A 115343-nucleotide genomic window follows, 5' to 3' on the forward strand; every position below is an offset into this window, starting at 1 on the left:
ATAAATACCGTTAATATTACTGCCGAACTAGCAACTATACTACTATTCAAAAAATATCTCCCAAAGGGAGCCATATTTAAAGCCGTCTTAAAATTTGACCATGCAGGATTTTTCGGAAAAAGTGCAGGTGGTCTCAAAAACAGTTCACTGGAAGGTTTAAGGGCTGTTGATAACATCCAAAAAAAAGGAAACATTATTACTATTGCTGCCCCCAGTAGGAATATAAAGGCTAATTTATCTTTTAAAGCTTCTCTTTTTCGCATTATTCATTATCTCCTTGTACAATTAATATTGTATTAAATCAGTGACCGAAGCCACTGTTCGACCCATTAAAAATCATTGTTAACATAACACTTCAAACTTCATACTTTTCTAAACATCAAGCACATCATACGGCTTCACATCTTAGCCATTATGCCAGCACCTGTTGGCCTGAACCTTGAAAATCATGTATAATATCTTCCGGACTTGGAAGGTGTGTGTATCACCTCCTGGGACGGACCTTAGCGGGCCGATTACCCGTGTGAAAGAGTATTTATCCATTCCGGTAAGTCTACATGATTTGGCTGGTTGAGGCCAGCTAATAAGCTGGTTCCTCGTGTCACATGCAAGGTTGTTTGCTTACATGGGAAGGAATGGAGGCTTTTAAGTCCATCAATCTTGTAAAGGAGGCATTTTTAATGAATTTCAGACCCATTGCAGGCATTGATGTGGGCAAGTTCTTCAGTGAGATGGCGATTCTTTCTCCATCCAATGAAGTAATTGCCCGCATGAAGATTCGCCATGATTCCAGTACCGACGTTGAAAGAGCCGTTGAATTGCTGAAAAAAACGGAAAAGGACTTTGATTCAAGGCCTTTCGTCGTCATGGAATCCACCGGGCACTATCACAAAATCCTTTTCCATTCACTTTGTAAAGCTGGATTTGAGGTTTCAGTAACAAACCCCATCCAGACTGATTCTATCAAAAATATTGGAATTAGAAAAGTGAAAAATGATAAAGTGGATGCCCGGAAAATTGCATTGCTCTACAGATTTCAGGAGCTTAAAACTACTAATATCCTCGATGAGGATATTGAATGCTTAAGGAGCCTTTGCCGCCAGTACTACAAGCTCTCTGACGAGCTTACTGCCTACAAAAACAGGTTTACGGGTATTGTTGACCAACTCATGCTAAACTTTAAGGATGTATTCCCCAACATCTTTTCAAAGGCTGCTCTTGCAGTCCTGGAGGAGTATCCTACGCCTGCCCATATTCTTAAGGCTGACAGGAACAAGCTGATTTCAATGATTCAGGAAAAGTCCCACAAAAGCCTTAAATGGGCAACTGAAAAGTATGAGCTTTTGGTCTCCAAGGCCAGAGATTTTGAACCTTTGAGCATTCACAATTCCTCAAATATTGCCATGCTCGGTGTGTACATCTCCATGATCAGAACCCTGGAGGAAAACCTGGAGAAAGTCCTTAAAGCCATCCATAAGCTGATTGATGAGGACCTGGCAAAGGACATGCCTGTACTTGCATTGACGCTTGAACTCTTGCAGAGCATTCCCGGCATAGGCCTTCTGTCTGCTGCCACCATTCTTGCGGAGATTGGCGACTTTTCGGCCTTTAAAAAGCCGGGCAAGCTGGTTGCTTATTTCGGCATTGACCCCTCTGTCATGCAGTCCGGAGAGTTTACCGGTACACGTAACAAGATGTCTAAGAGGGGTTCAAGGCTGCTTCGCAGGGTGCTTTTTACAATTGCTCTTGCCAATATCCGTACCAAGAGGGATAAGACAGCTTGCAACCCTGTGTTACTGGAGTTTTATCAACAGAAGTGCCGGAGCAAACCTAAAAAAGTAGCTTTGGGAGCTGTTATGCGTAAGCTTGTTAATTATATTTTTGCTGTTCTGAGGGATAGAAAGCCTTATCAGCTACGTAGCCCCCAAGAGCATGCGAAGAATCTTGCAGCAAAGCATACAGCAGCTTAATAGTACTTGTACTTGATGTTCAGTTTTCAAAGAGCAACTTATTATTTCAGACCAGCTATTTTATGTCTACTTCACTTAGGTGGTCTTGTTGTCATGCCTTTGATTAACGTCAGGAGTCTAAAAAAATTTCTCAAAATTTTTCTTAAAAACTCTTGACTTTAATTAGCTGGTCTTTCAGTTGTTCGGCAGCATCATGCAACTTTTTTATTGTGTGTGAAAAAGCTATATATTGCGGGCATACATCATCACATCGTCCACAGCCAACACACATGTGACCGTCTGTTTTAAATCTTTGCTTGTAGTCATACAGCTTGTGCAATGCTTTAAATCTCATACGGTCGCCTATTTTATCTCTGAAAGCATGTCCACCGGCAACTGTGGTGAACTTATCGTTTAAACAGCCTGTCCATGTGCGACGGCGTTCACCGATTTTACTGTTTTGCGTATAGGTTGTGTCGGTGGTGTTAAAGCAGGAGCAGGTAATACATACCGCATTGCATGCACCGCATCCAACGCAACGTGAATTATACTCGTCCCACATTGAAAGCTTATATATTTCAGGAACAAGCTCAGGGGTTATATCAGGGATAGTAACAGTGGTTTTATTTTCGGTTACAAACTCCGGAGTAAATTCACATGTTTTACCGATATTAAACAGGTTTTCAAAGCTCTCGTCCTTTACCTCAACGAGTATTTTGTCAGCTTCTTTATTAAAGCGCATCGCAAGCTGATAATCATCAGTTTTGTTTGCACCCATAGAGCAGCAGAAGCATGATTCCCAACCACCGCCACACTCAAGCAGAACAAATTTAACCTTTTCACGCAAGCGTTTGTAATAAACGTCCTCATGTCCGCCGTTTTCAAGGAATATCTTATCAAGACGTTTTATACCGTTTATATCACAGGGACGGGCAAATATAATAATTCCCTTATTATGAACCTTACTTTCACGATATTCGTCCTCTGTAAAATAGAAAAGTGTTTGGTTAATCGGATATATTACCTCTTTAGGTGAATAGTCACCCCTATGTTCAAGCTCAATTTCAGATACCGATTTTATTTCATCGTACCTTACAAGGTCGGTATCGGAATATCTGCCTTTTTTGGGGAAACGCTTAGGCGCATATATTTTATAGCTTTTTCTAAGCTGTAAAAATATATCGTCTACCTGTTCATAACTTAAACAATACGACACAATAATTCTCCTCCGATTTTATTTATGATTTATTTTAATTTAGAATTACAAATTCTATACATTAAAAGTATAAGTCCGGTAAAGCAATTTGTAAAATAGTTATTTCTTATTAAAATTACAGCCATATACCTATGAATACAATGGACGCAAAAAAGGACGTGATTGTTGGCTGAGCCACAAAATTACAATCACGCCATTAGTTTGCAAATGAATATTTACCTTTAAATTATGAAACAATGACGGCAGCTACGGCGAAAAGGGCAATTCTATCGATATGTTAGAGCAATTATTAAAGGCTACTCAATTTGATATTGTATATGCCTGCGGACCTAATGAAATGCTCAAAGCAGTTGTCGAGATAACCGCAAAAACAAAAGTCAAATGTCAGGTATCCCTTGAAGAAAAAATGGGCTGCGGAGTGGGCGCTTGCCACATTTGCGTATGCAAAACAAAGCATGGTGCGGATAACACTGAAAAGTACACACGTGTCTGCTGTGACGGCCCAGTTTTTGAGGCTGAAAGGGTGGTGTTTTAAATGGCTGATTTAAGAGTTACTATCGCTGGTGTGGAGTTTAAAAATCCTGTTATTATGGCTTCTGGTATATTTGGTTACGGCAGAGAGTATGAGAAAATGTATTCACTTTCAAGGCTTGGCGGAATTTGTGTAAACGGTATGACCTTAAAAGAAAAGCCCGGCAACCCCACACCACGCATTGCCGAAAGCTATAGCGGCGTTTTAAGCAGTACCGGAATGCCAAACGATGGCATAGACAAGTTTCTGTCTCATGAACTGCCAAGCTTAAAGACTAAGGATACTGTCATTATTGCAAATGTTGCAGGCGAAAATATTGATGAGCTTTGCAAAATAGTAGAAAAAGCATCCGCCAGCGATGTGGATATGATAGAAGTAAATCTTGCCGCACCGAATATGCAAAAAGGCGGTTCTGCCTTTGGCGCTTGTCAGATCCGCCTAATTTAACACATATACCTGAAATGGCAAACGGCGCTGATGCAATCTCACTGATAGGCGCTGTTCCTGCTATGCGGTTTGATGTGAAAATAAAAAAACCGCCTTTAAAGGCTAATTTCGGCGGACTTACAGGCTCGGCTGTATTTCCGATAGCACTAAGAATGGTATATCAGGCGGCTCATTATGCGGTGAAAATCCCTGTAATAGGGCTTGGCGGAATAAGCTGCTGGCAGGATGCCGCCGAAATGCTGATTGCAGGAGCAAAAGCGGTTCAGATAGGCAGTATACTGTTTTCAAATCCGTATGCACCACTTAATATTATTGACGGACTCACAAATTATCTTGAAAGAGAAAACATTGACAGTATCGAAAAGCTCTGCGCAAGCGGAGAGCTAATGTCATGCTGATTTATTCTCAAAACTGTTAATTAAATTTTCCACCGCCATAATTCCCATATTCTCTATAGCTTCATAAGTAGATGCAGAACAGTGAGAACCTATTATTATATTGTTCAGTTTTAAAAACTCCTCATTCTCCGGAGGCTCCTTTTCAAAAACATCAATTCCTGCTCCCCAAATCCTATTTTGCTTTAATGCCCAAAGTAAGGCTTCTTCATCAACAATTCCGCCTCTTGCAGTATTAACAAGAACCGCAGTCTTTTTCATCATTTCGAATTGCTGGTAACTGATTAAGTTTTTTGTCTCACTAGTAAGTGGTAAATGCAGACTGATAAAATCACTTTCTCGCAATAGCCTTTCAAGAGAAACATATTCAATACCATTAGCATATGCATACTCCGTATCTTGAAACAAATCATACGCCAATACTTTCATATTAAATCCGGAAGCTCTTTTAGCAACTCCTTTTCCGATACTTCCCAATCCAATAAGGCCTAGTGTTTTACTCCACATATCAACGGTAGTAATCTTATTCCAATTCAAATTTCTGCATTCCCGGTCAATCACTAGTATCCTTCTTGCTACCCCAAGCATTAATGCTAGTGCATAGTCAGCAACAGCGTCACTATTTGCCCCTATAGTCTTTGTCACGGATATTCCATTTGCTTTTGCATACTGTAAATCTATGTTATCTGTACCTACCCCATATTTAGATATAACCTTTAGCTTTCTTGCGTATTTCAACACATCGCTGTTAAGAGGGTCTACTCCAACTATGACTCCATCTACATCTTTTATTTCATTAATCATTTCATCTTGTGTCATGATTCTGCCATAGGGATTCATTATTATTTCATAGCCCTTCTCTTTTAACATATCAATAGGCTTTGAATTATTTTTCCCGAAGGAGCGGGGGGTAATTAGTATTTTATATGACATCGTTTCTATTTCACTCCTATTCCACAATTTTTTGGAAAATCTTTATTTAAATATCCACATGGTTACTGCTTGATATTCACTTATTGGTCATAATTCATGGACTTTACTCCTTAATCTGTTGTCTATAGTATTTTAAATACTTTTCAAACCTTTCTGTATAAAATTCTTTTTTACTGCAATCTGGCTCACATCTATTCTTCATTAAAGGCTTTATATCTTTAACAGAAGCTATCTCTCCAGCTGCTTTAAGGCCCATGTAGGCAGTACCTAGCAATGATGCATGCAAAAGACCATCTACATAAACCGGTAATCCAAAAATAGAAGCTGCCATAGAAAGCCAGAACGGCGACTTTTCTATTCCGCCAGAAATACTTATGAACTTTGGCGGCTGCCCTACTATGGGAACAGTAATATCATAGCAATGCTTTAAATTGAAAAGTACTCCTTCAAGGGTAGCATAATAAAGATCATAAATATCATTATTTATTCTCATTTCGCACATCATGCCACTTTTAGTATCATCCCATCCTGGGCAACGTTCCCCTGCCAAAAAAGGAAGAAAAATTGGGGCATTTCCTTTTAACAAAGCCTCTTCCGCTCCCTTGTCCAATTCTTTTAGGGTGATACCTCCATTAAAGCCAAGGACTTTTTTACCCATCCAATCCACGCAGTTGCCTGCACCAGCCGTGGCACTGCCGGCAATCCACATATTTTCAACTCCCACGTAACACCACGTGGACGGATAGTTGGCAAGCACCGGCTTTTCCGTTGAAATTCTCATGGCTGCACTGGTTCCCACCGAAAGTGTCATAATATTATCACTAAAGGCACCTGCCGCTATCTGGTTCATACATCCATCGGCACCAGTTATAAGTACCGGTATGCCTTCTTTAAGTCCTAAAATACCAGCTGCTTCTTTTGTTAAAGTTGCAGTATATTCAGAATCGACCAGCTTTGGCAGCATTGTATCATCGATGCCGGCGAGCTTTAAAGCTTCCTCATCCCAATTGAGAGTATGAATGTTTAAGAAACCACCGGCTGAGGTGGTACTTTTTGAAACAGCAAACTCACCCGTAAGCTTCAAAAATAAATACTCCGGCATGGACGCTATGAAGGAAACATCTTTCACATTACCGCTTTCCTTCTCATACATATATTTCCAAAGAGTATATGTTACATGAATGGGACAGCCTGTGCGCTTATAAAGCGAAGTAAAAAGCTGGATATCTTTCCTGTACTTTTCAGTAGTTAATGATGCTTTTGTATCGGCCCATGTACTCAACCGTGATATAGGCTTTCTGTTTCTATCAAGCATCAGAAGACTATGGCTCCATATACTGCAGGTAGCTACCATATCCACATGATTTATACCTTTCTGCTCCAGCAGCTGTTTACCTGCCAACATAGTTTCCGCCATTATTTTATCGGCGTCAAACGTTACCGTATCACCCGCGTCGGAAGAATAATTTTTTTGCAGTATTCCAATTATCCCTTCTCCACTTTTATAAAGCATAGCTTTAGCCGATGCTGTGGATGCCTCTAATACTAAAATAAGCATTTAATCAAACTCCCCTCACCCTATATCAAACCTGCTCCTAGTAGTCCAAAGGCCAAGCGCTGGATTGCTTACATAAAATATTTCTTCACCGTTTACAGTATTAAATCCATCCTTTAAGCTGTTTATGTCATACATTTTAAGAGCATCTTCTATAGGCATATAATCATATTTTATTGATAGTACCTGTTCTTTTGTCATTTTCCCAGGAGCGTAAGTAATCTTAAATCGCCCTTCGCTGGAGCCGTGTATCAAGTGCGCAGCAACAGAAAGATTGTTTCTCAAATCCTCATTATTGCGGACGGCATCTAAAACCTCATCACGGCAGATATATCCATATTTTTTAATCAGTCTGTCATTCTCCAAATCCTCTCCACAAGCGTGAAGAGCTGGAGCTATAACTATTAACTCACCGCCGTCAGCTATCGCCATACGGGTTCTATAGATCGATTTGTTGCCTATCCATGTAGTTTTAAATTCTTCTGGGTCAAGATATACAACCGCTTTTTGGATAGGCTTATCTAAAAAGTTCAGATTTTTTTCATGACTGACTTTTGCTGTTTGAAAAAACAGTTCATCACCCGTTCCGATGGAAACAGCCTCAACCTTAAGTCCGGATTTATCTATAGTCGTAACAGTCAAAATATATATAAGAGGAATATGAGATAGGAAATTATTCACTCCATAGTTGTAAAGCTTCCTTACAGGCGTATCCGCTCTACCCATAATCCGCTCCATTCCGTACAAAGCGCCTAAATAATGACTTTGATTTATCATTTTGCTGCCACCGCAGCCTACCATGATATTTTTCGTATAGCTTGCAAATCCGGCAATCTCATGAGGAACCACCTGACCTATCGATATGATAAGATCATACTTTTTATCAAGAAGTCTTTTGTTCACTTCAACGTCAATACTATTATCCATGTAGCCGTCTGAAATTTCTTTTACATAATCTGCCGGAACTTCACCAACTTTAACTGTATCATTTCTCCAATTATGAGCAACAAATCTGTCACGGGGTATAGCACCAAACATTTTTGTTATCTCGCCATCAGTCATGGGTGTGTGGGTTCCAAGAGCCGGCATAATATCTATGTTTACATCTTTAAAGTACTTATAAAGCATATTTACTATATCTCCGGCATAAGAGTTAAGCCTTGAAATATCCGGCGGCAAGATTAATATGTTTTTGATACCTGAATAATTACCCAAATACTCACTGATATTCTGTTCTATCTCCTGCGCACTAATGCCGTTTGGAGACTTGGCAGTTAAATATCTGTTTTTCATCGCTATCTTCTCCTTCTATAGTTGGTTAAATTGAATAAACTCAATTACCCTTTACGCTTTGGAACATCGTGTAAATATTATTTTTAGCATTTATCATATGTATCTCGATACATTTACGAAGTTCAGCTTCATCTTGGGCTACTAAAGCATTATATATTGCCTCGTGTTCTTTAACCCCTGCTATCATTCCCGCCCTATCCTGCCTACCATAAACATAGTAAGCATAGGTATGCGTCCCTAGGTTATTATATATTTGCAAAATTTTCTTATTTCCAGAGCATTTGATAAACAGTTGATGAAATTCCTGATCTAAATAATAATTTTGAAAATAGTCATTTACATCCGCTACATTTTCTATAATCTGCTTATGTTCAGTCAGGTTTTTTAAAAATTTTTCTTTGATATCAGAATCCTTTTTAAAAATCTGTATTGCCTGCTTTATATAATACGTTTCAATCATAAACCTTATATCCAATAATTCCTCAATTTCTTCCCACTTAATACTTTTTACTTTCATTCCCTTTCTAGGAATACTTTCCACCAGTCCTTCAGTTATAAGCCTGTTTAAAGCCTGCTTAATAGGCGTTTCACTTATTCCATACCGCTCGCTTAATTCCCTGAGAACGATTTTTTTTCCAGGTATAAGCGTCCTTTCTGTAATGTCTTTTTTTAACGCCTTATATGCAACTTCTACTAATGTTTGGGTCTGGTAATGCATTGTATCCAACCTGTATCGCCCCCTTTACAGTCCAAATACCTTTTTGCTTTACTTTACTAAAGTTTTAGATTTAAAATTTAAAATCTGTAATAATATATTCGTCATATATTTAAAAAATCCTGCAAAAAATCGAGTAGAAGCTGAATAATTATTTTATTCAGCGTCCTCTCACACCACCGTACGTACCGTTCGGTATACGGCGGTTCATTAAGATTTAATGTACAATTAGATACCTCTTTGATAAACTCTTGTAACCTATGTCTTCGAAGTATTTATTTGTAAGAGTCATATTGAGTATTTGGCTATTGGATATTCTCCAGTAGCCTTTTCTCGTATTAGCGTATATCCAGGCTTTCTGTTTTTCTAATCCTAATTTTACTAGATTATCGTATTTTGTTTTTATCTTCTTCCATTGTTTCCATATACATGCTCTTAGTCTACGCCTTATCCATTCGTCAAGGGCTTTCATTATTCTTTTCGCATCTGCTAATCCAAAGTAGTTAACCCATCCTGTCGTTATCTGATTCAATCTACGTATTCTATATTCCATACTTATTCCCTTGTTTCGATTGGTTATTTCTCTTACTTTTTCCTTAAGCCTTTTGATGGATTTTTCATGGATTCTTATTCTTACTTCGTTTTCTTTTGTGTAAAACGAGAATCCTAAGAACTTTCTTTTCCATGGTCTATCTACAGCACTTTTTGCTTCATTGACTTTTAGTTTTAATTTGGTTTCTATGAATTTCTTTATGCTTTTCATTACTCTGTTTCCTGCTGACCTGCTTTTTACGTATATGTTGCAATCATCTGCATACCGACAGAATTTATGCCCTCTTCTTTCTAGTTCTTTGTCTAGTTCATCTAACATTATGTTTGCTAATAGCGGACTTAATGGCCCTCCTTGTGGTGTCCCTTCTTCTGTTGCTACTTTGATTCCATTTATCATTACTCCTGATTCTAAGTATCTTCGTATCAGCTTCAGTACTCTTTTGTCTCCTATCCGCTTTTCTAATTTAGTCATCAGTATGTCGTGGTTTACTCTGTCAAAGAACTTTTCTAAGTCTATATCTACTACCCATGTGCATCCTTCGTTTATATATACTTCTGCGGCTGTTACTGCATCTTTTGCACTGCGTCCTGGTCTGAATCCATAGCTATTTTCCGAGAATGTATGGTCGTATATTCCACTTAGTATTTGGGCTATTGCTTGTTGTATTAGTCTGTCTAGTACTGTAGGTATTCCTAGTAGTCTTGTTCCTCCATCTGGTTTTGGTATTTCTACTCTCAGCACTGGTTGTGGTTTATACTTTCCTTCCAGTAATTGTTGCTTTATGGTCGGCCAGTTTTCTTTGAGATACGGTAGAAGTTCATCTACTTCCATCCCATCGACTCCATGGCTTCCTTTATTTGCAACTACTCGCTTGTATGCTTCTTTCATGTTTTCTCGGTCTAGTATCATTTCAAGCAGATTACTGGTGTATCTTTGTACATTGTTTCTTCTATCTTTTGACGCCGATGATATACTATGCACTTCCGCTGTCTCTTGAAATTCCATTTCTTGATTGAGCGGATAGCCTCTTTGTTGAGTTGTCTGCAGTCTTTGCATATCTTTCGAGTTCATAAGATTTCCAAAACCTCCTAATGTTCGGTCCTTCCTTATCTATTCATGACTAGATAAGTACTATGACCTCTGCTGACTTCTCAAGGTTCAGCCATACATCACTGTATGGGTTGTCATTTCGGAGTTCACTTTAATGACTCGTCCTTGAGACCTCCCCGGGTAAGAACGATAACCTTCATCTCGTCTATCTGCCAGATTTACTGTATGGAGTTCGGGTAGTGTTGGACTTCGTTTTGTTTAGCAAACTCGTCCGCCCCAATTCAGCCTCTTATCTGGTTTTTGTTCATCAGACCGAGATTTTGCCTACCACTTCCTTCAGATTCCACCTCGCGATGGACACCCTTGCGGTTCAGCTAGTGGTTCCCACTACCAAGCCCACAGCGGACTTTCACCGCCTAGTTATCGCCCATGCCGGGCGCACTAAAATAAAAAAATTCCAGCATAAACTGGAATTTTTTTATTACTCCTCTCATATCCCCTACACTCTTCATACCGGTCATTACGGCAAAGTACTAATGTAAATCTCGTTGCAATCCTGCCGTAGCTATTTCTTCTTTGAAAAGTATATCAGCTTCTTTTATTATTTCAAACTTTTCCTTAACAATATCATCGATTACCCTAATCGCAAGACCCGCCAGATCGTGTGACAACTCCCTTTAAGATGGCTAAAAAATCGTATCTCCATGTTCTTTCGTCCTGCCATCCCTGTGATTCTTTGTCGTTATGTTTACTTAATAATTTTCATAAAAATAACCGCTATCCCTTATGGGTAGCGGCATTCATCTGGAGCTGGTAGCCGGAATCGAACCGGCGACCTGATCATTACGAGTGATCTGCTCTGCCGACTGAGCCATACCAGCACTTGATTGCAGTTAATTACGAAAATATATTATATACACTTATTATTAAAAAATCAAGCTTATTTATCTTCAATTAATATGATTTTTCCCTCAATTAAACTCTTCTGCACATCAATTACTCTCTGATTCTCTGAACCACGGAATTTTAACAATAGATTCTTCATTTGTTCTATAAATGGGCCATCCACCATGACATCAATATATTTTATCAATTCTCCCCACTCCGGGCGGGTCGCCTGACATTCACTGAGAATATCTTCAAAAATATACCCGGTGTAAAGCCATGTATTCATGCCCATTTCTTTAACTCTTTTTGCAATTTCACTGCAGGCGGCTGCCTGTTCAAGAGGTTCCCCTCCAGAAAAAGTGATGCCTTTATGAAGCTTCAGTCTGGAAATCTGTGCTATGATATCGTTGACGTCCGCCTCAATTCCTGCATCAAAGCTGTGTGTTTGCGGGTTATGACACCCCTTGCACCGGTGTGGACACCCCTGGGTCCATATCACAGCCCGGATTCCCGGACCATCAACGATACTATCTTTTGTGATGGGTGCTGCTAATCTTATTTTCATTATGTTATTACCTCACTTATCATTCTAAACAAGATAATTATACTTAAAAATTAATATCAACCGCCACACCGGGCACACCCGGCACAAATAATGATAAAAATATGCTTGATTGGTCAGGGCTTCGACAGCGGTTTTTGTTTTACTCCCCACTGTTCACTCCTCACTATTTTCATATCAACGGACTATAATAAGTAGTACGCTCTCCCGTCTTGTTTAGTAACTTATTTATACAATTATACACTATTTCTATCCCTTTTTCAATTTGTTCAGGATAAACTGCCGCAAAGCTTATTCTTATATTTCTATCAGTATCAGCTGCATTACTCGTATAAAATATTTTTCCAGGAATGATCAAAACATCCCGTTTAGCACACCCATAATACAACTGAATCCCTGAAACACCTTCCGGTAAAGTCAGCCACAGGTTTAAACCACCATTAGGTTCATAGATGCTTGCACCCAAATCTCTTAATGCAGCAATTTCCCCAAGTATTTTTTTATATCTGTCTTTGTATATTTCCTTCATGTAATCAAGATGCCTTCCCCAAATTCCTTTTTGCAGATATAGGTCAAATGCCCTCTGGATCAATCCCGAGGAAGATATATCGGTAGTATGTTTGGCTTGCAGGATGTCCTTAAAAACTTCTGAAGGTGCAATTAGAAAACCTATACGTAAGCCGGGCATAAGAACCTTGGAGAAACTCTTAATATATAAAACTCTATCATATTTATCCAGTGACTTTAGCGTATGCGGCGTGCTGTCTTCTGTAAAGTTTAAGTCAGTCAAGAAATCATCCTCGATTATAAAAAAATTATTGCGATAAGCCAGGTCTAGCAAATATTGCTTCTTTTCCCTGGAGTAGCAGAAAGTTGTAGGATTCTGATAATTTGGCATGGTATAAATTAACTTAGGCCGATAGAGCTTAATATACTTTTCAAGCACACTTATATTTATGCCGTCGTGCTCTATAGGTACTCCCACAATCTTCGCACCTCTTGATTTAAATACTGCAATCGCACCCGTATAGGTTGGATTTTCTACTAAAACATAATCTCCGTGATTAATTAAAGCTTTTGCAATAACATCTATTCCCTGCTGCGCTCCTGAAATAATTTGAATATCATCCTGGTGGGCTTTAATAGAATAGTTCATATTAAGAAATTGAGAGATAGAATGTCTCAAAGACTTATAACCGTTACTTTCATGATAACCGAATGCCTGTCCTTTATCGCGGTCTAAAACTTCAATTAGAACCTTCTTAAAATCTTCAACAGGGAAAAGGTCCGGAGTAGGAGTTGCACTGGCAAAATTAATACTGTTTTCTGAGAGTGTAATTTGTCCCCTGCTCATTAGTTGAATGTCTTCTTCTTCAAAAAAGGTATCTTCTTTTACCTGAATTTCCATATCCGTCGGCTGTACTGCTATATATCTTACCGGAGCAACATAAACCCCACTTCCCGTTTTTGAATACACATAACCATTCTGTTCTAAGAGCTTATAGGCATTGACGACAGTAACTGTATTTACCTCCAGCTGTTCTGCCAGTTTTCTTATTGCAGGAAGCCTTGAACCTTTAGCTATATTCCCCTTAACAATTAATTTTTTTAAATGTTCAAATAGTTGAATATATAATGGAACACTATTACTCCTATCCAATTGTATCGATGCAATTTCCCGCATATTCTATTCCTCCAGAATTGTATTGACACAATACCAATTGTATGTAATAATTGAAGTTAATAAAGCAGTTTGCCAAACATTGTATCGATACAGTTATTATACCAAAACAAGCTTTGCCTGTAAATACTTCGTTTTTAAATAATACTCAACTCAACAAATAACTTAAAAGAATTAGGGTATTTTATAATTAACCAACTTTAAAAATAAATATTTATATAGTTCACAGTTAACAGTTCACAGTAGTAAACGATTTAATAGCTTTTACCGTGAACTGTGAACCGTGAACTGTGAACTGTTAACTTATTGACTTTATCTGCCATGTAAAATCATTATCAGTAAATATATAGATATTAAAGTTGGTTAATTTCATCGATAACTACATTAATTTATTTTTAACTTTAATATTGGTTATCGATATAAACATAAATATTAATTTTAAGAAAGGATGTTGAATATGAATGAAAGATATGAATTAAACAAAAATCTCGCCCAGATGTTAAAAGGCGGCGTTATTATGGATGTTGTAAATGCCGAACAAGCACAAATTGCTGAAAAAGCCGGTGCCGTAGCCGTTATGGCTTTAGAGAGGGTTCCTGCCGATATTCGAAAACAGGGCGGGGTGGCAAGAATGTCCGACCCAAAATTGATTAAGGAAATTAAAGCGGCTGTTTCAATCCCTGTAATGGCTAAAGTAAGAATTGGCCATTTTGTTGAGGCTCAAATTCTTGAAGCTCTGGGTATTGATTACATAGATGAAAGTGAAGTACTTACTCCTGCAGATGAGATGTTCCATATTAATAAACATGATTTTAAAATTCCTTTCGTATGTGGAGCAAGAAATCTCGGAGAAGCATTGAGAAGAATCGGTGAAGGTGCTTCCATGATTAGGACCAAGGGTGAAGCAGGTACCGGCAATGTAGTGGAAGCTGTCCGCCATATGAGGACCATGATGAGCGAAATCCGCAAGCTGCAGAATATGCCTAAAGAAGAATTAATGACTGCTGCAAAAGAAATGGGTGCTCCCTATGACTTAGTAGTATGGGTTGCCGAACATGGAAAGCTTCCGGTAGTAAATTTTGCAGCAGGTGGAATCGCTACTCCTGCTGATGCGGCACTTATGATGCAGTTAGGCAGTGACGGTGTTTTTGTAGGCTCAGGAATATTTAAATCAAGCGACCCGGAAAAAAGGGCAAGGGCCATCGTCAAGGCTACCACTTATTACAACGATCCTAAAGTGCTGGCAGAAGTTTCAGAAGACCTTGGAGAAGCTATGTATAGTTTGGAAATCAGCCAGATTGCCAAAGAAAATCTATATGCCGAACGTGGATGGTAAAAACGGACTGATCTGCAGTGGAGGTTAACATGATAAAAATAGGTGTATTAGGGCTTCAGGGTGCTGTAGCTGAACATATAACAATGTTACATCAGTTTGATAATGTGCAGCCTGTAGTAGTAAAGACGAAACCGGAACTCGACTCTGTAGAAGCACTGATTATGCCCGGTGGTGAAAGTACCGCCATAGGGAAACTGCTTGATGATTTTAATTTGATGGATGTATTGGCGGAAAGGATCAGAAAAGGTATGCCGGTATGGGGGACCTGTGCTGGAATGATTCTTTTGGCGAAAAAGATTAGTAACCATGACAGAACTTTTTTGAATGCTATGGATATACAGGTTCGTCGTAATGCTTACGGAAGCCAGTTGGACAGTTTTCGGACTACGCTTAATATACCAGAAATTTCAGAGGCTGAGATTCCGCTGGTATTTATTCGTGCCCCCTATGTTGAAGAAGCATGGAACGACGTTAAGGTGCTGGCTAAAGTAGATGATAAAATTGTTGCATGCAAGCAGAACAATATGCTGGCAACTTCCTTTCATCCCGAACTAACCAATGACCTCAGTTTTCACAAATACTTCATTGAAAAGATGGTTAAGCCTGGAAACATAAATGCAGACTAGTGATAGTCTGCATTTTTTGTATAACTTAATCAGTTTTAACTTTACATTCTAAATGATTCCACTTTCTTTAATCAACTTAACTGCCCTTAAAATTTTCTGCTCCGATTGAACAAGCGCAAGACGCACATATCCTTCTCCTCTTTCACCAAAGCTGCTGCCTGGAACTACGATTACGCCTGTCTTGTCCAGCAAATCAAAGGTAAATTCTACCGAAGATGAATATTGCCTGGGAATAGGCGCCCATACAAACATAGTTGCCTGAGGCTTATCAATCATCCACCCTATTTCTTTTAGGCCCTCAACAAGTATATCCCTTCTCCTTTGGTAGGTCTGAACAGTTTCCTGTACATAAGTTTGCGGGCCTTGCAATGCAGCAATAGCTACCTCCTGCACCGGCAGGAAAATTCCGTAGTCCAGATGAGATTTTAATATTTTTAATTGTTCTATTACTTTATTATTACCCATCGCAAAAGATATCCTACAACCGGGGATGTTATAGGTTTTAGACAACGAATTAAATTCCACGCCAATATCCTTTGCTCCGGGAATACTCAGGAAACTGCCCCCCTTTATTCCATCAAAAGTAAGTTCACAATAGGCATTATCATGAACCACTACAATATCATATTTTTTTGCAAACCATACCAGCTTTTCATAAAACTCCGGTGGTGCAACAGCAGTAACCGGGTTATTAGGATAAGAAACGATCATCATCTTAGCATTGTGGGCCGTAGTACTATCTATTGCATCTACATCAATAAGAAAGTCATTCTCTCTTAATAACGGCATTTTATGCAGCTTTGCACATGCAATGGAAGGACCTACGCTAAAAATAGGATAGCCAGGATCAGGAACCATTACAACGTCTCCCGGGTCAGCTAAAGTTAGTGCTATATGCCCCAAACCTTCCTGCGACCCCATAAGGGATGTTATTTCATCCGGTTGTAACTGTACACCAAATCTTCTACCATACCATTCAATAACCGTTTCTATCAATTCAGGTTTGTCCTTAACCGCATATATGTAATTCCCCGGGTCCCCTACCGCTTCCTGCATCGTTTTAATAATATGAGGTGCGGGCGGAATATCAGGAGTCCCAATACTAAAATTAATCACTTCTCTACCCTGGGATAATAATTCATTCTTTTTATTATCCAAGTGGGCAAATATAGCAGACGCAAGTCCTTCCATTCTTTTAGAAAATATCATATCTATCACCAACTTTTTTATAGTTCGTAGTTCGTGGTTGGTAGTTTGTAGAAGCATAGTATATCACTATGAATTATTAACTGTAAACCATGAACTATTTCTACAATAATTATACCAGAAAAATAAAAACATCCATATAAAATTGCTAAATAAAATAAAGATTTTATTCCTAAATACTTCCATTTTTTGAACTCTTATGTTATAATAATTAAGTAAACCATACCAAAGAAGAGGGGATTTCAATGAAAGCTAAAGATCAAATACCTATGTGTTGTAATTGCAAACGTGGGAGACGCATACCCCTTACGAATGATATATTATGTCCAATACATGGTGTTGTCTCCGGGAGTTACGCATGCAAAAAATATAGTTATAACTTTTTTTTAAAAAAACCAAAACGTAGAAGAAGCATCAATACTGGTGAATTCAGTTTCAGTGATTTTTCCATAGTTGATATGGAATAATTTTTTAACTATGCTATCATTGCGTATTTTTTTAATTGATTTTACCTCTTATATGGAATATAATATATTTAACTTATAAAACTTACCGGGTGATATGATGAATATAAGGGTTAGTGATATATTTAAAGAAAAATTAGATAGTATACAAGCTCGGACTCCGCTTAAAATTCCTGTAAAAGAAAGTCCTGTGCCATTTCAGGAAATGCTTGATACTGCGATGGGCAAAAATGATACTGCTTTGGATAATCAACCAGCAGATAAATCTCAGCTCATGTCTTCTATTGAAAAGGCTGTATATGAAGCAGGACAAAAGTATAATATACACCCTAATGTCATTAAAGCTGTTATAGCAGCTGAGTCTGGATTTGACGCAAACGCTCTCTCGCCAAAGGGGGCTCAAGGATTAATGCAATTAATGCCCGGTACCGCTAAAGTACTCGGTATAAAAAATCCTTGGAATGTATCCGAAAATATTCATGGTGGAACTAAATACCTAAGAGAGAAACTAGATCAATTTAATGGTGACATAAAATTAGCATTAGCTGCTTACAATGCAGGACCTAATAGTGTAATCAAATATGGTGGCATTCCACCTTATACCGAGACTCAAAATTATGTAAGAAATGTGCTTAAATACATAGATCAATATAATACAGGGCAAAAACGCTAATATGCTTTTATATGAGGGCAAACCTGTGGGCTTGCCCTATTTATATTTATATGCACGTTCTTTGTTATATAGGTGTATTCCTTCTTCGTTGCTTGATTCAAGTTTAATTCTAGAGGAGTGGAGAGTATAATCCACTGAAAATGTTTATACTGCTCACTTTCCACTGTCCACTAATTCTATTGTTAGATTTCGTTTTGATATTTTAAATTTCATACCTCAAATATGTCATAATTTAGCAAAGAAATTTCTAATAATGGGCTCCATTTTCCCTGATTCAATTAAAAATCCATCATGACCAAAGGGTGACTTTATTTCTTTATACTCCACATCAATATTATTCCTCTTCATATCCTGCACAAGCTCCTTCTGTTGACATACAGGGAAAAGAATATCAGAACTTATTCCTATTACCAATGCTTTTCCCTTAAAGGCCTTTAAAGCATTGTCTATGCCGCCAAAGTCTCTCCCCAATTCAAATAAATCCATTGCCCTGGTAAGATAAAGGTAGCTGTTGGCATCAAATCTTTGTACCAGTTTTTTTCCCTGGTAGTGGAGATAGCTCTCTACTTCAAATTCGTTATTAAAGCTTTCGAAGAGATTATTTCCTTCTCTGGCTCTTCTTCCAAACTTTTTTAACATAGATTCGTCACTCTGGTATGTAATCATACCAACCATTCTGGCCAGGGAAAGCCCTGATTCGGGCTGATTCTTGTTGTCATAGTAATCTCCATTATTCCAGTAAGGGTCAAGGGTGATTGCTTTTCTCTGTACCTCATTAAATGCAATAGCTTGTGGGTTCAGGCTCTTTGGTGCTGCCATAACAATAATACTGCCTACCATTTCAGGGTACTGTACTGCCCATTCCAGTGCCTGCATTCCCCCCACAGAACCGCCCACTACTGATACCAGATGACTGACTCCCAGGTAGTCCAGTAACCTTTTTTGAACATTCACCATATCTTTTATAGTAATAATAGGGAAATCCATCCCATACCTTTTTCCTGTTTTAGGATTTACAGAAGACGGACCGGTAGTACCCTGGCATCCCCCTAACACATTGGAACAAATAAAGCAATATTTGGAGGTATCAAACATCAAACCTTTTCCAACAAATTTTTCCCACCACCCCTCTTTAGGATCGTAAGGGTCATGCCGTGTAACATGGGAATCCCCTGTTAATGCATGAGTTATTAATACAACATTCGTTTTATCCTGATTCATCTCACCAAATATCTCATAGGCAACAGTAATAGGGCCAAACTTTTTACCACATTCTAAAATAAAATCTTCATTTTCTGCAAAGGTATAAAACTGTTTATAGCTGCTTGCAGTATTACTCACTACTAGTTTCCCCCTCATGCCTGAAATTATTTAGTCGCTTTGTCAATTGCCTGTTCCAAATCGAATATTAAATCCTCTGCATCTTCTATTCCAATAGATAACCTTACCATATCCGGACTGACCCCTGCAGCTTTTAACCCTTCTTCTGAAAGCTGGGAATGCGTGGTACTTGCAGGATGAATCACCAGGGATTTTGCATCTCCGACATTGGCAAGATGTGAAAAAATTTCCAGGCTATCGATAAATTTTTTTCCTGCCTCGACCCCGCCTTCAAGACCAAAAGTAAATATTGCTCCCTGTCCCTTCGGCAGATACTTTTGTGCCAGATGGTAGTATTTGTTGGTTTCCAAACCGGGATAATTGACCCAGCCTACTTTTGGATGGTTCTCCAAATACCGTGCTATCGCCAGTGCATTGGAACAGTGCTTTTGCATTCTAAGTGAAAGCGTCTCCAAACCTTGAAGGAATAGAAAAGAGTTAAACGGAGAAACCGCCGGCCCATAATCTCTTAATAGTTGAACGCGGGCCTTGATAATAAAAGCAGCCGCACCAATATCTTTTACGTAATTGACACCGTGATAGCTGGGGTCGGGTTCAGATAATCCAGGGAACTTTCCGTTATCCCAGTTAAACTTCCCGCTGTCTACAATAATTCCTCCCATAGAAGTACCGTGCCCGCCTATGAATTTGGTAGCAGAATGTATCACTATATCAGCACCAAAGTCAAACGGTCTGCACAAATATGGAGTTGTAAAAGTACTGTCAACGATGAGTGGTACTCCATTCTCATGAGCAATATTAGCTATTGCTTCCAGGTCGGCAACATTAATGGTCGGGTTTCCTATCGTTTCAACAAAATAGGCCTTGGTTTTTTCTGTAGTAGCATTACGAAAGTTCTCCGGGTCATCAGGATTCACAAGTTTCACATTGATCCCCAGTTTCGGAAAAGAGTGCGTAAATAAGTTGAAGGTACCACCATATAATGTGCTTGCGGAAACTATTTCATCTCCTGCTCCTGCTATATTAAGGATAGCCAATACAACAGCAGCATGGCCGGAAGCTACTGCCAGGGCGCCAACACCACCTTCTAAAGCTGCAACTCTTGCTTCAAATACTTCCTGCGTTGGATTGGAAAATCTGGTGTATATGTGTCCGTTTTCTTTTAATGCAAAAAGATTTGCAGCATGCTCAGAATCTCTAAACATATATGCAGTCGTCTGATAGATGGGTACGGCCCTCGAGCCGGTAGCAGAATCGGGCACCTGCCCTGCATGTACTTGCAACGTATCAAAACCTAGATTTCTTTTTCTCATATATTACTGCCTCCTTAAAAAACAAAAATTAAAACCTCCTGTGAGACAGGAGGCTTATTATTTTTCTCTATTAATTCCTCTTATCTCTCAGGTAAAAACCTGCTGGATTTAGCACCACTGCGATTTACGCCGGTTGCCGGGCTTCACTGGGCCAGTCCCTCCGCCACTCTTGATAAGATTTAACCTTTATTAAATTAATATGATTTTAACATTGACTTTAACATTTGTCAATAAAAATTACTTTTTGATAATTTCAGGATCTCTTTCAACAGGCTCTTTTAATGCCATATGCCCTTTAAAGGTTTCAATCTTTTGTCCTTCTATTAAAAATTGTACTTTATTAATATGTTCAAGCTCGGTAAGTGAATTAACAATAGAATAAATCGTCATAATTTCACCTGCGGATCCCCCGGGGTGTTCTGTCCTAAACTCATTGGACAAATTTACAAAACATATACCCTCTTTTGTTTCTATGGAAAGCAGTTTCGTTTGTGCGGGTACCGTAGCAAAAAGATTTTTATCCTTAGGCCCCTTAATAAGCTCTTCTATTACATATTTCTCCACAGGCTCGTTATCTTTAACCACTACTACTCTCTTCTCAGGTACGAGATTCTCCCAGCCATTTCCGGCAAAGTATAACGTCAATGTAGTTTTGTCTTTTTCTGAAGGAGCGGCTTCAAACACTACGTCATCTTTACCTAAAGGTCCAAAAGGTTTGCCGCTGGGACCAATAAGTTCTTTTCCTTCTACTAAAATCAATACCTTCTGTATATTAGGTAAATCAGATAATGTATTCACCAGTGAAAAGCGTGCAACGATCTCGCCAATATCACCCGATTTATAATATTCCTTCGAAAAATTAACTGTGACTAAAGTACCCTCTTGCTTAATATCCAGTAACTTAGTCCCTTCCGGAATGGCTTTTTTCATTTCTAAACTTACAGGCCCTTTTAGTAATTCCTGTATGGCGATTTTAGGCAATTTCTTTGTATCTTCCACAACAACTTCTCTGGTCTCGGATAATATTTTACTATTTTCCTTATCGGTAAAATACAAGTTTATTTTTTGTTTATTTTGTGGTTTTGCCTGAAGCATGTCCGCTGATTTTTTTATATCACCTCTACCCATACTGCAACCCCACATAAAAGCAATAATTAAAAGTAATACTGAGACCAGAAATATTTTTTTCATACAAAAACCTCCAAAAAATCATACTATAGCTTGAATAAGTATATATGATAAAGTTTACAAAAACATTACTAATTGTTACGAAAATATTAAGTTTCACGATAAGGAATAGTAATCTTAAACCTACTTCCCTTTCCTTCTTCGCTTTCTACCTGTATATCTCCTCCATGAAGCTTTACAGCGTCCAATGCGATTGAAAGCCCCAGCCCTGTACCGCCGGTTTCCCTCGCTCTTGCCTTATCAACTCTATAAAACCTGTCAAAGATTTTGTTTATTTCAGTACCGGAAATGCCAATCCCATTATCTTCTACAATGATAGTAACGCTGTATTCAGACTTATCAATGTCTATTGTTACATTTCCTCCTTCCGGAGTATACTTAATACTGTTGTCAACAATATTAAAAATTGCCTCCCATATTTTATCTTCATCAACCAGTACAAAAATATCTTCATTAGCTTTTAATCTTAATTCTATACCCTTTTTCCCGGCCAAAGGAGATAAGCTTTTTACTATTCCCTGCAAAAGCGCCTTCATGTTGACATTTTTCATTTCCAATTCATTTTCAAAGATATCCATCCTGGTAAGCATAAGGAGTTTATCAATAATTCTTGATAAACGGTTGATCTCGTTATTGATATCGCTCAAAAACTCTTTTATAATCGGCATCTCCAATTGCTGCATATGCATAAGGGACTCTGCTAACACTTTAATCGAACTCAGGGGTGTTTTAAGTTCATGGGAGGCATCGGATACAAATTGGTGCCTTTTTTCTTCCACCTGATTTAAACGTTCGATCATTTTATTAAAAGCTGTTCCCAATTGAGCAATTTCATCATTTCCTCTTATTTCAACCTTTCGATTTAGCTTTCCATCAGACATATCCCTGATTGCAGCAGTCAATTCTTCTACAGGACCCGTTATAACTCCTGCAAGAAAAAAACTTAATAACCCGATGAGCAAACTTACAACTAAGGTAATGCCGTATAGTTTTTTTCTGAAATCTTTTAAAAAGTCAACAATATTTTGTGCAGAGGTAGATAGATACACTACACCTCTCGTTTCTTTTTCCTTAACAATTGGTACTGCTGCATTAATGACCCATCCGGTTTCTTCTTCAAAATGAGTTTGCACATCATTGCCTTTCAGTGCCTTTACCACTTCCTCTTTTAAAAGCACCTTGCCTTTCAGGTTGTTTGCTTCAGCCGTATCAAATAAAACTTTGGCTTCTTTATCCGTTACGATAACCCGGATATTTTTATCAATTTCTAATTGCTTGATGGTCTGCTTAATCAATTCGTCGCTGTATTCGATATACTGTGAGGTGATATTTGCAACTACATTTGCCCTGGTAAGCAATTCTACACCTCTTTGATTAAAAGAGTATTCTTCTAAAGAATCCTGTATATAAATATCTATTAAAAATAATGTCAACAGAATAATAAGAAAATAGGTTATAACCACCCTCCACCTGATACTGAAGAACCGGTTACTGGATTTCTTTAAAATAATAACCAACTCCCCATTTTGTTAATATATAATCAGGTTCAGCCGGGTTGGGCTCGATTTTCTCTCTTAACCGCCTAACATGAACATCCACAGTCCTTATATCACCCGGATAATCATAACCCCAGATGATATCCAGCAGGTTCTCCCTGCTGTAGACTCTTCCCGGATTAGAAGCAAAAAGGTCAATCAGGTCAAACTCCTTCGCAGTCAATTCAATTTCCCTGCCTTTTATTTTTACCTTTCTCGAATTGTAATCCAGTTCAATATCCCCTTTGGATAAATTACCCTTGCGTGGTTCATGCCCGGATGATGTCACCCTTCTTAAAATTGCTTTTACCCTTGCCTTCAATTCTAAAATATTAAAGGGTTTGGTAAGATAATCATCAGCACCATATTCCAATCCAAGAATTTTATCAATGTCTTCATTCTTCGCAGTCAGCATGATGATAGGAACATTGGAAAACTCCCGGATCTTCTGGCATACTGTAAGTCCGTCAACCTTAGGCAACATTAAATCCAGTATAATAATATCTATACTTTTATCTTTTGCAAGCTTAATAGCTTCTTCACCATCGTAAGCTACTTCTACCTGGTAGCCATCTTGCTCAAAGTTAAATTTAATCCCTTTTACCAATAATTTTTCATCATCAACAATTAAAATCTTCAAAATAGTCCCTCCTCAACGCACTTCAATTAAATCTTTGATTTGTTCGAATTTTTTCTCTCCTATACCCGGTACATTCATTATATCTTCAATGGTCTTAAATCCGTTATTTTGATTTCTAAAATCAATAATTTTCTTTGCAGTAGCAGTCCCGATTCCGGGAAGTTTATCCAACTCCTCGGCACCGGCGGTGTTAATGTTGATCTTGCCGTTATTTCCCGATAACGTTTGCTGTGAAGATACCGCTTCCATGTTATTTACCCTTTCTCCTTTAGCAGGAATATACACATCCTGCCCATCCCTAAGCGGAGCCGCAAGGTTTACAGCATTTAAATCTGCGGTATCCAATTCACCTCCTGCTAATTTTAGAGCATCCCATACTCTTTTTCCTTCATCCAGAGTTACTACTCCAGGATTTTTGACCTGTCCTTTGATATGGACCATAATTTTCTTTGTCTCAGGTGGTTCCTGCTCCTTAACTAACTCTTTTTGTAACGCCAATTGTTGTGCATAAACCTGGTCAGTATCTTTCACTTCCAGTTGAATAGGTTTTGTTTTATTATAATTTAACATAAAAGTTCCGCCAATAGCAACCAATAAAACAAGAGATACTATTATTATAACCTTTTCTCTTTTTGTTAAGTTAAACATTTATTTATTCACCTCGCAAAAAGTGTTGTTGTAAGAACTATAAACTATTTTAATAGTAATATTCTATTTCATTTAAAAATTTCCTTTTTTTTTCTCAAAGTTTTTCTTCTTTTTTTCTGTAATTATTGACCATTTTCTGTTATACTAGATTAGGATATCTATATGATCAATAAGGGAGGTACTCATGCAAAAAAAAGTCGCACTTATAATTTTGTTTTTATTTTTTATTAATATCTTCGCTATACCTGTATATGCACAATCTCCTCAAATCAATTCTCCTTCTGTCATCTTGATTGATAGTGCTACCGGTAGAATTTTATATGAGAAAAACAGCCATGAAAAAATGTATCCTGCAAGTATTACTAAAATTATGACCGCCATACTGGCCTTGGAAAAAGGAAATCTTAATGACATTGTCACAGCAAGTTCAGAGGCTGTTTTAAGTGTTGATGCAGGCGGAAGTAATGTTGGTATATTACCTGGTGAAGAACTTTCTTTAGAAAATCTGTTATATGCACTGATGATATCGTCTGCTAACGAAAGTGCAAATGTGATTGCTGAGCACATAGCAGGTAGTATAGATGAATTTGTAAAGTTAATGAACCAAAGGGCTGCCGAATTAGGTGCTAAAGATACATATTTTGTAAACACCAATGGCCTTCACGATGACCGTCATGTAACAACCGCCTATGACATGGCATTGATTTCCAGACATGCTATGACAATACCTAAATTTAGAGAAATTGCAAATACAAGTTACTATGAAATACAACCCACAAATAAATATAATGAGAAAAGGTATCTTTCCAATACCAACCATCTGATCAATAAATACCGTGCAACCAGGTACTATAATTACTTATACGAGCCCGCAATCGGGATAAAAACCGGTTATACATCTAAAGCAAACCATACTCTGGTGGCTGCTGCAAAAAAGAACGGTCTCGAGCTTATTACGGTAGTAATGGGTTCAAAATTGGATGGAATGAAGTATCAGTCTTATGAAGATACTATTAACTTGTTTGAATACGGTTTTAACAACTTTGGTATGCAAACTATTGTAAAACCCGGGGATATTATCGATGAAGTAAAGGTAATGGATGCAAAGGCTAATGAACATGTAATCCTGCTGGCAGAGCAAGCTTTAACAGCTTTGCTGCCTAACAATGTGGATAAAAATACTATCCAAAAGGAGGTATATCCTCTTTCCAATATTAAAGCACCCATTAACAAAGGAGATGTATTAGGTTTTGCTACTTATAAATATCAAGACCAGGTCCTTGGAAAAGTTAACCTGGTTGCTGATAGAAATGTTGAACAGGAACCTATCGTTATTGTAAAAAATAAAACCATTTCCATATTAAATTCCCTATGGTTCAGGGTTTTAACCGGTGTAATTGGTTCGGTATTAGTTATTCTTGTAATACTTCGAATAGCCAGAAGAAAGAAAAAATATTCATTTTCCCGGAATAAAGTTAGATATATTAGAAATAAAAAGTGGTAAGCACCAAAATGCTTACCACTTTTTATTCATATCAAAGCAACCGCTTCAATTTCAACTCCTACATCCCTTGGAAGCTTAGCTACCTGTATGCAGGAACGGGCAGGATAGCTGCCGGTAAAATACTGTGCATATACCTCGTTTACTGCCGTAAAATCATTCATGTCTTTGAGGAAAACAGTAGTTTTTACTACATTACCCATGCTCGTACCTGCTGCCTTTAAAACCTCTTGAAGATTATCCAGCACCTGTCTTGCCTGTGCCTTTATATCCCCTTGTATAACTTCTCCAGTTGCAGGCGAAATAGGAATCTGTCCTGAAGTAAACACCATATTTCCTACTTTTATTGCCTGAGAATAAGGTCCTATTGCGGCCGGAGCCTTATCAGTGCTGACTACCTGTTTTATGGTGTTTTGCTGATCCATTCAAAATGCCTCCTTTGTATGGTTTAGGGTTTAGAATTGAGGAGTGAAAGCTAGAGCTTTCCATCAACTCTAAACTCTAAATAATTACTTAACAACAATATTTACCAGTTTTTCAGGAACTACAATGACCTTTACTACCTGTTTCCCCTCTATCAACTGCTGAATCTTTGCACTTTCCATAGCAGCTTTTTCTGTTGCTTGCTTATCCAAACCTGTAGGAATCACCAGTTTATCCTTTACTTTACCATTAAGCTGGACTACAATTTCCACCTCATCTTTTACAAGGGCTTCCGGGTTGTAAGCAGGCCATTTCTGCTTGTGCACGCTTCCCTGTTCACCTATATGTTGCCACAATTCTTCGGTAATATGTGGTACGAATGGAGCAAGCACAATGATTAAGTTTTCAATTGCATCTTTTAGCAGAGGAACATTATACTTATCCTTTTCTACCTTTTCTTTATATTGATACAGTGCATTTACAAATTCCATAACAGCACTTATTGCCGTATTAAAATTAAAGCGCTCACTTACGTCTTCAGTTACCTTTTTAATGGTTGCATGGAGCATATATCTTAACTCTTTATCCTCTGAAGATAAAGAACTACCATCCAACTCTCCTGCACCTTTTATGATATCGGTAAAGTCCTCAACAATTCTCCATACCCTGTTCAAGAAGCGGAAAGACCCTTCTACCCCCTGGTCACTCCATTCCAGGTCCTTTTCAGGAGGTGCTGCAAACAGGATAAATAATCTTGCGGTATCGGCACCATATTTATCGACTATTTCCTCAGGGCTTACAACATTTCCAAGAGACTTGGACATCTTGGCACCATCTTTTAGTACCATGCCTTGTGTCAATAAATTTGTAAAAGGTTCATCTACCGAAACATAGCCTAAATCATACAATACTTTTGTGAAAAACCTGGAATATAACAAGTGAAGTATTGCATGCTCAACACCGCCAATATATTGATCTACCGGCATCCAGTAGTCAACGGCCTGTTTGGAGAAAGGTTCTTTATCATTACATGGGTCACAGTATCTGAGGAAATACCAGGACGAACAAACAAATGTATCCATAGTATCCGCCTCACGCATTCCTATCTTTCCGCATTTTGGGCATTTTGCCTTCATAAAGCTTTCAGAACCTTTTAATGGTGATTCTCCCGCCCCTGTGAACCTAACATCGGTGGGCAGCAATACCGGCAAATCTTCTTCGGGAACCGGGACAGCACCGCACTCATCACAATAGATAATAGGAATAGGTGCACCCCAATATCTCTGCCTGGAAATCAGCCAGTCCCTTAACCGGAAATTAACCTTTCTTGTCCCCAATCCCTGGCTTTCAATGTAATCTATGATTTTCTTTAATGCTGCTTCATTTTTTAGTCCATTAAATTCTCCTGAATTTACCATAATTCCCTCAGCCGGGAAAGCTTCTTTCATTGTTGCCCCATCAAGCTGTTGTCCTTCCGGTTGAATGACTACTACTACCGGCAGGTTATATTTTCTTGCAAATTCAAAATCTCTCTGGTCATGGGCAGGTACTCCCATAACTATACCGGTTCCATAGTCCATTAATACGTAATTTGCAAGGTAAAGCGGTACTTTCTCATTATTAAGAGGATTAATTACATATCTTCCAGTAAAAACACCCTCTTTTTCAGTTTCAGTAGAGGTTCTTGTAATTTCATTTAAGTACTGCATTTTATCTATAAATTTTCTACATTCCTCTTCCTGCGGCATTCCTTTGATAAGTTCCTGCACAACCGGGTGCTCGGGAGCTATAACCATGTAAGAAACGCCAAATATGGTATCCGGACGGGTAGTATAAACAGTTAAAGTTTTATCCATACCATCAACTTTGAATTGTACCTCTGCCCCTTCACTTCGTCCAATCCAGTTTGACTGCATGAGCTTAACCTTTTCAGGCCATCCTTTTAATTTTTCAATGTCATCCAGCAGCCTTTGGGCATAGTCAGTAATCTTGAAAAACCACTGTTCTAAATCCTTCTTACCCACATCCGACTTACATCTTTCACACTTCCCGTTCACTACCTGCTCATTTGCTAATACGGTTGCACAGGACGGGCACCAGTTAACAAAAGATTTTTTCTTATAAGCCAATCCATTTTTATAGAGCTGCAGGAACATCCATTGCGTCCATTTATAGTAGCTCAGATGGCAGGTAGCAACTTCCCTGTTCCAGTCATAGCTGATACCCAGTTCCTTAAGCTGTCTTCTCATATTCTCAATATTGGACCAGGTCCATTCATTTGGGTGAACACCATGCTTGATTGCGGCGTTTTCAGCCGGAAGACCAAAAGAATCCCATCCCATAGGATGCAGTACATTGTATCCATTCATTACTTTAAATCGGGCAACAACGTCACCTATCGAATAGTTTCGTACATGTCCCATGTGAAGGTTTCCTGAAGGATAAGGAAACATTTCCAGGGTATAGTACTTCGGTTTGTCATTCTTTTCAACCTTAAAATGCTGGTTGTCTTCCCAGTACTTTTGCCATTTTTGCTCAATTTCACTAAAATTATAACTCATCATTTATCCCCCTCGTTATTATACTCTATTAATAATTGCCTGGATATCTACACGTGGAGCATCAGACCATAGTCTTTCAAGATTATAAAAGGACCGGGATTCGTGGTGAAATATGTGTACGACCACTTCACCATAGTCCAAAAGAATCCATCGGGCACTGGCATATCCCTCTTTATGAATAGGCACACGTCCTAGCTCTGCCAGTTTTTCTTCCACAGCATCAGCCAGTGCTTTAATCTGGGTGGTTGAATTACCTGAACAAATAACAAAATAATCTGCCAGTAAAGATACATTTTTGATATTTAAAACATCTATATCCTGAGCTTTTTTATCATCAAGGACCTCTACGATCTTTAATGCAAGTTTTTCGCCATTCAAATTCACAATATTCTGTTGCCTCCTTACTCCTTAAATAATATGTAAAAAATTTTCATTAATCTCTCATATTAAATAATAGAAATTAAGAGTAATAGTAAAATATTCAGTGTCTATGGTTCGTAGTTGATAAATTTTATGGTTTTTAACACGGACCAAGAACTACAAACTATGAACTATTTAATTATTTTACTACATATTATTATAAATTTCTAGATTCTGTGAAAAAAAGAACGACAAAGTCGCTCTTTTATCGTATTTCGCTTATATCATTTCCAACAATGACGGTTACATCAATTTTGCTGTCTTTATCCAAGTCCTTATCTGTCTCAATTTCCCCGAGTGCTTTTGAAATTTCTTTTGCATATCCTTTGGTTGTTCTATCCACAGCCTTTGTTTTACTGTAATGCACACCTCCAAAGTTACCTGTCCTTACAACATTAAAACCTTTTTGTTTTAAATCTTCAGCAACTTTTGCAGCTGCCCCATCAGTATTAGAGCCGTTTAATACTTCAACCTTAATGAACCTGTTTTTCCAGCTTGGTTTATATTCTGCCTCTTTTTTTACGGACTGTTCTTTCTCTTCCTTACTTCCCTCTTGTTGGTTATTATTACCTAAATCTTCTTTTTCAATACCTTCATTTATTTCTTCTGATGGAGTAAAATAATTCTTTATTAGTTCGTCAGTTTTTTCCTTGTCATGAAGAAAGTAGGAAATCCCTCCAATATAGCCGCTATCTCCCGGCAGCATCATCATATTGATTTTACTTTTATCCAATTGAAGAGCATCTCCTATATATTTTCCGATTTCCTGGACTTCAAAATTAGTTTTCACATTTTTGATTACAATCGCCACCAACTTAGGGATCTTAAAAATATTTTTTAAGCTGAGGGCTTTATCTATTACTGCGTTAATAAACTCCTGCTGTGCCTTCATCCGTCCAAGGTCTCCATCCGGATAACCTGTCCCATCGGAATTCTTTCTAAACCGTACAAACATCTCAGCCTGTTTTCCGTTAAGCACCTGTTCCCCTTTATTTAGTTTAATATATAACCCTTGGTAGGGGTCTTCATAGTACATATTAATTGGAACATTTACTTTTACTCCACCTATTTCATCTATAAGCGTCCTGAATCCTTTAAGGTTAACTAAAACATATTTATCCACGTCTACATTTAACAAATTTTTTATTGCCTCAAAAAGCGCCTGTTCTTTTCCGAAGGCATAAGCCGAATTTATTTTTTTATCGCTTCTTGTGGTTTCAATCTTTGTATCTCTGGGTATCTGCAGCATATTTACTCTTTTTGTCTTCAAATCATACTGTGCCAGTATGATTACGTCTGTCCTATATCCATCCGCATCAACGCCTAAAAGAAGCACATTTAACAGAGTTTGTCCTTCTTCAGTTTTTTCCGTTATCTTCTTAGCTTTATCCGAACTTGTTCCAGCGCCGAATTCCATCCCGGAGCCATCATCATGACCGGCAATCCGGTAAGACAAGGCTACCCCGCCAGCCACAACCCCTGCTACTAGTGAAAATGTAATTAATATTAACAATATCAGTCGGATAAATACTTTAAAATTCATATAATCACTCCTGATGTATCCCTCATCTCTCGTACAATAAAATGTAATTTCTTGCATCTATAGTATTTGGATGAATCAACTTTCCAAGTGATAAAACAAACCTGATTGTGTTATCTATTGCCATCAAAATTGCTTGATTTAAATCTTTATATGCAATTCTACGAAGCTTATCTACCCCCGGGAAATCCCGGTTAGGCTCAATAAAATCTGCCAGGTAGATTATTTTACATAAAGTTGTCATCTCCGCTTTGGCTACCGTATGATAATGCACTGCTTCCAAAATCTCTTCATCAACTATTCCAAACTGATGCTGCGCTATTTTAGCACCTAACGGGCCATGAATTAATTGCATCTCCGCTTTGGAAATATTATCTAATACTATATCAAACTTGTCGCATAATTGCAATATTTGTTGCTTTTTTATATCTTTTGCACAATCATGTAATAATCCGGCGATTCTTGCCTTTTCGGCATCACAACCATAAAGTTTTGCCAGTTCTATTGCTGTATCTCTTACACCTATAGAGTGTCTAAATCTACATGGTGTTAGCATACCTTTAAGTTTATCCATCATTGCACTTTCGTTCATTACCCTATAAACCCCCGATGTAAATTAAGATAACCTATATAAATAACACTGAATATATCACATGCATTATGACGGGTAAGTATCATCATGTATGAAATGTTGCAGCTATTTTTATGTTTTAAATCCCAGAATTAACCAGTGTACAAATTATTCTTATAAATATAATTTTCAACAGATTCGGGCAACAAATATTTTATTGGCTGATTGCTCTTTACCCGTTCACGAATATCGGTAGAAGATATAGCCAACGATGGCACCTCTACAAAATGGATCCTGCTATTATAATTAACTGTCAAATATTCTATGTCTTTAAAAAGATCATCATGGTGATAACCAGGCCTGGTTGCTGCTACAAACTCACATATTTTCAATAGCGATTCAGCGTCCTTCCAGGTAAGAATTTGGTTCAATGCGTCTGCACCGGTAATGAAGTAGAATTGAGCTTTTCCCTGAAATTCAACATTAAAGTTTTTTACTGTATCTATGGTATATGTATAGCCTTCTCTGTCAATCTCAATTCTTGAAACTTCAAAATATGGGTTAGTGGCTGTTGCCAGCAATGTCATCAGATATCTATGATTCTTATCCGTGACCATTTGATCAACTTTATGTGGAGGATTTCCCGCCGGAACAAATATAACCTGATCCAGATTGAATTTTGCTCTTGCAGCTTCCGCCGTAACCAAATGTCCATAATGTATCGGATCAAAGGTTCCACCCATAATTCCTATTTTAAGCAACTCATTTTGTAATAATTCTATTTTGTTTTTAACTGATTTTATCATTATTAAAATAACCACCCTGCCAATTTTTACTCAAACACATTATACCATATTTCTTTTTAGGGTAAATAATAAAATCTTTTAATAAAAGATTTTTATGTAAAAAAATCACGAAACTTTTTATCAAAAAAACAAAAAGGAGACCGGAACTCCGGCCTCTTTTTCATTGGTACTTATTAACTTTTACAGGTTTCTTTCGATCATAGCAGCAAAATCTTCTTTTGACCTTGCTCCTACTACCTTATCAACAACTTCACCATTCTTGAAAAGCATAATAGTAGGAATACTCATTACTCTAAATTGAGCTGCCAATTCTCTCTGTTCATCTACGTTGACTTTTCCAACCTTTGCTCTTCCTTCAAAATCACTAGCCAGCTCATCAATAATCGGTGCCACCATTCGGCAAGGCCCGCACCAACTTGCCCAGAAATCAACCAATACAGGCATATTAGAATTCTTTACTTCTTGAGAAAAGTTATCGTTTGTAAGAGTTAGAACTTTTTCACTTGCCATAATACATCTCTCCTCTAAAATTATTTACTGGTACATTTATACCAACTTATTAAATTCTTAAACTTATTTCATGAACTTCAGTACTACATCTATTAATTCATCTATAGATTCTTCTCTACCTTCAGTACTGATAGCTTTTTTTATACAACTCCTGGAATGGTTTTCAAGAATCAGGCCTCCCACTTTATTAATGGCAGCTCTTATTGCAGCAACTTGAACAAGTATATCTGCACAATATTTCTCTTCCTCTACCATCTTATATACACCTTTCACCTGGCCTTCGATTCTTTTTAATCTCTTTAGTATATCTTCCTTGCAGTTTTCGCACTGTGCCATATCTTAGCCCCCAACATACCCCCATGGGGTACTTTTGATTTTATTATATAAGTTTTTCCTTTAGTTGTCAATACTATTATTCCAAAAAAATAAAAAAAAATTAGGGAAATTTCTATCAATTCCCTAATCATACCATTCCCCACTACTCACAACCACTATTTCACTCTTCTTTAAACAACGCCGTACTCAAATATCTTTCTCCAGTATCCGGAGCAACTACCACTACTCTTTTTCCTTTTCCTAATTTTTTGGCCATCTGTAAAGCCGCATTCACCGCCGCACCACTGGAGATACCAACTAAAATACCTTCCTGGCTTGCAAGCTTCCTCGCAGTTATAAATGCGTCTTCATCGGCAATTTTTATTACTTCATCTATAATATTTTTATTAAGCACCTCAGGTATAAAGCCGGCACCGATACCTTGAAGCTTATGGGGGCCCGGTTTGCCTCCGGAAATAACCGGTGAAGCTTCCGGTTCCACTGCAATTACTTTAATTGATGGAATTTTTTCTTTTAATACTTCTCCAACCCCGGTTAAAGTACCGCCGGTACCAACTCCGGCTACAAATGCATCAATATTTCCTTCTGTCTGTGTCAAAATCTCTACTGCAGTTGTCCTTCTATGAACATCCGGATTTGCAGCATTTCTAAACTGCTGAGGCATAAAATAACCGGAATTTTGACTAACCAGCTCTTCCGCTTTTGCAATAGCACCCCTCATGCCTTCTGCGCCAGGAGTAAGTACCAGTTCTGCTCCATAAGCCTTTAAGAGATTTCTTCTCTCAATACTCATTGTATCCGGCATAACAAGTATTACCCTATATCCTTTTGACGCACCTACCATTGCAAGACCTATACCTGTATTACCACTGGTAGGTTCTACAATCGTAGAACCAGGCTTAAGTAGTCCTTTATTTTCTGCATCTATTATCATATTCAAGGCAATTCTGTCTTTCACACTGCTTCCGGGATTAAAAGATTCTAATTTTACCAATACTTCCGCACTATCTTCATCTACCAGACGGTTTAACCTCACCATAGGCGTTTGACCTATTAGTTCATAAATATAATTTGCAACACGCATCTTTATACCTCCCCTTATCATACATAATTTAATGCAACCAGTACACAAGCTTGAACAGTGTTAATCCCTTTTTCTTCTGCAAGCTTCAATAGTTCATCATTTACTGTACCAGGTTGAAGCCATATATTTTTTATCCCTAATCTTGCTGCTTCTTCCACTACTTTGATTCCATGTCTTGGCGCTACCACCATATCAATTACGTCCGGAACTTCAGGTAATTCGCTCAAGTTTGAATAGCACTTATCTCCTTCGACCTCTGAATAATTCGGATTTACAGGATATACTTTATATCCCCGGCTTTTAAGTTTCTGATAGATCTTGTAGCCATACTTCTCCTGATTTTCAGTAGCTCCAACCACTGCCCAGGTTTTCATTTTCAAAAGTTCTTCTTCTCTCATAGTTACCACCTCGTTATTTAGCATTTTAATTTAACGCATTGTGCTATATAGTTCACAGTTCTCAGTTCACAGTAGTAAACGATTTAATAGCTTTTACTGTGAACCGTGAACTTATTGACTTTATCTGCTATGTAAAATCATTATCAGTAAATATATAGCTAAATTATATTCCAATCACTGAGTTTCAAGGCTAAGAGCCTGTAGAAGATAACAATTTTCCTTTTTCATCAATAGCAATATATTTTGTCGCTACTTTACTTATATTTACCCTTCCGTTAGTAATATCAATCATATTTTGGATAAACTGCTCCGATTGTTGAGCATTCACGAGAACAAATAATGTCACATCCTCTTGATATATGGTACCATCAATAATATGTCCGGAATTTACTATTTCATTCTGGATTTTACCTAACAAAGTATAATCTGTTTTTATTTTAATATTATCACAAAGCCTCATGTATATAATTCCCGCAGCAACCAAACCCTCTTTAGCACTTCTTCCATAGGCTCTGACAAGTCCTCCTGCTCCTAAAAGCGTACCTCCAAAATATCGCGTAACTACAACCACTACATCCTGCAGTTGTTCTTTTTTTATTACCTCAAGCGTAGGAATACCTGCCGTACCTGCCGGTTCTCCGTCATCACTATACCTTTGGATATTGTTATTGCCAATTACATATGCATAAACATTATGAGCAGCATCCCAGTACTTTGATTTTAGCTCATTAATAAAATCTACAGCCTCCTGCTCTGTAGTCACAGGTTTTACACTAGCAATAAAACGGGATTTCTTTTCTATTATTTCTGCCTGTCCATATTGATATACCGTTTTATACTCACACTGATGTTTATTGTCCACTATCTACTCCTCACTCCCCACTATGTATTCTTTTACCCTCCCAAACATTACTTCATCCACCAGTACATTCATTACAGTGCCCTCCTGTGTATATTCTTCCCTAAGAACATCACATTTTTCATGAATCTGGGACACTATGCTTCCCACTGAATAAGGAACACATATTTTAACCTTTATCTTTTTTCCCGGAACAATATCGTCCATCAACTCCAGTAAATCATTTATGCCTTTTCCGGTTCGGGCAGATACTTCCACGCTGCCTTTAACCATCTGCCGATCCTGAGGCAAATGAATATCATCCTGCTTTAAATCTATTTTATTGTATACCATTATAATAGGCTTGCTCGCAGCACCTAATTCTTTTAATATATTGTTAACCACCAGTATATGCTGTTCTGCCACATCACTGCTGGAATCTACTACGTGTAGCAATACATCTGCCAATACTGCTTCTTCTAAAGTTGATTTAAAAGCCTCTATCAGACGGTGAGGAAGTTTTCTTATGAAACCTACAGTATCCACCAATAAAACTTTACGGTTATCTGAAAGTTCTATGCTCCTGACAGTAGGATCCAGTGTAGCAAACAGCTTGTCCTCTGCCAATACATCAGAATGGGCAAGGGCATTTAATAAAGATGATTTTCCTGCATTCGTATATCCAACTAAAGCAACAACAGGTATTCCTTCTTTCTTTCGCCTGCTTCTCAAAAGTTCCCTGTGTTTTTTAATGTCTTTTAATTCATCTTCAAGGTAGCTGATTCGTCTTTTAATATGTCTCCGGTCAGTTTCCAGCTTGGTTTCACCAGGACCACGGGTGCCTATTCCCCCTCCAAGTCTTGAAAGAGCAGATCCAACCCCAACTAATCTTGGCAGCATATATTTTAGTTGTGCCAGTTCTACCTGAATTTTTCCTTCTTTCGTAAGAGCCCGGGCTGCAAAGATATCCAGGATAAGTGTACTTCGGTCAATAACCTTGATACCTGTAATGTCTTCGAGATTGCGTACCTGTGACCCGGTCAGCTCATCGTCAAAAATAATGAGGTTAGCTCCCAAACTTTCGCAAACGGCTTTAATCTCCTTTACCTTGCCTTCACCAACATAGGTTGATGTTTCTATAAATGTCCTGTTCTGTAAAATGGCAGTCAATACCTCCGCCCCAGCCGTATCAGCCAGACGTGCAAGTTCTGCCAACGACTCTTCGGTGGTATCTTCCAAACTATTCCGATTTCCTGTATGTACTCCTACTAAAACCGCCCGCTCTTTTTTTTCTTGAGTTTCTATATATTCCATAGTACCTCCATTAATCTTGCATCTTCATTCTATTATATTTTAATATACTTTTGCAACAACTTATTCATTTCCATCCACTGCTTCAATATTTTACTCAAGTTCATGTCTATCGTCCAGAAAGCTACATCTTCTTTTGCATAAAGCTCACAGCTGCCTATGGGAGATTCGCCTAATCTCAAGACTACTTTGCCAATCTTTTGTCCTCTTTTAATGGGAGCAGTTAACTGCTCAGGGACGATAAATTCCCTTTCAATATTAGCTAATTCTGTATCATTCAGATGCATGCTGATTTCACCTTTATTTATTGCATAAACCTTTTCTTTCTTTCCCTTTACTACCGGGATGCTTATCATTTCCTGTCCATCGGGCAGGACAGTAATTAATGGAAAATTGGAAAAAACATAATTTAATATTTTACGGCTATCATTGGAACGGCTATATTTTGAATTTGCCCCAAGCACCACACTTATCACCTGCCATCCATCCCTTGTGGCAGAAGTAACCAGACATCTCCCTGCAGGCCCGGTATACCCGGTTTTCACCCCATCTGCCCCCTCATAGGAATGTAGCATTTCATTGGTATTTGTATATTCTTTCCCATTTTCCATTCCTTCACGGGGTACTACTTTTGATTTCGTTTTTACAACTTCTGCAAAAATAGGATTGGTAAGGCAGTACCGCGCGATTATTGCCAGGTCGTACGCTGTAGAATAATTATTTCTATCCAGACCATGAGGTGAGCCGTACTTTGTATTTTTTGCACCAATTTCAAGAGCCTTTTCATCCATCATTGCTACAAAGTTTTCAACATTTCCGGCTATATGTTCTGCTATTGCGATTGCTGCATCATTTCCGGATGGTAACATAAGGGCATATAATAAATATTCCAGCTTTATTTTCTCACCTACCTTCAAGTGGGCTTGAGAGCCGCCTACATATGCCGCCCTTTTACTTACCGTTACAATATCATTTAAATCTCCTTTTTCAATGGCTAATATTGCAGTCATCATCTTGGTAGTACTGGCCATTTGACGCCTGCTATAAGCATTTTTGCTATACAGTATTCTCCCATTAATTGTATCGATTGCCACTGCTGCTGGAGAAGATATTTTAGGAAGCTCGCTTTCACTCTGTTCTAAAACAGGTATTTCCTCAAAATCAAATTCCACGTCTTCGTCTTCTTGCGCTCTTATGATGTTTTGAAAAGAAAAAATGAATGCAATTATGATTATTATTGCTATGAAACGTTTATACCACAAAATCCACCACACCCTTACTTAACTTTACTTAAAACCTCAGGCAGGTTCAAAGTTATAATAAACCTACACCTTTATACATTTGTTATTCCTTTTATTAAGTTATTAGTTTTAAATTGATAATATAACTTAAAAAGTGTGGTGGTATTAAAAAAGCAACAAATACTTAACCTTTTAATCTTTCAATACAAACCGCAATGGGAGGATAGTTAATCTGATTTATAAAATGGTACATTAGCACACTGTACTTCCTGCAATCTAGTTCTCTTAGAAATCCCAAAACTGCATCTTTTTCCTCAAATCCGCTATCTCCTCCATAGTATATCACCAGCATTACAATTCCGTGAGGTACTATAAGCTCCAGACTTTTCTGAATTGCCATTATTGTCGTCTCAGGTCTGGTATGTATTTTATGGTCACCGCCAGGAAGATAACCGAGATTAAACATAACAGCCTTTATTCCTGCTTCCACATACCAGTCAATGTTTTCATGTCCATCTTTTATAAGTGTCACACGGTCCAGAACATTCTCATTTATTAGTTTTTCTCTTGTATTCTCAAGAGCTTTATCTTGTATGTCAAAGCAATAGACATGCCCACTATCTCCCACTAATTTGGCTAGAAACACGGTATCATTTCCATTCCCTGCAGTTGCATCTACCACAATATCTCCGGCACAGACTACCTTCTCAACAACTTCATGGGAGATGCCTAGGGAATTCTTAAGGACTCTCATTCTATTTTTCATCTCCTATAAATTTTATTCATCTATATGAAATGCACTAAAAACTTTACTATATATTACCTTATTTAGCCAGCCAAATCAATATGCAGCTTTATAATATCAACCTTGTAACATACTTTCAAGTTTTTTTGCATCATCTATAGGTGCCTGGCAAGCAAAGTTTTGACATACATAGGCAGTGGCTTTGTTATCTATGGACCGCTACCTTCTATATATTTACTGATAATGATTTTACATGGCAGATAAAGTAAATAAGTTCACAGTTCACGGTTCACAGTAAAAGCTATTAAATCGTTTACTACTGTGAACTGAGAACTGTTAACTGTGAACTAAGACACAGACAAAGGGACAGGTGCGTTATCTGCTAAGCTTTTTCTACAACATATAGACATAACAGACGATGTACCTGTCCCCCCGTCCTGTGTTTGCTAAAAAATGCGTCTGCTATTACATTTTTTCAATAAACTTTGGACAAAATAGCATTGGTGAAAGACCAGCTAATTAAAGTCAAGAGTTTTTAAGAAAAATTTTGAGAAATTTTTTTAGACTCCTGACGTTAATCAAAGGCATGACAACAAGACCACCTAAGTGAAGTAGACATAAAATAGCTGGTCTGAAATAATAAGTTGCTCTTTGAAAACTGAACATCAAGTACAAGTACTATTAAGCTGCTGTATGCTTTGCTGCAAGATTCTTCGCATGCTCTTGGGGGCTACGTAGCTGATAAGGCTTTCTATCCCTCAGAACAGCAAAAATATAATTAACAAGCTTACGCATAACAGCTCCCAAAGCTACTTTTTTAGGTTTGCTCCGGCACTTCTGTTGATAAAACTCCAGTAACACAGGGTTGCAAGCTGTCTTATCCCTCTTGGTACGGATATTGGCAAGAGCAATTGTAAAAAGCACCCTGCGAAGCAGCCTTGAACCCCTCTTAGACATCTTGTTACGTGTACCGGTAAACTCTCCGGACTGCATGACAGAGGGGTCAATGCCGAAATAAGCAACCAGCTTGCCCGGCTTTTTAAAGGCCGAAAAGTCGCCAATCTCCGCAAGAATGGTGGCAGCAGACAGAAGGCCTATGCCGGGAATGCTCTGCAAGAGTTCAAGCGTCAATGCAAGTACAGGCATGTCCTTTGCCAGGTCCTCATCAATCAGCTTATGGATGGCTTTAAGGACTTTCTCCAGGTTTTCCTCCAGGGTTCTGATCATGGAGATGTACACACCGAGCATGGCAATATTTGAGGAATTGTGAATGCTCAAAGGTTCAAAATCTCTGGCCTTGGAGACCAAAAGCTCATACTTTTCAGTTGCCCATTTAAGGCTTTTGTGGGACTTTTCCTGAATCATTGAAATCAGCTTGTTCCTGTCAGCCTTAAGAATATGGGCAGGCGTAGGATACTCCTCCAGGACTGCAAGAGCAGCCTTTGAAAAGATGTTGGGGAATACATCCTTAAAGTTTAGCATGAGTTGGTCAACAATACCCGTAAACCTGTTTTTGTAGGCAGTAAGCTCGTCAGAGAGCTTGTAGTACTGGCGGCAAAGGCTCCTTAAGCATTCAATATCCTCATCGAGGATATTAGTAGTTTTAAGCTCCTGAAATCTGTAGAGCAATGCAATTTTCCGGGCATCCACTTTATCATTTTTCACTTTTCTAATTCCAATATTTTTGATAGAATCAGTCTGGATGGGGTTTGTTACTGAAACCTCAAATCCAGCTTTACAAAGTGAATGGAAAAGGATTTTGTGATAGTGCCCGGTGGATTCCATGACGACGAAAGGCCTTGAATCAAAGTCCTTTTCCGTTTTTTTCAGCAATTCAACGGCTCTTTCAACGTCGGTACTGGAATCATGGCGAATCTTCATGCGGGCAATTACTTCATTGGATGGAGAAAGAATCGCCATCTCACTGAAGAACTTGCCCACATCAATGCCTGCAATGGGTCTGAAATTCATTAAAAATGCCTCCTTTACAAGATTGATGGACTTAAAAGCCTCCATTCCTTCCCATGTAAGCAAACAACCTTGCATGTGACACGAGGAACCAGCTTATTAGCTGGCCTCAACCAGCCAAATCATGTAGACTTACCGGAATGGATAAATACTCTTTCACACGGGTAATCGGCCCGCTAAGGTCCGTCCCAGGAGGTGATACACACACCTTCCAAGTCCGGAAGATATTATACATGATTTTCAAGGTTCAGGCCAACAGGTGCTGGCATAATGGCTAAGATGTGAAGCCGTATGATGTGCTTGATGTTTAGAAAAGTATGAAGTTTGAAGTGTTATGTTAACAATGATTTTTAATGGGTCGAACAGTGGCTTCGGTCACTGATTTAATACAATATTAATTGTACAAGCGAGGTGATAATATGACAGTACAAAGTGACTTGCAAAAAGCAATAGCATCCTGCGAGGCTGCCAAAGGAAGTTATGCAATGATGGCTCAATCAACTGAGGACCCGCAGGCAAAGCAGATGTTTAATAGTATGAAAGCTGATATTGATAGGCATATTCAATATTTAAACGGCAGGTTAAGTTACTTAAACCAGAATAATGATTTAAATAAAAAGAAGCAGTAGAAGTGATCAAGGGCGGCTAATATATGCCGCTCTTTAATTAATAAATAATTGGTCTCCTTCTTTCGTATTTGTCCGGCTGATGGTACCCGCAGGCAGTTCCAGCACCCTGACGGCTGTTTTTACCATTGGGCTAACCCGGTTGGGTTGAAGATTTTGAATTGTATGTACGATTGTGTTATCTCTCGAAATAAAGACAACATCCAGCGGAAATCTCATCCCAAAGGTATGTACCATATTACAGGGCATCAATATCAGACCCTCGCCTTCATCCAGTTCTTTTCTAAACATTAATCCTTTTAATCTGGACATAAACGTTTTTGCCAGTTTTGCTCTATCAGCCAAAATAAGATTATTATTAAAATTTTTAATTAGCATCAGGATTCACCCTCTATTTTTGTATCTTTTAAAAATCTTAACTCTTCTGTTATTAAATAAAAATACACTCTTATTTTTTAAAAGTATCAATCAACCTTATAACTACAGGTCCTAAAAGTACAGTAAAAATTGTAGGAAAGATAAAAAATACCATTGGTAAAAGCATCTTTATTGGGGCTTTCATCGCTTTTTCCTGTGCCCTTTGACGCCTCCGCAATCTCATCTGGTCTGATTGGATTCTTAATACATTGCCTATGCTAACCCCTAATTGATCCGCCTGGATTACTGATGCTATAAAAGTAGTAACATCTATCACAGCTACTCTCGCACTCATGTTTCTAAGTGCATCCCTTCTTGGCTTTCCCATTTTTATTTCCTGGAGAACCTTGTCAAATTCCTTGGCCAATACTCCCGGCATCTTTTCCACAACTTTCCCTAACGCTGCATCAAAACCAAGCCCTGCTTCTACACTAACCGTTAACAAGTCAAGAATATCCGGAAGGGTCTTTATAATTTCTTTTTGCCTTTGTTGAATCTTGGATATTAGTATAAGGTTAGGCCCCAGAATTCCTATCAAAACTTCTATTCCGGTGATTAAAGCCATCCTTTGGAATTCCGCTTTAAAGGCAATTCCGATTAAAATTGAACCTAATGGTACTAATACAGTTAGAAAAGCCTGCAAACTGAGCCACTCGTTTATTCCGAAATTATATGGAGTTCCTGCCGCAATAATTTTATTTTCATAATTGTTAATGATTTCTTTAGGGGTAACTCTTATCAGAAATGCTGCCAGCTGTTTTAGCATCGGTTGTACCACCCTTGTATGAAAAGGCTTTGCCAATTCTCCCTCTTCAGCATCTGAACTTTCGTTCATAGCTATTTTGTTGAGTCTTTGTGCTATAATCATTTTATTATTCCTGGAAAAGCTGTAAATTGCAAGTATAATTACAAATGTTGTAACAAATGAAAAGAATAAAATTAATAACATTTGCATTTCCTCACCCCCTCAGACTTCAATTTTTACTATTTGATTTATAAAATAGATCCCTAACAATTCCATAATAATGGATATGCCTACCATCATAAGTCCTAATTTACTGGTAAAAAGTACCCCAATATGCTTCGGGTTAATAAGTGCTAAAACTACACCCATGGCCGGTGGAAGAATAGAAATGATAAGCCCGGACATCCGGCCCTGTGCAGTAAGGGTCTTTACTTCTCCTTTTATTCGGACCCTCTCCCGGATAGTTTCAGAAATATTATCCAATATTTCTGCGAGATTTCCTCCTACCTGTCTCTGAATCAATATGGCAGTAATCATCAATTCCAGATCATCGCTTTCAACTCTCTTCACAAGATTTTCCAGAGCATATTCTGTTGAAAGTCCAAGATTAATCTCTTTTTTTACCTGTGCGAATTCTTCTGCTATGCTTCCTGACATTTCGGTTGAAGTTGCATCAATTGCTTGAAAAAAACTATAGCCTGCCTTCAAGGAATTTGAAATTAATGAAATTGCATCTCCCAATTGGTCATTGAGCAGCTTAATTCTTTTCTTTTTTTTCGATTTTACAAATAATATAGGCAAGTACCACCCTATTGTGCCCAGAGTCAGCCCGGTTATAATACTTTTTGAAACTATGAAAAACACAATCATGAAGGTAATTGCGCTGATAATGCATAGCGTAATAAACTCTTCACCTTTAAGAGGTATATGTGCTTTTATAAGCTGGGCCTGAATGTTCTTCTTATAACTGCTAAATATTCCCAGGTTTCCAATTTCTTTTCCCGAAGATAATAAATTTTTTATAATCCTGTTAAAATTTCGCTTTTCCTGACCTTCTTGAGCTTGGTCCACATTTACATACTTTTCTACCCGATTGATTAACTTCTTTCTAAATATGAAGATATTCACTACACTGTAACCGGCTAATAGTACAGTAATAAACGCAAAAAAAACAATAAGGTATAGCATTATTCCACCTCTATTATGGGGTAAGTTTATATTTTTTTACTTAAGAACAAATCTGAAGGTAATTTGACGCCTACACTTTCCAATTTTTCAAAAAACCTAGGCTTTATGCCTGTAGGCATAAATTCACCAAGAATTTTTCCTTTTTCATCTCTGCCTTTTTGTTTAAATATGAATATGTCCTGGAGGGTAATTACATCTCCTTCCATTCCTGCTACCTCGGTAATATGCGTTATTTTTCTACTGCCATCCTTTAATCTCGATTGTTGAATAATCAAGTCAATTGCTGAGGCAATCTGTTCCCTTATTGCTCTTACAGGCAGGTCCATCCCGGCCATAAGTACCATTGTCTCCAGACGCGACAGCATATCCCTGGGAGAATTTGCATGACCGGTAGTCAATGAACCATCATGTCCTGTATTCATTGCCTGAAGCATATCTAAAGCTTCGCCTCCTCTTACCTCACCTACAACAATTCTGTCAGGACGCATACGCAAAGAGTTTTTAACCAGGTCTCTAATAGTAATTGCACCTTTTCCTTCAATATTAGGAGGGCGGGTTTCCAGGCGTATTACGTGCTCCTGGCTTAGTTGAAGCTCTGCTGCATCTTCAATAGTAACAATTCTTTCGTCCGGTGGAATAAAAGATGATAATACATTTAAAGTTGTGGTTTTACCGCTGCCCGTTCCTCCGGAAACTACAATATTTAATCTTGCTTCAACGCACGCTTTAATAAATATTGCCATATTAGCATCTAATGAATTGAAATTGATAAGATCCTTAATAGTAAAAGGCCTTTCGGAAAATTTTCTTATAGTAATAACCGGCCCGTCCAATGCCAGCGGAGGTATAATCGCATTTACACGAGACCCATTCGGAAGCCTGGCGTCCACCATGGGAGAACTTTCATCAATTCTTCTGCCTATAGGCGCAACAATCTTTTCTATTACATGCATCACATGCTCATCATCGCGAAAAGTGACATCACTTAAAACCAACTTGCCTTTTTGCTCTATATAGACCTGTTTTGGCCCATTAACCATAATTTCTGATACATCCGGGTTATGAATAAGACTGTTAATAGGTCCAAATCCAATGGTTTCATCAATAATTTCCGAAATAATTTTTTGCCGGTCATTTCTTGAAAGAGGTACGTTTTCTTCTGATAAAGCTTTTTCTACCAGTAAAGCAATCTTTTTTTCCAATTCCTGAGAATCTTCTCCATCTTCTATATCATCTGGATTTATTTCATTTACAATTCTGTCAAATATTTTCTTTTTAATATCACGAAAAGGATCTTTCTTCTCAAAATGGCCAATTTTTTTATTTTTCCCGGCAAAACCGGCGTCATTCATTTCTACAGCTTTCTCTTTTTCTAATCGTTGTAATAGTGACATATGTGTTTCACCTCTCACTATTTTCTTCACATTCCACAAACTATTTTAAAATCCCAATATTTTTTGGAAAAACGACTTTTGTTGTGAGATATGTTTCTTTTCATTTGTAAGATGATAACCAATTTCATATATACTTTTTGCTACTTTTGTTTCTGCCCTGGTCAGGACAAAAGGAAAGCCTTTATTAACCGAATTTATTACAGTTTGGTTATCCTCCGGAATACTGATCCATATTTTATTCTTGACAGTGTCTTCAAAATCTTTATATGTAATGCCAAACTGCTCTGATGCCTTATTTAAAACTATTTTGACTTTGGAATCGGAATAATGCAATGAGTCCATTACTTCAAGGCCGGATTTGACATTTTTAATGGTTGGCAGGTCCATAGTAGAAATAAATAATACTGCATCTGATGCGTCCAGTGCGGTCAAAGTAGTCTCATTAAAATTTTGTGCAGTATCTATAATGATATAGTGATAACTTGCTTTTAATACCTTTATAATCTTTTCTATATGCTGTGCAGTTACATATTCGGCATATTCCGGTTTTACCGGTGCCGGCAGCACTCTTACACCGGAAAAATGGGTTACAAGGTACTCTTCCATCAGCTCTTCATCCAGAATATTTATTTCTTTTATAAGTTCTGTTATGGTGGTCTTAATGGAAACATTTAAATGAATCGCCACATCACCAAAGAGTAAATCAAAATCAAGCAGTGCAACTCTTTTTTTAGTTTGCCGGGCGATGGTAACTGCCAGATTTGTAGCGATAGTAGTTTTACCTACTCCTCCCTTGGTACTAAAAATAGATATTATCTTTGAATTTATCTCACCTTTATCTCTCGGAACAGCACTTTTCTGTTTTCTTTTAGTTTCGAGATTGTAAGTTTTTACAATAGTATTAACCAATTCTTCTCCGGTAAAAGGCTTGGTAATATAATCTCTGGCTCCCGCAGTCATTGCTTTTCGCAGGTATTCCTGTTCTATTTGGACTGACATAATGACAATCGTAGTCTCAGGAACCTCCAGAGAAATTTCCTCTGTTGCCTTAATTCCATCCTTTACCGGCATATTAATGTCCATCAATATTATATCCGGTCGTACTTCCCGGACAAGAAAAACTGCGTCTTCTCCATTTTCTGCTTCCCCGACAACTTCTATCCTTTCATCAAAAGATAACAAGGTTTTAATATTCTCTCTAGTCTCTCTAACGTCATCGGCTATGATGACCTTTATTCTTTCATTCATTTTTCCCCTTCTTTCTATTAATATAATTCAATTTATGAATAAGATACTTTTTATTTGGGTAAAACTACTTTTCCCCTATCCGTTACCAGATCCTCCCTTATGACGCCTTGCGTTGAAACAATATCATGGTCACCTACACGGCGTAATGCCATTTTCAGTACACCCATTTCTTCACCGAGAGCTAGTCTTTCTGCCTCCTGCAAGGTTACGGCCAGGGTAACTGTCTTCGGTAATTCTGTTCTTGGTCCTTCCGGAACATCCTGCAACTGTCCCATCCCTAATACCAAAATATTTTGCAGTATCACTTTGGAAGTTCTGGGATATACAATTTTTTGCCGGTTATCTTCAATTTCATATTTATCAAAAGTTGCAAGGATATCTACGTAATCCCCCGGTCGAATAAAATCTCCTACCTCTGTAGCTTCGTTTACATTGATGGTTACAGCTCTTTTACCTTCAGGAACTGCATAAGATAAGAGAAGTTTTTCTTCACCAATCAATCTGTCCTTAAGTATCTGTTCACCCTGTATAATTCTGTCACTCGCCCTTTTCCCCATAACTTCATTGATATCCGTACACGCTTGTGCATTAGCATAGGATTTCAGCACTTTTTCAATTTTCACATCATTAGAGGAGATCTCTGCCCTTTTTTCTATAGTCTTTACTGCAACGACTACATTTGTATATTCAACATTATTCTCAGACTTCTTTATTCCTTGAAGGTATGAGTAGATCAAAAATGAAGTGACTAATGCCAATACAACTGCTAAAAGTAATATTTTTTTATTTCCTGCTTGCATGGGAGATTCCTCCTATTCTACTAATTTTACTGCGTATAGACCATAATCCCTACCTGTCCCGTCGCTATCACCCACTGTAATATTTTTTATAAATCGTCCAAGTACCTGCAAATGACCGTCTTTTCTAGTTGTTCCTTCAAGAAGAAATGCTGCAAAACCGACTATTTGCACTTCATTTCTTCCATTTACCTGAAGTGTATCTACTATAGGTATGGAAATAATTCTTGGACAAGATAGATCATACTGATTAGTTGTACATTTAGGAGTATGATTACACTGATTCATAAGATAATCGACTCCTTCTTCTGTAGGATTGGGCATGTTTCCGGTTTCGGTCTCAATCCAGTCCCCTACCTTTAATTTTCCGTTATATCCATATTTGATGTTATTTCTATAGTTATTTGCCCCTGTTCCCCCAAGGGCAACCGGTCCGAAATTTCCGTTATAACCGTCTCCTGCTCCTTCTTTTAATACATACTGGACACCATATTGGAACGGAAAATCTTCCACTGCTAAAGGTCTCACTCCGGTCATTCCTGTAACCGGGAACACAACGGCTTTTGCTCTGGCATCCACCTGTGTATTATAAAAGCCTAAAACCCTTGCAAAGTAAAAATCTACATTATCTTTCCCCTTAATTTCTATACTTTTGGCACTTGATGAAACAATAATTTCCACATTTGCTTCACTAAATCCGTTCTTTTGTATATATTCGATTGCAGTTTCCCTGGCTTTCTGCTCACTAATTGAAATATCCTGTGCAGCCGCTAGAGCAGCAGCGTCCAGGGCATTGGATAACTTTTGTTTTCGTATATAGGTTAACCCCATATCGGTAACTATGGCTGTACATCCTAAAATTGCAACCATCAAAGCAGCTGTCATTATCATTGTTGTTCCTCGTTGCTGTTGTAATATTCCGACAATTTTATTCCATATTCTTTTAAATAACTTGTAGTATATTTTTAATGTTAAATTTCTTTCTTCCTTCATGCTGAATACCTCATGTTTTGCCATCTACTCTACTCTCATAACCGTTACAGCCCTTAACGGAAAAGGATTGGGAGCAATATTGCTGATTAAGGGAGTAATAAGTTCTACATTATAATCTATTTGAACAGCAGCCTGCACTCCCCTGATCCTGCTAATATGTGATGGTGTAATTGTTATTTGCATGGAAGTTGAATCCAGAGATAATGTTCTTGTACTAATTACGTTTACTATATCCAGATCACTTCCACCTACAACGGCACACCGTGCGCCTTCCCTGGAAGCATTCGTAATGACTAGATAAGCACTGAATATTCTTCCAAATTCAAAGACACTAAAAAGAATTAATAAGATTAGTGGTAAAACCATAGCTGTTTCTACTATCGATTGTCCCCGGTTATTTCGCAAAATTTTTGTCATTCTCATATTTCACCTGCTTTTAAAAAAACCCTACCTGCGATACAAGTAGGGTTGCTCTTTGAATACCATTTGCTGAATTAGTAAATAGCAGCTATTCGTTTTGCTGTGTATATTATGGTGTTACATCATCAATTAAACCATCAAATAAAGCACGTACTGCTTCTCCAAGGGGAGTAAGCGCAAGTACTACAACTGCTGCTATTAACGCGATAATTAAACCGTATTCAACCATTCCCTGCCCTTTTTCGTCTTTTGCAAATTTTTTCAAATACAACCCCGCATACTTAAATAGCGTTAACATTTGACTACCTCCTTCGTAAAATAAGTTTTATTTTTCATTTCTGATGTTCATTTGCTTTTTCTAGATTTAGTATACTATTAGATGGGTTACATTCAAATCCGCCATTAGTACCCAATAGAGTAATGCTTTATTCCCTAAAAAACATAAGGAATGCAGTATGATAAGACAAATGTACCTAGGAAAAGATTACTATATATAAACGAGACTACAGGAATATTAATTTTCTATGACCCTATGACTAAATTACCTCTCCTTGCAAAATACCTATAAGGAGTAACTGACATTACGTCTGCTGGATGGTCAGCTATTTTTTTCTATCTTGTATACATCTGGTTTCTTAATGTAACAAATAATCTATACATGTATTCCTGCTCATGAATGATATGTTCAAGTAATGTTTGCCATACTTTGTTTTCTCTGCCATAGTTTTTTACCTGATTTAATACATTAAGAAAGTCTATGTCATATTGTAAGAATGTTTCTACAAGGCTTCGGACTTGGATAAGTGGCAGGTAAGCCATCCAATCGACACCTCCATAGGGTTGTCTTCTAATGATCTCTTTTACCCTTTTGTGTAATGCTTCAAAATTTTCATTAAGTTTATCCAGCTTATTTATTAGTTCTTTTGGCAAATCAATGTTACTTGATTTTGCTACTGTTTTTATAAATACAGGATGCTGCTTGGAAATTTCCGTCCACATGTCCAATTCTCTAAGTGCACACAGGGTATTCGTTAGAACTGTATAACAATACATAAAAATCACCTCCTTCCCTCCTTCAATCATTGTATGAGGAAGGCTTTTCTTATGTTACATGTCAACACACAGACAAGGGACAGGTACGTTGTCTGCTAAGCTTTTTCTACAATACATAGATATAACAGACGATGTACCTGTCCCCTGATTTTCCCTGTCATTTCATTAGTTGAGACGCTTTTAAAATTGCTATGATACTTTTAGCATCTCTTATTTCACCATTCATTACCATATCTACCAGCTCATCCAGAGGAATTGTTTCCGTTTCTACAAATTCATCTTCATCCAGTTTGACTTCACCCTTATAAAGTCCGGTAGCCATATAAATATGCAAGATTTCATTGGTAAAACCAGGCGTTGAATAAAAATGCCCTAATGATTGTATATTTTTTGCTTTATAGCCGGTCTCCTCTTCGAGCTCTCTAACACCGCATTCATAAGGGTCTTCCCCATAATTCAGTTTACCCGCAGGGATTTCAAGACATATCTCATCGACCGGTTTACGGAACTGTCGAACCATGATTACCTCTCTATTTTCGGTAATAGGGATTATTCCCACCCCTCCCGGGTGTTCTACAATTTCCCTTGTAGAAGTATTTCCGTTTGGGAGTTCAACTGTATCAACCCTTACATTAATAATTTTTCCAGAAAAAATTTTTTCACTTTTTATTGTCCTTTCTTTAAAATCCATAGCAGCCTCCACTTTTTTTTATATTTCTACAATATTATATCTATAATATATTGTATTATCCAGTAAAAATAGAATAAAATATATTTGGTATTAATAAAGGAGGAACAGTAAAATGAATTTTGATCATTATGTAGACCAGATGTTAGAAGATATTATAAAATCCACACAGGAAATGGTACGCATCCCCAGTGTAAAAAAAGAACCTTTGCCTGGAAAGCCATTTGGAGAAGATGTTAACAGGGCTTTGGAATACATATTGGAACTAGGCAAATCAATGGGTTTCAGGACTAAAAATGTAGATGGCTATATCGGATATATTGAGTTTGGAGAAGGTGAAGAGTTAATTGGAATATTAGCGCACCTGGATGTTGTTCCGGCAGGAAGCGACTGGACCTACCCTCCCTTTGAGGCAGAAATCCATGATGGAAAAATATACGGCAGGGGGTCACTTGATGATAAAGGTCCTGCAATAGCAGCGTTATATGCAATGAAAGCGATAAAGGATACTGGTATAGAGTTAAATAAGAGAGTGCGTTTAATACTTGGATTGGATGAAGAAAGTGGCTGGGAGTGTATCAGACGCTATAAGGAAACTGAAGAAGCTCCTGACGTTGCTTTTACTCCTGACGCAGATTACCCGGTTATTCATGCTGAAAAAGGAATCGTCAACTATAAATTTTTCCAACAATATAATAGTGAAAATGCTTTAATAAAAATCATTACTATTAAAGGCGGAAACAGACCCAATATGGTCCCGGATTCCTGCGATGCGGTTATTGAAGTACAACCGGAACGATTTAATAATGTCTGTGATAACCTGAAACAACTCATTGAAAATAAAGGATTTAAAATAGAAATAAATGCTGACAATGACAGAATTGCGTTAAAAGCCCATGGCAAATCAGCGCATGGAAGTGTACCTCATAAAGGTATTAATGCAATATCGCAACTGATGGTAGTCCTATATGAATGTATGGGGAATTATAATACTGAAAATCCTTTTATTCAATTCTATCATGAGTGTATCGGTCTTGAAACCGATGGAGCATCCATCGGTTGTGCTATGGAAGATGATGTATCGGGAAGGCTAACCTTTAATATAGGATTGATAAGTGCTGATTCAAATTATGCCGAAGCGGTTGCAAATATACGTTACCCAGTAACCTTTAAAGAAGAAGATATATATGCAAAGATTCAAGATATGATACAAAAATATGGTGTTAAAGTTGAAAAGCTGGAGCATCAAAGTCCTCTTTATGTGCCAAAAGGCCATCCTTTGGTGCAGAAACTAATGAAAGTATACAGGGATGTCACAGGAGATGACAGAGAACCGGTAGCCATAGGCGGAGGTACTTATGCCCGTGCCTTTGAGAATGCCGTTGCTTTTGGAGCGGCATTTCCGGGCGAACCTGAACTTGCTCATGAGAAAGATGAGTATATTGCTATTGATTCTCTAATTAAAAATACTAAGATTTTTGCAAGAGCAATTTATGAATTAGCTAAAGAGTGAGGAGTGGGGAGTGAGTAACTCTAAAGACAGTGGGACAGTTAGAAATCACTGAGAAAATAATGAATAATCGTTCGGCCGAGACATGGGGACACACCACTTGTTAGTGAAAAACTTGCAAATAGCGCTTTTCGACGTGAAATGTCCCCAAGTCTCACCCTCTTTCGCCGCACAACCCGGCTTTTTCAGCAGTTCAATACATAGATATAACAGCCAATGTACCTGTCCCTTGTCCTGTGCTTTGTCCTGTGTTCTCCTGCCTTGTGTTTTAGCACACAAGCTTTGCTCGGTGCATCGAATCGTCCCTTTTGATGCTTGACTCTCTTTAAATAAGTTTATTTATCAAAGCATAGAGGTCTATTGCCAACGTTAATTTCTTTAATTATGGTATCAGTCATTCCATCTAATATAATAACTTTGCCTGGAATTGAATGACTGGCAATATATACTTTATTATTCATAGTTGTGATTGCATATGGATTAGTTATACTGTTAATATACTTTAATACTCTACTTGAATTTAAATCGACAATAGTCACCGTGTTATTTTGTTCATGAGTAATATATGCTTTATTATTTAAAAAAGCAATTTTAGAAAGTTCTGGTATATCTAAGTTTATTTTTTGCTTGCTTTTTCCAGTGCAAGAATCAATAATATCTATATAAGAAGCCTTCGCCTCTTTGTCCTGACAAAGCAGGTAAATATCATTATTAGGTGCAATTCCGAAACCAAAAATAGGCTTTGGCTCTGAAGTTAAAGGAGAAAAAATTAATTCATTTATTACTCCTACTTGATAGCCATTATTTGTATAATAATTAAAAACAATTCTTCCGTTATTATCAACAGTTAGGTTTTGTGCTATATCTGGGATAGCTATTTCTTGAACCAGATTAAAATTGTGATTAAGTACAGAAATATAAGACTTCTTATCTTTGATAATTGAATGTGAACAATAGAGATATTTGTTGTTTGAAATAATTCCAAAAAGTGCAGGACGTTTTAAACTAATATATTTTATAGTTATATTATCACTCATTATACCTAATTTTGCTGGTTTTTCCAATGGAAATATTGAAAATACCACCTGTTGTGGATTAATATAATGAATACAATCACCAAATCTATCAATATTAACTTTTTGTAATAACGTATCATTTTTAGAATCAATAATAGAAACAGTCCCATCTTCCATTAATAGTAAATTATTCTTAAAGTTTATTTGAGTAGCGCTATTAGTAATATTAATGTTATTAGTTCCATGTTTATTAAAATTAAAAACTTTACAAGTTATAAAAACAACAACTAATAAACAAAGCATAAGTAATGTAATTTTAATATACTTAAGTTTCATTAAAAAATTACTCCTTTATTTCCATAGGATAATTGCAAGTAAGCCGTTTATGCTTGTAATTATATCAAAAATACACAAAATACGCTAAGAATAATCAAAAAATCCTTAGCGTATTTTATTATACCATTCACAACTTACTATCTTATAAAGCTTCTTTATAAACTACAGTGTCATTATCTAAATACAAATCTAATGGAAGCACTACATATGGAAGCCAAGTAATTACATTATTACCAATATTCTTATTGGCTTTTTCTCTATAGGCACCATATGGCATTTTACTACAGTACATTGTGCTGTAGTCATTAGGATATGTATTCTTAATTTTATAAGGAATATCTGCTTCGACTTTTGTATCAGCCCATGACACTACAGAATCAATTTGAGAAGATGTAACGTTTTTAACATATAGTGCAACACATTCATCATAACTTCTAAATTTATTAGGTGTCTGATAGGTGGTTCCTTCTTCTGGAGTTGCAGTAGCAATACATGCACTGTTTAAATTAACAAATCTATCACCATTAAATAGACCGGCATGTCTATATGCTCCATAAGCACAATAACCATCATGAACTAAAAAGATTGAGCCATGATCGTCAACAGAAAAAGTCATTGTATTAGTTCCTGTTGGAGGATTAGGACTTAAATCTAGTGTAGTAACTGTACCGCTGTCATTTTGAGATGATTCTGCATTATTTGCTGATTCCTCTAGATACCAATTTGTAAATTCTTCTAATGCCTTATCTGTCCTATCTGGTTCAGGATATTCTTTTTTATCTAGCTTTGGAAATCCAATTCTATAACCATCCTTATCATATTTAATTTGTTTTCGAGTTTTAGTCTTGTTACTTGCTTTAGATTGCTCTTTATCTTTTGCGGCAAAAACTGAAAAATTAGAAACACATAAAACACCTACTATAATTAATGGTATAATTTTTTTAATAAATACTTTCATCTATATCGCCTCCTATTTGTGTATAATATGCATTTATATGGGCTCATTAAAAATACAAAATTAATATACTATACTTTTCATGAATTTTTTTGTCGAAATGTGTAGATTTTGAAAAAATTTTTTAAAAAAATTGTTAATACTTCTTTATGTACCAAAAGATCATCCTTTGGTTCAGAAGCTGATGAAAATATATGCATATAAAAGGACAGGAGACAGTTACATTGTCTGCTAAGCTTTTTCTACAATACATAAATATAACAGACAATGTACCTGTCCGAGACTACTGAAAAAGCCACTTTTAAAAAAAGCCAACGGAGTTAAGCGGGTTTCAGGGTTCAATTTTCAGAAAAAAGTGACTTTGTCAGTGGTTTCGTACCTGTCCCCCTGTCCTGTTATTTTAACATATTAATAAATATTTTAACAAAAATTTTACGAAAGGTTAACCAAATTAACATAGCTGTACTTTATAATATAAATCAACGAACATACAGAAGGGTGGGAAACAATATTAGCCAGTTAGAAAGTAAAATTAGTCTGCAGAAAGTTACTTCTTTTGAAAAAACAGGAACATTAGAAACAATAAATATATCAAAATTGAAAGAAAATGTTATAGGGTACTTATTTCTTTCACCATCTATCATTTTATTTACGATATTCCTGTTCTATCCTCTTGCAAAGTCTGTCTATTTAAGTTTATTTATTACCGATCCCAGAGGAAAAATTGCTGAGTTTGTAGGTATTCAAAATTATATTAATTTGTTTACCTCAGATCAGTTCTTCACAAGTTTAAAAGTAACAGTTCTTTTCACGTTACTAACAGTTCCTTCTAGTATTGTATTTGCTTTAGTTTTATCACTATTTACTCATAACAGACTAAAGGGAATGCGTATTTTTCAGTTTATTTTTTCACTTCCTATTGCTATATCAGTGGGAACCGCCTCTATTATCTGGATGATACTATTTCATCCGAGCGCAGGTATGTTTAATTATTTTTTGAATCAATTAGGATTTCAATCAATTTTCTGGTTATCTGATCCTAAGTGGGCGTTATTTTCAATTTCTTTGGTAACAGTTTGGATGAATTTAGGTTTTAACTATATAGTCTTGCTAAGCGGATTACAAGGGATTTCTGAGGATTTGTATGAGAGTGCCAGAATTGATGGTGCGGGACGTTTCCGTATATTGTGGAATATGACGCTTCCTTTATTATCGCCTACCATCTTCTTTGTTTCTATTGTTTCAATTATTGGAGCTTTTCAAGCATTTGGTCAGATACACATCATGACCAAGGGTGGACCAATAGATAGCACCAATGTATTCGTCTATTCTCTGTATCAGGAAGCATTCATAAATTTTAATTTTGGATCAGGAAGTGCGAGCGCAATTGTGCTTTTTGCCATCATTTTGAGCTTAACTTTCATCCAATTCAAAATAACGGAAAGGAAGGTTCATTATCAATGAGTGTGTTATTAATGAAAAAGAGAACGAACTACCTCCTGCACTATCTTATACTCATAATACTGGCCATTGTTGTATTGTATCCAATACTTTATATTTTTTCGATTGCACTCATGACTCCGCAAGAAATTGATTCATATCCTCCCCCCTTTTTACCAAGTAGATTTTATATAGAAAACTTGAAATTGGCAATGACAACTGTACCAATTATTAAATTTATCATGAACAGTTTTGTGGTTTCTACTGGTGTTATGGTTGGACAATTGATTACAGCTAGTATGGCCGCTTATGCATTCTCTAATATTCAATTTAAGGGTAGAAACCTACTTTTTGCTATTTTCCTATCTACCATGATGATTCCTTGGGAGGTTACCATAATCCCTAATTACTTGACGATTAAAGCGTGGGGGTGGATGGACACCTATCAGGGGCTTATGGTACCCTTCATGGCTACGGCGTTTGGTATATTTCTTCTTCGTCAGTTTTTCTTACAATTGTCCAAGGAATTGTTCGAAGCAGCCAAAATGGATGGGGGTGGACACATAAGAATTTTCTTTTCAATCGTATTGCCCTTATCTCGTCCAGCCATTGGTACATTGGGTGTCTATTCTTTTTTGACAACGTGGAATATGTACTTATGGCCTCTGCTTGTTACCAATCAAGAAACGATGAGAACGGTACAAATAGGGGTCACCATGTTGCAATGGGCAGAATTTATGTCTTGGAATCTCGTATCAGCTGGAATTACAATTGTTCTTCTACCTTCTTTAATCCTACTTGTGTTAGGACTAAAACAACTAGTTCGAGGTATAACAGCCGGAGCAGTTAAAGGGTAATTCTTTAATTTTTAAAAAAATCTTCAAAGTAATTCAAAGTAGGTTAAAACATAAGGATTTTCATTAAATTAAAAAAGAAAAAATACAAAAAATACAAGATGAGGAGTGTTAAAAATGAAACCTGTTAGTAAAAAAATTATGCTTTTGATGGCTATTATAACCATCCTGTTAACTTCTGTTGCCTGTGGCATTATACCGAACACCAAATCAGCTAGTCAAAATGAAAACGTTCAAGGGTCATCAGGTTCACAATCGTCTAATGACAATACTTCAAACGGTCCAGTAAAAGTCGTTTGGTGGCATTCAATGGGCGGTGAACTTGGAAAAGCAGTAGATCAGCTTGTTGCTAATTTCAATTCATCACAGAACCAAGTAAAAGTTGAAGCCATTTTTCAAGGATCTTATGATGAAAGTTTGAATAAATTGAAGGCATCTCTTGGTAGCAACAGTGGTCCAGCCATGGTACAAGTTTATGAAATTGGTAGTCGTTTCATGATCGATTCTAAAGCGATTACTCCAATTCAAAAATTTATCGATGAAGAACATTATGACGTTTCTCAGTTAGAAAACAATATCATCAATTATTATACAATTAATAATCAGTTATATTCGATGCCGTTCAATACATCTAATCCTATTCTTTATTACAACAAAGATATGTTTAGAGCAGCAGGACTAGACCCTGAAAAACCACCAGTTACATATGAAGAAGTTGAACAAGTTGCAAAAAAGTTATCTGGTAATGGAAAATATGGTGCGTCCTTTGCAATTTATGCTTGGTTCATAGAACAGTTTTTTGCCAATCAAGGTTCTGAATTAGTAAACAACGGAAATGGTCGCGACGCCTTAGCAACAGAATCCTTATTAAACAGTGAAGCAGGTGTGAAAACACTTACTTGGTGGAAAGGTATGATAGATAGTGGAGCAATGCTTAACTTGGGACGTAGTACTGCGGATACAAAGAAGGCTTTTGCTGCAGGTCAAGTAGCCATGATTTTGGATTCTACAGCAGCTTTACGAGGTATTATTGATTCAGTTGGTAACAGATTTGAAGTAGGTACTGGATTTCTTCCCAAACCACAAGGGACAGAAGATGGTGGAGTTATTGTTGGAGGAGCCAGTCTATATGTCTTAAACAACCGTCCGGAAGCAGAACAAAAAGGAGCATGGGAATTTATCAAGTATTTAGTTTCAGCTAAGCAACAGGCATACTGGCACATTAATACCGGTTATTTTCCTATTACCAAAGAAGCTTATAACGAGCCAAGTGTGATTGAAAATATGAAGAAATTTCCCCAATTCAAAACAGCTGTTGAACAACTCCATGCTACAGTTGCCAATCGAGCAACACAAGGTGCTTTGATGGGTGTTTTCCCAGAAGCAAGGCAAATTGTTGAAAAGGCAATGGAAGAAGTAGCAAATGGCCAGAAGTCTCCACAAGAAGCGCTAGATACTGCAGCTAACGAAATTACTAAGAAAATCCAACAATATAATAGAACAATTAAACAGTGACAGGGAAAATAACAGCTATAGTTGAAAAGAGTCTTTTTTATAGACTCTTTTCATGTATGTTTCAAAAAGAAATCAATTTATAAATTTAAATGGGGGAACCTTAAATTATGTTAAAAGTTAAACCACTTATTATAGCTCATCGTGGAGCATCAGGAGAATCTCCAGAAAATACATTCGCATCGTTTAGATTAGCTATTGAACAAGGCTGTGATGCTATCGAATTAGATGTTCATCTATCTGCAGATGGAGAATTAATTGTTTGTCACGATGATTTCATTAACCGAACTACTAATGGAATAGGAAAAATTAGTGATATGACAGTGTCCGAACTAAAAAAATATGATGCAGGAATTTGGTATCATGAAAGATTCAAGGGAGAAAAAATTCCGCTACTAGAAGAAGTATTTGATTTGGTCCCTAAAGAGGTCATAATCAATGTAGAAATAAAAAATATCCCTTCTTATTATCCTGATATTGAGCGAAAATTGCTTGAATTAATGATAAAAAAGGATCGGATATACAATGTGGTTATTTCTTCATTTGACCATCAATGTTTACAACAAATAAAACTACTAGAACAAGAAGTAAAGATTGGTCTTCTATATAGTAGTAATTTAGCACATCATCGAGGTTATGCTAATATTTTTGAAATGCCCGTTTATTCATTGCATCCATATTATCAATCGATTAACCAGCAGAATATTATAGATGCTATAAACCATGGTTTGGAAGTATATGCATGGACAGTAAACGAATATAGAGATATGAATAAACTTATTGATTTTGGTGTAACAGGTATTATTACTGATTTTCCTGAAAAATTAAAAAAAGTATTAACAGAAAGATTTAAAGAACGATGAAGTTTTTAATTCTAAATAAAATGGGAGGTTTGGACATTATGCGGTTAGCATTGATGGGGGATTTGCATTATCCGCATATCGAGCGAGGGAATCAAAAATTATTTGAAACACGAGAGAGATTTTACGAGGGGTATTTGAAAAAGTTTTTAGAAATAGATGCAGATTGGTATATTTCCCTCGAAAATTTGACACATAAGTTGTGCTACTCTGAAAACTACTACTAGGTAACGTTAGAGAGCAAAAAAATACCCTCTAATACTACCCAATTACTTCAAGGATTCAGGTAACACACAATAATTGATTATACTTTAAGTTAAAGAGTAAGGAGTGGAAAGTGGGGAGTAAGCAGTATGGAAATTATTCATTCATCACTTCCCACTGTCCACTCCCCACTATTCAAAAATTCTCTTACTTATCTTGTTTATATTATAAATAACCTCTTCATCATCAACGGTCTTGAATTCACCCTTTTCCATGAGAATTCTGCCATCAACCAAAACTGTTTCCACATCCGCAGCCTGCGCCGAATAAGCCAGGTTAGCAATTACATTGTGTTGAGGGTAAAAATGAGGCTTATTCAAATTTACAATGGTTAAATCCGCTTTCATCCCCGGCTTTATAATACCTACCTCATGCTTTATACCTAATGCCATCGCTCCATGAACTGTAGCCATTTTTAATGCATCATAAGCCTTTACAAGCGTAGGTTCCTTTTCTACCCCTTTACTTACAAGCGCAGCCAAATGAATTTCTTCAAACATGTTCAGGTTGTTATTGCTGGATGCACCATCAGTACCTAACGCAATATTGATACCTTTAGCCAACATATTACGCACAGGAGTAATTCCACTTCCAAGCTTGAGGTTGCTTCCCGGATTGTATACCACGCTCACATCGTTTTCCTTGAGGATATCCATATCCTCCTCCGAAACATGGACGCAATGGGCTGCAATGGTATGGGCTTTAAATATGCCGAGATCGTACAGATGGCGGACAGGGGTTTTTCCGTATTTCTCCAAGCATTCCTGATTTTCTTTCAGAGTCTCTGAAATATGTATATGAATACCGGTCCCTAATTTTTGAGCCAGCTCCGCAACATCCTCCAGGTAATCAGGAACGCAGGTATATACCGAATGAGGCCCCAAGAAAATCCTGATTCTTCCGTTAGATTCTCCGTCCCAGTCTTTAAAGAGCTGTTCATTTTCCAGTAAACGCCTGTCTTCTGTGGGGTTGAAATCAGGTTCAAAACACTGCAAACCTCTGGACAGATTTGCACGAATACCTGTCCTGCTTACTGCTTTTACAACTTCATCCATGAAAAAGTACATATCGGCAAAGCAAGTAATCCCGGATCTTAGCATTTCCATAATACCAAGCATGGAAGCCCAATAGACGTCTTCTGCAGCAAACTTGTCTTCAATAGGAAATATTTTTTCAAAAAGCCATTCCTGTAAGGGTAAATCATCGGCATAGCTTCGCAGTAACACCATTGGCGTATGTGTATGGGCATTTATCAACCCCGGTAATACCACCCGGTCTCTACCCTCAATAATTACCTGCGGCAAAAAATCCTCAGGCAGGGTTTCCCCCACATAGGTAATTCTATCATCTACAATGGCAATATATCCATTATGGACAACTTTATTTTCATCTTCCATGGTAACAATCGTTGCATTTTTTATTAATGTATTCATAGTAACCTCCGCAATCACTATTCTCCCCAACTTGAAAGATACTTTCTCTGTGCTTCGGTTAAAGTATCTATGCTGATGCCCATGCTTTGCAGCTTCAATTGAGCAACATATTGATCTATTTCATCTGGAACTTCATAAACCTTATTCTCCATATTTTTATGGTTCTGAGCAATATGCTTTGCAGACAGCGCTTGCAGAGCAAAACTCATATCCATAATTTCAGCGGGATGCCCGTCTCCGGCAGCAAGGTTTACCAGCCGTCCTTCTGCAAGAAGATGAATCCACCTGCCATCCGCCATTTTATAACCCATGATATTCTTTCTCATTTCTTTTTTCTCAACCGCCATTGCTTCCAACTCGGGAATACAAATTTCAACATCAAAATGCCCGGCATTGGCAAGAATAGCTCCGTTCTTCATTACTTTGTAATGCTCATCGTATATAACCCTGTTGCAACCGGTTACGGTAATAAAGAAATCTCCTATCTTTGCAGCTTCATTCATAGGCATTACGCTAAAGCCATCCATTACCGCTTCAATTGCCTTGATTGGATCTACTTCACACACAATTACATTTGCGCCCAGACCTTTGGCTCTCATGGCACAACCTTTACCACACCAGCCATATCCTATAATTACTACATTTTTACCGCTTACAATCAGGTTTGTAGTTCTCATAACGCCATCCCACACCGATTGTCCTGTGCCATATCTATTATCAAACAAATATTTGCAATATGCATCATTTACGGAAATCATAGGGAATTTTAACAAACCTTCCTTTGCCCTGGCTTTGAGACGGATTACCCCGGTAGTAGTTTCTTCACATCCGCCGAATACATCTGGCAGTAATTCCTGCCTTTCCCCGTGTAAAAGGTGGACGAGGTCACCGCCGTCGTCAATTACGATGTTAGGTCTGATATCCAATGCATAATTCAAATGCTCAAAATACTCCTTCTCGGTAGCGCCATACCAAGCATATACCTTTAGGCCATCTGCAACAAGGGCTGCTGCTACATCGTCCTGTGTGGAAAGCGGATTGCTTCCTGTTACAGAAACCTCAGCGCCTCCCGCAGCCAACACCTTTGCCAGGTATGCCGTTTTTGCCTCCAGGTGTACACATACAACAGCTCTTAACCCTTTAAAATACTGGTTCTTTTTAAAATCCTCTTCAAGATACCTTAAAAGGGGCATATTCTTCTTTACCCATTCAATTTTCTGTCTTCCACTATTGGCAAGATGAATATCTCTTATTACACTTTCTCTCATATTGATTCTCCTCGTTTCTATTTAATTTGGAGTTCGGAGCTATTTCCACTTTTCAACAATTGCCTTAACCAGTGTTATAAACTTGTCTCTTGCTCTTTCGGCTGTATCCATCACTTCCTGGTGATGCAAGGGCTGGTCCAAAATTCCTGCAGCCATATTGGTGATGCAGGAGATCCCTAAAACTTTCATACCCGCATGAGCTGCTGCAATAACTTCCGGAACTGTAGACATCCCTACTGCATCTGCACCGACAATTCCAAGCATTCTGATTTCAGCAGGAGTTTCATAACTTGGACCGGGCATAAATGCATAAACACCCTCCCGGACAGTTATTCCCAATCCATACGCAACCTCTTTTGCCAGTTCTCTTAGATCTTCCGTATAAGCATTAGACATATCATTGAATCTAAGTCCAAACTCATCGATATTTTTTCCTCTCAGGGGACTTTCTGAAAAAAACTTAATGTGATCTTTTATCAACATCAAATCGCCAGGTTCAAAATCTTTATTTATTCCGCCAGCTGCATTCGTAACTAAAAGGTTATTAATCCCCAGCAGTTTCATTACTCTAACAGGAAATACCACCTCATCCATGCTGTACCCTTCATAGTAGTGAAATCTTCCTTTCATGGCCATTACATGTCTGCCTTTTAATTTTCCAACTACCAATTTGCCGGCATGCCCTTCAACGGTCGACACAGGAAAATTGGGAATATCCGAATAGTTAATCTCAACTGCCTGTTCTATCTCATCTGCCAACATTCCCAGGCCAGAACCCAGCACTATTGCAACTTCCGGTTGTACGTTCAATTTTTTTCTAAGATATTCTGCACTCTCTCGCATTTTTTCAATAGGCTTTATCATAGAAACCCTCCTTTTGACTATATTCACTAGTATATTTTACCATACTCATATAAAAATTTATATATAAAATTTATATAAATCACTTTTAATACATTGCATCGGGATGAGTAGCATCATATATTTTTAGTTTCTTATAGTTGTCCTTTTACTTATTAATCTGATAATGTTATCTCCCAGAATTTTATTTTTATCTTCCTCAGGTATATTTAATCTCCGAATTCTGTTAACTGCATATTTCTGAAAACCCGGACAAGGTGCGTCACTGCCAAACAGCAACCTGTCCGACCCTACTTTGTTAACTGCATTTATGAGTTTGTCATCCTTATGAGCATATAATGGAGAAATATCAAAATACATATTAGGAAAATCACTTATTTCTTCTGCTACTTCTTCAAAATAATTCAGGTGCGCCATTATAACATTCAAATCCGATTTTTTTTCCATATACTTCATGATTGTCCTTACTTCCTGTAAACTATCTACATGTATAAAAACTGGCACTTTATACTCATTGGCTAAATCAAAAAATTTAAAACTTTTATCATTTAATTCACAAGGATAAAGGACCTGATGAAACTTGATTGCTACAAAATTTTCATGAGTTAAATATCTCTCTATTTTACTGATTTCTTCAAGATTTGGATTCACCCAGTAAACACCATATATCCGTTCCGGATATTTTTTAGCCATTTCTGCAACATAATCATTTGGTGGATAGTCTATATATCTTTTTCTAAACTTCTTGCTTCTCATAATCCTTGCTACCAGCTCCATAGCAAGTCTGGTACCGGCCAGCCATGGCGGAATCCTTTTTGCCTTTAAGGTCCGTGGAATATTCTTGTCTTCAAACATATACGGTGTTGCCAGGACAAAATCGATATTTGATTCATCTAAACATTTTATAAAATAATCGGTGTCTTGAAACAGTCCACCGAGATGCACATGCTCATCAACGATCATATTTACTACCCCTATTATAATAAAATAGTTCATGGTTCGTAGTCCACAGAAATAATTTTTTATGAACTAAGAACTACAAACTATGTATTATTATTTGAATAAACTAGACATAACATACGATTAAAAAATGGCAAAAAATAGACTAATCTGGATAAAATATTAGATTAGTCTATTTTTTACTCTTAAAACCATATGGTTATTCATTTTTTTGATTGCCAAAAAGAAGGAAAACGTTGAAGCTCCAACGGGCACAGATTTCGCACCGTATCTAAGTATTATTTTTCATAAATTCGGATATTTCATATAATCCCCACTCTTACCTCCGCTCTTTTTTATAAGCATAATATCTCCTATGACCATTTCCTTGTCAACAGCTTTACACATATCATAAACGGTAAGTGCTGCAGCCGATACTGCCGTTAACGCTTCCATCTCAACACCTGTCTTCCATGTGCATCTTACAGTTGCCTTTATATCAATACAGTTTCCATTTTCATTGACAAATAACTCAACCTTTACCGAATCAAGAGGTACTTGATGACACATTGGAATAAGCTCACTGGTGCGTTTTGCAGCCATTATGCCTGCTATCCTTGCAGTGGCTAGTACATCTCCTTTTGGTAACGTTCCCTCTGAGACTGTAGCAGCAGTTTCAGACTTCATATATATCTTTCCAATTGCTACCGCCTCCCTAAGACCAGCATCTTTTCCTGATACGTCAACCATCCTAGCGTTCCCTTTTTCATCAATATGTGTCAATTCCATAGGCACCTTTCGCTCCTTTTCTGATTATAACCCACAACAGCATTATCCGCCTATCAAATTCATTTTCCTAACAGAGCTATATCCATCCTGAAAATTGTGCCCTGCGGGCTTTTCATAGACAGCACATTCAATAAATTTACCAAGCTTTTGCGGGCTGCCTCTTAATACATCCAGTACATTTACCTCTCCATTATCACCCAGACAGGGTTTGATTTTGCCGTCATAGGTAAGTCTTATCCTGTTACAGTTACAACAGAACTTATGGCTCATAGGACTAATAAATCCTACCCGTCCTCTGTATCCGGCCTTTTGATAGTATGTTGCAACTTCTGCTTTATCATAACTCTCACACCTTATCAAGTCAGGATGTGCCTTGATGATATCACTGTTAAATACTATTTTATCGGTATTCTGCTCTCCAAATTTACCAATAGGCATAAGTTCTATAAATCTGACATCTACCGAATTATACTTGGTAAACATGATAAAGTCATCAACCTCGTCGTCATTTAATCCTTTAACCAATACAGTGTTTATCTTCACAGGTCTCATCCCCAATTCAAGGATTCTGCTTATCCCGGTCAATACATGCTCAAGCCTACCTCCTCCAGTAATATATTGAAACCTGTCATATCGCAGAGAATCGAGACTGATGTTTACCCTTTTTAGTCCTGCTTCCTTTAGCTCCTCTGCCATTTTATACAGATATATGCCATTTGTTGTGATGGATAAGTCCTCAATTCCTGTGATACTTGAAATACCGCTGATTATCTCACATATGTCTGACCTTGTGAGAGGCTCTCCTCCTGTAATCCTTACCTTTTTTATCCCAATATTGGCCATTGCCTTAACAATAATCATAATTTCTCTCGGAGTAAGGCCTGTACAGCAGTTATCTGTATAATTGCTGCTTCCGGATGTGCAGTATATGCATCTCAAATTGCAATTTTGTGTTACGGATATCCGTAAATATTCAATTTTTCTTCCGAATCTATCCTTCATGTCATCACCGTCAACCAATTATTTTTCCTGCGTCATTAACAACATATCCGCCCATTTTTTCAAGCAAGTTCTTGAACTCTGAAGACCTTAATATATCAATAAATTGCCTTACGGTTACTAATTCCAGATGCCTCTCTGGCACAATAAAGTCATACTGCTCCTCACATATAGGTATGAAGTCGAGGCCATATATCTTTGCTGCCGAATAAATACCCAAGCCTGTATCAGCACTTCCCGCCGCCACCAGCGCAGCAACCGACATATGAGTATATTCTTCCCTTTCATACCCGTATATTTTCCCCGCTGTAATGCCACCCTTTTTCAACATATAGTCCAGCAAAATCCTAGTTCCTGAACCCTTCTGTCTGTTCACATACCTTAATCCACTACCGCAGATATCGGTAATACTTTTAATGTTTTTTGGATTTCCGGGTGCAACCATAAGACCTTGTATTCTCCTGACACCCTTAACAACAGCTATTTTTTCATTTGCCAGATATTTTTTAATATATGAGGTGTTATATTCACCCGTTTCTTCATCCAGTAGATGGATTCCGGCCAAGTGAGTTTCGGACCTTTTTATGGCCATTATACCCCCCAAACTTCCTACATGAGATGATGAAACATATTGTCCCGGATATTTTATCCTCATCAAATCTGCTGCAATATCAATCAGTGGATCATGGCTTCCAATTATATTTACAGTATTCCGTATCTCATTTTCACTCTTTAAAAGCCGTACATTAACCTGAGTATTCCTCTCATAACCTTCTGAGTTTGTGGGGATCTCAAGTATACCGTCAGCTTTTACAAAAGATGTAACAACACCAGCCCCTCGGTTTAACGGAGTAGCTATCAGCCTATCATTTACATATCCCAGACTTACTCTCACAAACTCCCTGTATTTAAAAGAGGATAGAATTTTTCTGGAGAGTATTGCCTTCACTTTATCCTCTTGGCAAAATGCCACACCCTTAAGATGTTCTATGACGGGTTTTACTACCATATCCATAACAATGATGCCCGATACCGGATAACCGGGTATACCGATTACCGGACGGTTGCCAATCAAGCCTAGGATTGCAGGCTTGCCCGGCCTTATTGCGATACCATGTACAAGCATATTTCCTACTTCACTTATGGCTCTAGAAGAAAAATCCTCTCTTCCGGCCGAAGAACCTGCATTTACAATTACCATATCACATTCCTGGGCCACATTCAGTATGGCATCCTTTATATCTCTCAAGTTATCCCTTACCCTTTTGTAAACCCTAGGTACAGCTCCCCATTCCAAGAGCATGGATGAAAATATTGATGAATTAAATTCGATGACCTGTCCTTTTTGAGGAGTCTCAGAAGAGCTTACAAGCTCATCGCCGGTAGCAATAATACCTACAACCGGCTTTTTTTTCACCTTTACCCTCATTACCCCTCCGGCAAGCATGGCACCTATTGCAGCAGGTCTTATCTGCGTATTTGATGTAAGGATAATTTCTCCGGCGCAAATATCTTCCCCTATTTGTCTGACATGCTGCCAGGGAACAGCGGCATTAATAAGTAGTATCTTCCCATCCCCCGAGTCGATGACGTCCTCAATCATTACAACCGCATCAAACTCGTCTGGTAGTGGGTCTCCCGTATCAACCCTAATAAAATCGGTATGCTCTTCAAGTACTACAGGGGTTGTTTCAGTTGCTCCGAAGGTACTCTTTGCACATAAAGCTATACCGTCCATAGCGCACGCATTATAGTGAGGCGAAGATATCCGGGCATAAACTGCCTCTGCAGTTATCCGTCCTAAAGAATCCTTAACCGGTATCTCTTCGGTGCCTAATCCAGCTTCAGCACTTTTTAGAGCATCAATATAGATCTTTAGTGCGTCTTCCAATTCCAGGTTGTGTAAATAACTGTAGTCCATCTTTCCATTTTCCCTCCTAAAACTACTCTTTTGCTAGTCCTCTCAAACTCGATACTGATCCAATCATCATAGTAGTATTAAAAGAGAATAACATCGACTTCACAGCCTTTGCATATACCTTCGGAACCCCGCTCTACCCTAACATAGCCATCTGCAGAGGAAAGAAGCTTTATAAGTCCCGACTTGCTGAAAACAGGTTCTGCAAAGAATCCGCTACCCTCCTTTTTGAGAATAACAGGAACAAATTCTTCTCTCCCGTTGTTCGAAGGATAATTAACCGTCATTACGGCCTTTACAGTACTTTCTGGCCTGCTTGTTGTACCGTTCATTACATCAATAAGCCGTAATACAAGCAGCTTGAATATAAAAAAAGCTGAAACAGGATGCCCTGGCAGGCCGATAAGCGCCTTTCTTCCTGATTTTCCTATGATGGTGGGCTTACCCGGTTTTACAGCAATCCCGTGTATAAGTACACCAGGATCGCCTACAGAGTTTATAATTTTGTAGGTTTCGTCTCTGGTGCCTACCGAGCTTCCCCCAGATATTAATACTACATCACATTCTTCAAGTGCAGTTTCAACTACTGTTTTTATCTTCTTATAACTATCGGCTGTTATTCCGTATAAAATTGGCTCTACAGAGTATTCGAGCAGCCCGGAATAAAGAAAGTAGGAATTGACGTCCCTTACCTGAGAACCAACAGGTTGTTGACGAATATCCACCACTTCATCCCCTGTGGATACTATACCTACTCTGATTTTCCTTTTTACGGCAACCTTTTCTATACCTAACGCAGCCAATACTCCTATATCCTGTGGTCTTAAACTGGAGCCCGATTTTAAGACCACATCTCCAGCTTTTACATCATCACCTTTGAAAACTACATTATTCCCAGGAGCAACAGGCTTATAAATATATACAAACCCATCGTCCATATCTTCCGAGTATTCTATCATAACTACAGCATCTGCATTCTGCGGCAGCTCTCCTCCGGTAGGTATATAGGCAGCTTGCCCTGAAGCAATTGTCAAATAGTTTTTTTCTCCCATTTTCACTTCTCCAAGCAGTTTAAGCTGAACCGGAAGAGCTTCGCTTGAACCAAAGGTATCGGAAGCTATTACAGCATAGCCGTCAACAGAAGAACGATTGAACCCGGGTATATCTTCAACAGCTACTATATCATCGTCCGTAATCCTGTTAACAGCATCTTTTATATTGACCACTTCACTTTCCAGTTCAAATCCGGAAAAGTTGGCATGAATTATTTTTATTACATCATCAAAACTCTTTACATGATACATAATGCTCTCTATCCTCCGGATTTAGTATTGTGCCCAGTACTTAAGGAATTCTTTTGTTTCCTGCATACGCGGGGAATGCAGTACACTATCGGCAGGTCCCTTTTCTACAATGCATCCTCCCCATAACATAATCACCTCATCAGCCATTCTTGATGCCTGGGAAGGGTTGTGCGTTGAAAAAATCATTGTAGCACCATTTTTTGTTATAACTTCAGCAATATAATCCTCTATAAGCTTCATACTTGGAATATCGATCGCGGAAGTAGGTTCGTCCATCAATACCAGCTTTTTATTCAGTATTAAGGTGCGTAGAATGGCAATCTTTTGTGCTTCGCCTCCCGACAAGGAACAAGCGCTGGCATGGATAAAATTCTGCATATTAAAAAATCTCAGCGCATTCTCCGCTTCATTTGCAGCTTCTTTTGCATTCCCCATACCCAGAGTTACATTCTTGAGAACGGTAGTATCAAATATATATGGCTTTTGCGGCATATAGGATAAATCTCTGTAAGGCCGGTGTGCAGCATCATTGTAGTATATCACTCCTGCATCAGCCTTTTCAATACCTGCTATCAGTCTTAACATGGTAGTTTTTCCCGAACCGTTGGGTCCAAGGATGGCATACACTTTTCTGCTGTCAAATTGCAGATTTTCAATATTCAATACAACTCTGTCTCTATATGATTTTGTTACATTATACAAACGTATCTTCATTTTGCCTCCTGAAAGCGTTGTAGTATCCAATTTATAAAAAAAGAGACAAGTATAAGTATAATACCTAGTGCAAGTGCTTTATCATAGTTTCCTTTTCCGGTCTCCAGCACGATGGACGTTGTCATAACTCTGGTTTTGTATTGTATATTGCCGCCTACCAGCATTACAGCACCCACCTCCGATATGGAACGCCCATATCCTGCTAATAGGGCTGAGAACAGCGGGTACTTGCATTCATGGATAAGCATGATAATAATTCTGAAGTTGCTCATGCCAAGGCCTTTGCAGGTTTCCTCTATGGATTTGTATTTAAGCTGCACAGCAACGACAGTCAAACCCGTTATTATCGGTAACACTATAATAATCTGTGCAATCACCATTGCAGCAGGTGTAAAAAGCAGTTGCATATGTCCCAGGGGACCTTTACAGGATAAAAACAGGTACACCACCAAACCAGCAACCACAGGAGGAAGTCCCATTAATGTGTTTATTACTCTTACAAACAGTCGTTTCCCTATAAAATTCCTGCTGCCTACTATTATACCGATAGGTATTCCCAATACTGCAGCTCCCCCCGTACTTGCTACCGTTACAAGCAGTGATAATAGGATAATACCGTATACTTCGCTGTCTAAGGATACTATCAAACTCCATGCACTAAAAATACTGTTCATTATTTCGTTCATGGTTTAGCCCTTTCAAAAAGCATTGAAAATGTCACATTTTTTAATCCTAATTATTTTTAGAGTAATTCACTATAAAAAGGCTTTCTCTATATTTGTCCTTACCGAACTCATTTATCATGTTCAGAGCCTTTTCGGATGTCATCCATTCTATAAACTTCTGTGCGCCTTCCTTGTTGATGCCGTCATGCTTTTCAGGGTTCACGGCAATTATCGTATATTGATTCTTGAGATCCGGAGCAGCATCTACTACAATTTGCAAGTCCAGCTTATCGCGCATAGACAGGTAGGTAGCTTTATCCGTAAGGGTGTACGCCTGTTTTTCATTTGCCATAGACAATACAGCTCCCATGCCCTTACCTGCTGAAATATACCAGTCACCTGAAGGAGTTGCCTTTAATTTTTCCCAAAGGGATACCTCTTTCTTATGGGTACCAGAGTCATCACCCCTTGATATAAATGGGCTTTTTGATTCCATTATCCGTTTCAGGGCGGCAGCAGCATCCAAATTGTTTGTTATTCCGGCCGGATTGTTTTTAGGACCTACAATAACGAAATAATTGTACATCAGCTCAATCCGTTTCAATCCATGTCCGTTTGAAACAAATTCATCCTCAGCTTTTTTACTATGCACTAGCAGCACGTCTGCATCTCCATTCTCACCAGTTTTTATAGCTTGTCCGGTTCCCTGAGCGATTATTTCTAGGGTTATACCCGTGTCCTTTTCAAATTCGGGTTTCAAATACATGAGCAGGCCGGAATCATCAACACTGGTAGTAGTCGCTAGTGTCAACGTTCCTCTGCCGGTTCTCATACTGCAACTGGTTAAGACTATTACCAGAAGAAAAACAGAAACAGACAGCAGGAATCTTTTTCCTATAACTAATACAGGTTTTGAAATATGTGAATAAGTGTTCTTTTTCATAGGATTTCCTCCTTCAAAAATGTGGTAGTGTCAAAAATTTTATCAACTTTTGACCTGTACCCTTTGATTTTATTGACTTTTATTTAAAATTTATCTTACCCCTATAAAATTGGAAATTGAGAATGTATAGATTTGAACAACATTATATCAGTTTTACTACTATACATTCAATTACAATATCAAATTACTATATATCTTATGTGTTGCGTTCTTGGCAAACACTCTCCCCGCAAGTATTACGATGAGCCTGTTAAAAAACCCTGCCGTAAGCTTGTGGTAGATGAAATGCCTATTATTAAAACCTTTGAGAAACTTGATTACAAAAAGCGTATTGCTGATCAGCTTAAAGCTACTGGCAATCTCATTCCCCCAGTGAGGAGAAGGATACCTTCTACTGTCCCTGAAACTATAACCTGCCCCAGATGTAATGCCCCTCATGATTACCTGTACGATAATACAGGTGGCAGAGGTCAGTATTTATGCAAGGTTTGTGAGTGTACCTTCAATAAGAAGAACTACTATCTCAAAAACCTTTTATTCTGCTGCCCTCACTGTGGTAAGGTTCTTACTCAACAAAAGCAGCGTAAGGACTTTAATATCCATAAGTGTAAGAATCCTAAATGTCCATATTACCTTACCAAACTTAACTCAATGTCTGCTGAAGAAAAGCTACGTTATGAAGCTAATCCCCATGACTTTAAGCTGCACTACATCTATAGAGAGTTTAATATTGATTTTGAACCTCTTGCAAAGCAAGCCTCGCAGCCCAATACTGTGAATTTATCAAGATTATCTGTTTCTCCCCACATTCTTGATCTTATCCTTACCTACTACGTAAACTTCGGTATGTCTTCAAGGCAGACTGCTGCATTGATGCGTGAAGTCCATGGTGTAAGTGTTTCCCACCAATCGGTACTAAACTACGCAGATGCTGTTGCCCGTAATATTAAGCCTTTGATCGACAACTACAAGTATAGCCCGTCTGGCTCCATCTGTGGCGACGAGACGTATATCAAGGTTAATGGTAAATGGCATTATGTGTTCTTCATCTTTGATGCGGTAAAAAAGATTATTCTCTCTTATCCGGTATCTCCTAATCGAGATACTGTTACTGCTATCAAGGCATTGGACGATACCCTATCCAAATTTGAAAACATACCTGATGATCTTACTCTAATCTTTGATGGTAACCCCATCTATATACTAGCTCAGCATTACTTCGCCCAATACGGTATTCACTTTGATATCAAGCAGGTTATCGGCCTTTCTAATGATGATCCTGTCTCTGAGGAATACCGCCCTCTCAAACAAATTATTGAGAGACTCAACCGCACCTTCAACCGTGATTACAGGCCTACCAATGGTTTCAATAGTTTTGATGGTTCTGTGTCGTTCTTAACCCTATTTGTTGCCTATTTTAATTTTCTAAGGCCACACTCAACATTGGAAGGTAAAGTTCCAGTAGTATTGGAAGAACTATCTACACTTCCCAATATGCCTGCCAGATGGCAGATACTTATTAAGATGTCACAGGCCTATATTAAAACACAACAAACAGCTTAATCATTTTCTCTATATAAATAAATCAAAAAATGATATAGCAGTAGTCACCGGACCTGTGGAGTTTATGGGTAACCCGCTGCTTTTAGGGGTGTGGGTAACCTGTGTGCAAAGTGTTGGCAACATGCTTTTCGTTGTCCATGCTTTGTGCACAGGTTATCCATGCCCCGGGCGGGTTATCCATAAACTCCATAGGTCTATTAGATAGTACCTCGCCATTCAGGAACATGCCATGGCACATGCCTTCTTCGTGCAAATCTTCAGTATTTAAATCTCAATGTACAACATTACAATTTTTGTTATTATTGGTAGCTCAACTTCATGTTTTCATAGAACTTTTGACACTACCAAAAATGTTTAATATATGAAAGGTAAATGGTTTATTTTGAGTAGAGAACGCCATACTATCCTTTTTTTAGTATTTTTACATCTACACTAAATCCAGGTTTTAAAAGATTTTTGTTCTCCTCAATAGAAATATATACTTTAATAATTTTCTCTCCATTTTGTTTTATTGCTATATCTGAGATTTTTGTTACCTTACCTTTGATCCTCTCTGACTTATCATGATAAGAAGTGATTTCACATTCTGCTTCTATTTTAACGTTTTTTATAAATTCCTCTGATACATCTGCTATAACTTGTATGCTATCAGCATCTACTATGCTTAATAAATTGCTCGCTCCCCCCATTCCTACTACACTACCTTCTGTGCAGGAAATTTTAGATATAATCCCATTTTCTATATCCGAAACAATGTCATTCCCTTTTATATAACTTTTGTTTAATTTATTTTGCATTGTGGCCATATCTAGCTCATTAATTTCTATGCCTAATCTTTGCTGCTCTATTGCAATTATATTGCCGCCTTTTGCTTTTGCTAATTCAGCTTCTTTATAATCTATTAATGTATCTAACTCTTTAAGCCCTTCTTTCAAATTATTTTTAAGCTTTTCCATAGATTTAAGAATATCTTCCTTTTCTTTCTCCTTTGTATCTAAATTATATTCATATGTCTCTAATTCCTTTTTAGAAATTCCACCATTGTCGAATAATTTCTTATTTTTTTCGTAATCCTCTTTAGCTGTTTGTATATCTTTCATTACCTTATCTAAATCTAATTGAAGCATTTGCATATCAGGGTCTGTATTATTAGCTAAACGGCTGGCTTTCTCATTTCTTTCCTCTTTTAATCTATTGAGCTCTTTTTCCTTTGCACTTATATTGATTACAGAATTTTGAAACTCTAGATTTTTGAGTTCTATTTCTTTACTTTTTTTCTCTATATCATTTTTATATTGGGCATAATTTAGGTTAATTAACTTATCTCCTTTTTTTACCGACTGCCCTTCTTTTACATAGATTTTCTGTACAAAGGCTGGAAAATCTATAAAAATATCTTTTGTATCAAGAGCCACTACTTCACCAAATACTTCTATACTATCACTTACTGATTTTTCAGTACTTATTTGGGTTACCACTTCTTCATTGTTCTTATCATTACTACATGCTGTGAATGAAAACAGCATCCCTAACAATATCGCAAATATCATTTTTTTCATCCCTACACCCTCCTATTGCCTTTAATACTTAATAATACTTTTTCATAATCTCATCCCCATACCTTCCCGTCTCTAACATTTATTATTCTCTGACCATATTCCGCAGCTTCCTTTGAGTGAGTTACCTGAACGATAGTTTTACCTTTCTCCTTGTTAATCCTCTGGAACAGTTCCATAATCTCAATACCTGTTTTACTGTCCAGGTTGCCTATAGGCTCGTCCGCAAGAATCACATCGGGTTCATTTATGAGAGCCCTTGCTATAGCCACCCTCTGCTGCTGCCCTCCCGACAGTTCCCTCGGGGTATAGTGCCTCCTGTTTGAAAGACCTACATCCTCAAGAATTTGTTTCAATTTTGCGGTATAATTCTTCATTTTCTTTCCATCAAGAAGTATCGGAAGCATTATGTTTTCTTCTACGTTTAAGTTAGGTATAAGATTGTAGAACTGGAATACAAAGCCGATATCCCTTCTACGCATGATGCTCTCTTCCTTATCGTCCATCCCGGAAATTTCCTTCCCCTTTATCTTTATACTCCCCGAAGTAGGCTTGTCAAGCCCACCTAGAAGGTAGAGGAGGGTACTCTTGCCCGAACCGGAAGGACCCATAATGGAGACGAATTCTCCGCTCTCAATCTTAAGATCAATATTCTTTAGTACTTCCACATAAACACCTCCAAGCGTGAAGGTTTTGCACAAATTTTTCGCTTCAATAATTGTACTCATATTTTGTTCCTTTCTTATGTATAACCAATTTTATTCATATTTTATAGCCTCAATTATGTTGAGCTTCGACGATTTCATTGCCGGACCAACCGATGCCGTCAGCGTTATTATTACACCTGCCAGTAGGCTACTCAACAGTAGAGAAGCCGAATAGTTTATCTGAATCGATGATACTATTATTCTGACTATATAGAACATTACCGATATCTGCAGAATACCTCCCATAACTCCAATTACTCCACCTATCAAACCCCCTGTAAGTGCTTCTACAAAAATCATCTTAATAATCTGCCTTTTATTCATGCCTATAGAACGCAAAACCGCTAAAGAACGCTTCCTTTCAATAAAGCTGATGATTAGGTTGTTGAAAACTCCTATAATTCCGATCAGGACTGTCAGTATGGAAAAACCGTTTAAAACCCCAAATATCCTAGCGTTTGACTTTACAATCAGGGCCTTGACTTCATTCATAGTTATTCCTCCAGCTCCATTCTTCGCATACTTGTCTTTTAGAAATCGCAACATTTCATAAGGGTCTTTATCGGTTTTAATCGCTATATAATCATAATATTTCACTCCCATATCCATTTTGAGATACCGCTCTGCAATCACAGCATAGTCTCCTCCGTACATCATGGTATCCCAAACGTCTATAACCTTGTAATCCCTGTCACCGGCAGGCATTCGCAATATAATGGTATCTCCGGCTTTAACTCCCAGCCTGTTCTTTATCATGCCTGTAATTATGATATTTCTTCCAGAATCCAGTTCCTTAAGTTTTTCCAAGGTATTTTCCTTGCTGCCCCCAAGTATAATATTGAAATAATCCATAAATGTATTTTTATCTGCACTTTCTATGTTCTGTATTATCTTATCGGTCCCCTTGACCTCTATCTTCCTGGCATTATAAAATCCCTTGGCTTCCTTGACTCCCTCTATCGAGCGCAGTGAAAATTCGAAACTCCTGCCCATTTCCGGTATACTAAAGCTCAAATCATATTTGATGCCGCGGTCAAAATAATTGATGATTTCCGAAATACTGCTCTGGCTTACAACATTAATTGCAAGCAGACTTGAAATTCCTATAGCAAGCAGTGATATATTATTAAGTATGCTTTTATTGTTCCTGAGGTTTTTAACCGCCAGCACCCCTTCGTTTCCAAAAACAAATACATATATCTTTTCTAATATCTTAACAAAAACCTTTGTAATGAAAGGAATTAGAAGCACTATAGCAGCTACTCCTCCCAGTATGCAAATTGAGTTCAAAGCCAGCCCCGCATTTCCAACCGCCATAGGTGGTAATAGTAATGCCAGAACAAGCAGCACTATTCCTAATATTATATTCCATAAACCAGTTTTATTGCTTTTTATTTCCATATTATTCAATACTATATCCTTGACAGGTATTCTCGACACCTTCAATATCGGTATCAAAGAACTTACCAGTGATAATACAACTGCAACAATAAACGACACTATCAGTTGCATAACACTGAACTGTATTGATGTCTTATAGCTTGAGTCCCATACCGGCGTTGTCGCCTTTGCAATAAGGTACAGCACTCCTATCCCCAGGACATCCCCTATTATCCCCCCTGTTACTCCATAAAAGATACTTTCCGAAAGCAGTACAAAATTTGTTACCTTCCTGCTTGCCCCTACACTTCTAAAGGTGCCAATCATAGGCAGCCTTTCGGTAGTAATTACTTTAAAGGAGGAATATATTATGAAAACACTCATAAACAAAACCATGACAAGTGCCATTGATAATATAATCACAATACTGCCAGCCTGAGCTTCCAAATCATCCGGTGATATAGTTTCTCTGACAGTATAACGCTTTAACAATTCAGACAGTTCACTCAGCATGAACTGCTTTTCCCCAGGATCTTTAAGCTTGACATAAATGGTAGTAACGTTACCCTTCTGCCCGTATAGAGTACTTAACGTATCCTTTGGGACAACAGCCTGATGTGTTTGCCCGTCGTCACTAAAAGGCCCCGTCATCTGTGCAATTCCACTGATTGTGAATTTATATTTTACCCCTTCTATCTCAATCTCGAATACCTTACCTATTTCAAGTCCGTACTTGTCGGCAGTCTTTTTGCTAATGACTATCTTTTTTCCCGTGAAGGGTTCGAGGTTATATTCCCTTGCAAGCGTAACGGGTGTCATCTTCTGAATATCCTTCCATTCCATACCTCTCAGACTTATAACTACATTCTCATACTTTGAGCCATTTCTCTTGTATTTGTATATGCCTATACCGTTAAAAACCCCTACCGAATAATCAATACGTTTGGCATATTCCGGTGGGAAAGAAGTTGAAAAGTACTTTGTCGGAGACTTCTTCCCGGCTTGAATGACAATCTCGGTTTCCCCGTAAAACTTCTTTATCTGTTCTGTATACATTTTTTTTAACGAATCACTAATCGCTGTTGAAGCAAAAAATAGTGCGGTGGAAATTGTTATCGAAAACACTATAAGGAATGTTCGCGTTTTCTTTTCTTTAATATTTTTAAATATAAACTTGAAAATAATTGGCACATCATCACCTCTATATAAGACTTTATAGTCTCGTGGATAACTTTATACAATTATATAGCAAACCAACTTTAAAGTTCGAAGTATCCTGGTCAGGAATGATACATATACATCCTTCACAATTTAATTATACGGATAGTTGTTATAGATATCGTAAATTTCTCATTAAGTATTTGTTAATTTTTTATTATATTTTTATGTCTAAATATCTTCCGTTAGATTTCTATTTTTTTCAAAGCCAAAATTTCCAATGATTGTTTCTGTAAATTTTTGTATTTATACTTCAAATAGCAAATATGGTTTTGCTCCATTGAAATTTTGAGTACTTTAACCCACTTCCAAAGTCGGTATAATGACGAGACCAAAGCCATGAAAGTGATGATATAAATGAATACATGGACTGTGAAAAAGTATATGGGCTGCGAAAACATAAAGGATACATATGCCATTATCGGAATAATATAAAAAAGTACTGCAACTAGCCTACCAATAAAATCAAAAACAAATATTGACTTTCCGCTGCTTATTTTCTTGAGGAAAAGTGAAGTAACAACAAATTCTATAAACTTAAACAGTATGATGAATAAAAACCATAATGGGAGTACGTGGTAATAATATAGTACAATATAGATGGCAACAATATAAAACAAATCTGCCAGCACATCAAAAGCCGCACCGAAATGCGATGTATTTCCATAAAGCCTTGCAATTTTCCCATCCAAAAAGTCAGTTAAAAATATTACCAAGATAATTATGATAGGAATCAGCATACTGCCAAAACGGCTTAAAATATAGAAGCTTAATAAACATGATAACACTACCCGCAGTAGTGTTATCATGTTCGGAAGTTGTTTCATCAACCATGCCATCATTTGGGCTACTCCTTTGATAACTCTTTGCCTAAATCGTAAGCAATCTTATCATTTTCTTTGTTTGCACTTACAAAGAATTTTATTTTTTTGTGTGCCTTCGTACTATTAAGGAATTTTTCCATGTTATCCAGTTCCAATAAGGAATCAGGGTTCGCTCCGGTTGAATACAATACAATTCTCTTGGAAGAAAAATCCTTTATTCTTGACATATAATCTGTTACTATCGATAATGGATTTCCTCCATATGCCGGTGAGCCAAACACGATGAGCGAATACTGTGAAATATCAGTAGATAAATGCTCTCCCGGGTAGTTTAACGTTACCTCGTACCCTCCATCATTTAGTCCCTTCGCGATTTGATGTGCCATTCTACTCGTAATATCTGTTATTGCAGGCTGATATACAATTAATGCTTTTTTAGGCAACTGCTGATTACTTTGCAGGATTTCTTCCCTGTTTCCTTTGGGTTTATTGGTGGATGCAACCATCCATACGATTAACACCATACATGTGGTTAAAACACCAAATACAATTGCCACTCCTATTAAAAGTTTCTTTATCATTTTGGTTTACCCCCTTATTCATATAACTTACTTAGTCGTTTGCAAAATGCTCAGCCCCTTGTGGAACAAGCATTTTAGCATATTATTTTTATTGTCCTCCTCTGAATCATGTAAAATAAATGATTGCATATACATGGAGTTAAAAACTCAATTCAATCATATACCTTTTTAAGGCATCACGCCATTCTGGAAGCCTGTCAAACCCGCTTAAGTCTATACTCTTTTTTGACATGCGTGAATTCTTGGGTCTTACCGCTTTTGTTGGATATTCTTCTGTACTTATAGGATTAACGCACACATCAAGTCCGGCTAAATGAAATATTTCCTGAGCGAACTCGTGCCAGCTGCAATAACCTTCATTTGTGGCATGATACGTCCCATATTTGTTTGTAACAGACATATCTGTTATAAGACGTGCAACGTCAAAAGTATAGGTTGGAGAGCCTATTTGGTCACAGACAACATTCAGTTGTTTTCTCTCTTTTCCTAGTGTCAGCATAGTCTTTACAAAATTATTTCCGTTCTTTCCGAACACCCATGAAATTCTGATTATAAATGCTTTATCGACCAGTCTTTTAACTTCGAGCTCACCTTCATATTTAGTTTGACCATAGTAGTTTATAGGGGCAGGCATATCAGTTACTTCATATGGCACTTCTCCTTTACCATCAAAAACGTAGTCAGTGCTAATATATACCATCTTTGCTCCTACCTCCGAACAAGCCTGAGCAACATATCTGGTTCCAAGTACATTTACGGCATAACACTCATCTCTGTCTTCTTCTTCTGCTCTATCAACTGCGGTATATGCAGCACAGTGAACAACTATATCAGGTCTATAGTTTCTAATAAAGTCCATAGTCTGTCTTTCATCGGTAAGATCAAATTTTTCTTTATCTACCCCAAGGCATTCAACATTTAGACTCTTAAACCTTTTTACAACATCATATCCAAGCTGACCTTTAACCCCTGTCACAAGGACTTTCAAATAGCATCACCTTTATTCCTTTATTTTTGTAAATCTGTTAACCAGTCTGATTATAAACACAATTAACCGGCAATTACCTGCCTGTTGCCATACATCTTTTCATAATAGCTGCTGTACTCACCGTTAATAATATTTTGCCACCATTTACTATTTTGAAGATACCATTTTATGGTCATCCTTATTCCTTCATCAAATTTAACTTGTGGCTTCCATCCAAGTTCCCTTTGGATTTTCGATGGATCGATGGCATATCTAAGATCATGACCTGGCCTGTCAGTAACAAAGGTAATAAGAGAGTCTGGTTTTCCAAGTTCCTTTAAAATTGTCTTTACAACCTCAAGGTTAGTCCTCTCGTTATGTCCTCCTACATTATATACCTCACCTTCGGTACCTTTATGTATAATGAGGTCAATTGCACTACAATGATCTTCGACATAGAGCCAATCTCTTACATTTTCACCTTTACCATAAACCGGTAGGGGTTGATCATTAAGAGCCCGTGAAATCATAAGTGGAATAAGTTTTTCCGGGAAATGATATGGACCATAGTTGTTGGAACATCTGGATATTGTTACAGGAAGTTTGAAAGTCCTATAGTATGATAGTACCAGCAAGTCAGCAGAAGCCTTTGAAGCAGAATAGGGTGAGGATGTATGTATCGGACTTTCTTCAGTAAAGAACAGGTCAGGTCTATCAAGAGGAAGATCGCCATAAACTTCATCTGTCGAAACTTGATGATATCTTTTTATCCCGTATTTACGACAAGCATCCATAAGTACCTGTGTCCCAAAGACATTAGTTCTCAGGAATATGCCAGGGTTCTCAATAGACCTGTCAACATGAGATTCAGCTGCAAAATTAACTACAATATCAAATTTTTCTTCTTCAAAAAGATTAAAAATTTCCTCTCTGTTGGCAATATCTCCTTTTACAAATCTGAAGTTTGGATTATCCATTGCCTCTTCGAGGGTCTCAAGATTCCCTGCATAAGTAAGTAGGTCAAAACAAACTATTCTATATTTTGGATACTTCTCTAACATATAATATATAAAGTTACTTCCAATAAAACCTGCCCCACCGGTTACTAGCACATTCATTTACAACTCCCCCATAAGTTTTAATATACAAAATTGTGGTCACTATCTTTAAGTAAAGGAGCCTTCAAATCCTTTTCAGAAAGAATTGGATTGGATATGCCCCAGTTGATACCTATCTCGGGATCATCAAATCTTATACTCCTGTCACATTCAGGTGTATAATATTCATCTACTTTGTATTGCACTTCTACATCATCTACAAGTGTAAGAAAACCATGGGCAAATCCTTTAGGTATAAAAAGCTGTTTTTTATTTTCTGCCGAAAGCTCAACTGCTATCCATTTCTTATATGTAGGTGACCCCTTTCTAATATCTACAGCAACATCAAGTATAGCTCCTTTTGTACACCGTACAAATTTTGTTTGCGCCTTAGGATTTATTTGAAAATGCAATCCTCTTAACGTTCCTTTTTTAGTAGACATGGAATGGTTATCCTGGATAAAGTCGACGCCAATACCTTGCTGAACAAGCCTTAACTTTGAATATGTTTCCATAAACCAACCTCTATGATCTCCAAAAACCTTTGGTTCTATTATATATACACCCTCAATATCTGTTCTGACTACTTGCATACAAATCCCCCAATCTTATGGTAACAATTTTCTATTTAATACATTATTTTCCCTTCAGCAACTCGTATGAGATGCTGACCATAGGGAGATTTTCCATACTTTTGAGCGGATTCAAGAAGCTGTTCACATGTTATCCACCCTTGATTGTATGCTATTTCTTCTGGAGCAGATATCTTTATACCCTGTCTTCTTTCAATCATTCTTACGAACTCAGCTGCATCTATAAAGGCATCCATAGTGCCTGTATCCAGCCATGCAAAACCTCTCCCTAGTAACTTAACATCTAAATCTCCTTGTTCAAGATATAGTCTATTTAAATCTGTAATTTCAAGTTCTCCTCTATCACTAGGTCTTAGAGACTTTGCATACTGAATAACTCTGTTATCATAAAAGTATAGTCCTGTTACGGCATAATTAGATTTTGGATTGTGCGGTTTTTCTTCAATAGAAATAACTTTCCCTTCTTTATTAATCTCGACTACCCCAAATCGTTCAGGATCTTCTACATAGTATCCAAACACTGTAGCTTTCCCTCTGTTCATTGCGGCTTCTAATAGTATTTGTTTCAGGCCATTTCCATAAAAAATATTATCTCCAAGGATCATCGCACACGCTTCATCTTGAATGAAATCTTCACCTATAATAAAAGCTTGCGCGAGCCCGTCAGGAGATGGTTGTACCGCATATGATAAATTTATTCCAAACTGACTGCCATTACCTAGAAGTCTTTTAAAGTTTGGCAAATCTACGGGTGTAGATATTATAAGAATATCTCTAATACCTGCCAACATAAGAGTTGAGAGTGGATAATAAATCATTGGCTTATCATATACCGGCAAAAGCTGTTTGCTAGTTACCATTGTAATTGGGTATAGTCTGGTTCCTGTCCCCCCCGCAAGTATTATTCCTTTCATGAATAATCACCTTCCTAGCATATTATTTTTATTGCTTTCCCTCTAATTTTCTGCCGCTTCTATGAACACAAACATTGTTTTCAAGGAACCTTTATCAGGTTAAACTAATTGATAATGGAACAATACGCATATTGATTTTACTTTAAGTGAATCATATTTTTAATGACTTAGTCCGTTCATAACATAGATAAGATGCTCCATTGTCCTTAACAATTCATCCATATATTCTTTAACAGCTTTCTGACTACCCGGAAGCGTATAAATCAAAATATCTTTAATAATACCAGCGATAGAACGGCTTAATAACGCATGTGAATTGGTTTGTCCATATTTCATTCGGATAAATTCCATTATACCGGGTATGATTTTATCACACAAACTGCTGACAACATCATAGGTTATATCCCCTGGTCCAACACCAGTGCCGCCAGTTGTTAAGATAACATCATAACCCATCTTAACTGTTTCCTCTATTTCCTGTTTTAGCCATTCTGCATTATCCGGGATAAGTCTATAATCAATGTATATTTGCCGATTTATTCCACCAAAATGCTCCTTTAATATACGCTGTATTTCATAACCGCTGGTATCATGATATTCTCCGGCATAAGCTCTATTACTTAAAGTAATAACTTTGAAATTAAAAACCCGGGGAATATGCTTAACTATATTTCCAGGTTGTATCGCCCCTTGTTTGATAACCCTGAGGAATATACCTTCTCTGGGCATAATACAATCCCCAGTTGTTTGATAAATTGAACATTCTTTGCCATTACATTTTTTCCCTATCCTGGTCACTTCCATTTCAGTTTCATCAATAATGAAATGATCCAGCAGATTAACAGAGATTTGATCGAATCCTTCTATCGTTATGTTTTCAGCAAAATCACCGGGTTTTAATATTTTATTATGTTTTACAGAAAACAAATTAATAGTTTCATACCTCAACATACTGACTTGAACATCACCTATGCTGGTATGGGCATCATTTTGAACTCCCTTTTCTGTTAGGAATATTTCTTGTACAGGTATTTTGACAGTGCCCTTTTTTTCAGAAATATTTACTGATACAACCTTTCCTTCATGGATTGCAGAATTATTATACTTATTCATTATTCTTCATCTCACCTACTCTGAAATTCTTTATTATTTCTTCTGGGACTTGCGCCTCTTTTATTGTTACTGCCAAATCCGATTGAATTTTATCAATTTTTATTTTTTCAATGATCGTATGAATATTATTTTTAAAATTATTATCTATAATAAGATCAGCCTTATGCATCACTTCACTTGCTGATTTTTTAATGGGCACATTCCCTGTATTCTTTAACATTATAAAGCACCCGGGTCTGACAACATTACGAAGACTGTTGGATTCACAGATTATTAAAGTATGTGGAGGAGTTTTTGTCATAAAATACTTAATACCATCATAAATATGTGTCTTTAAGGTTTTAAGCCAGTACACTTTTTCTGCACCTGCTGCCAGTAAAAAGGAAGTATCTTTATTAACATTTGGATTCGTTTCTTCTACTATTTCGAAGTTTCCTTTTACACTAGAACAAACTCCACATCCTTCACCACCTCTTGGACATTTTCCATCTCTTTCTTGAATTGTGGTTACTTTTAGTCCGACGATAGGAAAACTATTTTTCCATTGCTGAATCATTGCAATAGCAAGAGTTGTTTTACCGCTATTACGGCCTGAAGAACCGATTAAAAGCATTTGTGGAATATGTAAAAGCTCTTCCATCTTATTCCTTCCCTCTATAATCTCCTATTAATAAATACAAAACTATATAGTATAATTGTAGAAAGTCTCATTTGTGTTTCATTTACCTTTACCATTATTGCGTTGACGCTTTTGTGAGGCGATTTTATATATGAGTTATTGCAGTAAAATCAATATTAAATTTTAAATAAAATCATCTCGACCTACCCATTTCATAAACATAGCTCCCCATCCTACTCCAGATCCAAAGGATACAAGAGCTATTTTGGAATCATTTGATATTTTTCCTTTTTCATATGCTTCACACAATGTTATTAACAATGATGCCCCTACTGTATTGCCATATTTCTCAATGGTAGTGTATGTTTTTGACATATCAATACCTAATACTTTCATTGAAGTCTTAATAATGTTGATATTTGCTTGATGAGATAATAACAAATCAATATCTGATAATTTATATCCGGCTTCCTCTGTCACATATCTTATGCTTTCCGGAAACACACTGGTAGCAAACTCCCAAGTTGCTTTATTATCCATTCTTAAATATCTCAAGTCTCTATTATTAATGTTCTCAACTGTCAAAGGAGTCTCAATCCCACCGGCTTTAACCATAATCTTATCATATTTAGAACCATCTGTTTTTAAATAAAATGTTTGAATTCCTTTTCCTAACGGAACTCTACTTAAAACAACAGCTGCCGCCCCATCACCAAAAAAACAACATGAATTTCGGTCTTTGTAATCAAGAAATGATCTACTGAGTATATCTCCACATATTACTAAAATATTTTTATAACTACCACTTGAAATAAAATTTGCACCTATAGATAACGAATATATACTTCCCGGACAACCACCTGCGTCAATATCAAAAGCTCCTGAATTTACAGCCCCTAATCTATATTGAACTCTACAAGACGTAGGTGGATTTATATGATCTGGAACTACTCTTGAAAGTAGTATCAAATCTATATCCTCCGGCTTTAGATTTGCATTATTTATAGCTCTAATCCCAGCTTCTACAGCTAAATCTGTTAAAGTTTCCGTATCTTTTGCTCTTCTTCTTTCAACGATCCCAATTTTTTCGCGGATCCACTCATCGGTAGTTTCAATATCTTTCATCAAATCAAAATTTGTTATCACTTTGTCAGGGACATAATAACCCATACCCTTTATTCCTACACCAAATTTTACATTTGAATTCAATTTACTCATATTATTTATATGACTCCCTCCATAGGAATTAAAAAATACTATTTATTCAGCCCCAAATGCATATTGATTTCCATCTCCATAAACTCCAAACAGATCTTTTGCCAGCTATATATATTCATAAAAGCCTTTTTTGGCTTTCTTTCCAATAAATCCGGCATCAACCATATTTTTCATATGAATACATGGTTTATATTTAGGGTCTAATGTGGCATCATAAATACTCTTCATGCTGTGATATATAACGTCAATTCCTATCAGGTCTGCCAGTTTTAATGGACCAAATTTAAGATTTAAACCTTTTTTCATGATTTCATCAATAATTTCTGGCTTGTTTGCATATTGTTCGAAATATAATGTAGCTGCTTCATTGATCATCGGTACTAACATTCTATTAAATACAAACCCGGGAGAATCCGTTACTATAAAAGCCTCTTTAGATATATCAGTTATTAAACTTACAGCTTTTTCTATTATTAAATCGTTCGTTCTTAACCCCTTTACAATTTCAACCATATCCATCAAGGGAACTGGTGAAAAAAAGTGCATCCCTATAAACCTTTCAGGTTTATTAATAACTGAGCCCAGTTCTGTTATGGATATAGTAGATGTATTGGATGCAACTATTGTTTTATCATTTAGATATAAATTCATACTGGAGAGAATATTCTTCTTTAAATTCTTGTCTTCAGAGACCGTTTCAATTATTACATCCAAGTTTTGTATTTCTTTGATATCATCAACCAAATTGCAACATTTAATATTCCGTGAAATTTGTTCCATTTCCTCATTAGAAATTCTATTTTGTTTTAATTCATGTCTTAAGTAATCATAAATCTCATCTTTAAAATTTACTCTTCGCCCAAATATAAATACTTCATACTTATTTACAGCAAAAACATGTGCAATTCCTTTTCCCATCAAGCCATGTCCAATAATTCCTATCTTTTGATTTTTCAATGTATCACCCCTTCCAATTCATCTACTACTTGCTTACTATTCAGCTTTAAATCACTATAAAAAAGAATTTCGTTTAACAATTCATTAAAATCATTTTTAACTTTTTGTGTTAAACCATTTTTATCATTAAACTTTGTAAAATATAGTGTTAATGTATCCTTATATCCTGAGGCAGATATTACCGGTAATCCAGAGTATGGAAAAGACATCGCAATAGATATATCTTCTACAGCATCCCCAAAAGGCTTTACAAAATCATCCAACTTTCCAACATTAGTCGTTACTAATGTGCGAAGCGACCATTCTTTGAGACTATTTCCCACTGCTGATTTCCAGATTTTTTTCTGAATGGCAATTGGAAACATACTTATTGACACGAATGACATAACATTTCCGATACCCTCCTGCTTTTCCCTAAAAGCTTTAAGCTTTTTAGCAAATCCTGGCAAATCATCTGCATCTTTGAGGTCTACAGTAAAAAAATCCCTTCCTGCATAATTGGTAATAGTTAATACATCATCCTTTATATATCCTCTTAAATCAATCCCTATTGATAAACAGGCATGAGAGGAAGGTTCTTTTAAATTCATATTGTATTTATTCGTCAATTTTAGAGTAAAGTATAGAATTATATCATTTATTGTAAACCCATAATCCTTATAATAGAGTTTTAATTTTTTCAAATCTTCTTTTCTTATGATAAGCCTCTCAATACTTTCCCCACTGCCGTTATTACTGTCATCAAAATCCATTTTAATTAAAGGTTTGTAAGAGTCCATTGAGGGTGTCTCTGTTTTAAGAAATGTTTTAATGGCTTTAATGACACCATAAGAAAATATCAATTTAGGTAATGTGCGGTAAATTTTTTTAGGTTTTAGAGCTTTATTATGCAAAAGGGCATTATAGTAACTTCCAATTAATCCAATGAGATAGCTATTTCCTCTAGGATCAGCAAAACTATGATGGGTACAAAAAACTATAACCTTTTTTTCAGTTTCTTCATTGTAGAATACTATTACCTTTAAAGGCGGTTCTTTTTCTAAGTTTAACCGTTTATCCTTTAATTGTAAAAATTTCGAATAAGCATCATCGTAAAAGTGTTTTTTGTCAACTCTAATTGTACGAATGATTTGATTAATATTAAAATTTTCTATTGGCACCCACCTATCTCGCCAATACCCTTTAGTAAATTTACATGACAGAATAGGTATATCCTTTACAACACATTTTAAGCTTTCTTTTAAAATTTCAATATTAAAGTTTTCATTCACATAAGTTATGAAATAGAAGGTTTGGCAGCCTATATCTTTGTCCATTTCCCAGTATGCACTTTCTAAAATAGTTGCTTTAATGGGCTTATTTTTCAAGAGACTCCCCTCCTTATTATAGTCAGAACTATTCATTATTGTTTTACCTTGTCTTTGGCGAGAATTTCATTTAGCAGTTCAGTAAATTCATTTTTAATTTTTTGAGTTAAACAATTTCTATCATTATACTTCACAAAATACAATGTTAATGTACCCTTATATCCTGAGATAAGCAATGATGGGAATCCATGGACTCCTGCAGATGGAATAACAGATATACTATCGATACCCTCTCCAAAGGGCTTTAGATAATCATCTAGCTTTCCAAAATTAGTTACTCCCATCCCTGAGTATGATTGCATTGCCAAACCATTCATTATTTTACTCATAATTTTTTCTAGAAGGCCAACTGGAAATATGCTTGTTAAAAGGATTGGATAAAAAAAACCCAAACCAAGAGGTCTTTTCTTTAAAGCCTTGAAATCTTCTGAAATTTTATACAGATTATCTATATCTTTACTATTTATCATAACTGGCTCAGGCGCAAAATAATTAGCTATACTTAATGCATCCTCTTTAAAATACCTTCTCAGATCAACCAACATTCCTGTAGCCAGTTGAGAATTAGGTTCTTCTAAGTCCATGTTATATTTATTAGTGAGTTTTAATACAAGATATAAAAATATATCATTTACTGTGAATTTAAAAGGTTTATACAAGTCTTTTAATTTATTAAGGTCATTATTACTGATCATAATTTTTTCAATACCTACATTGTTGTAGTCAATATTCGTATCATTGATATTGTCGAGTTCCAGTACAGGCTTTATAGGTTCCATTGTATTAACTTTTTTACGCATTAAAGAAATAGTTTCAAAGAAATTAGCCATACTGATAGAAAATACTAGTTTGGATATTTTTCGTACATTTCTCCTTGGCGGAGTACATGTTGTATTATTTAAAATAGCATTATAATACTCTCCAATTATCTTTATTGCCTGTAACCACCCTCGCCCGTCAGCTAAACAATGATGCAAACAAAAAGCTATCATCTTATTTCCAATTTGTTCATTATAAAATATCTTTACTTTGAAAGGCGGTTCACTTTGTATGTTTATATACTTATCCTTTAACTGAATAAATTGATTATATGCTTCATCATAAAAAGAATCTTTATCCTGAAAAGAATTATTATCTACACAGATTGTTTTGATAAATTGATTGACATCAAGATTTTCTATTGGTACCCATTTATCCCTCCAATACCCCCTGGATATTTTGCATGATAAAATTGGTATGTCCTTTACAGCTTGTTTTATACTCTCTGCCAAAATTTTAATGTTAAAATCATCTTTTACATAAAGTAAGATATACCAAGTATTACATGTTGCATTATCTTCCATAATACGCATGCAGCTGTCCATAACATTTGCTTTTATAAACTTACTCTTCATCACATTTCCCCCTTATGCGATTAGGTTAAGCAATTCAATAGGGTTCTTTTATACTTTTGACGTTTAGACTGTTAGTAATGCTGATGCAAAAACATAGTCTTTCTCAAATTTTACTCTTATTTTAATAAGGTATTTTAAATTATCAATACTCAAACTATATTCCACGTCATTAGCACTAGGATCAATATTAACGGAAAAATTATTAAATCCAAGAGAAAGCCCCACACCTATGGCTTTACAAATCGCTTCCTTTTGCACCCAGGCTTTATAAAAGGATCGTATCCGGTTTAATTTATTATACTTGCTATATATAGCCAGCTCATCTGGTGAAAAAACACTGCTGGCTAAGAGGAAGTGATTCAGCTTTGGATTTATTTTTTCTATATCAACACCGATATCTCCATTTTTAGCTATACCGACAAATAAATATTCTTTTGAATGTGAAATATTAAAATGGAAAGCTTTATTCACACTATAAGAAATAAGCGGTTTCCCATAATCAGTATATTCATATTTTATTTCATAAGGATTTATATCTAAAAAACTACTATGAATAATTCGTGTAATACCTTTACGCAAGCAAAATAAACGTCTTGTTTCTTCATTTCTTATTTCTTGACTCTTTCTTGTCTCTTCATCTGAAAGGCACTGCTTGATAACTTCTATATATGTATAAAAATCCCTCACATCAATAATCCATGCATTGTAATCCTTTAGGTCTGGTATATGAGATAGAAAAATCTTATTTTTAATGTCCCGTAACGACATAAAGAATTAATGCGTAGAAGAAACACATTTCATGAGTTCTTCAACTTTTTTTTCATCAATGTTATTGGGATGCTCCGGGTCCAGTTTTAATTTCTTTACAAGAATTGATATCATCATCCTGATAAAAAAGTTCTGTTTTTTTACATCTACTTTACCACCTAAATAAAAAATCTCATACCTGTTTGATGGAATATAATTCTTTACGCTGCGACTGACAATTTTTTCGTACTCTGATTCAGACCCTAAAGCATGAACAAAAAAGATAATTTTTTTAGATTTTAAAATTGACGTATTTTTTTCTATAAATTTAATAACATCAGGTGCCAAACTTCCTGCATAAACTCCAGACCCAATAAATACTCTGTTATATTGATTTAGATTTATAACAGGTTTATCCTTTATATTAAATACATCAACCTTATTTTTTGCTGCCATCTTCATTTTTTCTGCAGTTTCTTTTGTAGTACCGCCCTCTGTACTATACACAATAACATCTTTGATCATAATAAATCCCTCTTTTTTAAATTAAATTAAATTCCTTAACTAATTCTTCAACAACTTTTTTACATCCCATTGAATTAAGAAAAAACTGTCTCATTTTCTCCAAGCCTGATTTTGTACTATCATCATTGAGCACTTTGATAATTTCTTCTCGTAATTTATCTGTTCTAATTTTTTTATAGGGATAAAAGCTGCCACATTTGTGATATTTGACAAGTCTTCCCATCTCATAAGTCTCATCACTACCAGGACAAACCAACAGCGGAGTCATGCCAAGGATAGAATCAGTAACGCTGCTGGCTCCACCATGACTGATAAATAACACAGACTTACTTATCATATTTTTATACTCTGTTGGAGTCAAGTTGTCATATATTGTTACATGGTCGGGAATAGTTTTCATGTTAATTTTATTCTGTTTATTACCGGCCAATGTGATAGCCACCTTATAGCCAAGATCTTTGGTCGCATTTATACAAGCCTCCCATAATGCATTGTTAGACTGAACAGTTCCTATACTAACAAATATAAGTTTATTATCTTTTGGCAAAATACTATGTTCAGTATTTGTAGGTCCCATAAACCTTACATTATCAGGTATGGCATGTCCATTAGGATGAAACTCTTTAGAGGTAGTAACTATGGTAAATTCACCTTGATGGTCCATGATATCCGGTGGGTTATCACATAAATTACCATATTTCTTATCTATGCGTTTTTTAATCATCATGCTTTGAATAAAGGTTGGCATGTTTAATAGCATAGATTTAATTGCTCCAGGTGGTATTTTCTTTTCTCCGGCACCTACAAATATAGTAAACAAGAGAGCTAAAGGAATATTGTACAACCGTGCAACAATTTTTCCCCATATACTTAAGGGGTCACACATAATCAAATCCGGTTTTTCTTTTTCGACTTCTTTTATTAGAAACGGCATCAGCATATCTGTGAATGAATACAGCATATGCAGTAGAGCTACTAGATTCTGTATTATTTTACCTGAAATTTTAGCTTTCTCGCTGTAATATTCTGCAAAATTGTCAGGATATTTACGTACTTCAATATTGTTATATCCTTCAAATTTATGAAAATGTTCTTCAAGTGTATAATAAAGTAATTTAACATTCTTATCTGCCAGTTCTTTACATAAATTGATTGATACATTTACATGTCCTACAGCCGGGAAACTAATAAACATTACCTTTTTCAAAGATTCTTCCCCCTTTCTCTCTTCTTGTTGTTCTAATTCATTTCATTCACTAAAACGGTTGCTCAAATCATGCCACCCAAAAATATTTAATATTTTTTAAAAACAAGTGTGGCATTATGTCCTCCAAAGCCAAAGGAATTTGATAGTGCTGCACGAATATCCTTTTCCCTAGCCTGGTTCGGAATGTAGTCAAGATCCAATTCCGGATCAGGATCATGATAATTAATTGTTGGTGTAAGTATCTTATTATAAATACTTAATACAGTTATGATACCTTCAATAGCTCCAGCAGCGCCAAGTGTATGCCCAACCATTGACTTTGACGATGATACGCCTATTTTTTTCGCTCTTTTACCAAAGCATTCTTTGATGGCCATTGTTTCATATTTGTCATTTAAATAGGTAGATGTGCCATGTGCATTGATATAATCAATTTCATCATAATTTACCCTAGCATCTGCCAGCGCCATTTTCATGGTTTTTGCCATTCCACCCCCATTTTCCTTAGGAGCGGTAATATCTGCCGCCTCGCTAGTTATTGCATACCCGGCAAGCTCAGCATATATAACTGCATTTCTCTCACGCGCTATTTTTTCTGATTCCAATACCATTACCCCGGCGCCTTCGCCCATTACAAATCCATCACGTGATAGGGTAAAAGGACGGCATGCGGTTTCCGGTGAATCATTCCTTACAGACATGGCCATTATTTGGTTAAAACCTTTAATGTATTCAGGTTCAATACTTGAATCAACTCCACCTGCAATAACAATATCAGCAAGACCGGATTTTATCATTTGATGACCTAGTCCAATGGCATAGGCAGAAGAAGCACAGGCTGTAGAAACATTAAAATTGGGACCTTCCAAACCGTAAAGAAGGGAAATCCAGGCGCTTGGCGCATTCGGCATTGATTTAACAACAATGTGAGAATCGGACTGGTTTCGTTCCATGTCATTATATGAAGTAGTGATTACCCCCATGATAACGGCAATTCGCACCCTATCATAATTATCAAAATTGATACTGCTATTCTTAATTGCTTCATCAGCCGCAACCATTGACATTCTAGTTGTTCTTGTCATTTGTTTTCTATTTCTTCGCGGTATTATTTTTTCAGCAAGTTGTTCAAACTCCGGACTAACTTCCGCAGCAATCTGAGTCTCATGATTGCTGGCATCAAATAAAGATATTTTCTTAACACCTGAGCGGCCTGCCAATAGATTTTGCCAGGTTGTTTCCAGATTCACTCCAAGAGAGGTGACCATCCCCATCCCGGTTATAACAGTTTTATTTTCATTATTCATAGACACACCCTCCACTAAGAAACTCAAAATTTATTTGTTATCAATTATTAAAAACAGCTAAATCTAGTGGTTGATAAATATCATCCTGCAACCTTTGGCGGTTATCTAAAAGGCACTCTATAATCTTTTGATGTCCTATGCGTTTCAGCATACTGGCGGGATCTTCAGATAATCCTAGAACTTCTTTAACCGCTTCATTGATTTTATCTTTTTCAACATTTTGATTATGTATTATAAAAGCTATTTCATTTATAAGAAGGCTTTGCAACCTTAGTATTATATTTCGCTTATAATCATTTAACTCTGCTTCAGAAACTTTTTTAAACTCTACCGGATGCTCCTGTTCATAGGCACTAAGTCCCTTATTGCCGATCCCTCCCGGATAACTCTCCTCTATTAGTTTTTTGCCTTTATTATATAAAGGAATGAAAAGCTTTCTATAACGGTCATTAACAAAATTTTCAATGCTCTCTAAAATAATGCTTATGCCGGTAGAATCAACAATTTCAAATAATCCCAAGCTTAACAGTTGCTCTTTTAACAGCTTATCAATTTCTTCTATAGTTAAATAATGTTCTTCATAAATTCTATATGCCTGTGTTGTTAATATCGAAAGCATTTTAGTCAAAACCATGTTTGCATTTTCTTCTAACTCAAAAGGGTTTTTACCGATATTTGTCAATACACTGCGTACCATTTCAACATAATCTTTTCCGGTAGACGACGTTTTATTGATTTCAACGGTTCTCATAACCTTTACCGGATAAAAGAAATGCATTCCCATGCATCTGTCCTTCTTTATACATTTTTCAAAAACAATCTGTAGCGGTATGGATGAGGTGTTGGATGCTAAAATACAGTCCTGTCTTACGATGGCCTCTACCTTTTCAAAAACATCCTGCTTCAGTTTTTTATCTTCATAAACCGATTCAATAACGAGGTCACAGTTTTTCAAAGCAGATAAGTCATTGGATATTATAAAGGAGTTAGTTTTTTTTTCATAGGTAGATTCAGTTATATAACCTCTCTTTAGCATTTTTTTTAATTGTTTTTCAATGGAAGCTGTTATCTCTTCAATATCCTCCGATTTCCTACAAATCATAACCATATTATAGTCAAATTGGAAGAATTCATTAAATATATCTCTTCCCATTTTTCCTTTGCCTATAATACCGATTTCCATTTTATTACTCCCCTCGATTTATACTGTTTTATCATTGTGATTTTCATACATAGACAAAAATTTCTTACCTGATTTTGCACTAACCTTATACAACTCTGCGATTTTACCATAAAAAACATCTTCAGGAAGCTTTGTTTTTAAGACACTATTGGTAAGATTATAGTATTCATAATCTCTAATAATTATTTGATCCTGCAGTTCATCCCATTGTTCTGTCCCAGGGAATGGCGTCAAAATAGTCAAAGCGGAATTATAAATAGGGTTGTCTTCTATAAAACGTCCAACTCTCTCAAAATCCTCTTCATCATAATCAGGCCGAATAATATAGTTTCCATTTACATAGATTCCGGCTTCGTTTAATATCTTTAACGCTTCTTTTATTGTTTCGACGGAACAGTCTTTTCCGTATTTTTCTAGCTCGTCGTCGCTTGTAGCCTCAAGACCACAAACTGTCACTTTTAATCCGGCTTTAGCGGCTAGTTGTATGATCTCGGGGTGCCGTACTACTGTGTCTGTTCGTACATCACCCATATAGGCATGATCTTTATTCAATCCTTCTTCAATAATCCTAGTGAATAATTCCTTCGTTTTTTTAATATCGCCAAATGTGTTGGCATCACAAAACCGTATCAAATAGTATTGTTCCATTTGTTTGAGTTCATTGATAATGGATTCAATATCACGGTGGAAATAAAACCCGTTGGTCATCCTCCATAAATAACAAAAATTACATCTATGTGTACAGCCTTGTGAAGTACTAATATAATGAATTTTCTTTTTTATATGTGGTATTGTATAGTTATATTTATCAGTCAGAGCCCTATTTGGCAGCATTTCATCAAGCAGATAATTCTCCTTGAATTCTTTATAACTCATGTCGCTTAACGGCCTAGTATAATACAAACTATTTCCTGTGTTGATGGCCAGTCCTGGGATTTTTGAGTAATCGGCTTTCTCCCTGTTCTTTTTAAATTCTTGAACAATATGGTAATAACTGTGTTTCCCTAAACCTACGGATATGATATCTGCTTTTGAACCTATGAAATCCTGTGGACATGATGTAGGGTGAATACCGCCGATAGTAGTCAGAATCTTATTGTTTACTTTTTTTACTGTTTCAAGCAGTTTGATTACACAATTATACTGTGCAGTTAAACAGGTGAAACTGACAATATCAGGTTTAAAAATATTGATTTCTTTAATAAGCTCCTCTATATAATCATAATCAGGATTAATATCCATTTCTGCCTTTTGATCAAGAATGATAACATTCTCTTCGGGCAGCATTCCTGCAAGAACATTCAATGCTAAAGGAGGTCCTACCAATACCCGCTTTGCAATGGCTTTTCTACCCTCTTCATCACAATAGTCATATATTATGAATCTATTAGGAATTGGTGGGTTTACAAGCAATATATTCATTCCTTCATCCCCTCACTCATTAATATTATTCAACGTACTTAAGTGTAAATCCAGCTTGCATAAACTTACTTACTTCCATTACAAAGCTAAATATCAAATCACCATTTTCAAAACTGCGATTTTTTAATAGATAATCAATTGACATGATAGCCGCCGGTGGTCCCGGATAACCGATTTGTTCTACTGCACTGTAAAATTTATCTAGTCCAATTCCTAATTCAGTGCATTCTTGCATTATATGCTCACGAACGGATTTTGACGGCATATTAATCACAAAATACTTTAAAGGAGTGAGATCGATATTCTGAAGAGCAAGCATTCTTTTTAGTGCATTATAAAAAATTGTCTTGCCGTTGCTTTCTGTATGAGCAAAGTCTTCCATCTGATTTAAATAAACCTGTCTAATATGATGGGCACCTTCCTCATAATTCTTTAGAGGATTATTCCAATGGTAAGGGAGCCTGTTCCCCATGGCTGACTTCTTTTTTCCTCCCGCAGACTCAATATAGGTGTTTTCCAAGTAAAAGCCTTTTTTCTTTTCATCGTCAGCTGTTAGAACAAATGCACCGCCACCGTCACATAAGTACCAGCGTAAAAAGATATCTTCTTTAGTAACTTTCTCCTGATTATAAAACTCAGGGACAAAAAACGAACTGGAAACACATGAAGAAACAACTAGTGCATTTTTATATTCACCAGTTTGTAAATATGTATGGGCTAATTTTATAGCTTTATAAACAGATGTACAATTTGCATGGATATGAAACTCACCGCAGATTTCAATTGCAAGTTCTTCCTGTATTCGTGTTGATATTGCAGGCATTTGCTCAGAATAATTACCGCCATAAATTAGAAGATCGATGTCTTTTGCTTCCATTCCGGCATCTTCCAAGGCTAACTTGGCAGCTTTTACAGACAAACTTAAATTATCGTCATCAAATGTGCGGGTTTTATTATTGAATGCATAATAAACATACTCTACACCAAGCATTTCGGCCATCAATGGTTGAACTTTTTCTATCCACTTCTGAAGTTTTACCGGCGCTTTCGTAAGCTGTCCGAGGTAATCATTGATTTGGTCAAATTTTATGGGTTGTCCGGGAAGATATGAACCTGTTCCCGCTAGTCTCACATTTTTCCACATGTTATGTACCCCCTCCCTTGCTTATTTTTAATACTCAGATAAATTTCATTAAAATTTTTTAAATACATCTTGATATTTGTTTTGGAATATGTCATTTTACTTTGTAAAATATATTTCATCAATTCTTCACAATAGGACAAAGTCTCTTTTTTACTGACAATACCATCAACAATTCCCATTTTCAAAGCATCTTCTGCAGAAAAGGTTTCACCGCTTAACACTAATTCAAGAGCTTTCCCAAGACCGCATAATTCTACGCATCTTAAAGTACCACTCAAAGCTGGTATAAACCCAAATGTTGACTCAGGTAGACCCAATGTACTGCCGTTGCCACAAATACGGATATGGCTGCACAAGGCCAATTCCAAGCCTGCCCCAATACAAAAACCGTTAATAGCGCTTATAACCGGTATATTATGGTTGTAAAAAAAATCAAATGAATTCCGATCTTGCTGATGCCCCATGGGATAGGTTACCAAATTACCATCACTATCAAATGAAGCTTGATTTGAAACAAGTTCCTTAAGCCTGTCTACCTCAACACCGGAACTATAATGCCTCCCGTTGCCCGTTATTATGATTCCTTTAACTTTGGAATGAGCAATATATCGAGTGACAAGTTCACTAAGTTCTGTAAGAAACAAAGTTGTCATTTTATTTGCAGGCGGATCGTTAATGACAACATATCCTATATCTTCTTTTTCTTCAAAAATAACTTTGTTCAATTCAATCTTCATATTACGACCTCATTTTCAAATAACTTTTAACAATCAAAGCGCAAAACTGTTTAGCTTCTTCTTCAAGCAGTAATTTCCGGTCAGCCTTTAAACCAAGAAGTTTATAATTGTTAAAGCATTTTATTATAGATTTAATATGATAATTATCCTTATTACTTATGATTCTATTTACATATTTTTGAACTTCATTTTGTATATCATCTATATCAATTATTTGATTTATTAGCCGCTGGACATAAACATCATCCAAATATAAGGTCTTTTTCAATAGGTTCCTGTATCCGTCGACATTTATTTCATTTCCCATAAGCAGCTGACACCGCTCTTCAAAATTAAAAACAAATTTGGAGTCGTCATCCGGAAACCGAATAGAAATATTTTTTCCACTCAGACGGATGTCGAACATCATCATCAACTCCAATAATTCATCGTAACAATCAGTATCAACTACTATAATAGAAAGAATGGGAAGTGAATTCAGCCATTTATATAACTCCAATTTTTGAGCTTGGGGCTTATTGCATGGAATATGCTGACTATTCCATATAACCGCAAAAACAACAATTTTATCACTGGCGATATTTTCATCGATTAATTGTTTATGGCTAAAAATATCATTGAAATCAGTAATGTCTAAAAAAGCAATAGAGTTTTGTATGAGCAAATGAGATTGTCCGTTTACTGTAACCATACTATCCCTCTTTATCTAATTCATTTTTAATAAAGTCAGGAAGTTCATGCACTATTCTTTCAAAGGATACTAAAATCATTTTTCCGGTTGCTTTGGCAACCTTCTTATTTGTGTTTACAAAATAAATATCTTGATCGGTTATCAAGTACTGGTCTTCATATTTCCAATGGGTTTTTACAACTGCTTTGTCAAACATCTTTAGTTCACGTATATAACGGATATTTGTCTCAACAACTACCGGAAAAAGCATTTCGCTTTTCAAAAAATCCATCCATTTCATCTCATCAAAAAATTTCCATCGGGCTTCTTCTAAATAATTCAAATAAACAGCGTTGTTGACATGACCAAATGAATCTAATTCATAGCCTCTGACTTCAAAGAAAAACTCATGCTTCATTTTACCAATTCTCCTTGCTTCTTTCTTACGGTTTGGTTAATCAGAATCTTTTTTAAAATCGATAGTCTCCAGCACATATAAATATCATGCCCCAAACAAACAATACCATAGTATAAATGAATTAACCAATTTATACCTGTAAGATTCATTTCATGATTAAGAAGTATCCCATTTTCTTTTTGAATAAACTCAAACTTCCCTTTTCCTGTGAGCAAACCTGAAAAAACAACGCTAAATCCCTTGTTATCGGGAAGGATTTCTTCACATATTATTTTATAGCTAAACGGAGGAAATATAATGTGAAATGTAGTAACACATCCTGGATCAAAATACGCTTTATCGGAAGTCATCCATACAAATGGAAGAAAGTTAAACCATTTGTGCAATTTTTTATTATCATAAAGCTGTTCGATAAAATCCTCAATAGTTGTTTCATCTGACGCCATAAACAAATGACTAACTAAATTGTATTCTTTTTTTTCTTTAGATAGCAAGCTTTCGAACATTTTTATCATTTTAACACAACCTATATATTTTCAACTAACTTTAAAAACATTTCACTTTCGTATTCCATAGCGATTGCGTCTTTCTCGACAGCCGATTTATTTACTGATTGTATAATACTCCTTATTTGTTGATGTGATTTATTTTTCGTTAATTCATTTATAAATTGAACTGCCGCAGATAAATGTGTTTTATTAGGAACAATTTTGTCAACCAAACCTAAACTATAAGACTCTTCCCCATTGATAGTCCTTCCAGTTATAATTATCTCTAACGCTTTGCTTTTACCGACTATTCTCGACAACCTAATGGTACCAGTTAATCCTGGCATAATGCCGATATTGGATTCAGGAAAGGCTAATAAAGCATTAGCCGTGCCTATCCTGAACTGACAACTTAAAGCAATTTCCAATCCGGCGCCAAAACATATTCCACTTATTGCCGCTACAGTGATAATAGGCAGCGATTCTATGTAATTCAGGATATCCCTACCCTTTTTCAATGCTTCTCTTAGATAACCGGGATTGTCTTTATTGGCTCTGATGTTATCCACATCGGCTCCAGCTGAAAAATGCCTTCCCTTTCCAGTTATTATTAAACCTTTTAGTCTTTGTTCGGATATCCACTCTTTTAAAAAACTCAAATCCAAAAAATCCGGCTGGGGTATTTTATTCTGGCTTCCATTATCAATTGTAAGAATTCCAATTTGATTTACTTCTTCAAAACAGACTACCCCTGATTTTTTTTCTTCTGAATACGTCATCCCGTATCATGCTCCCAAATTTACAATATCATTCTCATGCTGATAAATTAAGAAAGTAGTTTCAATGACTTGTCCAATCGTTTCTGCCGGATTCTTAAGCAAATACTTTCCAATTGTCTGAAGCTGAATATTTAAATCATACTTCTTTTTAATTAGTTCAACAAGTTCAACAAACAATAAAGAATCACCATCTAAATCATCGGTAATGTTTGTTTCTTCATTTAATTCAGATAATTCAACTTCACATTCCTCTGCAAAAAACTCATAAATCATTTCTCTTAATTCTTCTTTGATTTCTGGTGTTAAATTTCTCATAAAAAACCTCCTAATTCATTTAGTTTTATTTATTTAAATTTTATTTGAATTGTTATAAAATAAACTTATTTACTTCAATATCCCATGTTTTCTCGCCAATTTTTCCACTATATTGCAAAAATCATCTATAGGATCGCTACAATCAAATTTGCAAGTAATTTCTCTGCAATTTTTGGCAACAACACTTGAATTTATAAGTTTATCCAGTTTATTTGCTATATCTTGTGCATTATATTTACTCCAATTTATGGTATCCCCTACTCCTAACTCTTTTAATCTATATGCGGTATCATAATGTTCAGGAAACGTAGGTACAACAAGATGTGGAATACCTGCCCTTAATCCCTGTGAACAGGTACCTATCCCCCCATGATATACCATAGCAGCAGCTCGTGGAAGTATTGTATCTAAAGGAATATATCTAAATACCTTTACACATGAAGGCAAATTTTTAGGAACTTTTTTGTCATAACATCCAACAAATATACCTCGTTTTTTTAGTTTTTCACAAGCATATGCAGATTCTATAAAGAATTTATCATTTTCCTGCAACTGTGATCCCGGATTAAATATAATGGGTGGTTCACCCTCTGCTATATACTCTTCAACTTCCCTCGGTAATTTTTGAGTTTGTTCTCCTTCATAAATCGGAAAGCCCAGTACTTCAGTTTGAGGAGGCCAATCAGGTTGTGGTTTTGCAAACCACTCAGGTGTCATACAGATGACTTTATCTGGTGAAAACCTTAGTTTATATTCCTTGTATTTACTCAGCTCGATATCACCGTCATGGAATTGCTCAAATAGTGGTTTAAAAAGAATGAAGTCTTCAAAAAATGATCTCCAAAATCGTTTGACAAACCTAGGCATCCACTCAGGCAAATTGGGTTGTTGAGCCGGGCGGTACTTTGAATGAAAATAAAAAGGCACTAATACCACAGTTATTCCCGGAATATTTAATTTATCTTGTGCATACCTTGCTCCATAACATATATAATTATTAATGAGCAGAGTATTTCCTGGTTGGCAGTTATTATATATATACTCGTATATTGGCCTTGTCGAATTAAGGAATAATTTCCCAAGAGACTCAATAACCTTTTTTAGATTGGCATTTTTGGCCGCACCTTGTTCCCATATTAAACCTTCATTTACAATATATGATAAAGCATTTTCAAAATCTTCTTTAGAACTTACAGAATGAAATCCAAGTTCTGCTTTGCGTATCTCGGCTTCAAATTTAGAATTAGCTAATAATACGACATTATGTCCTCTTTTTCGAAGAGCAGTTCCAATTGAAATATATGGAAGAACATCACCCCAGGTACCTGCTGTTGAAATTATAATGTTCACCTATCTACTCTCCCTTCTTTTTATATAACTTTACATTAATGTTTTACTTGTTGTTTTATGAATTTAATGATAATTTTTTCTTTTCTTTCAAATATTCTTTTCTGTCTTTTTTGTCTTTTAAATCAATCAACAAGCAAAATATTTTGGAAAGTATAAGAGCTTTAACCCTATCTTTAAATGAAAACTTTGCATTTAAACTTACTTGTTGCAATAAGTCTTTAATACTTTCTACATTATTGCTATATAGTACATTTGCTTTTTCAATATATTCTTCCAAGCCTAATTCTTTAAACCTTTTACCAGTAGGTTTACCTTCACCGGTCAACCCCCTGAACTTAAAATACTCTGGAAGCATTCCTGGATTGTCACGAACTTTAATTGTTGTTTCCTCAATATACTCATCGTCAATATTGTCATCTTTTTTTCTTACAGGCCACTCATAATCATCTAATCCTATTCCACACAGTACATTAAAAGCATTTTGCAATTGATAAATACGCTCACTTGCATAAAATATATCTTCATCTTTTAAATCAAGATTATATAATCCATTCATAACTTCAGCAAATTCATCAAAATATGCATGTCCCATATTAGGAATTGGATGGATAGCAAAAATACACAATCCCAATGCATCTACTGCATATTTATAATTTTCATGCCACCAAACAACTCGTCCTTTTTTTTCCGGGGTCCCGATTTCTTTTTTCGCATCTACTTTAAAAATATATTTTGCAACTAGATCTGAGAAATAACCTCCGAAAAGCATTGTAAAAGGAAAATTTTTTAAATGATCTCCACCTCTGGTAGAAGTTATATAACCTAATGACCAAGCTAATCTTGCTTTAGCTTGCGTACCAGCTGAAGATTTCTTAATACAAAAGGCATATTGCTCGGCATTTATTTCTTTTGCAGCCCTATATACACCTTCTGCCATCAAATCACCTATGCCCTCACGGCTTACAAGCTTGTGTATGAGATATTCAACATCATCGGTATTGCCGAATTTAACTGTTTTGCCGTCAGTATCTTCTGGTTTAATAATACCTCTCTCTTGACATTCCAGAATCAGACCCAAAACACCCCCAAGTTCAATGTCATCCATTCCATAATAGTCACTTAGCAGTTTTAAATGTATAATGCTAGGCCAGTCAAATATTCCAACTGCAGGACCAACAGATGTTATAGAACCATAATCTATTTTTTCACCCTTTTCACCTTTATACTTTCCTTCTTTTATTTCAAATTTCTTTGCGCAAGCTACAGGACAAGCATAACATGCTGTTTTTTTAGTTACATATTCATATTTAAATTTATTTGAATAAATGTTTTCAGCTTTTGAATCGCTACCAGATTGGCAATTTCTTACAGGTAAATGTCTAATCTTGTTATACCTTTCTACTAGAAATATTGTTCCTTCAATATTTGTATTTTTGGCAAGCATAGAAGAACGGCATGTTTTTAACCATAATTTTTTTATTTTCATAATTTTATTTGCATCGTATACCGGAGGTTTACATTCATTTTTTTCAATAACAATAGCCTTTAAATTTTTTGACCCCATAACACATCCCATACCTGTACGGCCGGCAACATGATTTTCAGACATAATTATACTGGCAAAACGTACAAGCTTCTCTCCTGCAGGACCAATACAGGCTACTTCGCAATTCTTGCCATGACGCTCTAATAGAATCTTTGTTGCTTGATTGGTTAAAGTCCCCCATAAATCAGTAGCGTCTAAAATCTTAATTTCTCCTTGTTTATTTATATGTACATATACCGGCTTTTCCGATTTTCCCATAAATACTAGGTGATCAATTCCAACAGAACGCATATTTATTGTAAAATTTCCACCTATACTTGAATCCCCATAAATATCGGTTATGGGGCTCTTTGCAGTTACAGTACACCGGTTTCCCGCCAATAATCCCGTCCCCACAGCCGGCCCAACGCCAAAAATAAGTACATTTTTTTCCGATAAAGCGTCATGGTATACAGCTTCTGAATCAAAAAGTATCTTTGTATTAATACCGGTACCTCCGATATATTTTTTCCTTACTTCAGGAAATATTTCTTCGCGATATATTCTATTATTGGACAGGTCAATATATATTATATTGTTATCTTTTGTATTCACCATTTATCTCCCCTTAATCGACCTATTCAACCCTCACAATTTAACATCTCTTTTTAAGCATAATATTTACTTAAACAACCATTCTTTCATTGGATTTTATATTTAGATTGGACGCTTTTATTTTCTCTAATATCAATTTACTTTTGAGCAAACTATTATAATTAAAAAATTCGCAATTGGTATTGATTAGTTTGGAAGATTTGGTAAGAGAATCGTTCAAGCTTACTTCAATAAAGCTGTTGATACCCATTTCAGTAACTTTTTCTATAGAGGTTTTCCAGTACATTCGGCTTGCCATATTTTTAATAAGCTCTTTCTTTAAATCTGAAGAATCCTGAATTATATTCTGGTTGTAACATGAAATTACCGGCATCTTACAATTTAAAATATTGATTTTTTCAACAACATTTATATATCTTTCTATTCCACCCAATGCGTATGGTGAGTGAAAAGCATAAGGCACATTTAATTCCTTAACCTTCATGGCACCTTCATTTTCTGCTATTTCTAAAACTTTTTCTACACAACTCTTAATTCCAGATATAATAATGCAATATTCATTATTTTCGCTGGCTATTGAAACATAATCATTTAAACCATTTCTCTGGATCATTCTATCAACATCATCAGAGGTCATACCGACAATCACAGCCATAGATTCTTTTTTTCTAGGAGCATATTGGGCATATTCATATGAACTTAACAGCAGATGTAATCCCGATTCAAAAGAAATTGCTTGTCCGCATGCCAATGCAGTAATCAGACCCATGCTGTATCCGAGAAATATTCCTGGCTTTATTCCGAAATTAATATATGTATGATAAACAATATAATCAATAGTATAGATAGCAATCCAGTCATTGAACATCTTATCATAGTTGGTTATTGAAGAATTAAATAAATAGTGCCACAAGTCTAATTTTATTTCCTTATTTACTTTAGAACAACATTGGTGCAATATTTCTTTTTGTTCTTCATCAAGTAGGTGTAAAAATCTTTGATATTCAGCTCCTACTCCCTGAAAAAGAAAGGCATGTTTTTTCTTAATAAAATTTTCCATTGTCCACCTCTTTAGTCACTACCGATTATAGTCATCATTTTCCACTATATTTTCTGAATCAATTATAATACCACTTTTTTCAATTATCCATATTATTTATTTTATAAAACATCTTTCACCTCTTTCACGCAGTAAAATATATCTCTTAGGCATAGCTCCGCCTTTTTGCGTATAAGCACCTTATACACCGCCTTACATTTCGCTATCATTATAGCTTGTATCAAATTGAATATCAACTTTTTTAATGTAAATTAAATGTAAATTTATGTTAAATAAATGTTAACATTTACGATAGACGATTATATCTTCCATGTAATAAAAATCCCTAATATTAGGAATATTAGAACATACTTCAAATGGTTTGACTGACTACGTAAAAGCCTTGCAGCTTTATGCTCGGGTCTTTGACAGTTATGACATCTCAAATAGCCTCTAAAGCCTTACAATAAGCATATTTACGTGTCAAATTTTACTACTCAAAAGTGCGTACTTTCAAGTGATTTTTCTAAAGTAATATTAAATTTCACATCATAACTGTCGATATGAAAAATAGCAGCAAACGCACTATTCACAATGGATACAAAAAAGTACGCAATTTTTTATTAACAGCAAAATCTTAGAAATCGCTATCCACAAGGGTTTGTAAGCTTTTTCTGTTCTTCAACTGTCAAATACTGTAAAATATTACATAAGTTATTGTATTATGTATTATAAACTATAGTTTTGCAAAAATTGTACCTTATTTATTTTGCAAATTATTACGTCAATTTCTGGCAACTATTTAAAAAGTGCAAAACTATAGATTTTTAATCTGAAAGAAATATTTTTTATCTGTAAATTAATAACTTATCAGAGTTCATATTTCAATATTATAAAATACCAACTTTAATTTCAACTACACTTTAGTGTAGTTAACCTTGGACTGTCAATTTTAATTCTATAGCTCTTGCAACTGCCTCGGCACTGGATTTTGCGCCTAATTTACCGAATATCTGCTTTTTATGATATTTTACTGTATTGATATTGAGGCATAATTCTACAGCTATCTCTTTTTCTGTATATCCTTTTGCAAGTAATTTTAAGACTTGCAATTGCTGACCATTCATCTTATTTTCTACTTTTATTCTCCTAACTTTGTTTGCAGCTTCAGTTTCTTTGAGTTCCTTTAGCTTATACCCGATCTGATATGACAATAACTCAATAATAGCCATTAACTCTTTTTGCATCATTTGATTGATAGTGGACACATCCACATAACCTATAACACTTTCATTAACCCATAACGGGGTGGCATAGCAATACCACTTTTTGAGAATACGGCAATAGTGCTGTTCAGGCCGTATATATACAGACTTTTTTAATGCCATTGCCATTGAAATAGCATTGGTGCCACAGCTCTCTTCCGCAAAAGACATTCCCAGCTTTATTCCCGATTCTTTTGCATACCGTTCTATTAGCATACTGCTGGCTGCAGTTAATAAAATTCCTTGTATATCAGTTAGTAAAAAAATATATTGCCCTGTGACAAAACTTTTAATTTCTTCAATAGAACTGTTGAAGATGGAGATAAGAACCTTATGTTTATTAACTAACAACCGAACTTCATTATCTGTCAGCCTTAGAACCGGCAGTAAAATATCTTTTGGCAGCCCTCTTTCCTTACACCGCTTCCATGATTGGTATACCATTTCCTTCATCAAGCGCATCACCTCTCCATTCTATTTTTGAAAAACACTTCATTATTAAATTAACGTACTTTTAGCAAATATAAATATTCAGTTTAATTTTTATCATGATGGGTCTCCAAAGGGCAGAGATTTAGTACTGCATCTAGCAGCCATTATGCCTGCTATCCTTACAGTGGCTAGTACATCTTTGTGTAGAATATGTATTGATTTAAGCCCATTGAAAATACAAAATTAACATACTATACTTTCCATGATTTTTTTGTCGAAAAGTGTAGATTGTAAAACATTTTTGCAAGAGCGATATATGAATTAGCTAAAGAGTGAGGGGGGAAGTGAAATTTTTAAAAAATGGCAAAAAAATAGACTAATCTGGATAAAACCCTAAATTAGTCTATTTTTTAAACTTTATTTATTTTTATTTAAAATAGTTAACTCCAGCCTCAAAAATCTTCTGATCTTTTTCCCCCGGGACATTTTTCATCACATTGGAACCTATTCTCTCCGAGTGTCCCATTTTGCCTAAAACCCTTCCATCGGGGCTGGTGATGCCTTCTATCGCTTCCACCGATCCATTCGGGTTGAAACGGATATCATAGGTGGGATTGCCATTCATATCTACGTACTGCGTCGCAATCTGTCCATTCTTTGCCAGGGTTTCGATTACATCGGCATTTGCAATAAACCTGCCTTCACCATGGGAAACAGCAATAGTATGGATGTCTCCTGCTTTTACATTGCTAAACCATGGTGAGAGAGTGGAAACTACTTTTGTTTGCACCGTGCATGAAATATGGCGGCCGATGGTATTAAAGGTCAGTGTGGGACAATCCTCATCAATATCCCTGATCTCCCCATAGGGGACCAGTCCCAGCTTGATAAGTGCCTGGAAGCCGTTGCATATCCCCAGCATGAGCCCATCCCTTTGTTGCAGTAAATGCATCACAGCGTCCTTTACTTTTGGGTTTCTAAATGCTGTAGCAATAAACTTCCCGGAACCGTCCGGTTCATCACCGCCGCTGAACCCTCCCGGGATCATGATAATCTGGGAATTATAAATCCTCTTTGCCATTTCTTCCAGAGATTGTTCAATTTCCTGTGGGGAAAGGTTTCGAACAACAAATATATCTACCATTCCGCCAGCTTTTTCAAAGGCCTTTGCAGTGTCATACTCGCAGTTGGTTCCAGGGAAAACAGGCATAAATATCCTTGGCTTTGCAAAGGAGGCATATGGCCTTCCAACCCTTTTCCTTTCATAAATATACTGCTTCGGCTGTCTTTCGAGCGCCGGTGTTCTGGTTGGGAAGATGCTTTCCAGGGGTTCTTCCCATTTTTGCAATATAACATTTAAATCTATCTCTATATCGTTAACAGTAATGACTTCTTTCTCCTGTGTATGCCCTAAAATCTTATAACTCAAACCGGCAAATAATGCGTCCACCGGTTGGTCTTTTTCTATTTCAAGGACTAATGAGCCATAGGAAGGTGTAAACAGGTCCCTTGCATCAATTTTTTCATCAAAACTAAACCCTATTTTATTACCAAAGCACATTTTGCTGATAGCTTCAGACAGTCCTCCGCCTCTTACGGTGTGTGCTGCCAGTACTTTACCCTGTTTGATCAGTTCATGAATGCGGGAATAATTTTTTTCCAGTTGGCTGAAATCCGGAAGTTCATACGCATCACGCTGCAGCGGGAGATAAACAACCTTACTGCCCACCTTTTTAAATTCAGGTGAAATCACATGATTTACATTCACAACATCCAGCGCAAAAGCAACAAGGGTAGGTGGAACTGTTAAATCTTTAAAAGTCCCGGACATACTGTCCTTTCCGCCAATGGCGGGAATGCCCAATCTGGTTTGAACATAATAGGCACCCAGCAAGGCACTAAAAGGTTTCCCCCATTTACTCCTGTCATTCCCCAATCTTTCAAAGTATTCCTGCAGCGTAAGCCTTATTTTTTTATAGTCTCCACCGGCAGCTGCCACCTTTGCAATGGCCTCTAAAATTGCATATACAGCTCCGTGGAAAGGACTCCACTTTGAAACTTTTGGATTATATCCATAAGACATAACAGTGCCCGTTTGTGTATCCCCTTCCAGTACCGGGATTTTTGCAACCATGCTTTCAGCAGGTGTTAACTGATATCTGCCCCCAAAAGGCATGAGTACTGTTCCTGCCCCAATGGTGCTGTCAAACCGCTCAACCAGTCCTTTCTGGCTGCAAACATTTAAATCCTGTAAATTCTTTACCCAGGCGTCCTGAATATTAGATAATGATTCTTCAATGTTTTGCGGTAAAATATTAAAGAAATTATTCTTTTCATCCGGTGCTTTTATCATTACACCGGTATTTTTTACTGCTCCATTGGAATTTAAAAACTCTCTGCTGATATCTACAATGGTATTACCCTTCCAGAACATTCTAAGACGCTCATCGGCTGTAACAACAGCTACCTGGGTAGCTTCCAGATTCTCTTCCCGGGCCGCGTCAATAAATGCCTGTACATTTTCTTTTGATACAATCACAGCCATACGTTCCTGTGATTCCGAAATAGCAAGCTCGGTCCCATCCAGCCCCTCATATTTTTTCGGAATAACATCAAGGTTAATTTCCAATCCGTCAGCCAGTTCGCCAATTGCAACCGAAACACCGCCGGCTCCAAAATCGTTACATTTTTTGATCATGGCAGTAACTTTTGGATTCCTAAACAACCTCTGAATCTTGCGTTCTTCCGGCGGATTACCCTTTTGTACTTCTGCACCACAGGTTTCAAGAGATTCTTCCGTATGCGCCTTGGATGATCCGGTTGCCCCGCCGCAGCCGTCTCTTCCCGTCCTTCCTCCCAGCAGGACCACAACATCCCCCGGGGCCGGCTTTTCCCTTTTAACATTCTTTCTTGGAGCTGCACCAACAACTGCCCCGATTTCCAGCCTTTTTGCAATATATCCCTCGTCATAGATTTCCGCTACCAATCCGGTTGCCAGCCCTACCTGGTTTCCATAGGAACTATACCCTGCTGCTGCCCCGGTGGTAATCTTTCTTTGAGGTAATTTACCGGGGATGGTGTCTTCGATTTTTGTCCTTGGGTCGCCGCTTCCAGTAACGCGCATTGCCTGGTAAACGTAAGTTCGCCCTGATAACGGGTCCCTGATAGCTCCGCCCAGACAGGTTGCTGCTCCTCCAAAAGGTTCTATTTCTGTAGGATGGTTATGGGTCTCATTTTTAAACATTACCAGCCATTCCTGCTCTTCACCATCTACATCCACATTTACTACGATACTGCATGCATTGATCTCATCCGACTCATCCAGATCATTCAGCAGCCCTCTTTTTTTCAATTCTTTCATGCCAATGGTCGCTATATCCATCAGGCATATGGCTTTTTCCTTGTCTCCGTAAACATATTTTCTGGATTCAAGATAACTGTGATATACGGATTCAACAACTTCATTGAAATGAGACTTTTCTATCTCAACATCCCCTATCCTGGTTAAAAACGTAGTATGCCGGCAGTGATCCGACCAGTAGGTATCAATCATTCTCATTTCTGTAACAGTGGGATCTCTTTTTTCCGTATCGCAGAAATATGCCTGGCAAAACTTCAAATCATCCATATCCATCGCAAAACCCATTTCTTTTAGCAAAACCTCAAGGTCTTTTTCCGACATCCCTATGAATCCCTTGACAACCTTAACATCTTCAGGAACAGTAACTGTTATGTCAAGCGTTGAAGGTTTATCCAAGGATGCTTCATGGGCTTCTACAGGATTGATACAATATTCTTTTATCTTTTTATATTGTACATCAGAAATATCACCTTCAAGTACAATCAGCTTTGCAACCCTAACCTGCGGCCTCTCCCCGTGAGTTAAAATCTGAATGCACTGTGCTGCCGAATCCGCTCTCTGATCATACTGTCCGGGCAGGTACTCTATTGCAAATACTTTTGCCTCACTGCCGATCTCTATTTCTTCATCGTAGATATCATCAACAGGAGGTTCAGAAAAAATAGTTCTCCTGGCAGCCTGATATTCCTCTTCTGAAATCCCTTCCACATCATACCGGTTAATAATCCGGACAGATTCCAGTCCTGTCATTCCAAGATTATCCCTGAGGTCCCGGAATAAACTCTGCGCCTCCACGTCAAAACCTTTCTTTTTTTCAACATACACCCTTCGAACTTCCTTGCCCATTATCATAACCTCCTCACTTTATCCTATAGTAAATTCAAAAAACAGCAAGTTCTATATAACGATTTCTGAATTGATTTACATCGAGCTATATCTAAACTTTTACTTTCTATTGTTTACTGTTGCCAAAAAATTATTGTATATTTTTATTTTAATATGTTATTATAAATAAGTAAAGTTAATATTACTAATTCAAAATATTAGAGGTGCTTATGGATATTAATTTTGAGTTATATAAGGTTTTTTATTATGCAGCTAAATTTGAAAGCTTTTCTGAGGCTGCCCAGAAGTTATTTATTACCCAGTCGGCAGTAAGCCAGTCTATAAAAAATTTGGAAGAAAAACTTGGCGGACAATTGTTTTTCAGGAAAAGCCGGAAGGTGAAATTGACATGGGAAGGTGAACTGCTTTTCAAGCATGTTGAGCAGGCATACAATTTTATAAAAAGCGCAGAAAATAAATTTTATGAGATGAAAAACCTGGATACCGGTGAAATTCGTATTGGTGTGAGCGATACCATTTGCAAATATTTTCTTATTCCTCATCTTGAAAAGTTTAATGTTGAGCACCCCAAAATAAAAATACAGGTAATTAACAGGACTTCTTCCCAGATTCTTGAATTATTGAAAAATGGCCTTATAGATTTTGGGATTGCGACACTTCCGGTTAAGGATAAAAATATTTTGGTAAAAGAGTTTATTACAGTGGAGGACATTTTCGTTGCCTGCCATAAATATTCAGCTTTAAAGGATAGAAAGGTAACATTGCGTGAATTAACAAAATATCCACTTTTAATGTTGGAAAAAAACAGTACGACCAGGCACAACATAGATCATTTCCTGGAACAAAAAGGAGTGACGTTTACCCCGGAGATAGAATTGGAGGATATAGATTTATTGGTAGAGTTTGCTAAAATTGGTCTTGGGGTGGCTTGTGTCTTAAAGCAAAGTGCATTCAATGAAATTGAAAAAGGGCAACTTTTTGAAGTGGAAATGGCTGAAAAGCTTCCTCCCAGGAAACTAGGGATTTGTACTATGAAAAATGTTCCCCTTTCCCGGGCTGCAGCAGCGTTTATTGAATGTTTGCAGCGTACTGGCCACAGTCTGCAGTCATAGGGACAGGGCAAAACCACTGAAAAAGTGCCTCAACTTATAAAATTATGCTAATGCGCTTTTCGTTTCATATTTCCCTGTGATCAGAATTTCTCCCAATCCCCGTTCAAGATTTATTTCATAAGTTCTTTTAGAACCTAATTTTCTCGCGATAATTTTAGTTGCAATACCGGGGTCAATTCTATCACCACATGTAAAAACATCTACACTGGCATACCCATGCTCTGGAAATGTGTGGATTGTTAAATGGGATTCCGAGATAATGATAGCTCCTGATATTCCTTGAGGAGTAAACTTGTGAAACGTAACTTCCCTAATCTCTGCTCCTGCTTCCAGTGTGGCTTGTACCATAATCTTTTCTACCAATTCTCTATTATCAAGAAAGTTCCGGTTACATTCCCACAATTCTATTATAGAATGTCTTGAATAAGTATCCATTATGCACCACCTATCTTTTTTATAGCCTTTATACTTCTATTTCCAACAATTTTGATGCCATGGGCAATAATTTATTTTTTAATTTTGCTATTGGTTATCGATACTATGGTTATTATATGATAATATGAAAGATTTAAACCTTCAAATTTTTATTAAATTTTTATTAACTGCTACGCCGGGCGCACCCGGCACAAATAATGATGAAAATATGCTAAACCGGACTTTTTCTGTGGTTTCGGTTTTACTCCCCACTCCCCACTATTTTCATACTAAAAAATTATTATATATAACGGATTATAATTATTATCAGTTCTCAATTCTTCATTCTCACAGGTACTGCTTTTCTAATGCAGGACTAACATTTAATAACTTAACCAGTTTCCTGTATTCTTCCTCAGCTTTTTTGTTTTCATTCTGCGTCTTGATGGCTCTAATCATCAGGTTTTTTGGCGTTTCCAATGGTGATATGTATTCTGCAATAGAGACTTTATAACCTAAGGCTTCCAGTTTAAGCGCTCTTAATCCATCGGTAAGAATATCTGCCATTCTGGCTTTGAGTACACCATGTTTAATAACCGGTTTAAATGGTTCATAATCGTACTGGCTGAGCAGTTCTCTATGGCAACAGGGGACAGCAATGATGGCCTTGGCATTGGCTCTCACACCCAAGCCTAACGCCATATCGGTCGCCGTGTCACAGGCATGTAAGCTGATAACAATGTCTATTCGCTTATCCGGAACATAATTTTGAATATTGGTCTGGTGAAATTCCATATTCGCATAGCCTAAATTTTTAGCCATTCGTTTAGACGCTTCTATTACTGTTTCCGAATAGTCCAGGCCAATAAAATGGCATGATTTCTTGAGTATATTTTTGAGATAAAAATTTAACACAAATGTAAGATAGGATTTGCCACAACCGCAATCCAAGACCGTAATGGTTTCATAATCCGACAGTTCATCTATAATCCCCTTCATTAACTCGACAAAGTGATCGATTTGATTATATTTTCGTATCATATCATTTTTCACTTTACCGTCTTTAGTAAGTATGCCTATCTCTTTTAGTAAATCATCAGCTTGTCCTACTTTTATGATATATTCTCTATTCCCGATATGGGATGTTACATGATGCGCTTCCGAGTCTTCTTTTACATTATCCTCATACCTTATTTTCACTCCTTTTTGGGTTGCCTCTATGATAATATTGGTACCTCTTTCTTCATATACAATATGTACCTCATCATATTTTTCTGCTTCATTAGAAACAATTTGAGATAATTGAACAATTAAAATGTTTTCTATTTTTCCATTATAATTCATCTTTAAACGATTTGTTTCATCCAGTGTAACAATGGCAGGAAATTCTTTAGTCCCGGATTTATATTTGATTAAAAGCCTTATAAAATACTGCTCATTGTCCTTAAACCGTTGTTCCATGCCCGTAAGAAACATTTTAAGCTTTGCGATGTTTTGTTTATTCATTTTGTTAATCCTCCACATTCTTGTCAAATATTCATTCAAATATGGATGTATATTTTTTAGTTGATGCGTTAGTTGATGCGGCTTTTCCTCCGCTGCATTAACAGGCTCTAAGCCTTTTCGCAACGTTCTTTTCATAATATTCATCAACTAAATTAAATACACCCTTCAAATATTCAATTCTTGTTTTATTATATATCATAAGTACGCAAATAAAACAATAAAATAAAGAGTGTATGAACCCCTCCATACACCCTTTGTTTTAAATTCACTTTTTAGTTAATATCAATTTTATAGCCTTTCTTCTTTCCTTCCTTGCTCTTTGGCAGGACAATCTTCAGTATACCATTATTATAAGTTGCTTTTACATCTTCATTCCTTACATTTTCTACATAGAAGCTCCTGCTGATCCTTCCGGTTCTTCTTTCTTTTCTGATATAATTTTCTCTTTCTTCATTGATTTCTTCATTATGATTTGCAGATATTGTTAAATAGTCGTCTCTTAATTCTACTTCAATTGCCTCTTTATTTACTCCCGGAATTTCTGCTTCGATGATGTATTCTTTTTCATTTTCCTTAATATCAGCTCTGATACCGGAAGTTGAAGAAAGGAAAAAGTCGTTGTTAAAAAAGCTGTCCATGAAATCTCTGCCAAAGAAACTGTTCATTAAATCACCATGTCTTTTTCTAAAAGGTACCAAATCAAACATATTTTAAAACCTCCTTAATAAATTTATTTTCAATTTCTGATTTTATTATAAGATAAAGGTCAAAGAAAGTCAAAGTCAAATTAAATTGTTTTTGTTTGATTTTTGTTAATATTTACTTGTTATACTTATTTATATTCCACTTTCTACGCACCTGTTACTTAAAAAGGAAATTACCTTTAATCTCTTCTCTAAATGCTGAATCCCCATCTCAATACTAATATATTGTAAAGTTTCTCTGGAAAGTGCTATACATTTTAGCAAATGTGAGGCAAAATTTTGGAATATACAAACACAAAATAATTTTGTATAATTAAATAATGTCGAATATTAATTGTTTTTGGGTAATTATGTCGAAAAATGTTTTGAATAGCTTTTTATGGATATTAAAAAAACATAGACAAGGGACTGGTATTTTGAAAGGGGGAAGTTAGTTTGCAAACCGTTAATATTTCAAGAGTAATTAAAAATTTACTTTTTTTTATAGTATTTGAATTTATATTTTGTACCATTCTTGGCATATACCTTGTCTTCTATGGACCTTTTACAAATATAAAGGAAACCTTTGTAACATCTGCTATGACTACACTGAACCATAAATATCTGGCAACAATGTTCTTAAGTCAGGCAGAAATTGATAAAATTATGAAAAAAAATCAAACACAAATATTATCGGAAAAGGAAAACCAAGACGACATTATAATAAGCAACACCAGTGATGATATTGAATTAATTGATATTAAGACAAATAAATTTAAAGGTTATTTACTGGTAATTAGTAATCCAAAAAGAATTAGTGTAGCGACAACCAGCAATTTGGGAAAAGGAGGCATGACTTTAAGCCAGATCGTCAAACAATATGATGCTATAGGCGGCATAAATGCCGGGGGCTTTGTTGATCCCAAGATGGCCGGGACAGGTGGAGTACCTGTTGGAATTATCATAGAAAATGGTGAAATAAAGCACAAGGATGATACCCAGACTTACGATATCATAGGATTTAATGAAAAAGATATTCTGGTA

The 115343-nt window shown here is 36.6% G+C and carries 110 protein-coding genes, 1 tRNA gene and 1 riboswitch (2 of these 112 cut by a window edge); of the genes, 18 read left to right on the plus strand and 93 right to left on the minus strand.

Features of this window, described 5'->3' with window-relative positions:
* Positions 1-263, minus strand: the 5' portion of a protein-coding gene (locus tag CIB29_RS06270) for a carbohydrate ABC transporter permease (RefSeq protein WP_094547845.1). 565 nt of this gene lie to the left of the window's left edge; only the first 263 of its 828 coding nucleotides appear in the window; the start codon lies at positions 261-263; its stop codon lies beyond the left edge, outside the window.
* Between the two features lie 417 nt (positions 264-680).
* Between CIB29_RS06270 and CIB29_RS06275 the strand changes: the two genes are divergently transcribed.
* Positions 681-1970 (plus strand): IS110 family RNA-guided transposase, encoded by a 1290-nt coding sequence (locus tag CIB29_RS06275; protein WP_094547847.1) that lies wholly within the window; start codon positions 681-683, stop codon positions 1968-1970.
* Between the two features lie 142 nt (positions 1971-2112).
* Here CIB29_RS06275 and asrA read toward each other — a convergent pair whose 3' ends face one another.
* Positions 2113-3165: an anaerobic sulfite reductase subunit AsrA gene (gene asrA, locus CIB29_RS06280; protein WP_094547849.1), complete on the minus strand. Its 1053-nt coding sequence runs from the start codon at positions 3163-3165 to the stop codon at positions 2113-2115.
* 274 nt (positions 3166-3439) lie between these two features.
* Here asrA and CIB29_RS06285 point away from each other — a divergent pair, with 274 nt between their 5' ends.
* Genes CIB29_RS06285 through CIB29_RS19565 form a run of 3 tightly spaced genes read left to right on the plus strand, consistent with a single transcriptional unit; the run spans position 3440 to position 4542 of the window.
* Complete coding sequence (locus tag CIB29_RS06285; protein ID WP_094547851.1) at positions 3440-3700, plus strand: iron-sulfur cluster-binding protein; 261 nt, start codon at positions 3440-3442, stop codon at positions 3698-3700.
* Positions 3701-4144 carry a beta/alpha barrel domain-containing protein gene (locus tag CIB29_RS19560; protein WP_341444385.1) on the plus strand — a complete coding sequence of 148 codons (444 nt, stop codon included), beginning with the start codon at positions 3701-3703 and terminating at the stop codon, positions 4142-4144.
* Complete coding sequence (locus CIB29_RS19565) at positions 4123-4542, plus strand: beta/alpha barrel domain-containing protein (protein WP_341444386.1); 420 nt, start codon at positions 4123-4125, stop codon at positions 4540-4542. Before CIB29_RS19560 ends, CIB29_RS19565 begins: the two co-directional genes overlap by 22 nt.
* Here the strand turns inward: CIB29_RS19565 and CIB29_RS06295 are convergent.
* From CIB29_RS06295 to pdxR, 9 genes are all read right to left on the minus strand, one after another.
* The gene (locus CIB29_RS06295; protein WP_094547853.1) at positions 4534-5472 is read right to left on the minus strand and encodes a phosphoglycerate dehydrogenase; all 939 of its coding nucleotides are present in this window, start codon (positions 5470-5472) and stop codon (positions 4534-4536) included. The two genes, CIB29_RS19565 and CIB29_RS06295, sit on opposite strands and share 9 nt — an antisense overlap.
* Before the next feature lie 103 nt (positions 5473-5575).
* A complete protein-coding gene (locus tag CIB29_RS06300) occupies positions 5576-7030 on the minus strand; it encodes a gluconokinase (RefSeq protein ID WP_094547855.1) in 1455 nt (484 codons plus the stop codon).
* 15 nt (positions 7031-7045) lie between these two features.
* Complete coding sequence (locus CIB29_RS06305) at positions 7046-8320, minus strand: nickel-dependent putative hexonate epimerase (RefSeq protein WP_094547857.1); 1275 nt, start codon at positions 8318-8320, stop codon at positions 7046-7048.
* A gap of 40 nt (positions 8321-8360) precedes the next feature.
* Positions 8361-9038: a GntR family transcriptional regulator gene (locus CIB29_RS06310; protein ID WP_242965088.1), complete on the minus strand. Its 678-nt coding sequence runs from the start codon at positions 9036-9038 to the stop codon at positions 8361-8363.
* Positions 9039-9252: 214 nt separating this feature from the next.
* A complete protein-coding gene (gene ltrA / locus CIB29_RS06315) occupies positions 9253-10659 on the minus strand; it encodes a group II intron reverse transcriptase/maturase (protein WP_094546069.1) in 1407 nt (468 codons plus the stop codon).
* A gap of 512 nt (positions 10660-11171) precedes the next feature.
* Positions 11172-11309 (minus strand): hypothetical protein, encoded by a 138-nt coding sequence (locus tag CIB29_RS18510; protein ID WP_157910224.1) that lies wholly within the window; start codon positions 11307-11309, stop codon positions 11172-11174.
* A gap of 134 nt (positions 11310-11443) precedes the next feature.
* A tRNA-Thr gene (locus CIB29_RS06325) sits at positions 11444-11519 on the minus strand.
* A gap of 59 nt (positions 11520-11578) precedes the next feature.
* Positions 11579-12091 carry an anaerobic ribonucleoside-triphosphate reductase activating protein gene (gene nrdG / locus CIB29_RS06330; protein WP_094547863.1) on the minus strand — a complete coding sequence of 171 codons (513 nt, stop codon included), beginning with the start codon at positions 12089-12091 and terminating at the stop codon, positions 11579-11581.
* A 169-nt stretch (positions 12092-12260) separates the two neighbouring features.
* Positions 12261-13772, minus strand: coding sequence for a MocR-like pyridoxine biosynthesis transcription factor PdxR (pdxR, locus tag CIB29_RS06335; protein ID WP_094547865.1), 1512 nt, complete (start codon positions 13770-13772; stop codon positions 12261-12263).
* Between the two features lie 454 nt (positions 13773-14226).
* Between pdxR and pdxS the strand changes: the two genes are divergently transcribed.
* Together pdxS and pdxT are read left to right on the plus strand one after the other, a co-directional pair.
* Positions 14227-15105, plus strand: a complete 879-nt coding sequence (pdxS, locus tag CIB29_RS06340; protein WP_094547867.1) for a pyridoxal 5'-phosphate synthase lyase subunit PdxS — start codon at positions 14227-14229, stop codon at positions 15103-15105.
* 29 nt (positions 15106-15134) lie between these two features.
* Positions 15135-15731, plus strand: coding sequence for a pyridoxal 5'-phosphate synthase glutaminase subunit PdxT (gene pdxT / locus CIB29_RS06345; protein WP_094547869.1), 597 nt, complete (start codon positions 15135-15137; stop codon positions 15729-15731).
* A 48-nt stretch (positions 15732-15779) separates the two neighbouring features.
* On the opposite strand, the gene CIB29_RS06350 is transcribed toward pdxT, so the two are convergent.
* Positions 15780-16940 (minus strand): aminotransferase class I/II-fold pyridoxal phosphate-dependent enzyme, encoded by a 1161-nt coding sequence (locus CIB29_RS06350; RefSeq protein ID WP_094547871.1) that lies wholly within the window; start codon positions 16938-16940, stop codon positions 15780-15782.
* 558 nt (positions 16941-17498) lie between these two features.
* Here CIB29_RS06350 and CIB29_RS06360 point away from each other — a divergent pair.
* A complete protein-coding gene (locus CIB29_RS06360) occupies positions 17499-18074 on the plus strand; it encodes a lytic transglycosylase domain-containing protein (protein WP_117434602.1) in 576 nt (191 codons plus the stop codon).
* A gap of 225 nt (positions 18075-18299) precedes the next feature.
* Here CIB29_RS06360 and metX read toward each other — a convergent pair whose 3' ends face one another.
* The 6 genes from metX to CIB29_RS06390 form a co-directional block, all read right to left on the minus strand.
* Positions 18300-19415, minus strand: a complete 1116-nt coding sequence (gene metX / locus CIB29_RS06365; RefSeq protein ID WP_198543774.1) for a homoserine O-acetyltransferase MetX — start codon at positions 19413-19415, stop codon at positions 18300-18302.
* 26 nt (positions 19416-19441) lie between these two features.
* Positions 19442-20728: a homocysteine synthase gene (locus CIB29_RS06370; protein ID WP_094547879.1), complete on the minus strand. Its 1287-nt coding sequence runs from the start codon at positions 20726-20728 to the stop codon at positions 19442-19444.
* A gap of 77 nt (positions 20729-20805) precedes the next feature.
* A riboswitch (SAM riboswitch) is annotated at positions 20806-20907 on the minus strand.
* 58 nt (positions 20908-20965) lie between these two features.
* Complete coding sequence (locus tag CIB29_RS06375) at positions 20966-21919, minus strand: GerMN domain-containing protein (RefSeq protein ID WP_094547881.1); 954 nt, start codon at positions 21917-21919, stop codon at positions 20966-20968.
* Between the two features lie 86 nt (positions 21920-22005).
* Positions 22006-23379, minus strand: coding sequence for a sensor histidine kinase (locus CIB29_RS06380; RefSeq protein ID WP_198543775.1), 1374 nt, complete (start codon positions 23377-23379; stop codon positions 22006-22008).
* 25 nt (positions 23380-23404) lie between these two features.
* Positions 23405-24091, minus strand: coding sequence for a response regulator transcription factor (locus tag CIB29_RS06385; protein ID WP_094547885.1), 687 nt, complete (start codon positions 24089-24091; stop codon positions 23405-23407).
* Positions 24092-24103: 12 nt separating this feature from the next.
* Positions 24104-24739 (minus strand): helix-hairpin-helix domain-containing protein, encoded by a 636-nt coding sequence (locus CIB29_RS06390; RefSeq protein WP_094547887.1) that lies wholly within the window; start codon positions 24737-24739, stop codon positions 24104-24106.
* A gap of 184 nt (positions 24740-24923) precedes the next feature.
* Here CIB29_RS06390 and CIB29_RS06395 point away from each other — a divergent pair, with 184 nt between their 5' ends.
* Complete coding sequence (locus CIB29_RS06395) at positions 24924-26243, plus strand: D-alanyl-D-alanine carboxypeptidase family protein (RefSeq protein WP_094547889.1); 1320 nt, start codon at positions 24924-24926, stop codon at positions 26241-26243.
* A 26-nt stretch (positions 26244-26269) separates the two neighbouring features.
* On the opposite strand, the gene CIB29_RS06400 is transcribed toward CIB29_RS06395, so the two are convergent.
* The 15 genes from CIB29_RS06400 to CIB29_RS06470 form a co-directional block, all read right to left on the minus strand.
* Positions 26270-26665: a RidA family protein gene (locus CIB29_RS06400; RefSeq protein WP_278335834.1), complete on the minus strand. Its 396-nt coding sequence runs from the start codon at positions 26663-26665 to the stop codon at positions 26270-26272.
* A gap of 84 nt (positions 26666-26749) precedes the next feature.
* Positions 26750-29227, minus strand: a complete 2478-nt coding sequence (gene leuS, locus CIB29_RS06405; RefSeq protein WP_463208304.1) for a leucine--tRNA ligase — start codon at positions 29225-29227, stop codon at positions 26750-26752.
* A gap of 15 nt (positions 29228-29242) precedes the next feature.
* Complete coding sequence (gene rsfS, locus CIB29_RS06410) at positions 29243-29602, minus strand: ribosome silencing factor (protein WP_094548133.1); 360 nt, start codon at positions 29600-29602, stop codon at positions 29243-29245.
* A gap of 247 nt (positions 29603-29849) precedes the next feature.
* On the minus strand, positions 29850-31187 hold the full coding sequence (locus CIB29_RS06415; protein WP_198543776.1) for an LCP family protein: 1338 nt from the start codon (positions 31185-31187) through the stop codon (positions 29850-29852).
* A gap of 22 nt (positions 31188-31209) precedes the next feature.
* Entirely contained in the window at positions 31210-31776 is a 567-nt protein-coding gene (yqeK, locus tag CIB29_RS06420) for a bis(5'-nucleosyl)-tetraphosphatase (symmetrical) YqeK (RefSeq protein WP_094547895.1), read from the minus strand.
* A 131-nt stretch (positions 31777-31907) separates the two neighbouring features.
* Entirely contained in the window at positions 31908-32561 is a 654-nt protein-coding gene (nadD, locus tag CIB29_RS06425; RefSeq protein ID WP_094547897.1) for a nicotinate-nucleotide adenylyltransferase, read from the minus strand.
* A gap of 180 nt (positions 32562-32741) precedes the next feature.
* Positions 32742-33071: a thioredoxin gene (gene trxA, locus CIB29_RS06430; RefSeq protein ID WP_094547899.1), complete on the minus strand. Its 330-nt coding sequence runs from the start codon at positions 33069-33071 to the stop codon at positions 32742-32744.
* A gap of 63 nt (positions 33072-33134) precedes the next feature.
* Entirely contained in the window at positions 33135-33407 is a 273-nt protein-coding gene (locus CIB29_RS06435) for a metal-sensitive transcriptional regulator (protein WP_094547900.1), read from the minus strand.
* A gap of 160 nt (positions 33408-33567) precedes the next feature.
* A complete protein-coding gene (gene cysK, locus CIB29_RS06440; protein WP_094547902.1) occupies positions 33568-34491 on the minus strand; it encodes a cysteine synthase A in 924 nt (307 codons plus the stop codon).
* Between the two features lie 17 nt (positions 34492-34508).
* On the minus strand, positions 34509-34889 hold the full coding sequence (locus CIB29_RS06445) for a CoA-binding protein (protein WP_094547904.1): 381 nt from the start codon (positions 34887-34889) through the stop codon (positions 34509-34511).
* Positions 34890-35079: 190 nt separating this feature from the next.
* On the minus strand, positions 35080-35751 hold the full coding sequence (locus tag CIB29_RS06450; protein ID WP_094547906.1) for a YigZ family protein: 672 nt from the start codon (positions 35749-35751) through the stop codon (positions 35080-35082).
* A gap of 3 nt (positions 35752-35754) precedes the next feature.
* Positions 35755-37041, minus strand: coding sequence for a GTPase HflX (gene hflX / locus CIB29_RS06455; protein ID WP_094547909.1), 1287 nt, complete (start codon positions 37039-37041; stop codon positions 35755-35757).
* A gap of 32 nt (positions 37042-37073) precedes the next feature.
* A complete protein-coding gene (locus CIB29_RS06460) occupies positions 37074-38210 on the minus strand; it encodes a D-alanyl-D-alanine carboxypeptidase family protein (protein WP_198543777.1) in 1137 nt (378 codons plus the stop codon).
* A gap of 253 nt (positions 38211-38463) precedes the next feature.
* Positions 38464-39033: a tRNA 5-(aminomethyl)-2-thiouridylate-methyltransferase MnmM gene (gene mnmM / locus CIB29_RS06465; protein WP_094547913.1), complete on the minus strand. Its 570-nt coding sequence runs from the start codon at positions 39031-39033 to the stop codon at positions 38464-38466.
* Between the two features lie 672 nt (positions 39034-39705).
* Entirely contained in the window at positions 39706-40995 is a 1290-nt protein-coding gene (locus CIB29_RS06470; RefSeq protein WP_094547847.1) for an IS110 family RNA-guided transposase, read from the minus strand.
* Between the two features lie 416 nt (positions 40996-41411).
* Between CIB29_RS06470 and CIB29_RS06475 the strand changes: the two genes are divergently transcribed.
* Positions 41412-41621 (plus strand): DUF1657 domain-containing protein, encoded by a 210-nt coding sequence (locus CIB29_RS06475; RefSeq protein ID WP_094547915.1) that lies wholly within the window; start codon positions 41412-41414, stop codon positions 41619-41621.
* 33 nt (positions 41622-41654) lie between these two features.
* On the opposite strand, the gene CIB29_RS06480 is transcribed toward CIB29_RS06475, so the two are convergent.
* The 11 genes from CIB29_RS06480 to CIB29_RS06530 form a co-directional block, all read right to left on the minus strand.
* Positions 41655-41996 (minus strand): DUF192 domain-containing protein, encoded by a 342-nt coding sequence (locus CIB29_RS06480; protein WP_094547916.1) that lies wholly within the window; start codon positions 41994-41996, stop codon positions 41655-41657.
* 70 nt (positions 41997-42066) lie between these two features.
* Positions 42067-42990 (minus strand): type II secretion system F family protein, encoded by a 924-nt coding sequence (locus CIB29_RS06485; RefSeq protein WP_094547918.1) that lies wholly within the window; start codon positions 42988-42990, stop codon positions 42067-42069.
* A gap of 12 nt (positions 42991-43002) precedes the next feature.
* The gene (locus CIB29_RS06490) at positions 43003-43968 is read right to left on the minus strand and encodes a type II secretion system F family protein (protein ID WP_094547920.1); all 966 of its coding nucleotides are present in this window, start codon (positions 43966-43968) and stop codon (positions 43003-43005) included.
* A 26-nt stretch (positions 43969-43994) separates the two neighbouring features.
* The gene (locus CIB29_RS06495) at positions 43995-45362 is read right to left on the minus strand and encodes a TadA family conjugal transfer-associated ATPase (protein WP_094547922.1); all 1368 of its coding nucleotides are present in this window, start codon (positions 45360-45362) and stop codon (positions 43995-43997) included.
* Between the two features lie 45 nt (positions 45363-45407).
* Entirely contained in the window at positions 45408-46610 is a 1203-nt protein-coding gene (locus tag CIB29_RS06500) for a CpaE/TadZ family protein (RefSeq protein WP_094547924.1), read from the minus strand.
* Positions 46611-46660: 50 nt separating this feature from the next.
* Entirely contained in the window at positions 46661-47410 is a 750-nt protein-coding gene (cpaB, locus tag CIB29_RS06505; protein ID WP_094547926.1) for a Flp pilus assembly protein CpaB, read from the minus strand.
* A gap of 12 nt (positions 47411-47422) precedes the next feature.
* The gene (locus CIB29_RS06510; RefSeq protein ID WP_157910225.1) at positions 47423-48400 is read right to left on the minus strand and encodes a pilus assembly protein TadG-related protein; all 978 of its coding nucleotides are present in this window, start codon (positions 48398-48400) and stop codon (positions 47423-47425) included.
* A 24-nt stretch (positions 48401-48424) separates the two neighbouring features.
* The gene (locus CIB29_RS06515; protein ID WP_094547929.1) at positions 48425-48823 is read right to left on the minus strand and encodes a TadE family protein; all 399 of its coding nucleotides are present in this window, start codon (positions 48821-48823) and stop codon (positions 48425-48427) included.
* A 106-nt stretch (positions 48824-48929) separates the two neighbouring features.
* Entirely contained in the window at positions 48930-49118 is a 189-nt protein-coding gene (locus CIB29_RS06520; protein ID WP_094547931.1) for a Flp family type IVb pilin, read from the minus strand.
* Positions 49119-49432: 314 nt separating this feature from the next.
* On the minus strand, positions 49433-49873 hold the full coding sequence (locus CIB29_RS06525; protein WP_157910226.1) for a DUF2935 domain-containing protein: 441 nt from the start codon (positions 49871-49873) through the stop codon (positions 49433-49435).
* 157 nt (positions 49874-50030) lie between these two features.
* A complete protein-coding gene (locus CIB29_RS06530; RefSeq protein WP_094547935.1) occupies positions 50031-50564 on the minus strand; it encodes an NUDIX domain-containing protein in 534 nt (177 codons plus the stop codon).
* 112 nt (positions 50565-50676) lie between these two features.
* Here CIB29_RS06530 and pepV point away from each other — a divergent pair, with 112 nt between their 5' ends.
* Positions 50677-52074, plus strand: coding sequence for a dipeptidase PepV (gene pepV / locus CIB29_RS06535; protein ID WP_094547937.1), 1398 nt, complete (start codon positions 50677-50679; stop codon positions 52072-52074).
* A 332-nt stretch (positions 52075-52406) separates the two neighbouring features.
* Here the strand turns inward: pepV and CIB29_RS06540 are convergent, their stop codons facing one another.
* Entirely contained in the window at positions 52407-53423 is a 1017-nt protein-coding gene (locus CIB29_RS06540) for a YncE family protein (RefSeq protein ID WP_094547939.1), read from the minus strand.
* 142 nt (positions 53424-53565) lie between these two features.
* A complete protein-coding gene (locus CIB29_RS06545; RefSeq protein ID WP_094547941.1) occupies positions 53566-54381 on the minus strand; it encodes a hypothetical protein in 816 nt (271 codons plus the stop codon).
* A 495-nt stretch (positions 54382-54876) separates the two neighbouring features.
* Between CIB29_RS06545 and CIB29_RS06550 the strand changes: the two genes are divergently transcribed.
* From CIB29_RS06550 to CIB29_RS06570, 5 genes are all read left to right on the plus strand, one after another.
* Positions 54877-55842, plus strand: a complete 966-nt coding sequence (locus CIB29_RS06550) for a carbohydrate ABC transporter permease (protein ID WP_198543778.1) — start codon at positions 54877-54879, stop codon at positions 55840-55842.
* 11 nt (positions 55843-55853) lie between these two features.
* Complete coding sequence (locus CIB29_RS06555; RefSeq protein ID WP_094548139.1) at positions 55854-56675, plus strand: carbohydrate ABC transporter permease; 822 nt, start codon at positions 55854-55856, stop codon at positions 56673-56675.
* Positions 56676-56789: 114 nt separating this feature from the next.
* Positions 56790-58187 carry an ABC transporter substrate-binding protein gene (locus tag CIB29_RS06560; RefSeq protein ID WP_094547943.1) on the plus strand — a complete coding sequence of 466 codons (1398 nt, stop codon included), beginning with the start codon at positions 56790-56792 and terminating at the stop codon, positions 58185-58187.
* A 107-nt stretch (positions 58188-58294) separates the two neighbouring features.
* Positions 58295-59047 (plus strand): glycerophosphodiester phosphodiesterase, encoded by a 753-nt coding sequence (locus tag CIB29_RS06565; RefSeq protein ID WP_094547945.1) that lies wholly within the window; start codon positions 58295-58297, stop codon positions 59045-59047.
* A 38-nt stretch (positions 59048-59085) separates the two neighbouring features.
* A complete protein-coding gene (locus CIB29_RS06570) occupies positions 59086-59271 on the plus strand; it encodes a hypothetical protein (protein WP_094547947.1) in 186 nt (61 codons plus the stop codon).
* 168 nt (positions 59272-59439) lie between these two features.
* On the opposite strand, the gene CIB29_RS06575 is transcribed toward CIB29_RS06570, so the two are convergent.
* The 11 genes from CIB29_RS06575 to CIB29_RS06625 form a co-directional block, all read right to left on the minus strand.
* Positions 59440-60741 carry an amidohydrolase gene (locus CIB29_RS06575; RefSeq protein ID WP_094547949.1) on the minus strand — a complete coding sequence of 434 codons (1302 nt, stop codon included), beginning with the start codon at positions 60739-60741 and terminating at the stop codon, positions 59440-59442.
* Between the two features lie 17 nt (positions 60742-60758).
* The gene (locus CIB29_RS06580) at positions 60759-62009 is read right to left on the minus strand and encodes an adenosylhomocysteinase (protein ID WP_094547951.1); all 1251 of its coding nucleotides are present in this window, start codon (positions 62007-62009) and stop codon (positions 60759-60761) included.
* A 39-nt stretch (positions 62010-62048) separates the two neighbouring features.
* Positions 62049-62873 (minus strand): purine-nucleoside phosphorylase, encoded by an 825-nt coding sequence (locus CIB29_RS06585; protein ID WP_094547953.1) that lies wholly within the window; start codon positions 62871-62873, stop codon positions 62049-62051.
* 123 nt (positions 62874-62996) lie between these two features.
* On the minus strand, positions 62997-63833 hold the full coding sequence (locus CIB29_RS06590; RefSeq protein ID WP_157910227.1) for an amidohydrolase family protein: 837 nt from the start codon (positions 63831-63833) through the stop codon (positions 62997-62999).
* A gap of 282 nt (positions 63834-64115) precedes the next feature.
* Positions 64116-64604 (minus strand): cyclic pyranopterin monophosphate synthase MoaC, encoded by a 489-nt coding sequence (gene moaC, locus CIB29_RS06595; RefSeq protein WP_423241292.1) that lies wholly within the window; start codon positions 64602-64604, stop codon positions 64116-64118.
* Positions 64605-64640: 36 nt separating this feature from the next.
* Entirely contained in the window at positions 64641-65600 is a 960-nt protein-coding gene (gene moaA / locus CIB29_RS06600) for a GTP 3',8-cyclase MoaA (RefSeq protein ID WP_198543779.1), read from the minus strand.
* A 10-nt stretch (positions 65601-65610) separates the two neighbouring features.
* Positions 65611-67518: a molybdopterin biosynthesis protein gene (locus tag CIB29_RS06605; RefSeq protein WP_094547962.1), complete on the minus strand. Its 1908-nt coding sequence runs from the start codon at positions 67516-67518 to the stop codon at positions 65611-65613.
* A 77-nt stretch (positions 67519-67595) separates the two neighbouring features.
* Positions 67596-68819, minus strand: a complete 1224-nt coding sequence (locus tag CIB29_RS06610) for a molybdopterin molybdotransferase MoeA (protein ID WP_094547965.1) — start codon at positions 68817-68819, stop codon at positions 67596-67598.
* 21 nt (positions 68820-68840) lie between these two features.
* Positions 68841-69533 (minus strand): ATP-binding cassette domain-containing protein, encoded by a 693-nt coding sequence (locus tag CIB29_RS06615; protein ID WP_094547968.1) that lies wholly within the window; start codon positions 69531-69533, stop codon positions 68841-68843.
* Entirely contained in the window at positions 69530-70219 is a 690-nt protein-coding gene (locus CIB29_RS06620) for an ABC transporter permease (RefSeq protein WP_242965079.1), read from the minus strand. The genes CIB29_RS06615 and CIB29_RS06620 overlap by 4 nt, the downstream gene beginning before the upstream one ends.
* A 46-nt stretch (positions 70220-70265) precedes the next feature.
* A complete protein-coding gene (locus tag CIB29_RS06625; protein WP_094547970.1) occupies positions 70266-71141 on the minus strand; it encodes an ABC transporter substrate-binding protein in 876 nt (291 codons plus the stop codon).
* 198 nt (positions 71142-71339) lie between these two features.
* Here CIB29_RS06625 and CIB29_RS06630 point away from each other — a divergent pair, with 198 nt between their 5' ends.
* Entirely contained in the window at positions 71340-72704 is a 1365-nt protein-coding gene (locus CIB29_RS06630) for a DDE-type integrase/transposase/recombinase (RefSeq protein WP_207653085.1), read from the plus strand.
* Positions 72705-73105: 401 nt separating this feature from the next.
* Here CIB29_RS06630 and CIB29_RS06635 read toward each other — a convergent pair whose 3' ends face one another.
* From CIB29_RS06635 to CIB29_RS06795, 33 genes are all read right to left on the minus strand, one after another.
* Positions 73106-74263 (minus strand): HlyD family secretion protein, encoded by a 1158-nt coding sequence (locus tag CIB29_RS06635; protein ID WP_094547975.1) that lies wholly within the window; start codon positions 74261-74263, stop codon positions 73106-73108.
* A gap of 50 nt (positions 74264-74313) precedes the next feature.
* Complete coding sequence (locus CIB29_RS06640; protein ID WP_094547977.1) at positions 74314-74988, minus strand: ABC transporter ATP-binding protein; 675 nt, start codon at positions 74986-74988, stop codon at positions 74314-74316.
* A 30-nt stretch (positions 74989-75018) separates the two neighbouring features.
* Entirely contained in the window at positions 75019-77538 is a 2520-nt protein-coding gene (locus CIB29_RS06645; RefSeq protein ID WP_094547979.1) for an FtsX-like permease family protein, read from the minus strand.
* A 212-nt stretch (positions 77539-77750) separates the two neighbouring features.
* Positions 77751-78407 (minus strand): CDP-alcohol phosphatidyltransferase family protein, encoded by a 657-nt coding sequence (locus CIB29_RS06650; RefSeq protein ID WP_242965081.1) that lies wholly within the window; start codon positions 78405-78407, stop codon positions 77751-77753.
* A gap of 5 nt (positions 78408-78412) precedes the next feature.
* The gene (locus tag CIB29_RS06655) at positions 78413-78970 is read right to left on the minus strand and encodes a flavodoxin (protein WP_094547982.1); all 558 of its coding nucleotides are present in this window, start codon (positions 78968-78970) and stop codon (positions 78413-78415) included.
* 139 nt (positions 78971-79109) lie between these two features.
* The gene (gene rfbD, locus CIB29_RS06660; protein WP_094547984.1) at positions 79110-79958 is read right to left on the minus strand and encodes a dTDP-4-dehydrorhamnose reductase; all 849 of its coding nucleotides are present in this window, start codon (positions 79956-79958) and stop codon (positions 79110-79112) included.
* A 62-nt stretch (positions 79959-80020) separates the two neighbouring features.
* Positions 80021-81055 carry a dTDP-glucose 4,6-dehydratase gene (gene rfbB, locus CIB29_RS06665; RefSeq protein ID WP_094547987.1) on the minus strand — a complete coding sequence of 345 codons (1035 nt, stop codon included), beginning with the start codon at positions 81053-81055 and terminating at the stop codon, positions 80021-80023.
* A gap of 20 nt (positions 81056-81075) precedes the next feature.
* Complete coding sequence (gene rfbC / locus CIB29_RS06670; protein ID WP_094547990.1) at positions 81076-81627, minus strand: dTDP-4-dehydrorhamnose 3,5-epimerase; 552 nt, start codon at positions 81625-81627, stop codon at positions 81076-81078.
* Between the two features lie 35 nt (positions 81628-81662).
* The gene (gene rfbA / locus CIB29_RS06675) at positions 81663-82541 is read right to left on the minus strand and encodes a glucose-1-phosphate thymidylyltransferase RfbA (RefSeq protein ID WP_094547992.1); all 879 of its coding nucleotides are present in this window, start codon (positions 82539-82541) and stop codon (positions 81663-81665) included.
* A gap of 159 nt (positions 82542-82700) precedes the next feature.
* A complete protein-coding gene (locus tag CIB29_RS06680; RefSeq protein ID WP_094547995.1) occupies positions 82701-83654 on the minus strand; it encodes a molybdenum cofactor synthesis domain-containing protein in 954 nt (317 codons plus the stop codon).
* A complete protein-coding gene (locus CIB29_RS06685) occupies positions 83647-84294 on the minus strand; it encodes a hypothetical protein (RefSeq protein ID WP_094547997.1) in 648 nt (215 codons plus the stop codon). Before CIB29_RS06685 ends, CIB29_RS06680 begins: the two co-directional genes overlap by 8 nt.
* A gap of 162 nt (positions 84295-84456) precedes the next feature.
* Positions 84457-85491 (minus strand): 3-oxoacyl-ACP synthase III family protein, encoded by a 1035-nt coding sequence (locus CIB29_RS06690; protein ID WP_094548000.1) that lies wholly within the window; start codon positions 85489-85491, stop codon positions 84457-84459.
* A gap of 105 nt (positions 85492-85596) precedes the next feature.
* A complete protein-coding gene (locus CIB29_RS06695; RefSeq protein ID WP_094548003.1) occupies positions 85597-86448 on the minus strand; it encodes a 3-hydroxyacyl-CoA dehydrogenase family protein in 852 nt (283 codons plus the stop codon).
* Positions 86445-87815 (minus strand): hypothetical protein, encoded by a 1371-nt coding sequence (locus tag CIB29_RS06700; protein WP_094548006.1) that lies wholly within the window; start codon positions 87813-87815, stop codon positions 86445-86447. Before CIB29_RS06700 ends, CIB29_RS06695 begins: the two co-directional genes overlap by 4 nt.
* Positions 87816-87850: 35 nt before the next feature.
* Positions 87851-89209: a hypothetical protein gene (locus CIB29_RS06705; RefSeq protein ID WP_094548009.1), complete on the minus strand. Its 1359-nt coding sequence runs from the start codon at positions 89207-89209 to the stop codon at positions 87851-87853.
* A gap of 63 nt (positions 89210-89272) precedes the next feature.
* Positions 89273-89896, minus strand: coding sequence for a 4'-phosphopantetheinyl transferase family protein (locus CIB29_RS06710; protein ID WP_157910228.1), 624 nt, complete (start codon positions 89894-89896; stop codon positions 89273-89275).
* A gap of 87 nt (positions 89897-89983) precedes the next feature.
* Entirely contained in the window at positions 89984-90481 is a 498-nt protein-coding gene (locus CIB29_RS06715; protein WP_094548014.1) for a flavodoxin domain-containing protein, read from the minus strand.
* A gap of 16 nt (positions 90482-90497) precedes the next feature.
* The gene (locus CIB29_RS06720; RefSeq protein ID WP_094548016.1) at positions 90498-91688 is read right to left on the minus strand and encodes a glycosyltransferase; all 1191 of its coding nucleotides are present in this window, start codon (positions 91686-91688) and stop codon (positions 90498-90500) included.
* A gap of 86 nt (positions 91689-91774) precedes the next feature.
* Positions 91775-92995, minus strand: coding sequence for a beta-ketoacyl-[acyl-carrier-protein] synthase family protein (locus tag CIB29_RS06725; protein WP_094548018.1), 1221 nt, complete (start codon positions 92993-92995; stop codon positions 91775-91777).
* Between the two features lie 40 nt (positions 92996-93035).
* On the minus strand, positions 93036-94178 hold the full coding sequence (locus CIB29_RS06730) for a 3-hydroxyacyl-CoA dehydrogenase family protein (RefSeq protein WP_094548020.1): 1143 nt from the start codon (positions 94176-94178) through the stop codon (positions 93036-93038).
* A gap of 18 nt (positions 94179-94196) precedes the next feature.
* Positions 94197-95600, minus strand: coding sequence for a B12-binding domain-containing radical SAM protein (locus CIB29_RS06735; protein WP_094548022.1), 1404 nt, complete (start codon positions 95598-95600; stop codon positions 94197-94199).
* A gap of 25 nt (positions 95601-95625) precedes the next feature.
* Positions 95626-96744: a 3-oxoacyl-ACP synthase III family protein gene (locus CIB29_RS06740; RefSeq protein WP_094548024.1), complete on the minus strand. Its 1119-nt coding sequence runs from the start codon at positions 96742-96744 to the stop codon at positions 95626-95628.
* Complete coding sequence (locus CIB29_RS06745; protein ID WP_094548026.1) at positions 96729-97481, minus strand: enoyl-CoA hydratase/isomerase family protein; 753 nt, start codon at positions 97479-97481, stop codon at positions 96729-96731. The genes CIB29_RS06740 and CIB29_RS06745 overlap by 16 nt, the downstream gene beginning before the upstream one ends.
* Before the next feature lies 1 nt (position 97482).
* Positions 97483-98172: a hypothetical protein gene (locus tag CIB29_RS06750; protein WP_094548028.1), complete on the minus strand. Its 690-nt coding sequence runs from the start codon at positions 98170-98172 to the stop codon at positions 97483-97485.
* Between the two features lies 1 nt (position 98173).
* Positions 98174-98569: an acyl-CoA thioesterase gene (locus CIB29_RS06755; RefSeq protein WP_094548031.1), complete on the minus strand. Its 396-nt coding sequence runs from the start codon at positions 98567-98569 to the stop codon at positions 98174-98176.
* Entirely contained in the window at positions 98566-99084 is a 519-nt protein-coding gene (locus tag CIB29_RS06760; RefSeq protein WP_094548032.1) for a hypothetical protein, read from the minus strand. The genes CIB29_RS06755 and CIB29_RS06760 overlap by 4 nt, the downstream gene beginning before the upstream one ends.
* An 11-nt stretch (positions 99085-99095) precedes the next feature.
* Complete coding sequence (locus CIB29_RS06765) at positions 99096-99836, minus strand: enoyl-CoA hydratase/isomerase family protein (RefSeq protein WP_094548035.1); 741 nt, start codon at positions 99834-99836, stop codon at positions 99096-99098.
* Between the two features lie 6 nt (positions 99837-99842).
* Positions 99843-100151, minus strand: a complete 309-nt coding sequence (locus CIB29_RS06770) for an acyl carrier protein (RefSeq protein WP_094548037.1) — start codon at positions 100149-100151, stop codon at positions 99843-99845.
* Positions 100152-100220: 69 nt separating this feature from the next.
* Positions 100221-101501 carry a glycosyltransferase gene (locus tag CIB29_RS06775; protein ID WP_094548040.1) on the minus strand — a complete coding sequence of 427 codons (1281 nt, stop codon included), beginning with the start codon at positions 101499-101501 and terminating at the stop codon, positions 100221-100223.
* A gap of 55 nt (positions 101502-101556) precedes the next feature.
* On the minus strand, positions 101557-103644 hold the full coding sequence (locus CIB29_RS06780) for an aldehyde ferredoxin oxidoreductase family protein (protein ID WP_094548042.1): 2088 nt from the start codon (positions 103642-103644) through the stop codon (positions 101557-101559).
* A 67-nt stretch (positions 103645-103711) separates the two neighbouring features.
* A complete protein-coding gene (locus CIB29_RS06785) occupies positions 103712-104701 on the minus strand; it encodes an ACP S-malonyltransferase (protein ID WP_094548045.1) in 990 nt (329 codons plus the stop codon).
* A gap of 911 nt (positions 104702-105612) precedes the next feature.
* The gene (locus CIB29_RS06790) at positions 105613-106398 is read right to left on the minus strand and encodes a LuxR family transcriptional regulator (protein WP_157910229.1); all 786 of its coding nucleotides are present in this window, start codon (positions 106396-106398) and stop codon (positions 105613-105615) included.
* Positions 106399-106804: 406 nt separating this feature from the next.
* A complete protein-coding gene (locus CIB29_RS06795; protein WP_094548049.1) occupies positions 106805-110584 on the minus strand; it encodes a phosphoribosylformylglycinamidine synthase in 3780 nt (1259 codons plus the stop codon).
* 209 nt (positions 110585-110793) lie between these two features.
* Here CIB29_RS06795 and CIB29_RS06800 point away from each other — a divergent pair, with 209 nt between their 5' ends.
* On the plus strand, positions 110794-111696 hold the full coding sequence (locus tag CIB29_RS06800) for a LysR family transcriptional regulator (protein ID WP_094548051.1): 903 nt from the start codon (positions 110794-110796) through the stop codon (positions 111694-111696).
* A gap of 42 nt (positions 111697-111738) precedes the next feature.
* Here the strand turns inward: CIB29_RS06800 and speD are convergent, their stop codons facing one another.
* The 3 genes from speD to CIB29_RS06815 form a co-directional block, all read right to left on the minus strand.
* The gene (gene speD / locus CIB29_RS06805; protein ID WP_094548054.1) at positions 111739-112131 is read right to left on the minus strand and encodes an adenosylmethionine decarboxylase; all 393 of its coding nucleotides are present in this window, start codon (positions 112129-112131) and stop codon (positions 111739-111741) included.
* A gap of 327 nt (positions 112132-112458) precedes the next feature.
* Positions 112459-113616, minus strand: a complete 1158-nt coding sequence (locus CIB29_RS06810) for a class I SAM-dependent methyltransferase (protein WP_094548057.1) — start codon at positions 113614-113616, stop codon at positions 112459-112461.
* Between the two features lie 272 nt (positions 113617-113888).
* Positions 113889-114323, minus strand: coding sequence for an Hsp20/alpha crystallin family protein (locus CIB29_RS06815; RefSeq protein ID WP_094548060.1), 435 nt, complete (start codon positions 114321-114323; stop codon positions 113889-113891).
* 432 nt (positions 114324-114755) lie between these two features.
* On the opposite strand from CIB29_RS06815, the gene CIB29_RS06820 reads away from it, so the two are divergent.
* Positions 114756-115343: the 5' portion of a phosphodiester glycosidase family protein gene (locus CIB29_RS06820; RefSeq protein ID WP_198543780.1), read on the plus strand. 381 nt of this gene lie beyond the right edge of the window; only the first 588 of its 969 coding nucleotides appear in the window; the start codon lies at positions 114756-114758; the stop codon falls past the right edge of the window.

The organism is Petroclostridium xylanilyticum, assembly GCF_002252565.1.
Lineage (GTDB): Bacteria > Bacillota > Clostridia > SK-Y3 > SK-Y3 > Petroclostridium > Petroclostridium xylanilyticum.

Coding starts and splice junctions, on each gene's coding strand:
- CIB29_RS06770 (WP_094548037.1), bottom strand. CDS start 100,151: ATGAGAAATTTAACACCAGAAATCAAAGAAGAATTAAGAGAAATGATT.
- CIB29_RS06765 (WP_094548035.1), bottom strand. CDS start 99,836: ATGACGTATTCAGAAGAAAAAAAATCAGGGGTAGTCTGTTTTGAAGAA.
- CIB29_RS06530 (WP_094547935.1), bottom strand. CDS start 50,564: ATGGATTTTAAAGAAAGGACAATAAAAAGTGAAAAAATTTTTTCTGGA.
- CIB29_RS06305 (WP_094547857.1), bottom strand. CDS start 8,320: ATGAAAAACAGATATTTAACTGCCAAGTCTCCAAACGGCATTAGTGCG.
- CIB29_RS06525 (WP_157910226.1), bottom strand. CDS start 49,873: ATGTATTGTTATACAGTTCTAACGAATACCCTGTGTGCACTTAGAGAA.
- CIB29_RS06780 (WP_094548042.1), bottom strand. CDS start 103,644: ATGGTGAATACAAAAGATAACAATATAATATATATTGACCTGTCCAAT.
- trxA (WP_094547899.1), bottom strand. CDS start 33,071: ATGGCAAGTGAAAAAGTTCTAACTCTTACAAACGATAACTTTTCTCAA.
- CIB29_RS06610 (WP_094547965.1), bottom strand. CDS start 68,819: ATGTATCATGTAAAGAGTTTTGATGATGTAATAAAAATAATTCATGCC.
- CIB29_RS06415 (WP_198543776.1), bottom strand. CDS start 31,187: ATGAATTTTAAAGTATTTATCCGACTGATATTGTTAATATTAATTACA.
- CIB29_RS06560 (WP_094547943.1), top strand. CDS start 56,790: ATGAAACCTGTTAGTAAAAAAATTATGCTTTTGATGGCTATTATAACC.
- CIB29_RS06555 (WP_094548139.1), top strand. CDS start 55,854: ATGAAAAAGAGAACGAACTACCTCCTGCACTATCTTATACTCATAATA.
- CIB29_RS06475 (WP_094547915.1), top strand. CDS start 41,412: ATGACAGTACAAAGTGACTTGCAAAAAGCAATAGCATCCTGCGAGGCT.
- CIB29_RS06435 (WP_094547900.1), bottom strand. CDS start 33,407: ATGGCACAGTGCGAAAACTGCAAGGAAGATATACTAAAGAGATTAAAA.
- CIB29_RS06605 (WP_094547962.1), bottom strand. CDS start 67,518: ATGGACTACAGTTATTTACACAACCTGGAATTGGAAGACGCACTAAAG.
- cpaB (WP_094547926.1), bottom strand. CDS start 47,410: ATGCAAGCAGGAAATAAAAAAATATTACTTTTAGCAGTTGTATTGGCA.
- CIB29_RS06360 (WP_117434602.1), top strand. CDS start 17,499: ATGATGAATATAAGGGTTAGTGATATATTTAAAGAAAAATTAGATAGT.
- ltrA (WP_094546069.1), bottom strand. CDS start 10,659: ATGAACTCGAAAGATATGCAAAGACTGCAGACAACTCAACAAAGAGGC.
- CIB29_RS06565 (WP_094547945.1), top strand. CDS start 58,295: ATGTTAAAAGTTAAACCACTTATTATAGCTCATCGTGGAGCATCAGGA.
- CIB29_RS06590 (WP_157910227.1), bottom strand. CDS start 63,833: ATGATCGTTGATGAGCATGTGCATCTCGGTGGACTGTTTCAAGACACC.
- speD (WP_094548054.1), bottom strand. CDS start 112,131: ATGGATACTTATTCAAGACATTCTATAATAGAATTGTGGGAATGTAAC.
- CIB29_RS06285 (WP_094547851.1), top strand. CDS start 3,440: ATGTTAGAGCAATTATTAAAGGCTACTCAATTTGATATTGTATATGCC.
- CIB29_RS06800 (WP_094548051.1), top strand. CDS start 110,794: ATGGATATTAATTTTGAGTTATATAAGGTTTTTTATTATGCAGCTAAA.
- CIB29_RS06750 (WP_094548028.1), bottom strand. CDS start 98,172: ATGGTTACAGTAAACGGACAATCTCATTTGCTCATACAAAACTCTATT.
- CIB29_RS06630 (WP_207653085.1), top strand. CDS start 71,340: ATGTGTTGCGTTCTTGGCAAACACTCTCCCCGCAAGTATTACGATGAG.
- hflX (WP_094547909.1), bottom strand. CDS start 37,041: ATGGAATATATAGAAACTCAAGAAAAAAAAGAGCGGGCGGTTTTAGTA.
- CIB29_RS06690 (WP_094548000.1), bottom strand. CDS start 85,491: ATGAGTAAATTGAATTCAAATGTAAAATTTGGTGTAGGAATAAAGGGT.
- CIB29_RS06370 (WP_094547879.1), bottom strand. CDS start 20,728: ATGAGAAAAAGAAATCTAGGTTTTGATACGTTGCAAGTACATGCAGGG.
- CIB29_RS06570 (WP_094547947.1), top strand. CDS start 59,086: ATGCGGTTAGCATTGATGGGGGATTTGCATTATCCGCATATCGAGCGA.
- CIB29_RS06520 (WP_094547931.1), bottom strand. CDS start 49,118: ATGTTAACGCTATTTAAGTATGCGGGGTTGTATTTGAAAAAATTTGCA.
- CIB29_RS06490 (WP_094547920.1), bottom strand. CDS start 43,968: ATGCTATACCTTATTGTTTTTTTTGCGTTTATTACTGTACTATTAGCC.
- CIB29_RS06685 (WP_094547997.1), bottom strand. CDS start 84,294: ATGGAAGAGCTTTTACATATTCCACAAATGCTTTTAATCGGTTCTTCA.
- nadD (WP_094547897.1), bottom strand. CDS start 32,561: ATGATAAAATCAGTTAAAAACAAAATAGAATTATTACAAAATGAGTTG.
- CIB29_RS06395 (WP_094547889.1), top strand. CDS start 24,924: ATGCAAAAAAAAGTCGCACTTATAATTTTGTTTTTATTTTTTATTAAT.
- CIB29_RS06730 (WP_094548020.1), bottom strand. CDS start 94,178: ATGGAAATCGGTATTATAGGCAAAGGAAAAATGGGAAGAGATATATTT.
- CIB29_RS06510 (WP_157910225.1), bottom strand. CDS start 48,400: ATGAAGGAAGAAAGAAATTTAACATTAAAAATATACTACAAGTTATTT.
- CIB29_RS06540 (WP_094547939.1), bottom strand. CDS start 53,423: ATGAAACTTAAGTATATTAAAATTACATTACTTATGCTTTGTTTATTA.
- CIB29_RS06785 (WP_094548045.1), bottom strand. CDS start 104,701: ATGGAAAATTTTATTAAGAAAAAACATGCCTTTCTTTTTCAGGGAGTA.
- CIB29_RS06615 (WP_094547968.1), bottom strand. CDS start 69,533: ATGAAGATACGTTTGTATAATGTAACAAAATCATATAGAGACAGAGTT.
- CIB29_RS06705 (WP_094548009.1), bottom strand. CDS start 89,209: ATGAAGAGTAAGTTTATAAAAGCAAATGTTATGGACAGCTGCATGCGT.
- CIB29_RS06390 (WP_094547887.1), bottom strand. CDS start 24,739: ATGTTTAACTTAACAAAAAGAGAAAAGGTTATAATAATAGTATCTCTT.
- leuS (WP_463208304.1), bottom strand. CDS start 29,227: ATGATGAGTTATAATTTTAGTGAAATTGAGCAAAAATGGCAAAAGTAC.
- pdxS (WP_094547867.1), top strand. CDS start 14,227: ATGAATGAAAGATATGAATTAAACAAAAATCTCGCCCAGATGTTAAAA.
- pepV (WP_094547937.1), top strand. CDS start 50,677: ATGAATTTTGATCATTATGTAGACCAGATGTTAGAAGATATTATAAAA.
- CIB29_RS06640 (WP_094547977.1), bottom strand. CDS start 74,988: ATGAGTACAATTATTGAAGCGAAAAATTTGTGCAAAACCTTCACGCTT.
- pdxR (WP_094547865.1), bottom strand. CDS start 13,772: ATGCGGGAAATTGCATCGATACAATTGGATAGGAGTAATAGTGTTCCA.
- CIB29_RS06545 (WP_094547941.1), bottom strand. CDS start 54,381: ATGAAAGTATTTATTAAAAAAATTATACCATTAATTATAGTAGGTGTT.
- CIB29_RS19560 (WP_341444385.1), top strand. CDS start 3,701: ATGGCTGATTTAAGAGTTACTATCGCTGGTGTGGAGTTTAAAAATCCT.
- nrdG (WP_094547863.1), bottom strand. CDS start 12,091: ATGAAAATAAGATTAGCAGCACCCATCACAAAAGATAGTATCGTTGAT.
- CIB29_RS06815 (WP_094548060.1), bottom strand. CDS start 114,323: ATGTTTGATTTGGTACCTTTTAGAAAAAGACATGGTGATTTAATGAAC.
- CIB29_RS06740 (WP_094548024.1), bottom strand. CDS start 96,744: ATGTGGAAAAATGTGAGACTAGCGGGAACAGGTTCATATCTTCCCGGA.
- yqeK (WP_094547895.1), bottom strand. CDS start 31,776: ATGAACGAAAGTGCAATGATGGATAAACTTAAAGGTATGCTAACACCA.
- CIB29_RS06470 (WP_094547847.1), bottom strand. CDS start 40,995: ATGAATTTCAGACCCATTGCAGGCATTGATGTGGGCAAGTTCTTCAGT.
- CIB29_RS06725 (WP_094548018.1), bottom strand. CDS start 92,995: ATGAATAATGAAAATAAAACTGTTATAACCGGGATGGGGATGGTCACC.
- CIB29_RS06810 (WP_094548057.1), bottom strand. CDS start 113,616: ATGAATAAACAAAACATCGCAAAGCTTAAAATGTTTCTTACGGGCATG.
- rfbA (WP_094547992.1), bottom strand. CDS start 82,541: ATGAAAGGAATAATACTTGCGGGGGGGACAGGAACCAGACTATACCCA.
- CIB29_RS06580 (WP_094547951.1), bottom strand. CDS start 62,009: ATGAGAGAAAGTGTAATAAGAGATATTCATCTTGCCAATAGTGGAAGA.
- CIB29_RS06620 (WP_242965079.1), bottom strand. CDS start 70,219: ATGAACGAAATAATGAACAGTATTTTTAGTGCATGGAGTTTGATAGTA.
- CIB29_RS06790 (WP_157910229.1), bottom strand. CDS start 106,398: ATGAAGGAAATGGTATACCAATCATGGAAGCGGTGTAAGGAAAGAGGG.
- CIB29_RS06400 (WP_278335834.1), bottom strand. CDS start 26,665: ATGGATCAGCAAAACACCATAAAACAGGTAGTCAGCACTGATAAGGCT.
- CIB29_RS06275 (WP_094547847.1), top strand. CDS start 681: ATGAATTTCAGACCCATTGCAGGCATTGATGTGGGCAAGTTCTTCAGT.
- pdxT (WP_094547869.1), top strand. CDS start 15,135: ATGATAAAAATAGGTGTATTAGGGCTTCAGGGTGCTGTAGCTGAACAT.
- moaA (WP_198543779.1), bottom strand. CDS start 65,600: ATGAAGGATAGATTCGGAAGAAAAATTGAATATTTACGGATATCCGTA.
- CIB29_RS06445 (WP_094547904.1), bottom strand. CDS start 34,889: ATGAGAGAAGAAGAACTTTTGAAAATGAAAACCTGGGCAGTGGTTGGA.
- CIB29_RS06755 (WP_094548031.1), bottom strand. CDS start 98,569: ATGAAGCATGAGTTTTTCTTTGAAGTCAGAGGCTATGAATTAGATTCA.
- CIB29_RS06500 (WP_094547924.1), bottom strand. CDS start 46,610: ATGAATGAAAGAATAAAGGTCATCATAGCCGATGACGTTAGAGAGACT.
- rfbC (WP_094547990.1), bottom strand. CDS start 81,627: ATGCAAGTAGTCAGAACAGATATTGAGGGTGTATATATAATAGAACCA.
- CIB29_RS06635 (WP_094547975.1), bottom strand. CDS start 74,263: ATGAAAAAAATGATATTTGCGATATTGTTAGGGATGCTGTTTTCATTC.
- CIB29_RS06650 (WP_242965081.1), bottom strand. CDS start 78,407: ATGATGGCATGGTTGATGAAACAACTTCCGAACATGATAACACTACTG.
- CIB29_RS06735 (WP_094548022.1), bottom strand. CDS start 95,600: ATGAATATATTGCTTGTAAACCCACCAATTCCTAATAGATTCATAATA.
- CIB29_RS06300 (WP_094547855.1), bottom strand. CDS start 7,030: ATGCTTATTTTAGTATTAGAGGCATCCACAGCATCGGCTAAAGCTATG.
- CIB29_RS06350 (WP_094547871.1), bottom strand. CDS start 16,940: ATGATATTTTCTAAAAGAATGGAAGGACTTGCGTCTGCTATATTTGCC.
- mnmM (WP_094547913.1), bottom strand. CDS start 39,033: ATGAGAGTCCTTAAGAATTCCCTAGGCATCTCCCATGAAGTTGTTGAG.
- CIB29_RS06295 (WP_094547853.1), bottom strand. CDS start 5,472: ATGTCATATAAAATACTAATTACCCCCCGCTCCTTCGGGAAAAATAAT.
- CIB29_RS06795 (WP_094548049.1), bottom strand. CDS start 110,584: ATGGGCAAGGAAGTTCGAAGGGTGTATGTTGAAAAAAAGAAAGGTTTT.
- cysK (WP_094547902.1), bottom strand. CDS start 34,491: ATGCGTGTTGCAAATTATATTTATGAACTAATAGGTCAAACGCCTATG.
- CIB29_RS06375 (WP_094547881.1), bottom strand. CDS start 21,919: ATGAAAAAAATATTTCTGGTCTCAGTATTACTTTTAATTATTGCTTTT.
- CIB29_RS06625 (WP_094547970.1), bottom strand. CDS start 71,141: ATGAAAAAGAACACTTATTCACATATTTCAAAACCTGTATTAGTTATA.
- CIB29_RS06495 (WP_094547922.1), bottom strand. CDS start 45,362: ATGTCACTATTACAACGATTAGAAAAAGAGAAAGCTGTAGAAATGAAT.
- CIB29_RS06655 (WP_094547982.1), bottom strand. CDS start 78,970: ATGATAAAGAAACTTTTAATAGGAGTGGCAATTGTATTTGGTGTTTTA.
- CIB29_RS06515 (WP_094547929.1), bottom strand. CDS start 48,823: ATGAGAATGACAAAAATTTTGCGAAATAACCGGGGACAATCGATAGTA.
- CIB29_RS06680 (WP_094547995.1), bottom strand. CDS start 83,654: ATGAATAAGTATAATAATTCTGCAATCCATGAAGGAAAGGTTGTATCA.
- CIB29_RS06760 (WP_094548032.1), bottom strand. CDS start 99,084: ATGATAAAAATGTTCGAAAGCTTGCTATCTAAAGAAAAAAAAGAATAC.
- CIB29_RS06310 (WP_242965088.1), bottom strand. CDS start 9,038: ATGCATTACCAGACCCAAACATTAGTAGAAGTTGCATATAAGGCGTTA.
- CIB29_RS06715 (WP_094548014.1), bottom strand. CDS start 90,481: ATGATCAAAGATGTTATTGTGTATAGTACAGAGGGCGGTACTACAAAA.
- CIB29_RS06745 (WP_094548026.1), bottom strand. CDS start 97,481: ATGAAGATTGAATTGAACAAAGTTATTTTTGAAGAAAAAGAAGATATA.
- CIB29_RS06575 (WP_094547949.1), bottom strand. CDS start 60,741: ATGAATACATTAATAAAAAATGCAACGATTGTTACCATGGAAGATGAA.
- CIB29_RS06485 (WP_094547918.1), bottom strand. CDS start 42,990: ATGCAAATGTTATTAATTTTATTCTTTTCATTTGTTACAACATTTGTA.
- CIB29_RS06585 (WP_094547953.1), bottom strand. CDS start 62,873: ATGATAAAGCCTATTGAAAAAATGCGAGAGAGTGCAGAATATCTTAGA.
- CIB29_RS06480 (WP_094547916.1), bottom strand. CDS start 41,996: ATGCTAATTAAAAATTTTAATAATAATCTTATTTTGGCTGATAGAGCA.
- rfbB (WP_094547987.1), bottom strand. CDS start 81,055: ATGAATGTGCTAGTAACCGGTGGGGCAGGTTTTATTGGAAGTAACTTT.